Source organism: Streptomyces sp. A2-16, assembly GCF_018128905.1.
In the GTDB taxonomy this organism is placed as follows: Bacteria; Actinomycetota; Actinomycetes; order Streptomycetales; family Streptomycetaceae; genus Streptomyces.
This window is the reverse complement of record NZ_CP063808.1, coordinates 6205994-6321032: the sequence shown is the minus strand read 5'-3', so window position 1 is coordinate 6321032 and position 115039 is coordinate 6205994. Positions and strand designations below refer to the sequence as shown.

The 115039-nt window shown below is 71.8% G+C and carries 100 protein-coding genes and 2 pseudogenes (2 of these 102 cut by a window edge); 63 read left to right on the top strand and 39 right to left on the bottom strand.

Annotation, left to right across the window (positions count from 1 at the left end):
• Positions 1–2152: the 5' portion of a LamG-like jellyroll fold domain-containing protein gene (locus IOD14_RS28320; RefSeq protein WP_212673423.1), read on the bottom strand. It extends 1448 nt beyond the left edge of the window; only the first 2152 of its 3600 coding nucleotides appear in the window; it begins with the start codon at positions 2150–2152; its stop codon lies off the left edge, out of view.
• Between the two features lie 396 nt (positions 2153–2548).
• Between IOD14_RS28320 and IOD14_RS28315 the strand changes: the two genes are divergently transcribed.
• The 5 genes from IOD14_RS28315 to IOD14_RS28295 all read left to right on the top strand — a co-directional run bounded on the left by IOD14_RS28315 (position 2549) and on the right by IOD14_RS28295 (position 8505).
• Positions 2549–3559, top strand: coding sequence for a LacI family DNA-binding transcriptional regulator (locus tag IOD14_RS28315; RefSeq protein WP_212671898.1), 1011 nt, complete (start codon positions 2549–2551; stop codon positions 3557–3559).
• Positions 3560–3696: 137 nt separating this feature from the next.
• Entirely contained in the window at positions 3697–4944 is a 1248-nt protein-coding gene (locus tag IOD14_RS28310) for an extracellular solute-binding protein (protein ID WP_123987638.1), read from the top strand.
• A gap of 20 nt (positions 4945–4964) precedes the next feature.
• Positions 4965–5918, top strand: coding sequence for a sugar ABC transporter permease (locus IOD14_RS28305; protein ID WP_212671897.1), 954 nt, complete (start codon positions 4965–4967; stop codon positions 5916–5918).
• Complete coding sequence (locus IOD14_RS28300) at positions 5915–6724, top strand: carbohydrate ABC transporter permease (RefSeq protein WP_123987636.1); 810 nt, start codon at positions 5915–5917, stop codon at positions 6722–6724. The genes IOD14_RS28305 and IOD14_RS28300 overlap by 4 nt, the downstream gene beginning before the upstream one ends.
• A gap of 47 nt (positions 6725–6771) precedes the next feature.
• On the top strand, positions 6772–8505 hold the full coding sequence (locus IOD14_RS28295; protein WP_212671896.1) for a trehalase family glycosidase: 1734 nt from the start codon (positions 6772–6774) through the stop codon (positions 8503–8505).
• Between the two features lie 6 nt (positions 8506–8511).
• Here the strand turns inward: IOD14_RS28295 and IOD14_RS28290 are convergent, their stop codons facing one another.
• Both IOD14_RS28290 and IOD14_RS28285 read right to left on the bottom strand, forming a co-directional pair.
• Complete coding sequence (locus IOD14_RS28290; RefSeq protein WP_123992526.1) at positions 8512–9759, bottom strand: cytochrome P450; 1248 nt, start codon at positions 9757–9759, stop codon at positions 8512–8514.
• Between the two features lie 50 nt (positions 9760–9809).
• The gene (locus IOD14_RS28285; protein WP_212671895.1) at positions 9810–11165 is read right to left on the bottom strand and encodes a glutamine synthetase family protein; all 1356 of its coding nucleotides are present in this window, start codon (positions 11163–11165) and stop codon (positions 9810–9812) included.
• A 263-nt stretch (positions 11166–11428) separates the two neighbouring features.
• Between IOD14_RS28285 and IOD14_RS28280 the strand changes: the two genes are divergently transcribed.
• The 8 genes from IOD14_RS28280 to IOD14_RS28245 all read left to right on the top strand — a co-directional run bounded on the left by IOD14_RS28280 (position 11429) and on the right by IOD14_RS28245 (position 19559).
• Complete coding sequence (locus IOD14_RS28280; RefSeq protein WP_123987633.1) at positions 11429–11617, top strand: ferredoxin; 189 nt, start codon at positions 11429–11431, stop codon at positions 11615–11617.
• 1 nt (position 11618) lies between these two features.
• Positions 11619–12809, top strand: a complete 1191-nt coding sequence (locus IOD14_RS28275; RefSeq protein WP_123987632.1) for an FAD-dependent oxidoreductase — start codon at positions 11619–11621, stop codon at positions 12807–12809.
• An 11-nt stretch (positions 12810–12820) separates the two neighbouring features.
• Positions 12821–13627, top strand: coding sequence for an acetoacetate decarboxylase family protein (locus IOD14_RS28270; protein ID WP_212671894.1), 807 nt, complete (start codon positions 12821–12823; stop codon positions 13625–13627).
• Between the two features lie 35 nt (positions 13628–13662).
• A complete protein-coding gene (locus IOD14_RS28265; protein ID WP_212671893.1) occupies positions 13663–15126 on the top strand; it encodes an aldehyde dehydrogenase in 1464 nt (487 codons plus the stop codon).
• Entirely contained in the window at positions 15119–16048 is a 930-nt protein-coding gene (locus IOD14_RS28260; protein WP_123987629.1) for a 3,4-dihydroxyphenylacetate 2,3-dioxygenase, read from the top strand. The genes IOD14_RS28265 and IOD14_RS28260 overlap by 8 nt, the downstream gene beginning before the upstream one ends.
• Positions 16049–16059: 11 nt before the next feature.
• Positions 16060–16905, top strand: a complete 846-nt coding sequence (locus IOD14_RS28255; protein ID WP_123987628.1) for a fumarylacetoacetate hydrolase family protein — start codon at positions 16060–16062, stop codon at positions 16903–16905.
• A 330-nt stretch (positions 16906–17235) separates the two neighbouring features.
• Positions 17236–17892 (top strand): TetR/AcrR family transcriptional regulator, encoded by a 657-nt coding sequence (locus IOD14_RS28250; protein ID WP_212671892.1) that lies wholly within the window; start codon positions 17236–17238, stop codon positions 17890–17892.
• Between the two features lie 209 nt (positions 17893–18101).
• Positions 18102–19559, top strand: a complete 1458-nt coding sequence (locus tag IOD14_RS28245) for an APC family permease (RefSeq protein ID WP_212671891.1) — start codon at positions 18102–18104, stop codon at positions 19557–19559.
• A gap of 61 nt (positions 19560–19620) precedes the next feature.
• Here the strand turns inward: IOD14_RS28245 and IOD14_RS28240 are convergent, their stop codons facing one another.
• A complete protein-coding gene (locus IOD14_RS28240) occupies positions 19621–20331 on the bottom strand; it encodes a type 1 glutamine amidotransferase (RefSeq protein WP_249126093.1) in 711 nt (236 codons plus the stop codon).
• 90 nt (positions 20332–20421) lie between these two features.
• Between IOD14_RS28240 and IOD14_RS28235 the strand changes: the two genes are divergently transcribed.
• The 7 genes from IOD14_RS28235 to IOD14_RS28205 all read left to right on the top strand — a co-directional run bounded on the left by IOD14_RS28235 (position 20422) and on the right by IOD14_RS28205 (position 30348).
• Positions 20422–21912 (top strand): aldehyde dehydrogenase, encoded by a 1491-nt coding sequence (locus IOD14_RS28235; protein WP_123987624.1) that lies wholly within the window; start codon positions 20422–20424, stop codon positions 21910–21912.
• Complete coding sequence (locus IOD14_RS28230; protein ID WP_249126092.1) at positions 21909–22619, top strand: gamma-glutamyl-gamma-aminobutyrate hydrolase family protein; 711 nt, start codon at positions 21909–21911, stop codon at positions 22617–22619. Before IOD14_RS28235 ends, IOD14_RS28230 begins: the two co-directional genes overlap by 4 nt.
• A gap of 299 nt (positions 22620–22918) precedes the next feature.
• Positions 22919–23899 (top strand): hypothetical protein, encoded by a 981-nt coding sequence (locus IOD14_RS28225; protein ID WP_212671890.1) that lies wholly within the window; start codon positions 22919–22921, stop codon positions 23897–23899.
• Between the two features lie 79 nt (positions 23900–23978).
• On the top strand, positions 23979–25835 hold the full coding sequence (locus tag IOD14_RS28220) for an HSP90 family protein (RefSeq protein ID WP_212671889.1): 1857 nt from the start codon (positions 23979–23981) through the stop codon (positions 25833–25835).
• A gap of 2 nt (positions 25836–25837) precedes the next feature.
• The gene (locus IOD14_RS28215) at positions 25838–28777 is read left to right on the top strand and encodes a hypothetical protein (protein WP_212671888.1); all 2940 of its coding nucleotides are present in this window, start codon (positions 25838–25840) and stop codon (positions 28775–28777) included.
• A 99-nt stretch (positions 28778–28876) separates the two neighbouring features.
• A complete protein-coding gene (locus tag IOD14_RS28210) occupies positions 28877–29686 on the top strand; it encodes an endonuclease/exonuclease/phosphatase family protein (protein WP_212671887.1) in 810 nt (269 codons plus the stop codon).
• 92 nt (positions 29687–29778) lie between these two features.
• Positions 29779–30348, top strand: coding sequence for a bifunctional 4-hydroxy-2-oxoglutarate aldolase/2-dehydro-3-deoxy-phosphogluconate aldolase (locus IOD14_RS28205; RefSeq protein WP_249126091.1), 570 nt, complete (start codon positions 29779–29781; stop codon positions 30346–30348).
• Positions 30349–30459: 111 nt separating this feature from the next.
• Here the strand turns inward: IOD14_RS28205 and IOD14_RS28200 are convergent, their stop codons facing one another.
• Positions 30460–31680 (bottom strand): metallophosphoesterase, encoded by a 1221-nt coding sequence (locus tag IOD14_RS28200; RefSeq protein ID WP_212671886.1) that lies wholly within the window; start codon positions 31678–31680, stop codon positions 30460–30462.
• A gap of 235 nt (positions 31681–31915) precedes the next feature.
• On the opposite strand from IOD14_RS28200, the gene IOD14_RS28195 reads away from it, so the two are divergent.
• From IOD14_RS28195 to hypE, 16 genes are all read left to right on the top strand, one after another.
• Positions 31916–32230, top strand: a complete 315-nt coding sequence (locus IOD14_RS28195; protein ID WP_212671885.1) for a DUF6400 family protein — start codon at positions 31916–31918, stop codon at positions 32228–32230.
• Positions 32217–32474 carry a hypothetical protein gene (locus IOD14_RS28190; RefSeq protein ID WP_097260876.1) on the top strand — a complete coding sequence of 86 codons (258 nt, stop codon included), beginning with the start codon at positions 32217–32219 and terminating at the stop codon, positions 32472–32474. Before IOD14_RS28195 ends, IOD14_RS28190 begins: the two co-directional genes overlap by 14 nt.
• Before the next feature lie 162 nt (positions 32475–32636).
• The gene (locus IOD14_RS28185) at positions 32637–34418 is read left to right on the top strand and encodes an enoyl-CoA hydratase-related protein (RefSeq protein WP_212671884.1); all 1782 of its coding nucleotides are present in this window, start codon (positions 32637–32639) and stop codon (positions 34416–34418) included.
• A gap of 63 nt (positions 34419–34481) precedes the next feature.
• Entirely contained in the window at positions 34482–35570 is a 1089-nt protein-coding gene (locus IOD14_RS28180; RefSeq protein WP_123987615.1) for a hydrogenase expression protein HypE, read from the top strand.
• 86 nt (positions 35571–35656) lie between these two features.
• A complete protein-coding gene (locus IOD14_RS28175) occupies positions 35657–37441 on the top strand; it encodes a nickel-dependent hydrogenase large subunit (RefSeq protein WP_123987614.1) in 1785 nt (594 codons plus the stop codon).
• On the top strand, positions 37438–37956 hold the full coding sequence (locus IOD14_RS28170; RefSeq protein ID WP_123987613.1) for a hypothetical protein: 519 nt from the start codon (positions 37438–37440) through the stop codon (positions 37954–37956). The genes IOD14_RS28175 and IOD14_RS28170 overlap by 4 nt, the downstream gene beginning before the upstream one ends.
• Complete coding sequence (locus tag IOD14_RS28165; RefSeq protein WP_123987612.1) at positions 37953–38594, top strand: DUF5947 family protein; 642 nt, start codon at positions 37953–37955, stop codon at positions 38592–38594. The genes IOD14_RS28170 and IOD14_RS28165 overlap by 4 nt, the downstream gene beginning before the upstream one ends.
• Positions 38591–39277 carry a DUF6084 family protein gene (locus tag IOD14_RS28160; RefSeq protein ID WP_123987611.1) on the top strand — a complete coding sequence of 229 codons (687 nt, stop codon included), beginning with the start codon at positions 38591–38593 and terminating at the stop codon, positions 39275–39277. Before IOD14_RS28165 ends, IOD14_RS28160 begins: the two co-directional genes overlap by 4 nt.
• Positions 39274–40704 carry a hypothetical protein gene (locus IOD14_RS28155; protein WP_123987610.1) on the top strand — a complete coding sequence of 477 codons (1431 nt, stop codon included), beginning with the start codon at positions 39274–39276 and terminating at the stop codon, positions 40702–40704. The genes IOD14_RS28160 and IOD14_RS28155 overlap by 4 nt, the downstream gene beginning before the upstream one ends.
• A complete protein-coding gene (locus tag IOD14_RS28150; protein WP_123987609.1) occupies positions 40701–41246 on the top strand; it encodes a hydrogenase maturation protease in 546 nt (181 codons plus the stop codon). The genes IOD14_RS28155 and IOD14_RS28150 overlap by 4 nt, the downstream gene beginning before the upstream one ends.
• Positions 41247–41505: 259 nt before the next feature.
• Entirely contained in the window at positions 41506–41907 is a 402-nt protein-coding gene (locus IOD14_RS28145) for a hydrogenase maturation nickel metallochaperone HypA (protein WP_123987608.1), read from the top strand.
• Between the two features lie 3 nt (positions 41908–41910).
• Complete coding sequence (gene hypB / locus IOD14_RS28140; RefSeq protein WP_123987607.1) at positions 41911–42660, top strand: hydrogenase nickel incorporation protein HypB; 750 nt, start codon at positions 41911–41913, stop codon at positions 42658–42660.
• Positions 42657–45032: a carbamoyltransferase HypF gene (gene hypF / locus IOD14_RS28135; RefSeq protein WP_212671883.1), complete on the top strand. Its 2376-nt coding sequence runs from the start codon at positions 42657–42659 to the stop codon at positions 45030–45032. Before hypB ends, hypF begins: the two co-directional genes overlap by 4 nt.
• Positions 45033–45064: 32 nt before the next feature.
• On the top strand, positions 45065–45370 hold the full coding sequence (locus IOD14_RS28130) for a HypC/HybG/HupF family hydrogenase formation chaperone (protein ID WP_123987605.1): 306 nt from the start codon (positions 45065–45067) through the stop codon (positions 45368–45370).
• A complete protein-coding gene (gene hypD / locus IOD14_RS28125; RefSeq protein ID WP_212671882.1) occupies positions 45367–46494 on the top strand; it encodes a hydrogenase formation protein HypD in 1128 nt (375 codons plus the stop codon). Before IOD14_RS28130 ends, hypD begins: the two co-directional genes overlap by 4 nt.
• Entirely contained in the window at positions 46487–47566 is a 1080-nt protein-coding gene (gene hypE, locus IOD14_RS28120; RefSeq protein ID WP_282959527.1) for a hydrogenase expression/formation protein HypE, read from the top strand. Before hypD ends, hypE begins: the two co-directional genes overlap by 8 nt.
• Positions 47567–47653: 87 nt before the next feature.
• On the opposite strand, the gene IOD14_RS28115 is transcribed toward hypE, so the two are convergent.
• Positions 47654–48037, bottom strand: a complete 384-nt coding sequence (locus tag IOD14_RS28115) for a hypothetical protein (protein WP_212671881.1) — start codon at positions 48035–48037, stop codon at positions 47654–47656.
• A gap of 95 nt (positions 48038–48132) precedes the next feature.
• Here IOD14_RS28115 and IOD14_RS28110 point away from each other — a divergent pair, with 95 nt between their 5' ends.
• A complete protein-coding gene (locus IOD14_RS28110; RefSeq protein WP_212671880.1) occupies positions 48133–48447 on the top strand; it encodes a hypothetical protein in 315 nt (104 codons plus the stop codon).
• A gap of 73 nt (positions 48448–48520) precedes the next feature.
• On the opposite strand, the gene adh is transcribed toward IOD14_RS28110, so the two are convergent.
• From adh to xylB, 6 genes are all read right to left on the bottom strand, one after another.
• Entirely contained in the window at positions 48521–50044 is a 1524-nt protein-coding gene (gene adh / locus IOD14_RS28105) for an aldehyde dehydrogenase (protein WP_212671879.1), read from the bottom strand.
• Between the two features lie 56 nt (positions 50045–50100).
• Entirely contained in the window at positions 50101–51381 is a 1281-nt protein-coding gene (locus IOD14_RS28100; RefSeq protein WP_123987600.1) for a GAF domain-containing protein, read from the bottom strand.
• Between the two features lie 97 nt (positions 51382–51478).
• A complete protein-coding gene (locus IOD14_RS28095; RefSeq protein ID WP_123987599.1) occupies positions 51479–52078 on the bottom strand; it encodes a peptidoglycan recognition family protein in 600 nt (199 codons plus the stop codon).
• A 29-nt stretch (positions 52079–52107) separates the two neighbouring features.
• Complete coding sequence (locus tag IOD14_RS28090) at positions 52108–53148, bottom strand: acetamidase/formamidase family protein (RefSeq protein ID WP_123987598.1); 1041 nt, start codon at positions 53146–53148, stop codon at positions 52108–52110.
• Between the two features lie 156 nt (positions 53149–53304).
• Complete coding sequence (locus tag IOD14_RS28085) at positions 53305–54513, bottom strand: ROK family transcriptional regulator (protein WP_212671878.1); 1209 nt, start codon at positions 54511–54513, stop codon at positions 53305–53307.
• A 7-nt stretch (positions 54514–54520) separates the two neighbouring features.
• Entirely contained in the window at positions 54521–55966 is a 1446-nt protein-coding gene (xylB, locus tag IOD14_RS28080) for a xylulokinase (protein WP_123987596.1), read from the bottom strand.
• Between the two features lie 145 nt (positions 55967–56111).
• On the opposite strand from xylB, the gene xylA reads away from it, so the two are divergent.
• Positions 56112–57278, top strand: a complete 1167-nt coding sequence (gene xylA, locus IOD14_RS28075) for a xylose isomerase (RefSeq protein WP_212671877.1) — start codon at positions 56112–56114, stop codon at positions 57276–57278.
• Between the two features lie 180 nt (positions 57279–57458).
• Positions 57459–57914: a hypothetical protein gene (locus IOD14_RS28070; protein WP_249126090.1), complete on the top strand. Its 456-nt coding sequence runs from the start codon at positions 57459–57461 to the stop codon at positions 57912–57914.
• Between the two features lie 2 nt (positions 57915–57916).
• On the opposite strand, the gene IOD14_RS28065 is transcribed toward IOD14_RS28070, so the two are convergent.
• Entirely contained in the window at positions 57917–59257 is a 1341-nt protein-coding gene (locus tag IOD14_RS28065; protein WP_212671876.1) for an esterase-like activity of phytase family protein, read from the bottom strand.
• Between the two features lie 138 nt (positions 59258–59395).
• Positions 59396–60076: a TetR/AcrR family transcriptional regulator gene (locus tag IOD14_RS28060; protein WP_212671875.1), complete on the bottom strand. Its 681-nt coding sequence runs from the start codon at positions 60074–60076 to the stop codon at positions 59396–59398.
• A gap of 97 nt (positions 60077–60173) precedes the next feature.
• Here IOD14_RS28060 and IOD14_RS28055 point away from each other — a divergent pair.
• Positions 60174–61044: pseudogene (locus IOD14_RS28055) on the top strand (patatin-like phospholipase family protein).
• An 86-nt stretch (positions 61045–61130) separates the two neighbouring features.
• Positions 61131–62306 carry a cytochrome P450 gene (locus IOD14_RS28050; protein WP_212671873.1) on the top strand — a complete coding sequence of 392 codons (1176 nt, stop codon included), beginning with the start codon at positions 61131–61133 and terminating at the stop codon, positions 62304–62306.
• On the opposite strand, the gene IOD14_RS28045 is transcribed toward IOD14_RS28050, so the two are convergent.
• Positions 62286–63554: an SWF or SNF family helicase gene (locus IOD14_RS28045; protein WP_212671872.1), complete on the bottom strand. Its 1269-nt coding sequence runs from the start codon at positions 63552–63554 to the stop codon at positions 62286–62288. The genes IOD14_RS28050 and IOD14_RS28045 overlap by 21 nt on opposite strands.
• Positions 63551–66166, bottom strand: coding sequence for a DEAD/DEAH box helicase (locus IOD14_RS28040; RefSeq protein ID WP_249126305.1), 2616 nt, complete (start codon positions 66164–66166; stop codon positions 63551–63553). Before IOD14_RS28040 ends, IOD14_RS28045 begins: the two co-directional genes overlap by 4 nt.
• Before the next feature lie 451 nt (positions 66167–66617).
• Here IOD14_RS28040 and IOD14_RS28035 point away from each other — a divergent pair.
• A pseudogene (locus IOD14_RS28035) lies at positions 66618–67675 on the top strand (acyl-CoA desaturase).
• A 131-nt stretch (positions 67676–67806) separates the two neighbouring features.
• A complete protein-coding gene (locus IOD14_RS28030) occupies positions 67807–67989 on the top strand; it encodes a hypothetical protein (RefSeq protein ID WP_123987588.1) in 183 nt (60 codons plus the stop codon).
• Positions 67990–68044: 55 nt separating this feature from the next.
• Here IOD14_RS28030 and IOD14_RS28025 read toward each other — a convergent pair whose 3' ends face one another.
• Together IOD14_RS28025 and IOD14_RS28020 are read right to left on the bottom strand one after the other, a co-directional pair.
• Positions 68045–69067: a hypothetical protein gene (locus IOD14_RS28025; RefSeq protein ID WP_212671871.1), complete on the bottom strand. Its 1023-nt coding sequence runs from the start codon at positions 69065–69067 to the stop codon at positions 68045–68047.
• Between the two features lie 147 nt (positions 69068–69214).
• Complete coding sequence (locus IOD14_RS28020) at positions 69215–69511, bottom strand: hypothetical protein (RefSeq protein ID WP_212671870.1); 297 nt, start codon at positions 69509–69511, stop codon at positions 69215–69217.
• Positions 69512–69859: 348 nt separating this feature from the next.
• On the opposite strand from IOD14_RS28020, the gene IOD14_RS28015 reads away from it, so the two are divergent.
• Positions 69860–71221 carry an FAD-dependent monooxygenase gene (locus tag IOD14_RS28015; protein ID WP_212673416.1) on the top strand — a complete coding sequence of 454 codons (1362 nt, stop codon included), beginning with the start codon at positions 69860–69862 and terminating at the stop codon, positions 71219–71221.
• A 133-nt stretch (positions 71222–71354) separates the two neighbouring features.
• Here IOD14_RS28015 and IOD14_RS28010 read toward each other — a convergent pair whose 3' ends face one another.
• Positions 71355–71888 (bottom strand): PadR family transcriptional regulator, encoded by a 534-nt coding sequence (locus tag IOD14_RS28010; RefSeq protein WP_212671869.1) that lies wholly within the window; start codon positions 71886–71888, stop codon positions 71355–71357.
• A gap of 106 nt (positions 71889–71994) precedes the next feature.
• Between IOD14_RS28010 and IOD14_RS28005 the strand changes: the two genes are divergently transcribed.
• Complete coding sequence (locus IOD14_RS28005; RefSeq protein ID WP_212671868.1) at positions 71995–72750, top strand: alpha/beta hydrolase; 756 nt, start codon at positions 71995–71997, stop codon at positions 72748–72750.
• Between the two features lie 6 nt (positions 72751–72756).
• On the opposite strand, the gene IOD14_RS28000 is transcribed toward IOD14_RS28005, so the two are convergent.
• Positions 72757–73356, bottom strand: coding sequence for a class I SAM-dependent methyltransferase (locus IOD14_RS28000; protein ID WP_212671867.1), 600 nt, complete (start codon positions 73354–73356; stop codon positions 72757–72759).
• Between the two features lie 153 nt (positions 73357–73509).
• Between IOD14_RS28000 and IOD14_RS27995 the strand changes: the two genes are divergently transcribed.
• From IOD14_RS27995 to IOD14_RS27975, 5 genes are all read left to right on the top strand, one after another.
• The gene (locus IOD14_RS27995) at positions 73510–74283 is read left to right on the top strand and encodes an MHYT domain-containing protein (RefSeq protein ID WP_123987582.1); all 774 of its coding nucleotides are present in this window, start codon (positions 73510–73512) and stop codon (positions 74281–74283) included.
• 76 nt (positions 74284–74359) lie between these two features.
• Positions 74360–76885 carry a sensor histidine kinase gene (locus tag IOD14_RS27990; RefSeq protein WP_212671866.1) on the top strand — a complete coding sequence of 842 codons (2526 nt, stop codon included), beginning with the start codon at positions 74360–74362 and terminating at the stop codon, positions 76883–76885.
• Between the two features lie 26 nt (positions 76886–76911).
• Positions 76912–77355: a roadblock/LC7 domain-containing protein gene (locus IOD14_RS27985; RefSeq protein WP_123992521.1), complete on the top strand. Its 444-nt coding sequence runs from the start codon at positions 76912–76914 to the stop codon at positions 77353–77355.
• A 22-nt stretch (positions 77356–77377) separates the two neighbouring features.
• Positions 77378–77791 (top strand): DUF742 domain-containing protein, encoded by a 414-nt coding sequence (locus tag IOD14_RS27980; RefSeq protein WP_123987580.1) that lies wholly within the window; start codon positions 77378–77380, stop codon positions 77789–77791.
• 129 nt (positions 77792–77920) lie between these two features.
• Positions 77921–78526 carry an ATP/GTP-binding protein gene (locus IOD14_RS27975; RefSeq protein ID WP_123987579.1) on the top strand — a complete coding sequence of 202 codons (606 nt, stop codon included), beginning with the start codon at positions 77921–77923 and terminating at the stop codon, positions 78524–78526.
• Positions 78527–78551: 25 nt separating this feature from the next.
• Here IOD14_RS27975 and IOD14_RS27970 read toward each other — a convergent pair whose 3' ends face one another.
• Positions 78552–78980 carry a PPOX class F420-dependent oxidoreductase gene (locus tag IOD14_RS27970; RefSeq protein ID WP_123987578.1) on the bottom strand — a complete coding sequence of 143 codons (429 nt, stop codon included), beginning with the start codon at positions 78978–78980 and terminating at the stop codon, positions 78552–78554.
• 93 nt (positions 78981–79073) lie between these two features.
• On the opposite strand from IOD14_RS27970, the gene IOD14_RS27965 reads away from it, so the two are divergent.
• Positions 79074–79487: a roadblock/LC7 domain-containing protein gene (locus tag IOD14_RS27965; protein WP_123987577.1), complete on the top strand. Its 414-nt coding sequence runs from the start codon at positions 79074–79076 to the stop codon at positions 79485–79487.
• A 123-nt stretch (positions 79488–79610) separates the two neighbouring features.
• Complete coding sequence (locus tag IOD14_RS27960) at positions 79611–80492, top strand: DUF6397 family protein (RefSeq protein WP_123987576.1); 882 nt, start codon at positions 79611–79613, stop codon at positions 80490–80492.
• 1 nt (position 80493) lies between these two features.
• On the opposite strand, the gene IOD14_RS27955 is transcribed toward IOD14_RS27960, so the two are convergent.
• Positions 80494–81360, bottom strand: a complete 867-nt coding sequence (locus IOD14_RS27955; RefSeq protein WP_123987575.1) for an acyl-CoA thioesterase II — start codon at positions 81358–81360, stop codon at positions 80494–80496.
• Positions 81361–81433: 73 nt separating this feature from the next.
• Positions 81434–83947 carry a DEAD/DEAH box helicase gene (locus IOD14_RS27950; protein ID WP_212671865.1) on the bottom strand — a complete coding sequence of 838 codons (2514 nt, stop codon included), beginning with the start codon at positions 83945–83947 and terminating at the stop codon, positions 81434–81436.
• Between the two features lie 145 nt (positions 83948–84092).
• On the opposite strand from IOD14_RS27950, the gene IOD14_RS27945 reads away from it, so the two are divergent.
• The gene (locus IOD14_RS27945) at positions 84093–84887 is read left to right on the top strand and encodes a metal-dependent hydrolase (RefSeq protein WP_123987573.1); all 795 of its coding nucleotides are present in this window, start codon (positions 84093–84095) and stop codon (positions 84885–84887) included.
• Positions 84888–84910: 23 nt separating this feature from the next.
• Here IOD14_RS27945 and IOD14_RS27940 read toward each other — a convergent pair whose 3' ends face one another.
• The 4 genes from IOD14_RS27940 to IOD14_RS27925 all read right to left on the bottom strand — a co-directional run bounded on the left by IOD14_RS27940 (position 84911) and on the right by IOD14_RS27925 (position 89934).
• Positions 84911–85171 (bottom strand): type B 50S ribosomal protein L31, encoded by a 261-nt coding sequence (locus tag IOD14_RS27940; protein ID WP_123987572.1) that lies wholly within the window; start codon positions 85169–85171, stop codon positions 84911–84913.
• A gap of 102 nt (positions 85172–85273) precedes the next feature.
• Positions 85274–85744: a DUF5709 domain-containing protein gene (locus IOD14_RS27935; protein ID WP_123987571.1), complete on the bottom strand. Its 471-nt coding sequence runs from the start codon at positions 85742–85744 to the stop codon at positions 85274–85276.
• A gap of 483 nt (positions 85745–86227) precedes the next feature.
• Positions 86228–88009, bottom strand: coding sequence for an ABC transporter ATP-binding protein (locus IOD14_RS27930; protein ID WP_212671864.1), 1782 nt, complete (start codon positions 88007–88009; stop codon positions 86228–86230).
• Positions 88006–89934, bottom strand: a complete 1929-nt coding sequence (locus IOD14_RS27925; protein ID WP_212671863.1) for an ABC transporter ATP-binding protein — start codon at positions 89932–89934, stop codon at positions 88006–88008. Before IOD14_RS27925 ends, IOD14_RS27930 begins: the two co-directional genes overlap by 4 nt.
• A gap of 256 nt (positions 89935–90190) precedes the next feature.
• Between IOD14_RS27925 and IOD14_RS27920 the strand changes: the two genes are divergently transcribed.
• The 3 genes from IOD14_RS27920 to IOD14_RS27910 all read left to right on the top strand — a co-directional run bounded on the left by IOD14_RS27920 (position 90191) and on the right by IOD14_RS27910 (position 94224).
• Positions 90191–90901, top strand: a complete 711-nt coding sequence (locus IOD14_RS27920) for a hypothetical protein (protein WP_249126089.1) — start codon at positions 90191–90193, stop codon at positions 90899–90901.
• A gap of 56 nt (positions 90902–90957) precedes the next feature.
• Positions 90958–92592 (top strand): peptide-N4-asparagine amidase, encoded by a 1635-nt coding sequence (locus IOD14_RS27915; RefSeq protein WP_212671862.1) that lies wholly within the window; start codon positions 90958–90960, stop codon positions 92590–92592.
• A 168-nt stretch (positions 92593–92760) separates the two neighbouring features.
• Positions 92761–94224 carry a cation:dicarboxylase symporter family transporter gene (locus tag IOD14_RS27910; RefSeq protein ID WP_212671861.1) on the top strand — a complete coding sequence of 488 codons (1464 nt, stop codon included), beginning with the start codon at positions 92761–92763 and terminating at the stop codon, positions 94222–94224.
• 58 nt (positions 94225–94282) lie between these two features.
• On the opposite strand, the gene IOD14_RS27905 is transcribed toward IOD14_RS27910, so the two are convergent.
• A complete protein-coding gene (locus IOD14_RS27905; RefSeq protein WP_123987565.1) occupies positions 94283–94720 on the bottom strand; it encodes a MarR family transcriptional regulator in 438 nt (145 codons plus the stop codon).
• Between the two features lie 94 nt (positions 94721–94814).
• On the opposite strand from IOD14_RS27905, the gene IOD14_RS27900 reads away from it, so the two are divergent.
• Positions 94815–96644, top strand: a complete 1830-nt coding sequence (locus tag IOD14_RS27900; RefSeq protein WP_123987564.1) for an ABC transporter ATP-binding protein — start codon at positions 94815–94817, stop codon at positions 96642–96644.
• 80 nt (positions 96645–96724) lie between these two features.
• On the top strand, positions 96725–97573 hold the full coding sequence (gene mltG / locus IOD14_RS27895; protein WP_212671860.1) for an endolytic transglycosylase MltG: 849 nt from the start codon (positions 96725–96727) through the stop codon (positions 97571–97573).
• A 12-nt stretch (positions 97574–97585) separates the two neighbouring features.
• Here the strand turns inward: mltG and IOD14_RS27890 are convergent, their stop codons facing one another.
• The 4 genes from IOD14_RS27890 to IOD14_RS27875 are packed head-to-tail and all read right to left on the bottom strand — an operon-like array spanning position 97586 to position 101445.
• The gene (locus IOD14_RS27890; RefSeq protein WP_123987562.1) at positions 97586–98662 is read right to left on the bottom strand and encodes an NAD(P)-binding domain-containing protein; all 1077 of its coding nucleotides are present in this window, start codon (positions 98660–98662) and stop codon (positions 97586–97588) included.
• A 39-nt stretch (positions 98663–98701) separates the two neighbouring features.
• Positions 98702–99724 (bottom strand): ABC transporter substrate-binding protein, encoded by a 1023-nt coding sequence (locus IOD14_RS27885; RefSeq protein ID WP_212671859.1) that lies wholly within the window; start codon positions 99722–99724, stop codon positions 98702–98704.
• 42 nt (positions 99725–99766) lie between these two features.
• A complete protein-coding gene (locus IOD14_RS27880; RefSeq protein ID WP_212671858.1) occupies positions 99767–100561 on the bottom strand; it encodes an ABC transporter ATP-binding protein in 795 nt (264 codons plus the stop codon).
• Entirely contained in the window at positions 100534–101445 is a 912-nt protein-coding gene (locus IOD14_RS27875; RefSeq protein ID WP_123987559.1) for an ABC transporter permease, read from the bottom strand. Before IOD14_RS27875 ends, IOD14_RS27880 begins: the two co-directional genes overlap by 28 nt.
• 330 nt (positions 101446–101775) lie before the next feature.
• Between IOD14_RS27875 and IOD14_RS27870 the strand changes: the two genes are divergently transcribed.
• Positions 101776–102204, top strand: a complete 429-nt coding sequence (locus tag IOD14_RS27870; RefSeq protein WP_212671857.1) for a secondary thiamine-phosphate synthase enzyme YjbQ — start codon at positions 101776–101778, stop codon at positions 102202–102204.
• Positions 102205–102241: 37 nt separating this feature from the next.
• On the opposite strand, the gene IOD14_RS27865 is transcribed toward IOD14_RS27870, so the two are convergent.
• Entirely contained in the window at positions 102242–103726 is a 1485-nt protein-coding gene (locus IOD14_RS27865) for a PHB depolymerase family esterase (protein ID WP_212671856.1), read from the bottom strand.
• A 213-nt stretch (positions 103727–103939) separates the two neighbouring features.
• On the opposite strand from IOD14_RS27865, the gene IOD14_RS27860 reads away from it, so the two are divergent.
• A complete protein-coding gene (locus tag IOD14_RS27860; protein WP_212671855.1) occupies positions 103940–105379 on the top strand; it encodes a tannase/feruloyl esterase family alpha/beta hydrolase in 1440 nt (479 codons plus the stop codon).
• A gap of 43 nt (positions 105380–105422) precedes the next feature.
• Here the strand turns inward: IOD14_RS27860 and IOD14_RS27855 are convergent, their stop codons facing one another.
• The 3 genes from IOD14_RS27855 to IOD14_RS27845 form a co-directional block, all read right to left on the bottom strand.
• Positions 105423–106322 carry a S1 family peptidase gene (locus tag IOD14_RS27855; protein WP_123987555.1) on the bottom strand — a complete coding sequence of 300 codons (900 nt, stop codon included), beginning with the start codon at positions 106320–106322 and terminating at the stop codon, positions 105423–105425.
• A gap of 171 nt (positions 106323–106493) precedes the next feature.
• Positions 106494–109847, bottom strand: coding sequence for a S8 family peptidase (locus IOD14_RS27850; protein WP_212673415.1), 3354 nt, complete (start codon positions 109845–109847; stop codon positions 106494–106496).
• A gap of 64 nt (positions 109848–109911) precedes the next feature.
• On the bottom strand, positions 109912–110739 hold the full coding sequence (locus IOD14_RS27845; protein ID WP_212671854.1) for a DUF3152 domain-containing protein: 828 nt from the start codon (positions 110737–110739) through the stop codon (positions 109912–109914).
• Between the two features lie 98 nt (positions 110740–110837).
• Here IOD14_RS27845 and IOD14_RS27840 point away from each other — a divergent pair, with 98 nt between their 5' ends.
• The 3 genes from IOD14_RS27840 to IOD14_RS27830 are packed head-to-tail and all read left to right on the top strand — an operon-like array spanning position 110838 to position 113535.
• Complete coding sequence (locus IOD14_RS27840) at positions 110838–111533, top strand: response regulator transcription factor (RefSeq protein ID WP_123987554.1); 696 nt, start codon at positions 110838–110840, stop codon at positions 111531–111533.
• Positions 111530–112990, top strand: a complete 1461-nt coding sequence (locus IOD14_RS27835; protein WP_249126088.1) for a HAMP domain-containing sensor histidine kinase — start codon at positions 111530–111532, stop codon at positions 112988–112990. The genes IOD14_RS27840 and IOD14_RS27835 overlap by 4 nt, the downstream gene beginning before the upstream one ends.
• Positions 112987–113535, top strand: coding sequence for a GerMN domain-containing protein (locus IOD14_RS27830; protein WP_123987553.1), 549 nt, complete (start codon positions 112987–112989; stop codon positions 113533–113535). The genes IOD14_RS27835 and IOD14_RS27830 overlap by 4 nt, the downstream gene beginning before the upstream one ends.
• On the opposite strand, the gene IOD14_RS27825 is transcribed toward IOD14_RS27830, so the two are convergent.
• The 3 genes from IOD14_RS27825 to IOD14_RS27815 all read right to left on the bottom strand — a co-directional run.
• On the bottom strand, positions 113501–113899 hold the full coding sequence (locus tag IOD14_RS27825) for a metalloregulator ArsR/SmtB family transcription factor (RefSeq protein ID WP_123987552.1): 399 nt from the start codon (positions 113897–113899) through the stop codon (positions 113501–113503). The genes IOD14_RS27830 and IOD14_RS27825 overlap by 35 nt on opposite strands.
• A gap of 156 nt (positions 113900–114055) precedes the next feature.
• Complete coding sequence (locus IOD14_RS27820; protein WP_174269059.1) at positions 114056–114430, bottom strand: hypothetical protein; 375 nt, start codon at positions 114428–114430, stop codon at positions 114056–114058.
• Between the two features lie 241 nt (positions 114431–114671).
• Positions 114672–115039, bottom strand: partial view of a SpoIIE family protein phosphatase gene (locus IOD14_RS27815; protein ID WP_212671853.1) — the end only. The gene runs 1390 nt beyond the window's last position; only the last 368 of its 1758 coding nucleotides appear in the window; the start codon falls outside the window, past its right edge; the stop codon is at positions 114672–114674.

The window sequence follows — 115039 nt, the reverse complement described above, 5'->3', positions numbered from 1 at the left end:
CGACCTTCAGGTTCGTCTCGGTGAGCAGCTTGGGGCCGGAGTTGTCGCCGACCTGCCCGCTCCACTCGATCTCCCGCACCCAGGCGTGGACGTTCCTGCCGAAGAGCTTCTTCGGGACCCCGGCGAAGGTGATGTGCCCCTTGCCGGTGGAGCCGCCGAAGAGCAGCCGGGCCTGCTTCTTCTTCTCGTCGAGGGTGGCCACGCCCTGCATGGTGTAGTTCTGGCCGGGGAACGGCGGGGTCACCGACACCGTGTGCCCGGTCATCGAGGCGTACGAGTTCAGCAGCCACCACTGGCCGTTGCCCCGGTTGGACTGCACCGCGGAGTCGGAGAGGTTGCCGTCGATGTTCCAGTAGGCGATGTCGGCGTCCACCTTGGACTCCTCGATCGCGGAGACCCACTGGATCATCTGGCCGGGCACGGAGGTGTGGTAGTTGAAGGCGTACTCGTTGATGTTGACGGGCAGTTGGGTGCCCTCGCGGTCGGTGCCCCTGAACAGCTCCTTCTCCCACACCCGGTACTTGGCCACGCTCGCGCGCACCGCCTCCGGGTGGCTCAGCTCGTGCCAGGTGATGACGTCCGGGAGGGTATTGGCGGCCAGGGCGTGGGTGAGGAAGCCCTTCACCTGGTCGTACAGGACGCTGGTGTTGGGACCGGCGATACGGGCCTCGGGCATCCTGCCCTTGATGAGCCGGTAGGCGGAGTCCCAGGCGGCGAAGTAGTCCTTGGGGTCGCTGAGCCAGCTGACCTTGTCGTAACTCCACTGCCCGGTGCCGAACATGTTGCCCTCGGGCTCGTTGAACGGCACGAAGACGATGTTGTCCTGGTACTGCTTGGGCAGCTGCAGCACCTGGTCGACCTGCTTGGCGATCTTCTCCTCGTAGAGCCTCAGCTTCTCCGCGGGGGTGTCGCCGGGCCACTCGTACGGGAAGCCGCGGTGGATGTCGGTCATGTAGATGTACACGTCGCCGTCGGTGGAGTCGGCCAGCGGCCTCACCACGTCGAGGGCGTCGGCGCCGGGGTGCTGCGGGCCGTCCTGCGCCTTGGTCGAGACCGTGCGCAGGCCCATGCCCTCGATGAGGTTGTTGGTGGGGACGTCCGGGCCGTAGACGCCGTAGAGGGTGCCGGAGGCGCCGCCGTGGAAGGCGCCGGTGTCCGAGCCGAGGTCGACCGTGAGCGCGCCCTCGCGGACCACGGTGACGGTCGCCCGCACCGCGCGTCCGGAGGCGGTTCCCGCCACCGTGAAGGTTCCCGGCCGTGCGTACTTGTCGGCGGGTATCGCCTCCCAGACGACGGGGGTGTCACGGTCGTAGCCGTCGGAGAAGGTGGCCCGGACGGCGGCCGGGAGGGTGGGGGCGGTCCCGTCGGTCGTACGGACGTCGAAGGACGTCGTCGACAGTTCCTGGAGGGTGGGCACGGCCCCGACCAGCCCGGCCACCTGCTCGGCGCTGAGCGCCGAGTGCCACACGGCGAAGTCGTCGACGGCGCCCTTGAGCAGCGGGTCCGGGTAGAGGGACTTGCCGATGAAGCCGGCGGCGGTGGCCGAATCGCTCAGCAGGTCCTTGGCCTTGATGGCGGTCGCGGCGGAGGAGACCGCCACGCCGTCGAGGTAGGTGGTGAGCCGGCCGGTGGCGGTGTCGAGGGTGACGGTGACCGTCCGCCATCCGTCCGCGGGCAGTGCCGCGTAACCGCGGACCTGCGCCTCCGCACCGCCTCCGCCGGTGGTCACGGAGGTCTGGAACAGTCCGTTGCCGTTGTACGGGGTGCTGAAGAGGTACTTGCTGGTGTCCGTGCCCAGATCGAAGATCCGTTGCCAGGACGCCTGTTCGCCGCTCCACTTCACCCGGGCGGAGACCGTCAGATCGCTCGCGCCACCGAGCACCTCGCGGGGCAGACGGACGTAGGCGCCGTCGGAGGTGGGTGCCCCGCCCGGCAGGGCCAGCGCCCGGCCGCCGTCCGCGCCCGCCACGGACTGTGCCGTCGAGCCGTTGACCAGGCTCGCCGTCAGGCCGTTGCCGGAGCTGTCGGTGATCTTCCCGGAGTCGAGGTCGTCCTGGTCGAAGGTGTAGCGGGCGACGGGCCCGGGGGCCTCGGCCGCGTGCGCGGGGACGGCGGGCGCGGCCAGCAGTCCCGCGCCGAGGGCCAGCGCCATGGCGGCCGGTGCCCGGCGTCGCGTGGATCTGTCAGCGGATGACATGGATACGTCCTCAATCGTCGAGTAGCGGGTTCGGCCGACCCGCCCCGATCACCGTCGAACCGGTTCGACACAGGTGGGGCTGGGGGAGAGGCGCGTGTCAGAGGGACGGCTGGTGTGGCGGCTCTGTGACGGCGGGTGCGGGGGAGACGGCATGGGACAGCTGTGTCGAACCGGTTCGGCGAAGCTAGCACCGGGGGATTCGGCCAGCAATCCCTTCGACACGGAGTTCTCGCCGTCGTTCGTGTCCTGCCGGGGATTGTGGTGCGGGTATTGACAGGTGCCCGGGCAGTTCCTACGTTCACTTCCACGCGAACCGGTTCGACAGCCGGTCGCCCGTCCCAAGGAGTCGCCGTGAACATCGGTGAGATCGCCCGACGGGCCGGTGTCTCGCGCAGCACCGTGTCCTACGCACTGAGCGGCAAGCGCCCGGTGTCGGAGGACACGCGCCGGAAGATCCAGCGGGTCGTCGACGAACTGGGCTACCAGCCCAGCGCCAGCGCCCGCGCCCTGGCCAACGGCAGGACCAGCACCATCGGCCTGGTCTTCCCGCCGGCCGGGAACCACTACACCGGGATGCAGCTGGACTTCATCGGCAGCGTGGTGGAGGCCGCCGCCGCCCATGACTACGACGTGCTGCTGTCGCCGAGCGGCATGGACAGCGACCGTTCCTTCCAGAGGCTGCTGGGGGAGCGGCGGGTCGACGGCGCGATCCTGATGGAGATCCGCCTGCAGGACGACCGGGCCGATCACCTGGCCGCGCTCGGCTTTCCCTCCGTCGCGATCGGCCGTACCGCCCACGCGGAGGAGGGCTGGTACGTCGGCCTGGACCACACCGCGCTGGCGGCGGCCTGCGTCCATCACCTCGCGGACCTCGGCCACCGCCGGGTCGCCTTCGTCAACCGGCCCGAACAACTCCTCAGGACCGGGTACGAGTCCGCGCACCGCGGTCTGGACGGCTTCACCAAGGCCGCGGCCGAACGCGGACTGACCGTGCGGACCTACTGCTGCGGGGACGACGCCGCCTCCGGCCAGGCCTGCGTGGAACAGATCCTGCACGACGACCCGGCCACCACGGCCCTGGTCACCCTGAACGAGGCCGCGCTGGGCGGCCTGTACCGGGGGCTCGCGCACGCGGGCCGCCATGTGCCGCGCGACTTCTCCGTCACCGGGGTCGTCGCCAACCGCTGGGCGGAGACGGTCACCCCGCAGCTCACCGCCGCGGACGTCCCGGCCGAGGAGATGGGCCGGCTCGCCGTCGACCTGCTGGTGGAGCGACTGGGCCACACCGACGCCCCGCCCCGGCACCACCTCCTCATCCCGCCGATCTCGCTGCGGAGCAGCACCGGGCCCGCGGCGACCTGATTCACCCTCCCGAACCGCACGCGTCACCGTCACACCGCTCACGTCCGAACGCCGCCCGACGGCGCTGTTCGCCGTGCCCGCCTCTGCGCGCGACCCACTGCCGCGGCACCCGCATGTCACACACCGAAGGAACCGCCATGACCAGTTTCGCCAGACACCGCCGTCCCACCGCCGCGATCCTGATCTCCCTCGCCGTCGCCACCGGCGTCACCGCCTGCGGCTCCGGCTCGGGCAGCAGCGGCACCAAGGGTGCCGACAGCGGTACCTACACCGTGTGGGACCCGTACCCGCAGTTCGCCAAGGGCTCGGCCTGGACGACCCTGCTGGACAAGTGCGGCACCGAGGCGGGCGTCAAGGTCAAGCGGACCGGCTTCGACACGAGCGACCTCGCCAACAAGACCCTGCTCGCCGCCCAGCAGGGCAACTCCCCGGACATCCTCATCGTCGACAACCCGGTCGTCTCCACGCTGGCCGAGGCGGGCGTGCTCACCACGACCGACGACAACAAGCTGGACACCTCGAAGGTCGACCCCAACCTGCTCGCGGCCGGCCAGTCCGGCGGCAAGACCTACGGCACCCCGATCGGCGCCAACACCCTCGCGCTCTACTACAACGAGAAGGTCCTCAAGGAAGCCGGCGTGGACATCGCCTCGGTGAAGGACTGGGCCTCGCTGACGGCGGCCCTGGAGAAGGTGAAGAAGGCCGGGAAGAAGGGCATCACCTTCTCCGCGATCGGCACCGAGGAAGGCAGCTTCCAGTTCCTGCCCTGGTTCTGGGGCGCAGGCGCCAAGCTCACCGAACTCGACTCGGCGCAGGGCGAGTCGGCGCTCTCGCTGTGGAAGGACTGGCTGAAGAGCGGCTACGCCCCCAACTCGGTCCTCAACAACACCCAGACCACCAGCTGGCAGGAGTTCGCCACCGGCGAGTACGCCTTCGCGGAGAACGGCACCTGGCAGCTCGCCAACGCCGAGAAGGCCGGATTCCCGTACGGCGTCCTGCCGATCCCCGGCGCCGACGGAGGCTCCGCCCCCGCCCCCACCGGCGGCGAGTTCGTCACCCTCCCCGTCCAGGACGACACCGGCCGCTACGCCACCTCCCAGAAGCTGGCTGCCTGTCTGACCAGCGCGGCGGGCCTCCTCGAGACCGACAACACGCTGTCCTACGTGGCCCCCACCAGCGAGGTCCAGGACAAGCAGGTCGCCGCGAACGCCGCGCTGAAGCCGTGGGTGGAGGCGGTCAAGTCCGCCAAGGGCCGCACCAGCGACGACCTCGGCACCAAGTACCCCAAGATCTCCGAGCAGATGTGGAAGGCCGTCCAGTCCGCGCTCAGCGGCTCGAAGTCCCCGAAGGACGCGCTGACCGACGCCCAGTCCGCCGTCAAGTGAGCGCACCCCGGGGCCAGTTGATGAGCCAGACGAAACAAGTGCCGCGCCCTCGGACCGACTCCGAGGGCGCGAGGCCCGAGGCGCGGCGCCGGCCCGCCTCCCCGCACTGGGCCGCCTGGGCGTTCCTGGCCCCGGTGACCCTCTACCTCGCCCTCTTCTACGCCTATCCGCTCTACCGCAACCTCGACCTGAGCCTGCGCAACTACACCGTGCGCTCCTTCGTCCAGGGCGACGCACCGTTCACGGGGCTGGCCAACTACCGGAAGATCTTCGACGACCCGACCTTCGCCCCGGCCCTGCTGCACACCGTCGTCTTCACCGCCGTGTGCCTGCTCTTCCAGTACGCCATCGGCCTGGCCCTGGCGGTCTTCTTCCACCAGAACTTCCGGCTCTCCGCCACCCTGCGCGCCCTGTTCCTCGTACCGTGGCTGCTGCCGCTGATCGTGTCGGCCTCCACCTGGTCGTGGATGCTCAACAGCGACTCCGGCATCGTCAACGCCCTGCTGCACGCCTTCGGCCTCGACCCGGTCAACTGGCTGACCTCGCCGTCCTGGTCGCTGGCCTCGGTGATCATCGCGAACATCTGGATCGGCGTCCCCTTCAACCTGGTCGTCCTCCACAGCGGCCTGCAGTCGATCCCGTCGAGCCTGTACGAGGCGGCCGCCCTGGACGGAGCGAACGCCTGGCAGCGGTTCTGGCGCATCACCTTCCCGCTGCTGCGCCCGGTCTCCGCGATCACCCTGCTGCTCGGGCTCGTCTACACGCTCAAGGTCTTCGACATCATCTGGATCATGACCAAAGGCGGTCCGGCCGACTCCTCCACCACCTTCGCCACCTGGTCCTACCAGCTCGGCTTCGGCAACCTCCTGCCAGCCTTCGGCCCCGGCGCGGCCGTCGGCAACCTGCTCGTGGTCGCCGCCCTGGTCTTCGGCCTGATCTACGTGCGGGCCCAGCGAAAGCAGGCACTGTCATGAGACCGATGTGGAAGACCGGTGCGGGCCTGCTGCTGACCGGGATCATGCTCTTCCCGGTCTACTGGATGGTCAACGTGTCCTTCACCCGCGACCAGGACATGCGCAAGAGCCCACCGGACCTGTTCCCCCTCCACGGCACCCTGGCCGGCTACCGCACGGTCCTGAACGAGCAACTGCCCTATCTGGGTACCAGCCTGGTCGTCGCCCTGGGCACCGTCGTGCTGACCGTGGCGCTGGCCGCCCCGGCCGGCTACGCGCTGGCCAAGCTCCGTCCGCGCGGCGGCGGCATCCTCAGCTTCGCCCTGCTCGCCGCCCAGATGATCCCGGGCATCATCATGGCGATGGGCTTCTACGCCATCTACCTCCAGCTCGGTCTGCTCCAGTCCGTCCCCGGCCTGATCGTCGCCGACTCGACCCTGGCCGTCCCCTTCGCGGTGCTCATCTTCACCGCGTTCATGTCCGGCATCCCCGGCGAACTCCTCCAGGCCGCCCAGGTGGACGGGGCGCGCGCCCTGCGCACCTTCTGGTCGGTGGTCCTGCCGATGAGCCGCAACGCCGTCGTCACGGTGTCCCTGTTCGCGTTCCTGTGGTCCTGGTCGGACTTCGTCTTCGCCAGCACCCTGGTCAACGGTGGCGCCCACGAGCCGATCACCCTCGGCATCTACCACTACATCGGCAACAACAACCAGGAGTGGAACGCCATCATGGCCACCGCCGTCGTCGCCTCGCTGCCCGCCGCGGTCATCCTCGTCCTCGCCCAGCGCTACGTCGCCGCCGGTGTGACCGCCGGTGCCGTGAAGGACTGAGACCCCCACCCGTCGGCCCCACCGCTCGAGAAACGAGAAACCCCTTCATGACCGTCGCCCGTTCCGGCCCGGCCTTCTCCGTCCACGACATCCCGTTCAGCACCTACGGATCCTGGTTCGGCATCTCCCCGGTGGTGGCGGAGAAGACGTACGCCGAGGACCTCCACCTCGTCTCGCACCAGAACGGCATGCACGCCGTCCTGAGCCTCGTGCCGCTCGACCCCGCGACCGGCGAGCGGGCCGAGACCCGCGTCGAGGCGGCCCCGGGCCTGCTGACCTGGACCGGCGCGGCCGGGCGCGTGGATCTCACCTACGAGTCGCCGGACACCGTACGACTGCGCGGTGCGGGTCTGCCGCTGCGGATCTCGGCGGCGGCCCGGACGCTCACCCCGTTCAGCGGCACGTACTTCTACCGCGAACCGGCCGTCGACGCGTACGTGTTCACCTCGTACGAGACCGGACGCCGCTACCGGGTCACGCTGCTCGCCGGCACGGTGGCCGGGGTGTTCGGCAGCCAGGCCCTGGGCAGCGCCGACCGCGGTGTCACCGTCGCCGACGCGGACGGCGGCTGGGAGATCGCCGTCGAGGAACTCGACACCGCCCGCCCTCCTCACGTGCCGACGGCGGCCTTCGCCAAGGTCGTCGAGGCCGCCCGGAACTCCTTCGCGGACTTCGTCGACACCGTGGCCCCCTGGCGCTCGTCCGCCACCCCGGCCGCCGAACTCGCCGCCTACGTCCTGTGGTCGGCGACCGTACGCCCGGCCGGCCTGGTCACCCGGCCCGGCGTCCTGATGTCCAAGCACTGGATGGACAAGGTCTGGAGCTGGGACCACTGCTTCAACGCCCTCGCCCTCGCGCCCGGTTGCCCCGAACTGGCCCGGGACCAGTTCCAGCTGCCCTTCGACCACCAGGACGAGACCGGGGCACTGCCCGACTCGGTCACCCACTCCGAGGTGCTCCACAACTTCGTCAAACCGCCCATCCACGGCTGGGCCTTCGGTCACCTCCGCCGCAGGCTCCCGACCCCGCCCGACCGGGCCGAGCTGACCGGGACGTACGACAGGCTGCAGCGCTGGACGGAGTTCTGGCTCACCGCCCGGCGCGCGCCCGGCGCCGCCCTGCCGCACTACCAGCACGGCAATGACAGCGGCTGGGACAACGCCACCACCTTCGACCCCGAACGCATGGTCGTCACCGCGGACCTGGCCGCCTTCCTGACTCTCCAGCTGCGTGAACTCGCCGATCTGGCAGAGCTGTTGGACAGACCCGAGGAAGCCGGCCGGTGGACGCGGGCCGCCGAGGAGACCCAGCGGGCGATGCTCGACCAGCTCTGGAGGGGCGACCGGTTCGTCGCCCAGGGCGTCGACAGCGGCGACACCTGGGGCACCTCCAGCCTGCTCGACCTGATGCCCGTCGTGCTGGGCGAGCATCTGCCGCAGGAGATCGGCGAGGTGCTGGCCGCCCGGATCGAGGCCCATCTGACCCCGTACGGCCTGGCCACCGAACTGCCGTCCTCGCCGCACTACGCGGCCGACGGCTACTGGCGCGGCCCGATCTGGGCTCCTGCCACGGTCCTCGTCGAGGACGGTCTGCGCCGCGGCGGCCACCACCGGCTGGCCGACGAGATCAGCGCCCGCTTCCGGGCCCTGTGCGAGCACCACGGCTTCGCGGAGAACTTCGACGCCCTGACCGGAACGGGTCTGCGCGACCGCGCCTACACATGGACGGCCGCCGCCTACCTTCTGCTCGCCGAGGCACACGCGCAGCGGGACGGCGGATGAGCCCGGTCAGGCCAGGGTGACCTCCACCGGCAGCTTCTTGATGCCGTTGACGAAGTTCGAGCGCACCCGGGGGACGTCACCCACCAGCCGGATGTCGGCGAGGCGCGGGATCAGCTCCTCGAACATGATCCGGATCTCGGTGCGGGCGAGGAGGTTGCCCAGGCACAGGTGCGGGCTGCCCTTGCCGAAGGTGACATGGTCGTTGTGCTCCCGGGCCACGTCGAAGTCGTACGGGTTGCCGAAGACCTCCTCGTCGCGGTTGCCGGAGGCGTACCACATGACGACCTTGTCGCCCTCCCGGACCTGCTTGCCGCCGAGTTCGACGTCCCGGGTCGCGGTGCGCCGGAAGTGGTAGACGGGCGAGGCCCAGCGCAGGAACTCCTCGACCGCCGTGGGGATCAGCGACGGGTCGTCCCGCAAGCGGGCCAACTGCTCGGGGTGCTGGAGGAGGGCCAGCATGGAGTGGGTGATGGTGTGCCGGGTGGTCTCGTTGCCGGCCACCACCAGCAGCAGGAAGTAGTTGTCGAAGTCCTGCGCCGAGAGCGGGACGCCGTCGCGCGGGGTGGTGTTGACCAGCTTGGACACCAGGTCGGTGCCGTCCCCGCCGCGCCGCTGGCGCGCCAGCTCCCGCCCGTACGCGAAGACTTCGAGCGAGGCGGGGGAGCGGAACGGCAGATCGCGGTACTTCTCGCTCTCCGCGCTGTGCAGCAGGACGTCCGCGTAGTCGGGGTCGGTGTTGCCGATGATGCGGTTGCCCCAGTCGATCAGCTGCTGGTTGTCCTCCGGCGGGACGTCGAGGAGGCGGGCCAGGACGTTGATGGGGAAGTCCGCCGAGACCTCCTTGACGAAGTCGAAGGTCCCCTTGGCCAGGGCCGCGTCCAGGGTCTTCGCGGTCAGACCGCGCAGGAAGTCGGTGTAGCTGTTGATGACCCCCGCGCCGAACTGGCGCTGGATCACGCTGCGCAGGGCCCGGTGGCGGACGCCGTCCAGCTCCAGGATGGAGGCGCGCTTTGCGATCTGGTCCTCGTCGACCTCCTCCAGGTTGACGAACCTCGTGGAGGTGAAGGTCTCGGCGTCCCGGTCGACGCGTGCGATGTCCGCGTGCCGGGTGACCGCCCAGAAGCCGGAGTTGGGCGCCTCCTCGGGCTGCCAGTGCACCGGGTCCTCGTGGCGCAGGGTGTGGAACATCCGCCAGGGGGTGACCCCGTCGGTGAAGTGGTCGAGGTTGGCGAGGTCGACGTCGGCGAGCGCCATCGGCTCGGCGGCGGCCGGAACAACAGTGGTCACGTGGGTGCTCCCAGTCGTCACAGGTGGTAGGCGTACTCGGTGAACTCCCAGTCGGTGACATGCCGTTGGAAGCGTTCGACCTCGTTGCGCTTGTAGGAGAGGTAGGAGGTGGTGAAGTCCTTGCCGAGCAGCTCGGACAGATCGGTGTCGGCCTCCAGCGCGTCCAGCGCGGCGGACAGGTCCATGGGCAGGACGGCCGAGCGGGCGGTGTCGTAGCCGTAGCCCTCCAGCGGCGCCGGCGGCTCCTCACCGGCGTGGACGCCCAGCAGGGCGGCGGCGAGAGTACCGGCGACGAGCAGGTACGGGTTGGCGCTCGCGTCCCCGAGCCGCAGCTCCAGACGGGCCCCGGAACCCCGCTCGGGCGGCACCCGGACCATGGCACTGCGGTTGTCCAGCCCCCAGTCGATCAGCCAGGGCGCGAGGGTGTCGGGGCCGAAGCGCTTGTAGGAGTTCACCGTCGGGTTGGCGAGGGCGGCGAGCGCGGGGGCGTGGGCCAGGATGCCGGCGAGGGCGTGCCGGGCGGTCGCGGACAGGCCGTAGGAGCCCGTCGGATCACCGAATGCGTTGTCCCCCTGCTCGTCCTGGCAGGAGAGGTGCAGGTGGAAGCCGGAGCCGCCCGCGTCTTTGAAGGGCTTGGCCATGAAGGTGGCCAAGTTGCCTTCCTTGCGGGCCAGTTCCTTGACGGCGGCCTTGAAGCGGAAGGCGCGGTCGGCGGCGTCCAGGGCCTCGGAGTGGGTCAGGTTGATCTCGTACTGGCCGCCGTCGAACTCGTGGTTGCCGGTGACGACACCGAGGCCCAGGTCGCGCAGCGCGCGCAGGGTGCGCAGCAGGTGGTTGCCGGGGTCGGCGCGCAGGCCCGCGGTGTAGACGGCGCCGGTGGTCTCCGGGGAGCGGCGCCAGCCGGTGGGGGACTGCGGGGCGGGCTCCAGCAGGAAGTACTCCAGCTCGGGGCCGACGACGGGCCGCAGGCCCTGTGCCGCGCACCGGGCCAGCACACCGCGCAGCAGGTCACGCGGGGACTCGGCGGCCGGAGCCGAGGTCGCCGGGTCGGTGACCTCGCCCAGACAGGTGGCCACGCCGGGTTCCCAGGGCAGGACGGACAGGGTCGACAGGTCGGGCCGTACGCACACGTCCGGCAGCCCGGCGTCCAGACCGCCCGCGACCGGGACCACGTCCCCCTGCGGGGAGGTGTGGTAGACCGCCCGGCAGAAGGCCAGACCGTGCTCGCAGGCCGAGGGCAGATGGTCCACCAGGACGTCCCGCGCGCGGTCCGTGCCGATGAGGTCGGGGTAGATCACCCGCACGACGTCGATGCCGTCGGCCGTGAGCCGCTCGACGTGACGGCGGATGTCCGGATTGGCGTGAGAGCTCACCGATGCCTCCTTGGGCGGCTGGGGCAGCCTCGGGCTTTCGTTTGAACCCGAACGTTATGGAGGAGGGCGCCCTCCCGCAAGAGGTGGGCGCAATTAATTTATCCACCTGGATAGGTATTGACCAGGGGGTGGCCGCTGCCTACCTTGTTTGAAGCCAAACGAGTTGGGGAGGCGTTTCCGCGCATCCCTTTGGCCGGGGCCCGGCCGTTCACGGCCGGGCCCCACTTCGCCCCTTCGCTCCCGCTCCCTCAGGAGGACCGGCCATGAAGGTCGTCGTCGACATGAACAAGTGCCAGGACCACGGCCAGTGCGTCTTCGCCGCCCCCGACGTCTTCTCGATGGACGACGACGGACATCTGCTGTACGTCCCCGACCCGGACGAGGCGCTGCGTGACGAGGTCGAGGAAGCCGCGGACGTGTGCCCGCTCCAGGCGATCCGGATCGAGGGCTGACATGGGCGCCGGCATCGTCGTCGCGGGCGCCTCCATGGGCGGTCTGCGCGCGGCCGAGCAGTTGCGGGCCGCCGGCTGGAGCGGCCGGATCACGGTGATCGGCGACGAGCCGCACATGCCGTACAACCGGCCCCCGCTGTCCAAGGAGGTCCTCGCGGGCAGGGCGCCCTTCGCCTCCCTCGCCTTCACCCCCAAGGCGGCCGCGGCCGACGTGCGGTGGCGGCTCGGCGTCAGGGCCGTCGCGGCCCGCCTCGACGAACGAACGGTCTCGCTCGACGACGGCTCGACCCTCCCGTACGACGCTCTCGTGGTCGCCACCGGCATGCGCCCCCGCCGCCTGCGCTGCCCGGGCCCGCTCGCCGGCCGGCACACGGTCCGCACCATCGACGACGCCCAGGGGCTGCGGGACGAACTGACCCGGCCCGGTGTGCGCGTGGTCGTGGTCGGCGCCGGGTTCATCGGCTGCGAGGTGGCCGCCACCGCCGTGGCCCTCGGCGTCACCGAGGTCACCGTCGTCGACCCGCTGCCCCTGCCCATGGTCGGCCCGCTCGGCGAACTGCTCGGGCGCGCGCTGCTCAAGAGGCACGAGGAGCGCGGGGTGCGGTTCGCGCTCGGCACCGGTGTCGCCGGGTTCGAGGGCGAGGACCGCGTCACCGGGGTCGTCCTGTCCGACGGGACGGTTCTGGAGGCGGACGTCGTCGTCGAGTCCGTCGGGTCGGTCGCCAACACCGAATGGCTGGACGGCAACGGCCTCGACCTCTCCGACGGCGTGCTCACCGACGCGCATCTGCGGGCCGGGGGACGGCGGGACGTGGTCGCGGTCGGTGACGTGGCCCGCTTCCCCAACGCCCGCTACGACGGGGTGGCCCGCCGTGTCGAGCACTGGTCCATCCCCACCGACACCGCCAAACACGCCGCGAAGACCCTCGTCGGCGCCGAGACCGCGCCCTTCGCCCCGCTGCCCACGTTCTGGAGCGACCAGCACGAGTTCCGCCTCCAGTCCTTCGGCGCCCCGGTGCTCGGCAAGGACGACGTACGGATTCTGGACGGCGACCCGGAGGGCGACGTCCTGGTCGGCTACCACACCGGCGGCCGGCTCGTCGGTGTCGTCGCGCTCGGCGGTCAGGCCGCCGCCATGGGTGCCGCCCGCTACCGCGCCCAGCTGCTGAAGCAGCCCGCCCTCACCGCGTAAGGAACCCCCTCATGTCTGCTGTCCGTGGCTACTTCCACCCCAAGACGGCGAGCGGTGCCTCGTCGCTGATCCCCGCACCCCCGTGGCGCTACTCCGGCGACCTGCTCACGGTCGAGTACCGCACGGATCCCGCCAGGGTGCGCGAACTGCTGCCCGAGCCGCTGGACCTGGCCGACGAGGACCCCGGTGCCGTGGCCCTGATCTGGGCCGACTGGCAGTCCTGCTCGGCCTCGGGCCGGGAACTGCTCGACCCCGTCCTCTCCCAGTACAAGGAGGCCTTCGCGGTCGTCCGCTGCAAGTACCGCGGGGAGACCTACTCGCGGTGCGTGTACATCTGGGTCGACAAGGACTTCGCGATCGCGCGCGGACTGCACCAGGGGTATCCGAAGAAGCTCGGCTCCATCCACCAGACCCGTCCGCATCCGTACGGGCCCGCTCCGCGTATCGAGGCGGGCGCCCGCTTCGGGGCGACCCTCGCCGCCGCGGACCGACGGCTCGCCCAGGCCGTGGTGACACTGCGGGAGCCCTCGCCGACGAACGGCTTCGTGAACGCCCACCCCATGGCCCATCACCGGTGGCTGCCGTCCGTCGAGAAGGGGAAGGGGCTCGCGCTGGACGAACTGATCGAGACGGGCGCGGCCTCCTTCGAGGGCGGGCAACCGTGGGTGGGAGACGCCGAGTTGTCCCTGTTCGAGGCGCCGACGGAGGAGTTGGCGCGCCTGGAGATCCGGGAGCCGATCGCCGCGTACTACCGGCAGGTCGGGGTCGTGTGGGACGGCGGCCGGCTGCTGGAGTCCGGAACCTCCGGAGCCGAATGAACCCCCGTACACCACGCCGTACTTGGAGACCGGACATGACCGAACACACCCTCACGGTGGCCGGAGTCGCCGTCGACACCCGGCACTGGATCGGCGGCGAGCGCGTCGCCTCGGCCGACACCTTCACCGACGTCTCACCCATCGACGGCGCCGTGCTCGGGGAGATCGCCCGCGGCGGCCCTGCCGAGGCGCGGGCCGCCGTCGCTGCCGCCACGGCCGCCTTCCCGGCCTGGGCCCGCACGCCCCGCGCCGAGCGCGCCCGCATCCTGCACGCGATCGCCGACGGTGTCGAGAAGCGGATCGAGGAACTCGCCCTCGTGGAAACCACGGACAACGGGGCCTTGTTGCGTTCGCACCGGCGAGGCGTGATGCCCAGGGTCGCGCACAACTTCCGGTTCTTCGCGGACTGGTTGCTGAAGCTGGACCACGAGGACTTCGAGACCCGGGGGCACACCAACCACGTCAGCTGGGACCCGGCCGGGCCGTCCGTGCTGATCACCCCTTGGAACGCGCCGCTGATGCTGTCCACCTGGAAGGTCGCCCCCGCGCTCGCCGCGGGCAACACCGTCGTCCTCAAGCCCGCCGAGTGGACCCCCCTGACCGCCTCCCTGCTCGCCGACATCGCCGCCGAGGCCGGGCTGCCCGCCGGCGTGCTGAACATCGTCCAGGGCTACGGCTCCGAGATCGGAGACGCCCTGACCTCGGACCCGGACGTACGCCGGATCAGCTTCACGGGCTCGGTGCCGACGGCCCGTCGCATCGCGGCCTCGGCCGCCGGGAACCTCACCCCCCTGAGTCTCGAACTCGGCGGCAAATCACCCCTGCTGGTGTTCGCCGACGCCGACCTGGACCTCGCGGTCGACCTCGCGGTGGAGCAGTACGACAACGCCGGGCAGGTGTGTCTGGCCGCGACCCGCATCCTCGTCGAGGAGCCGGTCGCCGAGGAGTTCACTCGACGATTTGTCGACAAGGCGACCAGGCTTCGGCAAGGCGACCCTCGCGACGAGGCCACCGACATCGGCCCCAACATCCACCCGAACCAGCTGGAGAAGATCGACGGCTTCGTACGGCGGGCCCTGGCCGCCGGGGCACGAGCCGTCATCGGCGGACACCGCACGGACGGCCAGTACTACGCGCCGACCCTGCTCACCGATGTCGCCCAGGACTCGGAGATCGTGCAGGAGGAGGTCTTCGGGCCGGTCCTCACCCTCCAGACCTTCCGCACCGAGGAGGAGGCCGTACGGCTCGCCAACGACACCCGCTTCGGACTCGCCGCCACCCTCGCCACCGGCGACCCCGAGCGCGCCGAGCGCGTCACCGCGCAGCTGGTCGCGGGCACCGTGTGGGTCAACTGCTTCTTCGTCCGCGACCTCCAGGCCCCCTTCGGCGGCTCCCGCCAGTCCGGGGTCGGCCGCGAGGGCGGCACCTGGAGCTTCGACTTCTACTGCGACCTGAAGAACACCGTCACCGCGCCGAAGGGATGGCACCACCATGGGTGAGATCGTCGGGGCGGGACTGCTCGCCCATGTGCCCACCATCGTGCTCCCCGAGGACGAGCGGCTGGAGCTGAACGAGGGCAAGGAGATCACCCTCGTCACCGGCCTGCGGCAACTGCGCGAGGAGGTGTTCGAGCGCGACGACTACGACACCGTCGTCGTCCTCGACTCCCACTGGGCCACCACCGTCGAGTTCGTCGTCACCGCGCAGCAGCGCCGGGCCGGCCTGTTCACCTCGGAGGAGCTCCCGCGCGGCATGTGCCGGATGCCGTACGACTTCCCGGGCGACCCCGAACTCGCCTTCAACATCGAGAAGTTCGCGGACAAGCACGGTACCTGGATCACCGCGATCGAGGACGAGTACCTGCCGATCTACTACGCCACCGTCAACCTCTGGAAGTTCCTGGGGGAGGGGCTGCCCGACAAGCGGTGGGTGACCATCGGCGTCTGCCAGACCGGGGACATGGAGGACCATCTGCGGCTCGGGCGGGCACTCGCCGACGGTATCGCCGCCACACCCGGCCGCCGCGTCCTGCTCATCGCCTCGGGTGCCCTCTCGCACACCTTCTGGCCGCTGCGCGAACTGCGCGACCACGAGGCCAGCGACCCCGTGCACATCCGCACCCCCGAGGCCCGCGAGGCGGACCTCGAGCGCATCGCCTGGTTCAAGGAGGGCCGTCACGACAAGGTCCTCGACACGATGGACGAGTTCTGGAAGCACAAGCCGGAGGCGAAGTTCTTCCACCACCTGATGATGGCCGGCGCCCTGGGCGAGCGCGCCTGCGTCGCCAGGGCCCGTCAGTACGGCGCGTACGAGAACTCGATCGGCACCGGCCAGGTCCACCTCTGGTTCGACCGCCCGTCCGACGGCTGGACCGGCACCGGCCTGCCGAACACCCCCCGCACCCCGCACAGCCGCAGCTAGGAGACCGGAACATGCCCGAGTACCGCCGCATCCTCCTGGACGGTGCCGCCGTCCACGTCACCGTCGACGGCGACGAGCTGGTCGCCGGGGACGGTCGCCGCGTCAAGACCGAGGACGCCCAGCACCTGCCGCCGGTCGAGCCGTCGAAGGTGATCGCCGTCCATCTCAACCACCGCAGCCGCGTGGACGAGTTCGGGATCGAACTGCCCGACACCCCGACGTACTTCCACAAGCCGACCTCCGCCCTGAACTCCCACAAGGGCGCGATCGTCCGCCCCGAGGGCTGCAAGTGGCTCAACTACGAGGGCGAGGTGGCCATCGTCATCGGCAGGACGGCACGGAACATCTCCCCCGCGCAGGCGGGGGAGTTCATCGCCGGGTACACGATCGCCAACGACTACGGGCTGCACGACTTCCGTGACACGGACGCCGGTTCCATGCTCCGGGTCAAGGGCTCCGACACCCTGTGCCCGCTGGGCCCGGGACTCGTCACCGACTGGGACTTCCGCGGCAAGAGCCTGCGCACCTACGTCAACGGCGAGGTCGTGCAGGACGGTTCGACCGACGAGATGCAGTGGGACATGCACTACCTCGTCGCCGACATCGCCCGCACCATCACCCTGTACCCCGGCGACGTGCTGCTGTCCGGCACCCCCGCCAACTCCCGGCCCGTGCGGCCCGGTGACGTCGTCGAGGTCGAGGTCGAGGGGCTCGGCCGTCTCACCAACCACGTCGTCACCGGCCCCACCGCCATCCGCACCGACGTCGGCGCCCAGCCCACCGAGTCCGAGGAGGTCCTGTCCACCGCGCTCGGCGGCGACTGGGAGTTCCGCGGGATCCGCCCGCCCCGGCGCTGACGCGGGCCAGGGGGGAAGCGGGGCCGCGCCGGGGGCCCGGACCGGCTCAAGGGCTTCGCAGGGGACTCCGGCGAGGGCCGGTGGACCACGGGACTCCGGCGAGGGCCGGTGGGCCACGGGGCTCCGGTGAGGGCCGGTGGGCCACGGGGCTCCGGTGAGGGCCGGTGGACCGTGGAGGCTGCCGTCGACCACGCCTCCGTGCCCCGGTGTCCCACAGGTCGCCCCCACCGCCCCCGGTGCTCGAACTCGGTCTCCGGTGCCGGTCCGTTCGCCCGTCGTGACGCCGGGCGGACGGTCCCCCCATGGCCCTGGTCACGTAAGGTCGCCGTCATGACCGATTCCCCGGACGCCGCCAAGAGCCGACGGTCGCGCAAGCGAGTGCACTACGGGGAGGGGCGTGAAGCTCTGCTGAACGCCGCGGTGCGCGTGGTGGCCCGGGGCGGGCTGCGCAGGCTCACCTACCGTGCGGTCGCCGAGGAGGCGGGGGTCACCCACGGGCTGGTGGTCCACCACTTCGGTTCGCGCGACAGCCTGATCGAGGAGACGCTCGCCCACACCATCCGGACCTCGCTGAACACCAGCGCGCTCGAACCCGGCACGGGCAGGGTCGACGACTTCTCCTCGGGCGTGTCCGAGATGGTCACCGCCGATCCCGACACCCAGGCGTTCCAGTACGAGCTGCTGCTGGAATCGCGCCGCAGGCCGGAACTGCTGCCGCAGATCCGCGCCCTGTACGACGAGTACTTCGACGCCACCCGGCGCGAGCTGAACCGCATGCTGCCCGCGGGCGCCGACCGGGCACTGGCCCGGCTGGTCTTCGCCGCCCTGGACGGCCTCGTCCTGCACCAGCTCGTCCTGGGCGAGCCCGATGTCACCGACGCGGCCATCGAGGAACTGCGTGCCCTGCTGAGACTGCTGGACGCCAACGGCGACACCGTCGGCACCCCTGACACCGACCGGAACGCCCGCCGCGACTCCGACGCATGACCCGCTGACCGGCGCGGACATCCAGCGCGAGAGAGAGGCCCCGGACCACGAGTCGGGGGCCTCCGCGCGTTCGGCACCCAGGTAAACGTCCACCTGGTGGGAAACCCGGGCGCACCCCTTGCCAAACGGATAGTTCCGACCCACCATGGGGCAACTCGTTTGGCTCGAAACAATTTCCCGCCCCTCCCCGCTCCCGGCAGGTGATTCGAGTGGACAGTCAGACAGCGGTCAGCACAGGGACCGCTTCCGAACCATCCACGGCAGGCAGGCTCAAGCCCAACTCGCTCGGCGTCCTGGGCATCCTGTTCTTCGTCCTTTCCGCCCAGGCCCCGCTGACCGGCATCGCCGGCGCCGTCCCCATCGCCGTCGCCATCGGCAACGGCGCGGGCACCCCCGCCGCGTACCTCGCGGCCGGTGCCGTCGTCCTGCTGTTCTCCGTCGGCTTCGTCGCCATGGGCCGCCATGTCGTGGACGCGGGCGCCTTCTACACGTACATCGGCAAAGGGCTCGGCCGTCCGGCGGGCTCAGGCAGCGCGGGCGTGGCCCTCTTCGCCTACTGCGCGATCCAGGCCGCCATGTACGGGCTGTACGGCGCCACGGTGAGCGGCCTGGTCGAGCACTACACCGGCACCCATGTCGCCTGGTGGGTCTGGACGCTGGTCACGATGGTGATCGTCCAGGTACTCGGCGCCTCGGGCATCGAGATGGGTGCCAGGATTCTCGCCGTGTTCGTGCTGGCGGAGTTCAGCATCCTGATCGTCTTCGCCCTCGTCACCTTCTTCAGCGGCGGCGGGCCCGAGGGGCTCGGCTTCACCGACAGCTTCTCCCCGTCGGCCGCGCTCCAGGGCGCCCCGGGCGTGGCGCTGATGTTCGCGGTCGCCTCGATGTTCGGCTTCGAGGCCACCGCCATCTACGGCGAGGAGGCCCGCGAGCCGCGCAAGACCGTCCCCCGGGCCACCTATGTGTCCGTCGCGGTGATCACCGGCTTCTTCGCCTTCGCCTCGTGGATGCTGGTCTCCGCGCACGGCGCCTCCCGCGCCACGGCCGAGGCGGGCAAGGCGCTGGAGAGTGGCGACGCCACCGCCTTCGTCTTCGCGCCGATCGCCGCGCAGTTCGGCGGCTGGGTCGACGACGTCCTGCCGATCCTGCTGGCCACCAGCCTCTTCGCCGGGATCCTGGCCTTCCACAACTCGGCCAACCGCTACCTGTTCTCCCTCGGTCGCGAACGACTGCTCCCGCACGCGCTGACCCGCCTGAACAGCAAGCACTCGCCCCGGACCGCCGGTGTCGTGCAGAGCGTGATCTCGGTGCTTCTCGTGATGCCCTTCGCGCTCCTGGGCAAGGACCCCGTGCTCACCCTGTTCTCCTGGTTCAGCGGTGTCGCCGTACTCGCGATCATGCTGCTGTACTTCCTGACCTCGGTCTCCGTGGTCGTCTTCTTCCGCCGCTCCCGAGCCGACACCCGCCCCTGGAACACGGTGATCGCACCCGTCCTGGGCGCGCTCGGCATCGCCGGTGCCATCTGGCTCATCGTCGAGAACTTCACCACGCTGATCGGCGGCGACCGCACCACCGCGATCTGGCTGCAGCTCACCGTCCCCGTGGTCCTGGTGCTCGGTCTCCTGGTCGCGCGGGTGACGAGAGGCGGGGCCGCCACCGACGGCTGACCCCCCGGCGCGGTGCGGCCCGGACCTCCCCGCCGGGCCGCGCCGCGCCTTCCGTGCGGTGTCACACCGCGACGGTCGCCAGCCGGTCGAGGAAGGCATCGGTCAGCACCCGGGCGTTGTCCCGTGCCACCGGCTCCAGGGCGCGGCTCCGCGCGAGGAGCTCCCGCGGGTCCACGCCGTGCCGCTCGCACTGCTCCCTGCCGCCGAGGTCCAGGTACCGGCGCACGACGGTCGTGGTGATCTCCGGATGGAACTGCACGCCGAGACTCCGACCGACCGCGAAGGCCTGGGCGCACACCTCGTTGCGGGCCACCTCGACGGCTCCCGGCGGCAGCGTGCAGCGGTCGTGGTGCCACTGGAACCACGGACCCTCCGGTATCAGCGAGCGGTCGTCGCTCTCGATCCGGGTCCAGCCGATCTCGGGGCGCGGCGCCGGTCCGACCGAGCCGCCGAGCGCGGTGGTCAGGGCCTGGGCGCCGAAGCAGATGCCCAGCACCGGGACGCCGAGACGGTGGGCCTCGCGCAGCAGGGCGAGTTCGCCGCCGATCCAGCTGCCGACCGCCGTCTCGTCGTACACCGACCAGGGGGCGCCGAGCGACACGACCAGGTCCCAGTCGCCGGGGGCGGGGAAGGTGAAGGAGACGTCCGGTGCGTGATGACGCTCCGCGGGCACGACGGTCACGGTCGTGAGGTCGTACCCGCGCTCCTCGAGCCGTGCCCCGATCGGTCCGGGCTCGGTCACGTGGTCGTGCATGAGGACGAGTGCGCGCACGGCGGGCGCTCCTTTCCGGGGCCGAGCCCTTGTGGCCGGGCCGGGTCGATCATATCGTTTGAATCCAAATAGTATCCCTGGAGGTCTCCCATGCCGGATGTCACCCACGAGGAGTGGCTGCGCCGCGCCAAGTCCCTGGACCTGTCCGGCGCCCATCACATCGACGGGACCGACGACCCCGGCGGAGGAGCGACCTTCACCCTCGTCTCGCCCCGCGACGGCCAGGCACTGGCCGAGGTCGCCGACGGCGGCGCGGCGGAGGTGGACGCGGCGGTCGGCGCCGCCCGACGGGCCTTCGACGCGGGCCCCTGGCCGCGTCTGGCCCCCGCCGAGCGCGGCCGCGTGCTGCTGCGCATCGCCGACCTGCTCGAAGAGCGGCGCGAGGACCTCGCGTTGACGGTCACCCTGGAGATGGGCAAGCCCATCACGGACGCGTACGGCATCGAACTGCGCGCCCTCGTCAACACATTCCGCTTCTACGGCCAGCTCGCCGACAAGCTCACCGACGAGTCCCCGCACACCGCACCCGACGCCCTCGCCCTGGTCACCCGGGAGCCGGTCGGTGTCGTCGGCGCCGTGGTGCCCTGGAACTTCCCGCTCACGCTCGCCGGCTGGAAGGTGGCCCCGGCGCTGGCGGCCGGCTGCACGGTCGTCCTGAAGCCGTCCGAGAACTCACCCCTGTCCGCCCTGCTGCTGGGCCGCGTCGCCACCGAGGCGGGACTGCCGCCGGGCGTACTGAACGTGGTGAGCGGCGACGGACCGGTGGCCGGACGGGCGTTGGGACTGCACCCCGACGTCGACGTCCTCGCCTTCACCGGCTCCACCGCGGTGGGCCGGCACTTCCTGCGCTACTCCGCCGACTCCAACCTCAAGCGGGTCTGGCTGGAGCTGGGCGGCAAGTCGCCGAACATCGTCCTTCCCGACGCCCCCGACCTGGAGCGGGCGGCGGCCACCGCCGCCTGGGGCATCTTCTTCAACCAGGGCGAGATGTGCACCGCCCCCTCCCGGCTCCTGGTGCACTCCTCGATCGCCGAGCAGGTCACCGAGGCCGTCGTCGCGCGGGCCCGGGAGCTGCGCGTCGGCGACCCCCTCGACCCGGCCACCGAGATGGGCGCCCTGGTCGGTGAGGCCCACCTGGCCCGCGTCGAGGACCACATCGCCACCGGTGTCCACGAAGGGGCCCGGCTGCGCGTCGGCGGCGGCCGCACCCAGGCCGAAACCGGCGGCAGCTTCCTGCGGCCCACCGTCTTCGACCGGGTCGACCCCGGTATGCGGCTGGCCCGTGAGGAGATCTTCGGCCCTGTCCTGTCCGTGCTCACCTTCGACGACCTCGACGAGGCGGTACGGCTCGCCAACGCCACCGAGTACGGCCTCGCCGCCGGCCTGTGGACCTCCGACCTGTCCACCGCCCACAAGGTCTCCCGCGCCCTGAAGGCCGGCACCGTCTGGGTCAACTGCTACGAGGAGGGCGACCTGACCGTCCCCTTCGGCGGCATGAAGCAGTCCGGCAACGGCCGCGACAAGTCCGCGCACGCCCTGGAGAAGTACACCGAGCTCAAGACCACCTGGATCCAGCTGTGAACCGTACGAGCAGGGCCACGCGGCCCCTGATCGCGATCCCCGCCCGCTTCTCCGCCACCACGTCCGCCCTCCGCTACGCCGCCGAGGTCAACGCGCGCGCCCTCGTCGAGGCCGTCTACCGGGCGGGCGGCGAACCGGCGAGCATGCACCCCGCCGAGGACGGCACCGAGGAACGCCTCGCCCGCTTCGACGGTGTCCTGCTCCCCGGCGGCGGCGACCTCGCCCCGCACCGCTACGGCGCACCCGACGTCCATGCCGACGTGTACGACGTCGACGACCTCCAGGACACCTTCGACCTCGACGTCGCCCGTGCCGCCCTGCGTCTGGGCCTGCCCCTGCTCGCGATCTGCCGCGGCCTCCAGGTCGTCAACGTCGCCCTCGGGGGCACCCTGGAACAGCACATGGACACCGACCACCGCCATCTCGTGCACCCGGTGACGATCTGCCGAGGCAGCCTGCTGGAGCGGGCCGCCGGCGCGGAGAAGGCCGACGCCTCCTGCTACCACCACCAGCGGGTGGACCGGCCGGGCGAGGGCCTCACGGTCACCGCCCGGGCCGCCGACGGCACACCGGAAGGCCTCGAACTCCCCGCCGCCCGCGGCTGGTTCACCGCCGTCCAGTGGCATCCCGAGGACACCGCGCACGAAGACCCCGCCCAGCAGGGCCTGTTCGACGCCCTGGTCCGCGCCGCCCGAGACGGACGCTGACCCCGCCCACCGCGCGGCGGGGCCCCCAAGGCGCCGGACCGCCTCGACGTTCCGGCTGACCTGGGGAAGACCGTCTGCGCGCCGCCGGCACGACCCGTCCTCCACCGGACCGCGTCCGGCGATCCCCGGCCCACCGAACGGGGCGTTGGGGAACCGCGCCGACTGCTCGCGACCCGCCGGGCGCACGGGCGAGGAGGTGCCGGACCGGTGGAGTGGCGGTGAAAACCCGGTGGAAGCGCTGTCAGTGGATCCCCTTATGCTGCACCGGACGATCACGCGGGACCAGGGGAGGACGCGGCATGTTCGGCAAGCTGTTCGGCAGGGATGCGGAGAGACCGGCGGATCCGTACGCCCTGCCCGTCCCGCGCAGGCAGAAGAACGGGACGTACCCGCTGCGTGCCCTCGGGGACACCCGGGTGCTCGCGCTGGTGGAGGCGGCCGACGCCGGTGACTGGGAGGCCGTCAAGGCGGCCCTGCCACCCTTCGACCTCGGCCGAGACCACGAGGTCCTCGGCCAACTCGCCGAGCTGGACGGCCTGCAGGACTGGATCGGCCGGGCCGTCGAGGAGGACAAGGAGCACCGGGCGACCGCCCTGCTGATATCCGGGACCCGTCACATCAGCTGGGGCTGGGAGGCGCGCACCTCCGCACGAGCCGCGAACGTCACGCAGGAGCAGTGGCGGACCTTCCACGACCGACTCCAGATCGCCGAGGAACAGCTCCTGGAGGCCGCCGAGCTGCGACCGGAGTGGATCACCCCGTGGCGGCGGCTGCTCACCTCCGGGCGCGGCATGTCGCTGGGCGCCGCCGTCAACGAGATCCGGCGCGACGCGGCCCTGCGGCGCGACCCCCTGGACCTGGAGACCCACATCGAGTGGGTGTCCCAGCTGCAGCCCCGCTGGGGCGGCGAACCGGGCCAGGCCCTGGAGTTCGCCCGCAAGGCCTTCGCCGCCGCGCCCGACGGGCACCGCCTCGGATGCGTGATCGCCATGGCCCACATCGAGGAGTGGGTGGAGTCCGACGACCGTGACTGCCTGCAGGACCCGCGGACCCGGACCGAGCTGAGGGAGGCCGCGGAGCGCAGCATCCTGCACCACTCGTACGAACGCCGTCTGGGCTGGCAGGGCGACTACAACATCTTCGCCATGGCCCTTTCACTGGCGGGCAGCAGCACGGCCTCCAACGTCTTCCGCGAACTGGAGGGTGTCTTCACCGAGTGGCCGTGGACCTTCATGGCGGACCCCCAGAAAGCCTACGCACGCTTCCGCAAGGCCTTCTGAGCCGAAGGCCGCACGGTCCGCGCCCGTCCCGGCCGGACCATCGCCCACGCCCGCCGTTCCCTTCTCTCCGGACTGCCCGATGACTCTGCCCCACACCCCTTCGAGCCCGGCCGCCGCCGACCGCACCTTCCAGGTGGACCTGCGCGGCCTGGTCGATCTCCTCTCCCACCACCTCTACTCCAGCCCCCGCGTCTACCTGCGCGAGCTCCTGCAGAACGCGGTGGACGCGCTGACCGCCCGGCACGGCCTCGAACAGGGCGCCCCCGCCGACGCGTTCGGCATCCGCCTGTACGCCGACGGCTCCGTGGTGCGCGTCGAGGACGACGGCGTCGGTCTCACCGAGGCCGACGTGCACACCTTCCTCGCCACGATCGGCCGCAGCAGCAAGCGTGCGGAGCAGATCGCCGACCAACGCGCCGACTTCATCGGCCAGTTCGGCATCGGCCTGCTCTCCTGCTTCCTGGTCGCGGACGAGATCCACGTCCTGAGCCGCTCCGCCCGCGTTCCCGACGCCCCCGCGGTGGAGTGGCGCGGCCGCGGCGACGGCAGCTACACCGTGCGCACCCTGCCCGCCTCCGCCCGCTCCCGGCCCGGTACCACCGTCACCCTCACGCCCCGCGCCGACGCGGGCGAGTGGACCCGTCCCGCACAGGTGCACGCGCTGGCCCGGCACTTCGGCTCCCTGCTGCGTCACCCGGTGACCTTCGACGACGGCACCGGAGGCAAGGGCGCCACCGGCGGGCCCGTGAACCCCGAGCCGGCACCCTGGGCCCGCACGTACCCCACCCCCGGAGCCCGCTCCCGCGCCCTGGCCGCGTACGGCGAGGAGGTCTTCGGGTTCACTCCGCTGGACACCATCGAGCTGGACCTGCCGGCCGTGGGCCTGAAGGGCATCGCGTGCGTGCTGCCGGAGGCGGTGCCCGCCGGGCGCCGTCACGGCCACCGGGTGCACGTCAAGGGCATGCTGCTGTCCGAGCAGGCCGAGGAGATCCTGCCCGACTGGGCGTTCTTCGTCCGCTGCGTCGTCGACGCCGAGAGCCTGCGCCCGACGGCGTCCCGCGAGTCCCTGTACGAGGACGACACCCTCGCCGCCGTGCGCGACGCCCTCGCCGAGCACCTGCGCGCGTGGATCGCCAAGGCCGCCGCGAGCGACCCCGAGCTGCTCGGGCGCTTCCTCCAGGCGCACCACCTGGCCGTGAAGTCCCTCGCGGTGCACGACGACGAGATCATGCGGATGCTGCTGCCCTGGCTGCCGTTCGAGACCACCGACGGACACGCCACCCTCGACGAGTTCGCGCGCACGCACCGCACGGTGCTCGTCACGTCGAGCGTGGAGGAGTTCCGCCAGGTGGCGGCGATCGCCTCGGCCGCCGGCCTCGGCGTCGTCAACGGCGGCTACACCTACGACCGCGCACTGGTCCACCGGCTGCCCGAGGTCAGGCCCGAGGTGAGCGTCGCCGACCTCGACCCGGCCACCCTCACCGCCCACCTCGACCCCGTCGACCGGGAGACCGAGCTGGCCGCCGCGGCCTATCTCGCCCAGGCCCGCGACGCGCTCGCCGTCTTCGACTGCGATGTCGCGCTGCGCACCTTCCAGCCCGCCTCGGCCCCGGCCCTCCTCCTCGACAGCCGCGAGGCCCGGCACGAACGCACCCGCTCCCAGCTCGCCCGCGAGCAGCAGGGCGGCGTGTGGGGCGACATCCTCGGCGCCCTGCGCCAGGAGGCGCCACGGGCCCAGCTGATCCTCAACCAGCTCAACCCGCTGGTGCGCACCGCCGTCACCATCGACGAACCCGAGCTGGCCCGCACCAGCGCCGAAGCCCTCTACGGGCAGGCCGCGATGTTGTCCCGGCGCCCGCTCAGGCCCGCCGAGTCGAGCCTCATCAACCGCTCCTTCCTCGACCTCCTCGCCCACGCCCTCCGCAAGGACAGCTGACGATGCCCACCGCCATCCAGACCACCGACGAGTTGTACCAGGCGCTCCAGGACAACGACGAGCGTCCCTACGGCCGTACCCGCACGGTCACCGCCGAGGAACTCGTCGACGCCGCCGAGCAGTTCGAGGAGCCCGTCCCGCTCGTCCACGCCCTCCTCGAACTCCAGGAGGCGTACACCTACGGCTCCGAGCCCCGGAAGTCGCCCGTCGTCTTCGCCCGGCTGCTGACCCTCTTCGACGAGCAGCCCGACGTCTTCGACGAGCGCCTGCGCCACATGCTGTTCTGGCGGTTCAAGTGGGTGGGCCACGCCCTGCGCCAGCTCCCCGAGATACCGCTGGCCAGTCTGCGCCAGTGGCTGACGGAGATGCGCGACCGTTACGAGAAGGCCGGCCTCGGCCTCCAGCCCTACTACGGACAGGCGTACCAGCTCGCCGCCCACGTCGGCGAGGACACCGCCCTCGCCTACGAGCTGTGGGCGGGCCGCACCCGCACCCGGCTCAGCGACTGCGAGGCCTGCGAGATCTGCGAGCGCGCCCTGTTCCACCTCGCGGCGGGTGACGACGAGCGGGCCCTGCGCACCTGGGAGCCCGTCCTGAACGGCAAGGAGTCCTGCCAGGAGGAGCCGGCCCGCTCCCTGTCGTACGCGCTGCTGCCCCTGCTGCGCACCCAGCACGCCGACCGGGCGCGCGAACTGCACCTCGCCGGCTACCGCGCCTGCCGCCGCAACCCCTCGATGTCCGGGGAGGTCGGCCGGCACCTGGAGTTCTGCGCGCTCACCGGCAACGAGGCCCGCGGCCTGGAACTGCTCGCCGAGAACCGGAACCTTTTCGAGGAGGTCGACTCGCCGCTGGACCAGCTCGACTTCCTCACCGGTGTCGAGGTCCTCCTCCAGCGCGTCGAGCACCTCGGCCACGGAGAGCTGCCCACCGCCGGATACGCCGGACGCACCTGGACGGTGGCCGCGCTGCGCGCCGAGGTGCGGGGCCGCGCGGACGACCTGGCCGCCCGCTTCGACGCCCGCAACGGAACCTCGACCCACATCGACCGCCGCAGGACCCGCCTCGACCGCGCACCCCTCCTCGACGCGCTGGAACTGACCCTGCGCACCCGCAGCCTCGACGACGTGGCCCCGGCCGCCCCGGTCGCCGCGCCCGCCTCCCGCACGACTACCGCTGTTCCCGACACCCTGCCTGAACTCATCCTTCGGGCAAGGGAGTTGGACGAGCAGGGGCACCCGGAGTCCCAGACCTGCTTCGCCCGGCTGCGCACGCTCGTCGCCGCCCGCGACTATGCCCACCCCGACGACCCCGCCGTGGGACCGCTGGTCCGGCTGCGCGCGGACCTGCTGGCCGACGAGGCGAACCGGGCGGGCAACAAGGACGACTTCGCCGAGGCCACCGCGCTCCACGAGGAGGCCGCGGCCCTGTACGAGGACGCCGCGGAGCCCGGCCACGCGGCGTTCGCCCGCGCCTGCGCCCTGCTCGCCGGCGCCCAGATCCCCGGCGAGGAAGAGGAAGCGGACGCGGCCGAGGCGAAGGCCGCCGCGCTGACCGCCGTCCACGCGTCCGTGGTCCGGCTGCACGAGGAGACGACCGGCCTCGCCCCCTACCAGGAGGCCCGCCTGCTGCGGCTGCGGGCGACCGCGCTCGCCCTGCGCCTGCAGACGACGCCGAGCGAGGAGCACGTGGCACCGGTGTTCGCCGAGGCGGACCTGCTGCAGACGTTCGCCACCCGGCACGACCTGCCGGGACAGATCTCCGGCGCCCTGATGCTGCGGGCCAGCACGCACGCCATCTCCGGGGACCTGGCCGCCGCGGTCACCGAGATCGACGCCCTGCTCGACCGGCTGAAGGCGCACGGCCCGGCCTGGCACCTGCCCCGCACCCTCGGGCTGCGCGGCCGTCTCCAGCTGGCCCTCCGGGAACCGCAGGCCGCGCACGCGGACCTCACCGAAGCCCTGCGCCTGGCCGCCGACTGGCCGGCCGACACCATGGACACCACCCGCCTGCACGGCGATCTCGCCGAGGCATGCATGCACCTGGGCCGGCCCGAGGAGGCACTGCGTCACCTGACACGCTCGGCGGAGACCGACCTTCGCCGCGGCAACCGGATCGACGCGTTCTGCACCTACAGCAACGCCGCCCAGCTCAGCCTCGACCTGGACCGCGTCGAGGACTGCATCGCCCTGCTCGACTCCCTGCTGGCCGAGCCGGACGTCACCTCCGGCGAGCTGGACGACCGGCTCGCCGCCCAACTGCGCCTGACCCGGGCCCGCGCACTGCGCGCGGGGGAGGACCTCAAGGCCGCCACGGCGGAGTTCGCCGCCCTCGCGGCCGAGTCGGCCGGCTGGGACGACGACCCGGGCAGCCACGCCATGATCGCCGCGGAGACGGCCGTACTCCTCGGTGAATCCGGCGAGTTCGGCCGGGCCCGGGACGCCGCGGACCAGGCGATCGCCGCCCATGCCCGGGACCCGCGCTACGAACTGCTCAGCAACTGCCTGCGCGAACTCGGCCGTCTCCAGGCCCAGCAGCAGGGCGCCGAAGGTCTGGCCGACGCCCGCGCCTTCCTCGCCGACGCCGGCCGTGTCGCCGACGAGGCCCGGGCCGCCGGGTACGAGGCCCGCGGCCGCTCCCTGGACAGCGCCCTGGCCTACGAACACGGGCGGGTCAGCGCCTACGCCGGCGCGTACGAGGACGCCCTGGCCGCCCTGGAGAAGGCCCTCGCCCTGCTCGGCGAGCCCGGGCCGGAGGACGACCGGGCCGGAGAGTGGGCCGAGTGCGTCCGCCTCGCGGGTGCCGTGGAGGGCCTCTACCTGAAGCGCACCGCCCCCGCCCTGACCCGCCTCGACGCGGCGGTCGCCCACCTGACCGCCACGGGCCACACCGAGGAGACCGAGACCCTGACCTCCCTGGCGGCAAGGTTGCGCGACGAGGAGTGAGCCGGGTCCCATAACATCGTTCACAGAGGTGTCGCCCTGCGGATCCACGTCGAGGAGGCAAGGGTGCTCGGAAAGGGCACATGGTTGCTCGTGGGTGCCATGGTCTTGGCCTGGATGGTGCTCTCCGGTCCCAGTGCACCGAGCGGTGCCCTCGATGCCGGGTCCGCGCCCGTCAAGCCCGTCAGGGACGTCGTGCCGAACCGGGTCATGACGTGGAACCTCTGCAACCCCTGCGAGACGGGCAACGACGACCGGGCGGCGGCGATCGCCGAGTTCGCGCCCCAGGTCGTCGGTGTGCAGGAAGCGTGCGTGGGTGACGTCGAGAAGATCCGGGACTATCTGGAGAACCTGCACGGGCTCGTCTACCACGTCGAGTACGGGCCGGTTCTGCAGAGCTGGGGCCGTTGCGGGGGAGCACCGTGGAACCCGGGCGGCTACGGCGAGGCGATCCTCTCGGCGGCCCCGATGGCCGACGTCGTCACCGAGGAGTATCCCGACGGCGGTTCCGAGGACCGCGGGTACATGGCGGTCACCACCACGGTGGACGGCCGCCGGGTACGGGTCTTCAACACCCACCTCGCCGAACGACGTCAGGAGGCGGTCCGGGCCGAGCAGGTCGGCGTCCTCGCCGCGGAGGTCGCCCGGCACGACCGCGCGATCGTCATCGGCGACTTCAACGCGGTGCCCTACGCCTCCGAACTCACCCCGATGTGGAAACTGGCCGCGGACGCGGACCCCGGATGCCGTCCCTCGGGGGCCGGAACCTGCGCGCCGACCACCGACTGGCAGAGCAAGTTCGACTACGTCTTCCTGCGCGACGTGACCGCCCGCAGCCACCGCGTGCACCCGACCCCGGTCTCGGACCACGACCAGCTGTACGCCGACGTGGACCTGACGGACCGCCCTTAGTAGGGGAGTCGACCCGTCGCATCCATGCCTGGTCGGTGTGCCGCGAGACGGGCCACCGTCAGATCCGAGGAGACCTCGCTCCCACGAACCTGGTGGAATCCCTGCGAGCCCACCGCCTGTTGGCGCTCGTCCGCGGCAAGGACCCCGCCGCGGCCCTGCGCACCGTGACCACCCTCGCCGAGGAGGGCATCGCCGCCGTGGAGGTCTCGCTGACCACCACCGACGCCCTGACGGTGATCGAGCGGGCCCGCGCCGAAATGGGCCCCGACGCACTGATCGGCGCCGGAACCGTGCGCACCCCGGCGGACGCCGCCCGCGCCGTGGACGCCGGAGCCTCCTGCCTCGTCACTCCGGCCGTTGTCGACGGACTCGCGGGCATCGGCGTCCCCGTGCTGATGGGAGTCCTCACGCCGACCGAGATCGAACGCGCCCTCGCCCTCGGCGGCGCCGCGATCAAGATCTTCCCCGCCTCCCTCGGCGGCCCCGACTACCTGAGCGCACTGCGCAGCCCGTTCCCCGACGGTCGCTTCGTCCACGTCGACATCGCCCCGGCACCTGGATCGCCGCCGCGGGCACCGGGATCGCCCTGCTCACCCCGGACGGCGGGGCCGAGTGGCTCGACCGCCGCGAGGACCGCACGAGCGTGCCGGGGGATGACCTGAACCTCCCTGGCCGGCGGTCCGGCTGCGACCGCACGAGCGTGGGCTGCCGGTAGGGCACGAGCCAGGTGCCGCCGACCTGCGCAGGGCATGGCCGCGTCGGCCCGTCCGGCGCTAAGGCGAGGTGGGCGCGTGCGGGGAGCGGAGTACGAGCAGGGTGATCTCGCTGGGGGCGAAGACGCGGAACGGCGGGCCCCAGAAGCCGGTGCCGCGGCTGGTGTAGAGGAGGGTGCGGGCCCCGTGGCGGCTGAGGCCGGCGAGGGCGGGCTGGTCGAGGCGGACCAGGTGGTGGAAGGGCCAGATCTGGCCGCCGTGGGTGTGGCCGGACAACTGGAGATCGATGCCGGCGGCCGCCGCCCGGTCGATGAACTTGGGCTGGTGGGCCAGGAGCAGGACGGGCAGGTCGGGCTCGGCGCCGTTCAGGGCCCCGTCGAGGTGGGCGCGGTGGCCTGCCAGGCCGGAGGACTCGGCGGTGACGTCGTCCACGCCGGCGACCACGAGGGTGTCACCGCCGCGTTCGAGCAGCAGATGGCGGTTGCGCAGCGGCTCCCAGCCCAGCTCGTCCATCAGGTCGACCCAGCCCTGCGCCTCGCTGTAGTACTCGTGGTTGCCGGTGACGTAGACCCGGGCGTAGGTGGCCCGCACGGTCGCGAGGGGGGCGGCCTGTGCGCGGCGGCGTTCGGCTGTGCCGTCGGCGATGTCGCCGGTGTGGCAGACCAGGTCTGCCTCCAGCGTGTTCACCGTCTCGCACACCCGCGCCGACCAGCGGGCCCGGTCGAGCGGGCCGTAGTGGGTGTCGGTGATGAGGGCGACGCGGATGCCGTCCAACCCGGCGCCCAGCCGGGGGAGTTGCACGTCGAGTCGGCGCACGCGTGGCACGCGACGGGCTTCGGCGTACCCCCAGACGAGGAGGAGAGCGGTCACCCCGAGCACGGCCCACGTGACGATCCGGGCCCGGTCCTGACTCCCGCCGACACCGGCCACGGTCAGGGCGAGCCGCAGGAGGACACCGAGCAGAACGGACCAGGTGAACAGCACCCAGCTGCCGCCCAGCAGGGTGTCACCGAGGATCGCCGCCCGGTCCTGCTGCCGCCTGCCGTGGCCGCGCATCATCGCGAGCGGCATGCACACGAGACCGGCGGCGAACAGGGCGGTGCCGATGAGCGTGACGGGCAACGTCCAGTGCTGGCCGGCGTACAGGAGCACCCAGCAGGGCACGGCCCACAGCAGAACGGGCGCGATCAGGGGGAGGTACCGCATCAGGCGGAGCAGGTGGCTCCGCCGCGGAGCCGTGGCTTCACTGTCGGCGGGACGGGTGTCGCTGGTCTCGGTCACACTCCACCTCTCGGACCGGTCTGCCGTCCCACGCAGCGTATCCGGTCCCCCTTGCGGCCCACCTGGACCGGAGGCTTTCACGGGCCTCCGGTCGTCGGCGGGGCGACCGGTCCGTGCGGGCTCAGCAAAGCGCTGACGTGTTCCGGTGGGATGGTGCCGACCTCCGCAGTGGTCCGCTGTGACTTCTCCCACCTGCTCTTGCCCGGGCGAGAAGCGCTTGCCTACGTTCGGTCCCGTGTCCCCCGACAACCGCGCCCTTCCAGGCGAACCGGACGAGACCGCCGCGGAAAGCACGCCCGCGACGGACCGACCCGACCCGCTCCCGACGGTCGACCTGGTCGTCGACCTGAGCTCGCATGAACTCCTCCGGCGCGCTCATGTCCTGGACGCTCTCGGACCCGACTGGGACCCCGTCGCCGCGCTGCGCGGCGAGGAAGCGGCGTACCAGCTGCTGTATTCCGGCCTCAGCCCGGAGCAGCAGCGCGTGTACGACGAGCTGGTCTCGGCCGGCGTGCTGCCTCGGAGAGGGGGCGGCGATGCTGCCGCTTGACCCGCAGGCCGACATCGGGCGGCGCGCCTGGGTGGCCTGCCCGAACTGCGACGACCGTCGCGGGTGCGCCACCTGCGAGCAGGGGCGCACCTGTTCCGAGCACTGGCGCTACCTGCTGTCCCACGTCGGCAGCCTGCTTCACCTGCAGTGCCGGTCCTGCACCCACATCTGGGCACACGAGACGCACTTCGGTGCCACCCGCTCCCGGTGGGAGCGCATGACCAGCGGCCTGCGACGCATGTGATCATCCGTGGCGCCGTCGGTCGTGGCCGGTGAGCCGGACGGAGGATCGGCGCCCGCTTTCGGATGATCCCACCGCCTGTCGTCGGGAACGGCAGGCCGCCCTGCCCGAGGATCGCGTCCGGCGGGCATCCCTGCCTGCCGTTCGTCCGTCTCGGAGGCAGCGGTGCACATCCTGCTCCTGGCCAGTGCGTTCAACAGCCTCACCCAGCGTGTCTTCGCCGAACTGCGCGACCGTGGCCACATCGTGGCGGTGGAACTCGCCCTGCCCGGCAGCCCGTTGCCCGACATCGTGCGGCGGCATGCACCGCAGCTCGTCGTGGCGCCGATGCTGAAGACGGCGATTCCCGAGGAGGTGTGGGCAGCGCACACCTGCCTCATCGTCCATCCGGGGCCCGTGGGCGACCGTGGTCCCTCCTCCCTGGACTGGGCGATTCACGAGGGCGTCGACCAGTGGGGCGTCACCGTCCTGCAGGCCGACCGGGAGATGGACGCCGGTGACGTGTGGGCCTGTGTCCCGTGCCGGGTCCCTCCGGTTCCCAAGAGCGAGCTGTACCGGGGCGAGATCGCCGACGCCGCGCTCGAGGCCGTCCTGCTCGCGGTGGAGCGCTTCGCCGAGGGAACCCACGTACCACGCAAGCAGGACGTGGCACGCACGGCCGACGCCCGGCTGCGCCCCCGCCCCTACCTCGACCAGAGCGTCCGGCGCATCGACTGGGCCGAGGACTCCACGCAGGACGTCCTGCGCAAGCTGAGGGCGGCTGACTCGCAGCCCGGTGTGCTGGACGTCCTGCTCGGTCGTGAGTGGTACCTGCACGGCGGTCATCACGAGAGCGCGCTGCGCGGCCGCCCGGGCGAGCTGCTGGCCACCCGGGCCGGGGCGGTGTGCCGGGCCACCAAGGACGGCGCCGTGTGGATCCCCGAGCTGCGGCCCCGGCGCGCGCCCGGGCAGCCGCCCACGTACAAACTGCCTGCCGTGCGGGCGCTGGGCGACCTGCTGCCGCCCCTGCCCGAGCACGCCCTGCCCCTGCTGCCCGAGGTGCGGCACCGTACCTGGACGGACATCCGCTACCGGGAGGACGGGGACGTCGGGTTCCTCTCGTTCTCCTTCCCGGGCGGCGCCATGAGCACGGAGCAGTGCCGACGTCTGCTGGACGCCTACCGGGAGGCGTGCGAGCGGCCCACGTCCGTACTGGTGCTGGGCGGCGAACGGGACTTCTTCTCCAACGGGATCCACCTGGGCGTCATCGAGGCCGCGGACGACCCCGCCGCCGAGTCCTGGGCGAACATCAACGCCATCGACGATCTCGTCGAGGCGGTCCTGACGACGACCGACCGACTGGTGGTCACGGCGGTCGCGGGCAACGCGGCGGCGGGCGGCGTGATGCTCGCCCTGGCGGCCGACGAGGTGTGGTGCCGCGCGGGCACCGTGCTGAACCCTCACTACCGCCTGATGGGCCTGTACGGCTCGGAGTACTGGACGCACACCCTGCCGCGCAGGGTGGGTCCGGCGACGGCGGAACGGCTCATGCGTGAGGCTCTCCCGGTGAGCTCGGCGGCCGCTCTGCGCCTCGGCCTCGTCGACCGGGTGGTCGACTGCGGTCCGGACGCGTTCGCGGGGGAGGTCGACGGCCTGGCGGCCCGGCTGGCGTCACTGCCGGCGACGGCGGCAAGGATCACCGCGAAGAAGACGGAGCTGGACCGGCTGGAGAGCGTGACCCCACTGGCCGGCTTCCGTGAGCAGGAGCTGGCCCGTATGCGCCGGACCTTCGACGACCCGGATGCCCCGTACCACGCGCTGCGTCGTTCCTTCGTCCACAAGGAGCGGCCGACGTGCACCCCGCCGCACCTCGGTCCCGCCCCGGTTGCGCAAACCGGTCCGATCCCCTCCGCCGCGGATGTCACCGGAATGGCCCTGCACGGCGTCTCGTCACGGCCGAACGGCTGATACGAAGAGAAGCGATGGTCGAAATCTGGGCCTTCATCCCTTACCTCCCCAGGAGGCGGTCCCATGACTGAGGCGACGCCGGACACGGTCAGTGCTGCGGACGCGAGCGGCGCGCCCGCCGACGAGACACCCACGATCCACATTCTCTGGATCAACGCGGGCCTGAGCTGCGACGGTGACTCGGTCGCGTTGACGGCGGCCATGCAGCCCAGCATCGAGGAGATCGTGCTCGGTGTTCTGCCGGGCCTTCCGAAGATCGCCGTCCACTGGCCGCTCATCGACTTCGAGTGCGGTCCGGTCGGCGGCTCGGACACGTTCATCGAGTGGTTCTTCAAGGGAGAGCGGGGCGAGATCGACCCGTTCGTCCTGGTCGTCGAGGGCTCCATCCCCAACGAGGCGATCAAGCCCGAGGGCTACTGGTGCGGCTTCGGCGACAACCCGGAGACCGGCCAGCCGATCACCACCAGCGAGTGGATCGACCGGCTCGCCCCGAAGGCACTGGCGGTCGTCGCCATCGGCACCTGCGCCACCTACGGCGGCATCCACGCCATGGCGGGCAACCCGACCGGCGCGATGGGCGTGCCCGACTACCTCGGCTGGGACTGGAAGTCCCACGCGGGCATCCCCATCGTGTGCGTCCCCGGCTGTCCGATCCAGCCCGACAACTTCTCCGAGACGCTCACCTACCTGCTCTACCAGGCGACCGGCGCCGCCCCGATGATCCCCCTGGACGACAAGCTGCGCCCGACCTGGCTGTTCGGGGCCACCGTGCACGAGGGCTGCGACCGCGCGGGCTACTACGAGCAGGGCCAGTTCGCCCTGTCGTACGACTCGCCGACGTGCCTGGTCAAGCTCGGCTGCTGGGGCCCGGTCGTCAAGTGCAACGTGCCCAAGCGCGGCTGGATGAACGGGATCGGCGGCTGCCCCAACGTCGGTGGCATCTGCATCGCCTGCACCATGCCCGGCTTCCCCGACAAGTTCATGCCGTTCATGGACGAACCCCCCGGCGCCAAGGTGTCCAGCAACGCCAGCGGAGCGTACGGCGCCGTGGTCCGCAAGCTGCGGTCGATCACGGCCAGGACGGTGGACAAGGAGCCCAAGTGGCGCCGTACCGGAGACGAGATCACCACCGGATACCGACCCCCGTGGTGAGCGTCCGCCGCAGCTGATCCGCTCCCCGTTCTCGTGCATGCACCCCCCACCTGAACCTCCCGCGCAACGAAGGGCACGGCACACAGATGGCACCGACGACGAAGGCGGCCGGCGACGGCAGCGGCCTGGTGGAGATGGCCTGGGACCCGATCACCCGGATCGTGGGCAGTCTCGGCATCCACACGAAGATCGACTTCAAGCAGAAGCGAGTCGCCGAGTGCTACAGCACCTCGTCGGTCTTCCGCGGCTACAGCGTCTTCATGCGCGGCAAGGACCCGCGCGACGCCCACTTCATCACCAGCCGCATCTGCGGCATCTGCGGTGACAACCACGCCACCTGCTCGGTGTACGCGCAGAACATGGCGTACGGCGTGAAGCCCCCGCACCTCGGTGAGTGGATCATCAACCTCGGCGAGTCCGCGGAGTACATGTTCGACCACAACATCTTCCAGGAGAACCTGGTCGGGGTCGACTACTGCGAGAAGATGGTCAAGGAGACCAACCCGGGCGTCCTCGAACTCGCCGAGCGCACCGAGGCCCCGCACGCCGCCGAGCACGGCTACCGCACGATCGCCGACATCATGCGCTCGCTCAACCCCCTGGAGGGCGAGTTCTACCGCGAGGCCCTCCAGGTCAGCCGCTACACGCGCGAGATGTTCTGCCTGATGGAGGGCCGCCATGTGCACCCCTCCACGCTCTACCCGGGCGGCGTCGGCACCATCGCCTCGGTGCAGCTGTTCACGGACTACCTCAGCCGGCTGATGCGCTACGTGGAGTTCATGAAGCGCGTCGTGCCCCTCCACGACGACCTGTTCGACTTCTTCTACGAGGCGCTGCCCGGGTACGAGGAAGTGGGCCGCCGACGAGTCCTGCTCGGCTGCTGGGGCGCGCTCAACGACCCCGAGTACTGCGACTTCACCTACGCCAACATGACCGACTGGGGCCGGCGCATGTTCGTCACCCCCGGTGTCATCGTCGACGGCAAGCTCGTCACCAACGACCTCACCGAGATCAACCTCGGCATCCGCATCCTGCTGGGCAGCTCCTACTACGAGGACTGGCAGGGCCAGGAACAGTTCGTCACCCACGACCCGCTCGGCAACCCGGTCGACCCGCGCCACCCGTGGAACCAGCACACCATCCCCACCCCGCAGAAGCGGAACTTCGACGACAAGTACAGCTGGGTCATGTCCCCGCGCTGGTTCGACGGCAAGGACCACCTCGCCCTGGACACCGGCGGCGGCCCCATCGCCCGCCTGTGGTCGACCGCCCTGTCCGGCCTCGTCGACATCGGGTACGTCAAGGCCACCGGCCAGAGCGTGGTCATCAACCTGCCCCGCACCATGACCAAGCCGGAGACCACCTTCGAGTGGAAGATCCCGAAGTGGTCCAACGCGCTGGAGCGCAACCGCGCCCGCACGTACTTCCAGGCGTACGCCGCCGCCGTCGCCCTGCACTTCGCGGAGAAGGGACTGGCGGAGGTCCGCGCCGGACGCACCCAGACCTGGGAGAAGTTCGAGGTTCCGGAGGAGAGCATCGGCGTCGGCTTCACCGAGGCGGTCCGCGGTGTCCTCTCCCACCACATGGTGATCCGGGACGGCAAGATCGCCAACTACCACCCGTACCCGCCGACCCCCTGGAACGCCAGCGTCCGGGACACCTACGGCACGCCGGGGCCGTACGAGGACGCCGTGCAGAACACGCCCATCTTCGAGGAGAACACCCCGGAGAACTTCAAGGGCATCGACATCATGCGCGCCGTCCGCAGCTTCGACCCCTGTCTGCCCTGTGGCGTCCACATGTACGTCGGGGGCGGCAAGACGGTGAAGTCGATGCACGTGCCCACCGGCCTGAGCGGACTGGGCGGATGAGCGCGGTCAGCTCCACGGAGCAGACGGGGCGCCGTGTCGAGGAGATCCTCGACAGGCTGGCCGAGAGCGGCGACCCGGCCGCCGCCGCGGCGGCGGAGGAGCTCGTCCGGTCCCTCATGGACTTCTACGGTGCAGGACTCGCCCGCATCCTCCAGTTGCTGTCCGGCGCTCCCGGCGAAGCGGCGGCACGCCTCCTGGGCGACGACCTGGTCGCGAGCCTCCTCGTCCTGCACGACCTGCACCCCGAGGACCGTGACACCCGCATCGCCCGCGCCCTCGACGGGGTCCGGGACCACACCCTGGAGGTGGTGGGCTTCGACGAGGAGAGCGGCACCCTGACCGTGCGGGCCCGGGAGGCCGGCGGCTGCGGTTGCGGCTCCGGCACGGGTGCCCGGGAGGCCGCGGAGGCAGCGCTCGCCTGCTTCGCACCGGAGGTCAGAGCGGTCGACGTACAGACCGCTGCCGCGGGGCCGACGCTCCTCCAGATCGGCACGGCACCGACGGGGGCCCGATGACGGCGTCCCCGGCGACGCGCACGCCCGGCCTGCGGAGGTTCCTCACCCAGAGGCCGCCGCAGCCCGAACGGTGTGAGCTGTGCGCCGTGGCGGTGGAGGCGGGTCACCGTCATCTCGTCGACACCGAGAAACGCGCCCTCGTCTGTGCCTGCGCCCCGTGCGCGCTGCTGATGGAGCAGCCGGGCGCCGCCGCGGGCCGCTTCCGCACGGTCCCGGCCCGCTACCTCACCGACCCCGGACACCGCCTCGACGAGAGCGCGTGGGAGGCCCTGCAGATCCCGGTCGGCGTCGCTTTCCTCTTCCGCAACGCGGCGCTCGACCGGCTGGTCGCCCTCTACCCGAGCCCGGCCGGAGCCACCGAGAGCGAACTCGAACCGGCCACGTGGACGGACGTCCTCGGTGGCAGCCGCCTCGCCGAACTGCTCGAACCCGACGTGGAGGCACTGCTGCTGCGCCGCACCGACGGCCGCTTCGAGTGTCACCTCGTACCGATCGACATCTGCTACGAACTCGTCGGCCGTATGCGCCTGTTGTGGCAGGGCTTCGACGGTGGGGCCGAGGCCCGCGCCGCGCTGGACGCGTTCTTCGCGGACGTCGCGCGACGCGTCCGGCCCCTGGGCGAGGTGGGTCACCCGTGACCGATTTCTCCTTCGCCTGCACCGGCGTCCGCGCCGACCGGTACGCCGCCGGACCGACCCTCGTCTTCCGGCTGCGCGTCACCGCCGCCGACAACGCGCGCGTGCACGCCCTCGCACTGCGCTGCCAGATCCGCATCGAACCCGCCCGCCGCGGCTACGCGCCTGCCGAGGCGGACGGTCTCGCGGACCTCTTCGGCGAGCGCTCACGCTGGGGCAGCACGCTCCAACCGGTGCAGTTCGCCCAGGTCTCGGTCATGGTCCCGAGCTTCACCGGGGAGATCGAGACCGACCTCGTCGTGCCCTGCACCTACGACTTGGAGATCGCCGCGACCCGCTACCTCACCGCCCTCACCGACGGCGAGGTCCCCCTGCTGATGCTCTTCTCCGGTACGGCGTTCACCGGAACCGGCGGCTTCCAGGTGGAGCCCGTCCCGTGGGACCGCGAGGCGGCCTTCCGGATGCCCGTCACCGCCTGGCGGGAGATGGTCGAGCAGCACTTCCCCGGCTGCGGCTGGATCCGGCTGCCCCGCGACACCATGGACGCCCTCCTCGCCTACCGCTCCCGGCACGCCCTGCCCTCCTGGGAGGCGACCGTCGCGGCGCTGCTGGAGGAGGCGGCCGAGCCGCCCGCGCACGACCCGCTGCGCGCCCTCACCGCCACCACCGGAAGGACCGATCCGTGACCGTGACCGCGTTCGCCCCCGAGACCGAGGAGCGCTTCGCCCTCGCCCGGCAGGTGGCCGACGCCGTCCTCTTCGAGGGCTATGTGCTCTACCCGTATCGCGCCTCGGCCGCCAAGAACCGGCTGCGCTGGCAGTTCGGTGTGCTCGTGCCGCCCGGCTGGGGCACCGAGTGCGAGGAGCACGACTTCCAGCACACCGAATGCCTGATGGAACCGAAGGCGGGGGCGACCCTCTCGGTCGAGGTGCGCTTCCTGCACGCCCGACGGCGCACGGTGGAGCGGGCCCGTCCGGACGGCGGCTTCGACACGGTGCCCGAACTCCGCCTCGACGACCGGGTGCTGGTGCCCTGGGACGAGGGAAGCGAGGAGCGCGTCGCGGTGGTCGCGCCGGTGGAGGAGCTCCTCGGCGACGGCGTCACCCATCCCTTCCGGCTCCCCGCCCGCGAGGACACCGAGCCGGTCCTGGACGAGGGCGGCCGAACCGTCGGCCGACTGGTCCGGCGCAGCGAGGAGATCAGCGGGACGCTACGGCTCTCCGCCCGCGAACTCGACGGCCCCTACCGGGTGTTGCGGCTGACCGCCGTCGTCGAGAACACCAGCGACTGGACACCGCCCGAGGGCCGCGGCGCGGACCGGGAGGCCGCGCTTCCGCACTCCCTGGTGGCCAGCCACCTCCTCATGGCCCTCAGCGCCGGATCGTTCCTGTCGATGACCGATCCCCCCGAGTGGGCGAAGGGCGCGGTCGCCGCCTGCCGCAACCTGCACACCTGGCCCGTGCTCGCCGGCGAACCCGGACGCGCCGACCTCGTGCTGTCCTCGCCGATCATCCTGGAGGACCATCCGGCCATCGCGCCGGAGAGCCCCGGCGCGCTCTACGACGCCCTCGAGATCGACGAGATCCTCGCGCTGCGCACCGCGGCCCTCACCGAGGAGGAGAAACGCGAGGCCCGGGGCACCGACGAGCGGGCGGCCGCCGTGATCGAACTGGCGGACTCGATGCCGGCCGAGGTTCTGGAGCGGCTGCACGGGGCGGTGCGGAGCCTGCGCGAGGTGACCGGTCCCGGCCCCGCCGCCCCGGACGCCGGCTTCCCCGACGAATACGGGGTGATGCGGCCGGACACCCCCTGGTGGGACCCCGCGAGCGACGCGGGCTTCGACCCGGCGCAGGACCGGGTGGTCGTGGACGGCCGGTCGGTGGGCCAGGGCAGCCGCGTCGAGTTGCGTCCGGGGGCGCGGCGCACCGACGCGCAGGACATCTTCCTGCGAGGCCGCACCGCGAGGGTCGAAGCCGTGCTGCACGACGTGGACGGCGGGGTGCACCTGGCCGTCACCGTCGAGGGCGACCCGGGCGCCGACGTCCGCCGCGAGCAGGGACGGTTCCTGTACTTCCAGCCCGACGAGGTCGCACCGCTGGAGGACGACGCGTGAACCTTCCCCCACCGCCAGGTCCCAGGACCCTCGTGGCGGGCATCGGCAATGTCTTCCTCGGAGACGACGGCTTCGGCGTGGAGACCGCCCGCCGGCTCGCCGAGCACGACCTGCCCGGACACATCGAGGTCGTGGACATCGGGGTGCGCGGGGTGCACCTCGCCTATCAGCTGCTGGACGGCTACGACACCCTCGTCCTCGTGGACGCCACGGCACGCGGCGAGGCCCCCGGCACGCTGTACGTGATCGAGCACGACGTCGGCGGAGGGAGCCCTTCACCCGCCGCCCCCGCGCTGGACGGCCACCGGATGAGCCCCGACACCGTCCTGGCACTGCTGGGCACCCTGTGCGCCGGTACCGGCGGCGAGCCACCACGCCGCGTCCTGGTCGTGGGATGCGAGCCGGCCTCGGTGGACGAGGGCATCGGGCTCAGCCCGCCGGTGTCCGACGCCGTACCGGAGGCCGTCCGGCTGATCGAAAAGCTGCTGCGGGACGGCGAGCCGTCCGTGGCGCAGGCCTCAACCGCTGGGGCTCCGACATGAGGAGAGACGGGATGAAGAAGTTCGTCATCGGCGGAGCGGCCCTCGCCGCCCTGGTCGCTGTCGTCGCCGAGGTGCTTCCTGACGTCCGGCGCTACCTGCGGATCCGACGGATGTGAACGGTGGGAGCCACCGGTGTGCCGTGCGGTTGCGTCGAACGGTGTATCTGTCGGCCGGTGACGGCGTGCCGGGCCGTACGACCAGGAGGCGCCCGCCTCTAATGAGGCCCGGCGGGAGTCGGGCTGCGGAAGGACTCGGACCCATGCACGAGATGTCCATCGCGCTGGCCGTCGTCGACCAGGTGGAAGAGGCCGCCGCACGGGCCAAGGACGTCACGGCGGTGCGATCGGTACGGCTCCAGGTGGGCGAACTCGCCGGCGTCGTACCCGACGCGCTCGCCTTCTCCTTCGAACTGGCCTGCGCCGGAACCCTGCTGGAAGGCGCCGAGCTGATCACCGAAGCGGTGCCCGGGCGGGCCCGCTGCACCCCCTGCGCCCACGAATGGGCCGTCGGCATGCCGCCCCGGCTGACCTGCCCCGCGTGCGGCGGTACGCGGACCGACCTGCTCACGGGCCGGGAACTGCAGATCGTCGACGTGCACTGGGAGGACGGCCTCGGCCCCGCGCACACGCCCACCCGCGAACCGATCTCCGAGGAGCGCTGAACCATGTGTCGTGTCGTCGACCTGCGGCAGGCCGTACTCGCGAAGAACGACGCGAGTGCCCACGAACTGCGCGCGCACCTCGCGGCTCGGGGCATCGCGGTCGTCAATCTGCTGTCCAGTCCGGGCAGCGGCAAGACCGCGCTGCTGGAACGCGAACTGCTGCGGGCACGGGAGCGCGCCGTTCCCGTCGCGGCGCTGAGCGCCGATCTGGCCACCGAGAACGACGCGGCCCGGCTGGCGCGTTCGGGGGTCCCCGTCAAGCAGGTGCTCACCGACGGACTGTGCCATCTGGAGGCGGGGATGCTCGCCGGGCACCTGGACGGGTGGCTGCCCGACGACACCCGGCTGCTGTTCGTGGAGAACGTCGGCAACCTGGTCTGCCCGGCCTCCTACGACCTGGGGGAGACCCTGAGGGTCACCCTCGCCTCCGTGACGGAGGGCGAGGACAAGCCGCTCAAGTACCCCACCGCCTTCGGCCTCGCCCACCTCGTGGTGGTCACCAAGACCGACATCGCGGAGGCCGTCGAGTTCGACGAGGCGGCGTTCCGCGCGAATGTGCAGCAGGTCAACCCCGGGGTCGAGGTGCTCATGACGTCGGCACGCCGGGGGCAGGGAGTCGGCGGGCTGCTCGACCGGGCGCTGGCCGCCCTGGACGGCACACCCGTCCACTCACCGGTCATGACCCGACAGCCCCCTCACCACACTCACCCGCACCCGGAGGCCACCGGCACCATGGCCCACACCCACTCGTGAGAGGTCCGCAGGCTCCGGCCGCCGTCGCCGAGAACACCCCGCGACGCCGCCGGGTCACCGTCCGGGGAGTGGTGCAGGGCGTGGGCTTCAGGCCCTACCTCTACGGCCTTGCCACCGAACTCGCCCTGGCCGGACACGTGACCAACACCCCGGAGGGCGTCGTCGCGGAGGTCGAGGGCAACGCCTCGGCCGTGGCCCGGTTCTGCGACCTGATCGCCGCCCAGGCACCGCCGCTGGCCCGCGTGGAGTCCGTCCACCACCGGGAGATGCCTCCCGTCGGCGGCACCGCGTTCACCATCCTCACCTCGCGCACCGGCGGACCGGCCCGCACCCTGGTCTCCCCCGACTCCGCCACCTGTGCCGACTGCCTCGCCGAGCTGGCCGCCCCGGCGGACCGGCGCCACCGGCACCCGTTCGTCAACTGCACCCACTGCGGCCCGCGCTTCACGATCGTCACCGGCGTGCCGTACGACCGGGCGAACACCACCATGGCCGGGTTCGCGATGTGCGCCGACTGCGCCCGGGAGTACGAGGATCCGGCCGACCGCCGGTTCCACGCGCAGCCGGTCGCCTGCCCGGCCTGCGGGCCCCGGCTGCGGCTGGTCCTCGCCCAGGAGGCGCGGATCGGGCGTGTCGAGAGGGCTGACCCGGTCACCGAGGCCCGCGCGCTGCTGACGCGGGGCGCGATCCTCGCCGTGAAAGGCCTGGGCGGCTACCACCTGGCCTGCGATGCCACGAACCAGGAGGCGGTCGCCCTCCTGCGGCGGCGGAAGGCGCGCGGGGACAAGCCGTTCGCCGTCATGACCAGGACCGCGGACGACGTCCGTCACCTCGTCCGGCTGAGCCCGGCGGAACGGAGCCTGCTCGAAGGCCGTGAAAGGCCGGTCGTCCTGCTGAGGCGGCGTCCGCACGCCGGCGGGGAACCGCGGCCCGCCGAGGCCGTGGCACCCGGCAGCCCCGACCTCGGCGTGATGCTGCCCTACACGCCCGTGCACCATCTGCTGCTCGGCCTGCCCGGCGACCCGGACGGCCCCCGGCTGCTCGTCATGACCAGCGGCAACCTGTCCGGCGAGCCCATCGTCACCGACGACAACGAGGCGCTGGAGCGACTCGCGCACCTGGCCGACGCCTGGCTCACCCACGACCGGCCGATCCACGTCCCGTGCGACGACTCCGTGGTCCGCGTCTGCGACGGGGAGCCACTGGTGATCCGCCGCTCGCGCGGGTACACCCCGCTGCCGGTCTCCCTCCCGCTGCCCGTGCGGCCCGCCCTCGCCGTCGGCGGAGACCTGAAGAACGCCTTCTGTCTCGGGGCGGGCCGGCAGGCATGGCTGTCGGCGCACATCGGCGACATGGACGACGTCGGCACACAGCAGGTCTTCGAGCGCGCGGTGGCACAGTTGGAGTCCATCACGGGAGTGCGGCCCGAGGCCCTGGTCTCCGACCGGCATCCCGGCTACCGCTCCGCCGGATGGGCGGCCCGGAACGCGGCGCACCGGCCCGTCGTACGCGTCCAGCACCATCACGCGCACATCGCCGCCGCCATGGCCGAGCACGGACTGGACGGCACCCGGCCGGTGATCGGCGTCGCCTTCGACGGCACCGGCCACGGCGACGACGGTGCCGTGTGGGGCGGGGAGTTCCTGCTCGCGGACTACGACCGCTTCACCCGGTTCGGACATCTCGCGTATGTTCCACTGCCCGGTGGTGACGCCGCGGTGCGTCGGCCGTACCGCATGGCGCTGGCCCATCTGAGGGCGGCCGGGATCGACTGGTCCGACGACCTCGCCTGTACGACCGCTTGCCCGCCCGACGAACTCCACGTCCTGGAAAGGCAGTTGGAGCGTGGCCTGAACTGTGTCCCCACGTCCAGCATGGGCCGGCTCTTCGACGCGGTGTCCTCTCTCGCCGGGGTGTGCCACCTGGCCGGGTACGAGGCACAGGCCGCCGTCGAACTGGAGGGGGCGGCTCTGCACGCACCCGCCGACGACACCACGGCGTACGCCTTCGCGCTGCACGCGTCGGAGAAGAACCGGGACGGCGCCATACGGGCCGATCCGGCACCCGTGCTCGCGACGATCGTCGGCGACCTGCGCGTGGGTGTCGAGCCAGCCCTGGTCGCCGCGCGCTTCCACCGGGGCGTGACCGGCCTGGTGCACCGGATGTGCGCGCGGGCGCGAGAGCGACACGGGCTGGACACGGTCGCCCTGACGGGAGGCGTGTTCGCCAACACGCTGCTCTCCTCGGCCTGTGCCGCAACCCTGCGCGAGGACGGCTTCACGGTCCTGCGGCACCACCTGGTGCCGCCCAACGACGGTGGTCTGGCGCTGGGCCAACTGATGGTGGCCGCCCGCACCACTCCCACCGACTGAGCAGACGCGCGACCCACAGCGAGGAGAGGCTCATGTGCCTGGCGGTACCCGGCAGAGTGCTGGACATCGAGGAACGGGACGGTACCCGGATGGCCACCGTCGACTTCGGCGGCGTGGTCAAGGAGGTGTGCCTGGAGTATCTGCCCGATCTCCAGGTCGGCGAGTACGCCATCGTCCACGTCGGGTTCGCCCTGCAGCGGCTGGACGAGGAGTCGGCGCGGCAGACGCTCGAACTCTTCGCCGAACTCGGCTTGTTGCAGGAGGAGTTCGGCGACGCCTGGGAGACGGCGGCGACGGAGGCGGGCGTCGCCCCGGTGGAAGAGGTGCGCAACCAGTGAAGTACATCGACGAGTTCCAGAACCCGGAGCTGGCACGCCGGCTCCTCGACGACATTCACGCCACGGTGACCAGGCCGTGGGCCCTGATGGAGGTGTGCGGAGGGCAGACGCACAGCATCATCCGCCACGGCATCGACCAACTCCTGCCGGACAAGGTCGAGTTGATCCACGGACCCGGCTGTCCGGTGTGTGTGACTCCGCTGGAGGTCATCGACAAGGCTCTGGAGATCGCCTCCCGACCGGAGGTGATCTTCTGCTCCTTCGGTGACATGCTCCGCGTGCCGGGCACCGGACGGGACCTGTTCCAGGTCCGCTCGGAGGGCGGTGACGTGCGCGTCGTCTACTCACCGCTCGACGCGCTGCGGATCGCCCAGCAGAACCCCGACCGCGAGGTGGTGTTCTTCGGCATCGGCTTCGAGACGACCGCACCCCCCAACGCCATGACGGTCCATCAGGCCCGGAAGCTGGGCATCCCGAACTTCAGCATGCTGGTGTCCCATGTCCGCGTCCCGCCCGCCATCGAGGCCATCATGTCCTCGCCGAGCTGCCGGGTGCAGGGTTTCCTCGCGGCCGGCCATGTCTGCAGCGTGATGGGCATGGGGGAGTACCCGGAACTGGCGGAGCGCTTCCGGGTGCCGATCGTCGTGACGGGCTTCGAACCACTGGACATCCTCGAAGGCGTGCGCCGTACCGTCCAGCAGCTGGAACGCGGTGAGCACACCGTCGACAACGCCTACGCCCGTGCCGTTCGCGCGGAGGGCAACCCGGCCGCCCGGGCCATGCTGGAGGACGTCTTCGAGGTCACCGACCGCGCCTGGCGCGGCATCGGGGTGATCCCGCAGAGCGGCTGGCGGCTGGCGCCGAAGTACCGCGACTACGACGCCGAGCACCGCTTCTCCGTCGAGGGCATCCGTACGCAGGAGCCGGCCGAGTGTCGCAGCGGAGAGGTCCTGCAGGGACTGCTCAAGCCGCACGAGTGCGAGGCCTTCGGCACTCTGTGCACGCCTCGTACACCGCTGGGGGCCACCATGGTCTCCAGCGAGGGAGCCTGCGCCGCGTACTACCTCTACCGACGGCTGGACATGCCCGCCACCAAGGCCCAGGAGGCGACCCCCGTTGTCTGACACCACCGATCTCCCCGTCCCCGCCCTGGACGTCGAGGCGTGGACCTGTCCGGCGCCGCTGCGGGACCGGCCGCGTGTCGTCATGGGCCACGGCGGCGGCGGAGTGCTCTCCGCCGAACTGGTCCAGCAGATCTTCGCGCCCGCCTTCGGGGGCGAGGTGCTCGCCCAGATGGGTGACGCCGCCATCCTCCCCCTGGGCGGCGCCCGGCTGGCGTTCTCCACCGACTCCTACGTGGTGCGGCCCCTGTTCTTCCCCGGCGGCAGCATCGGCGACCTGGCGGTCAACGGCACCGTCAACGACCTCGCCATGAGCGGCGCCCGCGCCGCCTACCTCTCCTGCGGATTCATCCTGGAGGAGGGCGTCGAGCTGGACGTGGTCACGCGCGTGTCCGAGGCGCTGGGCGCGGCCGCGCGCACCGCCGGTGTGGAGGTGGCCACCGGCGACACCAAGGTGGTGGAGGCCGGGCACGGCGACGGGATCTACATCAACACCGCGGGCATCGGCCTCGTCCCGGCGGGCGTCGACCTGCGCCCTCAGCGGGTCGTCCCCGGTGACGTCGTGATCGTCAGCGGCGCCATCGGCGTCCACGGGGTGGCGGTCATGAGCGTGCGCGAGGGGCTGGAATTCGGAGTGGAGATCAAGAGCGACTGCGCGGCGCTCGGCGGTCTGGTCGACGCCATGCTCGCCGTCACCTCCGATCTGCACGTCCTGCGCGATCCGACCCGGGGCGGCCTGGCGGCCTCGCTCAACGAGATCGCGCAGGCCTCCGGGACCGGGGTGGTCATCCAGGAACGCGATGTCCCGGTCCCGCCGGCCGTGGCCAACGCCTGCGCCATTCTCGGACTGGACCCCATGTACATCGCCAACGAGGGCAAGCTGGTGGCCTTCGTCCCGCGCGAGCACGCCGACGCCGTCCTCGGGGCGATGCGCGCCCATCCTCTGGGCGCGGACTCCGTGATCATCGGAGAGACCGTGGAGGAGCATCCCGGCATGGTCGTGGCACGGACCGGCCTGGGCGGGACGCGGGTGGTCGATCTGCCGATCGGGGAGCAACTTCCGCGGATCTGCTGACGGGGGCGTCGCTCGTACGTCGCCCGTACGTCGCCCGTACGTCGCTCGCCCAGGAGCATGCCAGGCCGTCCAGGCGCGATCGGACCGTCAACCCCGTCGGCGCCCGGACGGCGGGTCCTGTGGATCCACGCCGGTCGTCGCGGAAGCGTCCTTGGTACCGCTGGGGCGCTGGGAGCGGCCCTTGGGTCCGGTGTCGCGTCTGCCCTTCTCGTCCGCGTCGCCGTACTTCTCGCCGCTCGCACGACTGCTCTTGGCCATGTCGCCCGGGACGGGCTTCGTCTCCTCCGGGGACTTCGACCGGCCTCGACCACTTTCACCGGCCCGCTCAGCCTGGAAGGACCGGCGGGCGCTCGGGTTGTCCTGCTGGTGCGTCTCGTCCACGTCGGGCGACCAGCCGTGCTGTCCGGTGCCCTGGTGACGGCTGGGACCCTTGCCGTGCGGTGGCTCGGACGAACGTGGTTTCTTCGACATGGCCGGATCCGCCTTTTCACGGTCGGTAGGGGACACCGGTGGGGGCGTTCCCGAGTTAAGTCGATTATCCCACTTTGTAATATTCTGGGCATTTCATGGCCGATTCCGGCGCTGCCGCGGAAGTCGGGCTGCCGAACCGCGGCAGACGCCCTCAACGGGACGTAGTCCGGTTCGGCGTCGCGCAGGGCACGCAGCGGGCCGCGCGCGAGGCCGGCCGGCAGGTCGAGGACGGCTGCCAGGTTGGCGTGCTCGGCGCCGACGGAGATGCCGAACCCGGCAGCGAGCTGGGCGAGAGTGCCGAGTCGACGCAGGCGCATCAGGCCGACCAGGGCAAGCTGGTGCGGCAGGAGTTTGCAGCGGGGCTCACGGCAGAATGCGGAACCAACGCGGCCCCCGTGCACATGGGTTGAGGCTTCGAGCACCTCCCCCAACGGCACGGGAGCCTCGTGCGTCGCGCACACCACCGGTGTCACACTTCAGGCTTTAGAAGAACCCAAGTTTCTTCGGGCTGTAAGAAACAAGAAGGTTCTTCGTCTGCTGGTAGTGCTCCAGCATCATCTTGTGGTTCTCGCGCCCGATCCCCGACTGCTTGTACCCGCCGAACGCGGCATGCGCCGGGTACGCGTGGTAGCAGTTCGTCCAGACTCGGCCCGCCTGGATCGCGCGGCCCGCCCGGTACGCCGTGTTCATGTCGCGGGTCCACACGCCCGCCCCGAGGCCGTACAGCGTGTCGTTGGCGATCTTCAGGGCGTCGTCGAAGTCGTCGAAGGGCGTCACCGAGACGACGGGGCCGAAGATCTCCTCCTGGAAGATCCGCATACGGTTGTCGCCCTCGAAGATCGTCGGCTGGACGTAGTAGCCGCCCTTCAACTCGCCGTCGTGCTCGATGCGTTCGCCACCGGTGAGGACCTTCGCCCCCTCCTGTCGGCCGACGTCCAGGTAGGAGAGGATCTTCTCCAGTTGGTCGTTGGAGGCCTGGGCCCCGATCATCGTGTCGGTGTCGAGGGGGTGGCCCGTCCTGATGAGTTCGGTGCGGGCGACGGCCGCCTCCATGAACTCGGCGTAGTTGCCGCGCTGGATCAGCGCACGGGAGGGACAGGTGCAGACCTCGCCCTGGTTGAGGGCGAACATCGTGAACCCTTCGAGGGCCTTGTCACGGAAGTCGTCGTCCCGCGCCCAGACGTCGTCGAAGAAGATGTTCGGCGACTTGCCGCCGAGTTCGAGGGTGACCGGCTTGATGTTCTCCGAGGCGTACTGCATGATCAGCCGCCCCGTGGTGGTCTCGCCGGTGAACGCCACCTTCGCCACCCGCGGACTCGACGCGAGCGGCTTGCCCGCCTCCACCCCGAAACCGTTGACGATGTTCACCACGCCCGGCGGCAGCAGGTCCGCGATCAGGCTCATCCAGTAGTGGATGGAGGCCGGGGTCTGCTCGGCGGGCTTGATGACGACCGCGTTGCCCGCCGCGAGCGCCGGGGCCAGCTTCCACACCGCCATCAGGATCGGGAAGTTCCACGGGATGATCTGCGCGACGACCCCGAGCGGCTCGTGGAAGTGGTACGCCACCGTGTCGTCGTCGATCTCGCCGAGCGAACCCTCCTGCGCGCGAACCGCCCCCGCGAAGTACCGGAAGTGGTCGATGGCGAGCGGGATGTCGGCCGCCAGCGTCTCGCGCACCGGCTTGCCGTTCTCCCAGCTCTCCGCGACCGCGAGCTGCTCCAGGTTCGCCTCCATGCGATCGGCGATCTTGAGGAGGATGTCGGAGCGTTCGGTCACCGAGGTCCGGCCCCAGCCGGGCGCGGCGGCGTGCGCGGCGTCCAGCGCCCGCTCCACGTCCTCCGCGGTGCCCCGCGCGACCTCGGTGAACGGCTGCCCGTTCACCGGCGACGGGTTCTCGAAGTACTGCCCGCGGGCCGGCGGCACGTACTCGCCACCGATGAAGTGGTCGTAGCGCGCCTGGTAGGAGACGATCGCGCCCTCGGTGCCGGGTGCCGCGTAACGGGTCATGCTGGCCAGCCTCCTTCAGCAGCGCCGCCCGCCGTTGGGCGGCTCTGCGCGTGAGGCTAGGAGCGCGGACGTTGCAACCACGTTGCCGTCGGCGCGGCCAGTTCCGACTCCAGCGCGGCGAGCCGGGCCCTGACACTCGCCGTCGGCCGCACGGCCGCGAGCGCCCGCCACACCTCCACGTCGTCCTCGCCCCACGGCGCGTGCGCCCAGTGCGCCAGCAGATCGGGATCCCGGCGGGCGACCAACGCCGACCGCAGCCCGTCCGCGATCCGGTGTCTGAGCCGGGCCACCGCCGGAGCCTGCGAGGCCGGCAGCAACGGCCCGGCGTACCCCGTCGCCGCCGCCGCGACCGCCCCGCTCTCCAGCCGCCGCTCGACGATCGCCACGTCCGACTCGACCGGCACGGTCAGCCGGTACGGCCGTGACGCCAGCAGCCCCGGCCAAAGAACCCTGCGCAGCCGCGCCAGTTCGGCCCGCAGCGTCACCGGCGTCACCGACTCGTCCTCGTACAGCGCGCACGACAGCTCGTCCCCGGTCAGACCCTCCGGGTGCCGGGACAGCAGCACCAGGATCTCGCTGTGCCTGCGGCTGAGCCTGACCCTGCGGCCGCCGCCGACCAGCAGTGCCTCGTCCCGGCCCAGTGCGCTCAGCTCGGGCCGGTCGGTGGCCTGCTGCTGCGGCAGGAGCAGCGCCAGCTGTGACTCGGCGGCCCGCGCGACAGCCTGGACGAATCCCAGGCTGTGCGGATGCGCGAGCCCGTCCCCACCGGTGATGTCCACGGCCCCCAGCACCCGCCCGGTCCGCGGATCGTGCACCGGCGCCGCCGCGCAGGTCCACGGCTGCACCCGGCGGATGAAGTGCTCCGCCGCGAACACCTGCACCGGCCGGTCCACCGCGACCGCGGTGCCCGGCGCGTTCGTCCCGACGGCGGTCTCAGCCCACCGCGCACCCGGCACGAAGTTCATCCACTCCGCCTGCCGCCGGGTGCTCGCGTGCCCCTCGACCCACAGCAGCCTGCCGTGCTCGTCGCACACCGCGAGCAGATGCTCCCCGTCCGAGGCGAAGGTCCCCATCAGCTCACGGAACAACGGCATGACCCGCGCCAACGGGTGCTCGGCCCGGTACGAACCGAGGTCCCCGTCGCTGAGTTCGACGTCCGCCGTCCCGTCGGGCCCGACTCCGGCCCGCGCGGAACGCCGCCACGAGTCGGCCACCACGGGCCGGACCGGCCGCTGCACCGTGCCCGCCTCGGTGAACGTCGCGTGCGCGCGCCGCAGCAGCCGGACACGCTCGGCAGGGTCGGCCCCCGGCTCCAGGGCCACCCATGGATCGGTCAACTCGGCCTCCCGGAGCACGATGCGACTGGGGACATCGTCACTCCCGGTACGCGCGCAAACAACCTCTTCGACCGGCCTCACCCGAACGGTGCACGGCTCACACGGCCGCGACCATGCTCACGTAGCGGTCCCAGTCCCAGTACGGACCCGGGTCGGTGTGGTCCGTGCCCGGCACCTCGTAGTGCCCGATGATGTGCGCGCGGTCCCTCGGGATGCCGTATCTCTCGCAGATGCCCGCGGTGAGCTTCGCGGACTCCTGGTACAGGGCCTCGGTGAACCAGACAGGCTTGTCCACCCACCCCTCGTGCTCGATGCCGACGCTTCGGGTGTTGTAGTCCCAGTTCCCGGCATGCCAGGCGACGTCCGCCTCCCGCACGCACTGCGCGATGTGACCGTCGGCCGAGCGGACGACGTAGTGGGCGGACACCTGCTTCGCCGGGTTGCGGAAGATGTCCAGGGCGTCGGTGTAGGAGGTCTGCGTGACGTGGATGACCACCCGGTCGATGCGGTAGGACGCGGGGCGGTTCGAGTCGGTGTAGTTGTCGGTGGTCGCCGGCTGCCACTCGGCGAACGGGTGGTCCACGGGCTGGGGAGCCGCCCCGGCCCGCACCTCGGGAAGCAGCGCGTACGGGACGGCGGCCAGGACGGCCCCCTTCAGCAGTAGCCGCCTGCCGAGCAGAGGTCTCGCGCGTTCCATGGAGCAAGTGCCTTTCGTCTGGGCGGGGTTCAGCCGCGAAGGACCACCGCCGTCTCACGGAGCCGCTCGTGCACTCCGCGGTGAGTCTCGCGCGCCGGCAGCCATTCCTTGCGGATCTTCGCCACGCAGGTGTAGTTGGTGTCGCACACGTTGGCCAACGGCGACTCGACGGCCTGGGTCGCGAACTGGTACGCGTCCAGCTCGCTGAAGCCGTAGTCGCGCACCAGCCACTGCACGAGGTCGAGCTGGGATATCCGGAAGGCGTCCTCCAGCGGGCGCGCCGAACCGGTCGAGATGATGTGGGTGTCCGACTCGATGCGCGGCCAGGGCGTGGCGAGCCCTTTGAGCAGTTCGACGATCACGACGGTGTTCATCGCGCACTCGACGGCCACCCCGCAGGTCTCTCCCTCGCCCTGGCGGGCGTGTCCGTCGCCGAGGCTGAGGAGGGCGCCCTCGACGTTGACCCCGAGGTAGCAGGTGACACCCGCCCGCATCTCCGGGGTGTCCATGTTCCCGCCGTGGGCGTCCGGCACCAGCGCCGAGCGCACCTCCAGGTTGGCGGGGGCCACTCCGACGGTGCCGTGCATGGGGTCCATGGGCAGCTCGATCTCGATGTCGCTGTCGCGCGCCCGGAACAGCGCCGTGCGCCGGGCGCGGTCCAGCTGCCAGATCCACACGGTCTCCGGCAGCGGGGGCTGGAGCGTGGCGGTGGTGTGTGTGGAGGTGAGCGCGCCGAACAGGGGGACGGTGGTGGAGGCGGCCCAGTCCCGGGCCGGTTCGATGGACACGAAGTGCACGGCGACGGTGTCGCCCGGCTCCGCGCCCTCGATGTGGAAGGGGCCGGTCTGCGGGTTGAGGAAGGGAAACTCGCAGACCTCGGACACGAGGTCCTTCTCGGACCGCACCCGTCCCGCGAAGCAGTCCTCCGTGTACAGGTCGAGGACCGTGCCGGGCGCGATCCGTGCCACGGGCGGCGCACCACCGAACGTCCAGGCGTACTCGCCGGGTTCGGGCCGTACGGTCAGGATCCGGGGGTCGCTCGTCGCCGACCCCTCGTACGACACCGACATGCCATCCTCCGATCACCGTCGTCCGAGGCCGCTGCGGGCCTCGCGTGAATCAAGGTACGACGGCTGCCGGGAGGGCAGAAGAGCGCTTGGTGTTTCGGTGGACAAGCTTGGGACTGTGGATAACTCGACCACTCGACGGGGTGAGTTGACGGAACCTCAGGCCCGCTCGCCCACCATCACGGGGTCGTCCAGCACGGCCCGCACCACCGAGTGGGCGGCCCCCAGCAGCGGCCCCTCCGAACCCAGCCGCGACACGGACACCGGGCAGGCCGGGCCGGCCGTGCGCCGGGCCAGCTCGTCCCGCAGCGACGGCAGCAGCCAGGGCGCGAGTCCGGCCAGCGCGCCGCCGAGCACCACGGCCTCGGGGTCCAGCAGATTGACCGCGCCGGTCAGCGCGATGCCGAGCGCCTCCCCGGCTTCGCGCAGGGCGCCTCGTACGGCCTCGTCGCCGTCCGCCGCGTGCTGCGCGAGCAGCCCGACCCGGTCCTCGCCCGGCTCCAGACCTGCAGCTCGCAGCACCGCCTCCTCGCCGGCGTACTGCTCCAGACAGCCGCGTCCGCCGCAGGCACACCGGGGGCCGTCGGGGCGGACCGGCACATGGCCGAGTTCGCCGGCGAAACCGCGGGTGCCGCGCAGGAGCCGGCCGTCCACGACGAGTGCGGCGCCGATGCCGATCTCCGCGGAGACGTGCAGGAAGTCATGGGGGGTGTCGTCACCGAGCCAGAGTTCGGCCAGGGCGCCGAAGTTGGCCTCGTTGCCGACGGTCAGCGGGTAGTCCTCGGGCAGCAGGGCGCCCAGATCCGTGTCGTGCCAGTCGAGGTTCGGGGCGCGGACGACGGTCCGTGCGTCCCGTGCGACCAGCCCGGGCACCGCCACCGCCAGCCCCGCGGGCCACAGGCCCTCGTCCTCCGCCTCCCCCGCCACCCGGTGTACCAGGGAGGTGAGTTCCGCGATCACCGGCTCGGGGGAGCGGCCCCTGTTCGCGCTGTACCGCACCGCCCGTGCGCGCACCTGTCCGCGCAGGTCGACCGCGCAGACCGCGAGGTGGTCCACGCCTACCTCGGCGCCTATCCCGGCGGGCCCCCGCCCGCTGACGGCGAGGGCGGAGCCCGGTCTGCCGACCCGGCCGGGGCGCTCGGGGCCCAGCTCCTCCAGGAGCCCCGAGCGTATGAGTTCGTCGACGAGGGTCGACACCGCGGCCCGGGTCAGGCCGATGCGCGAGGCGACCGCGGCGCGCGAGAGCGGTCCCTCGGCGCTCACGGTGTGCATCACGCGGGCGAGGTTGCGGCGGCGCATGCCCTGCTGGGTGTCCGGGAGGCGGCGTCCGGGTCCCGCCGGGTGGGCGTCGTGCAGCGGTGCGGTCATGCCTCCCTCACTTCTCAGAGGTCCCCCGCTCCAGCAGCGGCGCCGCGTCGGAGAGTACCCCGGCGATCCTGGCCAGCGTCTCGTCGTCCCGCTCCACGGCCTCCAGCACGGGGCCCGCGGCGGTATTCCAGCGCCGGGCGACCGCGCCCGGGTCCTCCCCGGTCAGCAGGCCGGCGGCCTGCGCGGCGGCGCCGAGGGCGACCAGTTCCTTGGCCTCGGGCACCTGCACCGGACGTCCCGAGAGCCGTCGTACGGTCTGCTGCCAGGCGGTGCCCTGGGCGCCGCCGCCGATCAGCAGCAGCGGCGTCGAGCGGTCCGCGTCCTCGTCGAGCACCAGGTCCAGTGCCCCCAGCAGCGCCTGCACGGCACCGTCGTAGGCGGCCTGGAGGAGCTGGCCGCCGGTGGTGTCGTGACGCAGGCCGTGCAGCAGCCCGGAGGCGTTCGGCAGGTTCGGGGTGCGCTCGCCGTCCAGGTAGGGCAGCAGGGTGACCCCCGAGACCGGCTCCACGGCCTCGCGGTCCAGGTTCAGCAGGGCGGCGACGCGGTCCACGGCGAGCGTGCAGTTCAGGGTGCAGGCCAGCGGCAGCCAGTCGCCGTGGGCGTCGGCGAAACCCGCCACGGTGCCGGTCGGGTCGGCGGGCCGCCGCTTGGACACCGCGTAGACCGTGCCCGAGGTGCCCAGGCTCATCACCGGAGTCCCGGGGCGCAGCCCGAGACCCAGCGCGGCGGCCGCGTTGTCACCGGTGCCGGGGGCCACCAGGGTGCCCTTGGAGAACGGCAGGTCATGGCCGTCGCGGACGGTGCCGGCGACCTCGCCGGGCCGGACCACGCGGGGGAGCAGGGCCGGGTCGAGGCCCACGTGCGCGAGGATCTCGCTGTCGTACGACTCCGTCGCGGACGCCCACCAGCCGGTGCCGGAGGCGTCGCCGCGGTCGGTGGTGCCCTCACCGGTGAGGCGCTCCGTGAGGTAGTCGTGGGGCAGTCGCACGGCCTTGGTGGCGCGCAGCGCCTCCGGCTCGTGCTCGGCGAGCCAGGCCCACTTCGTCACGGTGAAGGAGGCGCCCGGCACGCTTCCGGTGCGCTCGGCCCAGGCCTTCGGGCCGCCCAGCTCCTCGATCAGACGCAGGGCCTGCGGCGCCGAGCGGACGTCGTTCCAGAGCATGGCCGGGCGTACCGGCTCGCCCTGCGCGTCCAGGGTGACCAGGCCGTGCTGCTGGCCGCCGATCGACACCGCGGCGGCCTCGCGCGCGGCGTCCCCGCACTGGCGCAGGGCCTCGGACAGCGCGTCCCACCACTGTCGCGGGTCGCTCTCGCGGCCGGCCCCGGAGGACACGGTGTGCGGTGCCTGGCCGCGCGCGACGACCTGACCGGTGGCCGCGTCGACCACCAGTGCCTTGGTGGACTGGGTGGACGTGTCCACGCCGACGACGAGCGGACCCTCGGCTGCTGACATCGGGCTCTCCCTTTTTGCGCGGCTCATGATCTTGATGCGGCTGATGTCTTCCCTGAAGACACCTTGTCTCTTCCCGGAGACATGTGTGCATACTAATTTGTAAAGCGCCATGACGAAATAGTCCGGAGCAGCAAGGAGCCGCGTCATGAACTACCAGCCCACCCCCGAGGACAGGTTCACGTTCGGCCTGTGGACCGTCGGCTGGCAGGGAAGGGACCCGTTCGGCGACGCCACCCGCCGGGCCCTCGACCCGGTCGAGACGGTGCGGCGCCTGGCCGAGCTCGGCGCCCACGGCGTGACCTTCCACGACGACGATCTGATCCCCTTCGGGTCCTCGGACAGCGAGCGCGAGGGTCACATCAAGCGTTTCCGTGAGGCGCTGGACGCGACCGGCATGAAGGTGCCGATGGCGACCACCAACCTCTTCACGCACCCCGTCTTCAAGGACGGCGCGTTCACCGCCAACGACCGCGACGTGCGTCGTTACGCGCTGCGCAAGACCATTCGCAACATCGACCTGGCGGTCGAGCTCGGCGCCGAGACCTACGTCGCCTGGGGCGGCCGCGAGGGCGCCGAGTCCGGCGGTGCCAAGGACGTGCGCAACGCCCTGGACCGCATGAAGGAGGCCTTCGACCTCCTCGGCGAGTACGTCACCGAGCAGGGCTACGACCTGAAGTTCGCCATCGAGCCCAAGCCGAACGAGCCGCGCGGCGACATTCTGCTGCCCACCGTCGGCCACGCGCTCGCGTTCATCGAGCGTCTGGAGCGCCCCGAGCTGTACGGCGTGAACCCCGAGGTCGGCCACGAGCAGATGGCGGGGCTGAACTTCCCGCACGGCATCGCGCAGGCCCTGTGGGCGGGCAAGCTCTTCCACATCGACCTCAACGGCCAGTCCGGCATCAAGTACGACCAGGACCTCCGCTTCGGCGCCGGTGACCTGCGCGCCGCCTTCTGGCTCGTCGACCTCCTGGAGAGCGCCGGTTACGCCGGTCCGAAGCACTTCGACTTCAAGCCGCCCCGGACCGAGGACCTCGACGGCGTGTGGGCGTCTGCCGCGGGCTGCATGCGCAACTACCTCATCCTCAAGGAGCGTGCGGCCGCGTTCCGCGCCGACCCCGAGGTCCAGGAGGCGCTCCGTGCCTCGCGTCTGGACGAGCTGGCGCAGCAGACGGCTGCGGACGGCCTGAAGTCGCTGCTCGCGGACCGCGGCGCCTTCGAGGACTTCGACGTGGAGGCGGCCGCCGCACGCGGCATGGCCTTCGAGCAGCTCGACCAGCTCGCCATGGACCACCTTCTGGGTGCGCGCGGCTGAGTGAGACCCACGCGCGCGTGCCGCCGGTCGTGAGTGGCCTCCGCCGACGGCACGCGCGCATGCGCATCGATCGCGACGCCTGTGCGGAATGTTCCGGAATCGTGCGATCCACGGCATGAGGTCGTATCAACTGCCGCGCGGGGGTCGCCCGATGACCGGTTCGAGGCGACTCTGGACGGTATGGCCATGCCGCCGGTACCGCCCAAGCCGCCCGGACCGCCGGGTGACACCCCGCCTCCGGGCGGTGGTTTCGGACCGCCTCCCGACGATTTCGGGCGCAACGGCCCGAACCCTTACGGCGGTCTGCCGTCGACCCAGCCGATGGGCCCGGTCGGGAACCCCGGCCCGGGCAGTCCGAGAAGGCGCCGGAGCCCCCTGTTCGCCCTGCTCGCCGTGATCGCGGCCGCCGTCGCCGTCGCCCTCGTCGTGGTCTTCATGGCGTCGGGGAGCGACGACTCGCCGGACAAGAACCCGGCGCCCGCGACCAGCACGAGCGGTTCTCCGAAACCCTCGTTCAGCCTGCCCACACAACTGCCCAGTGAGCTGCCCAGCGAGCTCCCGTCGCAGTTCCCGAGCGATCTCCCCAGCGAGTTCCCGAGCGACCTGGAATCGCTGCTGCCGTCCCTGATCGGGTGAGTTCAGAGGCGGTGCGGCAGCCGGACGTACGTCACCGTCGTCTCCACCCCGCTGTCGACCAGCCGGCCGTCGGCGTCGAACGCCCCGGTGCCGTCCGTCATCCCGAAGTCGTTGTCGTTGATCAGGGCGAGCGTGTCGTGGTCCACGCGCGCGACACCCTCGATCTTCCCGGGCACCCCGGCGACCCTTCCCAGGTCGACGACCGGCTTCTTGGTGAGCACGGGCACTCCTGAGGCCGCCGGATCGTCGAGCTGCTCCAGTGACGGGGACGTGGTGTCGTCGTCCCAGGAGCTCCCGAGGATGTTCGAGGACCGGTCCAGTCGCACGAGCTGAAGCCGTGCCGCCTTGTCGGTGCGCTCCTCGACCAGCAGCCTGTCACCGCCGACGGCGACCACCGAGGAGATCTTCAGCTCGGAGGTGTCGTCCTCGCTCGGGTCCACCACGTCCACCGGGTCGAAGCGGTACGCGTACTCGGCGGTGACCGCCTTCCTCTTCGGCGAGAAACGCAGCAGCCGGGTGGTCCGGGAAGCCTCTCCGGCGTCGGTGTCCGGCAGGGACAGCGGGCTCTGCACGGCCAGTACCAGGTCACCGCCGGGCAGTTGGGCGAGCCCTTCGAACCCGCGGTTGATCTTCCGGTGCAGGAGGACGGACGGCAGCGCCTCGACCACGGGGTAGCCGGCGCCGGTCAGGTTCAGCCCCTTGGGCACATAGCGCGTGAGGATCTTCCCGCGCGCGGAGACGTGGACCAGGCTCGGCCCGTACTCGTCGACGAGCCAGAAGCTTCCGTCCGCCGCCCGCACGATGCCCTCGGTGTCCAGGCCGTTCGGGTCGTACGGCAGAGCCGTGAGCGCGTTGTAGTCGTACGGTGCCTCGTCGCGCCCCCGCTGGTTCGGCAACCCCGTGACGGGCCTTCCTCGCGAGGTGGTGATCGGGATCGCGTCCAGCACCTTCACGGTGTCGCCGACGACCCGGATCCGCACGATCGCCGGGTCGAAGCCCGGGACCGGGAAGGTGCGGCGCTTGGTGCCGGCCACCTTGATCTGGCCGTTGGGCCCACGGTCGGTGACGGTCCAGAACTCACCCTTGCGTCCCGCCGGGTAGATGTCGCTGCCGATGCCTCCGAGGTCCACCCCGCGGTCGTCGTCCACCGTGCCCGGCAGCAGTCCGTTGCTGAACACGCCGAGCGGGATGTCGCCGAGCGTGGCTGTACGGACCACATGAGCCTCGCCGGACGGGGCACCCATGGCCGGGCCTGCCGCGATCAGGGCGGCGACCAGGGCGAGGTGGACGCCCGCCGCGACTGTGCGTCCGGCGGGGCGTCGGCCTTCGGCGTGCGGTGACATGGGGCCTCCTGGGGACCGGGTGCGGTGACAGCGGCCAGATTCGGGCGCCGACCCGAACGCCTTACGGCCGGACGGTGAACGAGTGGCGTCGGCCGTGCGTCGGCCCGAGGTCGCGGCACACGCGTGTGTGCCGGGTGCTCACCCGGGGGAGCTGCGGGGCGCCCGATGCGGCCCCAAGCCCTGGAGCACATCGCCGAGTTCGTCCGCGGTGAGCGCGGGGGACGGCAGAGGCGCCACGGCGGGCGAGGCGCGCAGACCGTCGAGGAGCAGGGCGAGGGGGCGGCGCCAGGCCTCGGGGCCCACGGCGGTGGTGAGGGAGGGAACGGCCCGGCCGAGCGCGGCCAGCGCGAAGAGCACGTCCTCCGTGGTGACCTCCGCGCGGATGCCTCCCTCGTCGCGGCCGCGGCGCAGGAGCACCTCCAGGGTCGCCCGGTTGTGGGCGTGCACGGCCTGCAGCGACTCGACACCCTCGAGGTGGGTGGTCATCAGGTCGTTCGTTCCGCGATCGGTGGCCAGGACGGCGAACACTGCCTCCAGGTAGCCGACGAGTCCCTCCCAGGGGTCCGCGGCGGCCCGCGCCCGGTCACCGGCGGCCATGGTGCCCGCCAGCGGGTCGCGGAAGACCGCGTCGACCAGTGCGGCGCGGCTCGGGAAATGCCGGTAGAGCGTGGCGTTTCCCACTCCCGCCCGCCGTGCGATCACGTCCAGGGGTGCCTCCAACCCCTGCTCCGTGAACACCTCGTGAGCGGCCTCGACCAGCAACTCCCGGTTGCGTCGCGCATCGCGCCGCCGTACCGGCGCCGTCACGTCATCCGTCATGTCGCCCTCTCCCACTACCGGGGAGTGCTCCCCGGTAGTGATGCTATCGTCGGTGCATAGATGGGGAGTGGTCCCCGTTTTGTGGGAGGGGTGGGGCATGGGCAGTACGGCGCTCGTCCTCGGCGGGGGGCGGTCCCGTCGGCGCAGCCTGGATGACCGGAGTTCTCGCCGGCTTGTGCGACGCCGGTGTCGACCCGACCCGCGCGGACGTCGTCATCGGGACATCGGCCGGCGCGATCCTCGGTTCGCGGCTCCTCGCCGGTGAGTCGGCGCGCGAGCTCCACGAACGCCAACTGGCCGGCGGCGACCGGGTGGACCTTCACGTCAGCCTCGGACAGACCCTCCGCTTCCTGTGGGCCGCCTTGGGCTCCCGCGATCCGCAGCGCTCCGTGCAGCGCCTCGGCCGAGCGGCGCTGAAGGCCCGTACCGGGCCCGAGTCCACCGTGTTCGACGCTCTGCGCCCCTTGCTGCACAGCGTGGGCGACTGGCCCGCCCAGGCCCTGCGGATCACGGCCGTCGACGCCCTCTCCGGGCAACTGACGGCCTTCGACGCCGACTCGGACGTGACGCTCCTCGAAGCGGTCGCCGCGAGCTGCGCGGTTCCCGTGCTCTGGCCTCCCGTCACGGTGGCAGGGCGCCGCTGGATGGACGGAGGCAGCCGTTCCACGGCCAACATCCACCTGGCGCGCGGCCATCACCGCGTCCTGGCCATCGCGCCGGTCCCCGCGGCCGTGGGGCCCCACCCAGGCGCCGAGCAGCAGGCGGCTGCCCTCGCCGCCGACGGCGCCCACGTCACCCTCGTGACCCCGGACCGCACCACGCGCCGGGCCATGGGCCGCGACCTGACCTCCAACGCGCGTCGCCCGGCGGCCGCCCGGGCCGGCCACGCCCAGGCGACGGCACTCGCGGCATCGATGCACGCGGTCCGGCGCGGACCGGACGACGACGGCCGGACCTTGACGCCGTGAGCCCGACGGCCGCGGCCGCCACCACAACCCGAAGGCCGCGGCTGCCACCACAACCGCGACCGCGACCGCGACCGAAAGGATGCATCGTGCAGGCACCCACTCTGGAAGAACTGGTCCCGGACGGCCATGACCTGGCCTCGAACCCCTATCCCGTATATGCCGCGCTGCGGGCCAATGGGCCCGTGCATCGCGTCCTGGTTCCCGGAAGCGGTGAGAGCTGGCTCGTCGTCTCCCATGACGCGGCGCGAGCCGCGCTGACCGACCCGCGCCTGCGCAACGACATCCGCCATTCCTCGTCCTGGAGCGGCGACGGCGGACACGCCGTCGGCCGCAACATGCTCCAGGCCGACCCTCCGCAGCACACCCGGCTGCGCCGTCTGGTGGCTGCCCACTTCACGACCGGGAGCGTCACCGCGCTCCGCCCGGCCATCGAAGCCATCGCGCTCGAACTCCTGGACGCGCTGCCGCAACGGGGCACGGCCGACCTGGTCGCCCGGTACGCGCTGCCGCTTCCCGTCGCGGTGATCTGCGGTCTTCTGGGAGTGCCCGCGGCCGATCGCGGGGTGTTCCACGCCTGGTCCGACGAACTGGTCATGCCCACCTCTCCCGAGACGGCGGCCGCCGCCGGAGCCGCACTGACCGGGTACCTCGCCGATCTGATCGCCCGAGGACGCGAAGAACGGGGGTCAGGGCTTCTCGACGATCTCGTGGCAGCTGCGGACCTCACCCGCGAAGAACTTCTCGGCATGGTGTTCCTGATCCTCGTCGCGGGCCACGAGACGACCGTCGCCCTGATCTCCGGGACCGTCCACGCGCTGCTGGCCCACCCGGACCAACTCGCCCTGCTCCGCGCCGAACCCGACCTGACCGCTCCGGCCGTCGAGGAGTCCCTGCGCTACAACTCACCCGTCCACGCCACGGCTTTCCGCTTCGCGGCCGAGCCGCTCGACATCGGCGGCACCCGGATAGAGGCAGGGGATTCCGTGCAGGTCTCACTCGCCGCGGCCTCCCGTGATCCGCTGCGCTTTCCCGACCCCGACCGCTTCGACATTCAGCGCCCCACGCGCGCGCACCTCGGATTCGGTCATGGCCCGCACCACTGCCTGGGCGCCCCGCTGGCCCGCGTGGAGGCGGCCGTCGCCCTGCGCCTGCTGCTGCGCCACCGGTCGGCCATCGGCTTCGCGAGCGATCCGGCGGAGCTGACCTGGCGCAGCGGGACCCTCCTGCGGGGCCTGGCCGAACTACCGCTGCGGTTCGGCTGAGACGAACTCGATCGAGGCCAGAGCCGTCGCCGGATCGAGGGCCGCCGGGCCCGCGGGTATCCAGCGTTCCGCCTCCCTCCGGTACGGCCACCACCGCCCGTCCCGGCCCAGGCGTAGCTGGGTCGGCGCATCGACGACCGTCCACCGGTTGCCGTCCGCCGTGAACGACGGCCGTTCGTCCTCGTCCCAGGCCGCCTCCAGAGCCGCACGCGCGCGTGCGAGTGTGCCGCCCGAGGGCACCCATTCCTCCTCCAGCACCAACAGGGCGTCCGCACCACCGAGTTCCCAGGCACGCGTGGCGTCCGCCAGCGACTTCGGATCGCGGCCCGATCCTTCGGCAAGCCGTTGCGCCGACGGCCCGTCGGGTGCAGCGACGGCAAGGCGTACCGCGTCCTGAGCCACCGTCGGTTCGAGGACCGCAGCAGGCTGTTCGGCCGGCGGCCGGAGAGCCTCCGCGAGCAGCCGGTGGGCCTCCACGGCGGTCCTGGCGGCCAGATGGCGTACGGCGACCGGATCGACCCCCGGACCCGGCGGGGCCTCGGTGTCCAGCGTGGGCGGCAGGCCGGGCTCCTCGGGCAGCTCCGGGGGTGCGGGAAGGGGCGGCAGGATGTCGCCGGCCGCGTAGGCCTCGGCGGCATCCACTCCCTCCGGTTCCGGAGCCGCCTCCGCGGGCGCGGCGCTGCGGGCCTGGAGGTCCGCCAGAAGGGCGTGTTCGCCGCGCCCGCGCATCAGCAGCAGCACGAAGGGGTCCTGGTCCAGCAGCCGCGCCATCTGATAGCACAGGGCCGCCGTGTGCCCGCAGTGGTCCCAGGCGTCGCAGTCGCACTGCGGTTCCAGATCGCCCAGCCCCGGCAGGAGTTCGATGCCCGCCGACGCGGAGTCCTCCACCAGATGCGGCGGCATGTCGCGGTCCAGCAGCGCCGCCAGGTGACCGGCCCGTTCGACGGCGAGGTCGAGGAAGCGGTCCCACTGCTCGTCGGACAGCTCGGCCAGCAGGACATCGGCGCGGTGCGCGGTGCGGTCACGGTCCTGCACGACGGCCGTGATGCGCCCGGGACGTACCGACACCGCGCCCACCGCGCCCGCGCGGGCCAGCCTGCGGCCCGTCTTCACCTGGCCCGAGTCCAGCGCGGCGTCCTCCAGAGCCCGCAGCCAGGCCCGGCCCCACCACGACTGCGCGAACCCCCGCCCGTGCGCGGGCGGCAGTGCCGCGAACGTGCGCTCGGTGTCCGCCTCGTGTCCGGTCATCGCGTGCCCCCTCGCAGTTCCACCAGATCGGCCAGCTCGGCGTCCGTCAGCTCGGTCAGTGCCGCCTCGCCGGAGCCGAGCACCGCGTCGGCCAGCTCCCGCTTGCGGCGCAGCATGTCGGCGATGCGATCCTCGACGGTCCCCTCGGCGATCAGCCGGTGCACCTGCACAGGGCGCGTCTGGCCGATGCGGTACGCGCGGTCGGTGGCCTGCGCCTCCACGGCCGGGTTCCACCAGCGGTCGTAGTGCACGACGTGTTCGGCCCTGGTGAGGTTCAGACCGGTGCCCGCGGCCTTCAACGACAGCAGGAACACCGGCACTTCACCATCCTGGAACCGTTGCACCATGGCCTCGCGCGCTGCCACCGGGGTCCCGCCGTGGAGGAACTGCGACGGCAGGCCGCGCGCCGCGAGATGCCGCTCGATCAGCCGGGCCATGCGCACGTACTGGGTGAACACCAGGACGCTCGCCCCTTCGGCGACGATCGTGTCGAGGAGCTCGTCCAGCAGTTCCAGCTTGCCGGAGCGGCCGGCGATCGTCGGCCGGTCCTCCTTGAGGTACTGCGCCGGGTGGTTGCAGATCTGCTTGAGCCCGGTCAGCAGTTTCACGATCAGTCCGCGCCGGGCCATGCTGTCCGCTCCGGAGATCTCCGCCAGGGTCTCGCGCACCACGGCCTCGTACAGACCGGTCTGTTCCGGGGTGAGCGACACGGCACGGTCGGTCTCGGTCTTCGGCGGCAGCTCCGGGGCGATGCCAGGATCGGACTTGCGGCGCCGCAGCAGGAAGGGACGCACCAGGCGGGCGAGGCGCTCCGCGGCGGCCGGGTCCTGACCGCTCTCGACGGCCCGCGCGTACCGGGCGCGGAAGGTGCCGAGCCGGCCCAGCAGACCCGGAGTCGTCCAGTCGAGGATCGCCCACAGCTCGGACAGGTTGTTCTCCACCGGGGTTCCGGTGAGCGCCACGCGTGCGCGTGCCCCGATCGAGCGCAACTCCCGGGCCGTCGCCGAGTACGGGTTCTTCACGTGCTGCGCCTCGTCCGCCACGACCATCCCCCACGCGGTTTCGGCGAGGCGGGGCGCGTCCAGGCGCATCGTGCCGTACGTGGTGAGCACGAACTCCCCGTCGGCCAAACCGTCGAGTTCGCGCCGCGGACCGTGGAAGCGACGCACGCGCGTGCCCGGCGCGAACTTCTCGATCTCGCGCTGCCAGTTGCCCATCAGGGACGTCGGACACACCACGAGGGTGGGACCGGCGGTCGCCGCGTCGGTCTGCCGGTGCAGATGCAGCGCGATCAGGGTGATCGTCTTGCCGAGCCCCATGTCGTCGGCAAGACAGCAGCCGAGGCCCGAGGAGGTCATGCGCGCCAGCCAGTTCAGCCCCCGGCGCTGATAGTCCCTCAGCGTCGCGGTGAGCGCGGCGGGCTGCGGCACGGGCTCCTGGGCCTCCGGGTTCGCCAGCCGGTCCCGCAGGGCCGCCAGCCACCCGGTGGGCTGGACGTCGACCCAGCGGCCGTCGACCTCGGTCGAGCCCGTCAGAGCGGCGCTGAGCGCGTCGACGGGTGTCACCTTGCGGTCCGGCCGGGCCCGCGCCCGGCGCACTTCCCCCGGGTCGACCAGCACCCACTGGTTGCGCAGCCGCACCACCGGCCGGCCGGCCTCGGCGAGCCGGTCCAGCTCCTCGCGCGTCAGCTGCTGGTCGCCCAGCGCGAACCACCAGTCGAACGCGAGCAGGGCGTCGGCGGACAGGAACGACGCAGTGTCCGACGCGGCCCGGTCGTGGCCGTCCGGCGGACCGACCGTCGCGCGCGTGGTGAGCTTTCGGGCCAGTTCCTTCGGCCAGTGCACCTCGACACCCAGGTCGGACAGGCCTCGCGTGCCCGCTCCGAGCAGGTCGGTGACCTCCTCGTCGGCGAGTTCGACCGCGTCCGGGACGGCCGCCGAGAGCAGCGGGGTGAGCGGGGGCCACGCGCGTGCCGCCCTGCGCAGTGCGAGCAGGCAGTCCAGCCGTGCGTCGGGGCCGAAGGACGTGGTACCGCCCCACACGTCGGCGGCGTCCGCCACGATCGTCGGATCGTTCACGCTGTGCACCTGCAGAACGGCCCGGAAGGCGGGCACCTCGCCGTCGGCCAGGCCGCGCACCTCGATCCGCAGCGAGACGCGTACGCCCGCGTCGTGGCCCGCGGCGACGTCGGCCGCCCAGGCACGCTGTTCGGGCACGTGCTGCGGTTCCCGGGCCGCGTAGGCCGGTCCGCCCGTCACGAGGGGTGCCGCGGGGGAGCGGGGCAGGGTGTCGGCGACCGCGTCCAGGAAGGCGCGCAGCAAGAGTTCGGGGTCGGGCAGCCGGAGCGGCTCGGCGGTGCTCAGCGGTACGGCGTGCGCCTCGGGCGGCATCGCCGCGGCGAGCCGGCGGATCCGATCGACGTCCGCGGCGCCCAGGGGACCCACGCGCCAGGCGTCGTGGTCGGTGGGGGACAGACCGGGCAGCAGCAGCCCACGGGCCACGTACTGCAGGGCCAGCACCGACGCGGCACCCCAGAAGGCGGCCGCCCTGTGCCCCTGCGCACGGGCACGCGCACGCGTGAGGACCGGCAGGGCGGCACGGAGGGGGAGCATCACCGCCGGCAGGACCACCGGCTCCACCCCGTCGTCGCCGGGCCTCACGAGCGTCAGGTCCTGGACCGTCCCTGCCGCGACAGCGGGGGGAGCGGCGCCGTCGGGTCGCCAGAACGCCACACCGCCCGTTCGGGCCGGGTCGCCGGGCACGAACACGGCGCAGCACGAGGCCAGTTCGGAGATCTCGGACGGTGTTGCCGCGGGAAGCCTCTGGACAGAGATCGCGTGGCTCCTCAAATTTGACTACGACGGGGGTGGTTGAGGGTACATCACCCCTCGGACGTGCGGAGGGTGTCCTGGGTCACACGCGCGCGGGGGTGTCGTCAACCCCCCGGTGCGCACGGTGCTGACCCCCGTACGTACACGGGGGGTTGCCGCATGGTCGCGACAGGTCACCGGTTCGTACGTTTCCTCAGGTCAGCACGTTTCCTGAGAGAGCCGGAGTCCGGACATGCCCCAGAGCACCGCAACCGTCGCACCCCGCCCACGCGGTACGTCCGGCTCCCCACCCGGCGGAAGCGAGTTCGCCCCCTCCTGCGCGCGGCGAAGGGCCAGGGCCTCCTGGACCGCCGGCACGACTGGTACGGCCGGGCCATCGCCGTCAACGCGCTCGCCCTCGCAGGCCTCGTCACGGCCGTCATCCTGTCCGGCGACTCCTGGCGGACCCTGCTGCTGGCCCCGCTCCTCGCCGTGTTCTCCGCCCGCACCGCCTTCATCGGCCACGACGCGGGCCACGCACAGATCACCGGCGACAAGACGACCGGCCGCGTCATCGGCCTCGTCCACGGCAACCTGCTGCTCGGGATGAGCTACTCCTGGTGGAACCACAAACACAACCGGCATCACGCCAACCCCAACCACATCGACAAGGACCCCGACGTCGCCGCCGACGTCCTCGTCTTCACCGGCGAACAGGCGAAGGGACGTACCGGCTTCAGGCGTTGGCTCACCCGCCACCAGGCCTGGCTGTTCTTCCCGCTCACCCTCCTCGAAGGCGTCGCCCTGAAGGTCTCGGGCTTCCGGGACCTGCGCCGGCAGACGCCTGGAGAGCGAGCGGTCGAGGGCGCTCTCCTGGTGGGCCATGTCGCCGCCTACGCCACGCTGCTGCTGACCGTCATGTCTCCCGGGAAGGCGCTGGCCTTCGCGGCGATCCACCAGGCGCTGTTCGGCCTGCACCTCGGGTTGGCCTTCGCCCCCAACCACAAGGGCATGGAGATGCCGGACCCGGACGGCGAGTCCTGGGGCCACCTGCGCCGACAGGTGCTCACCTCGCGCAACATCCGCGGCGGCACCGTCACAGACTGGTTCCTCGGCGGTCTCAACTACCAGGTTGAGCACCATCTCTTCCCCAGCATGCCCCGGCCCCATCTGCGCCTCGCGCAGCCGCTGGTGCGCGCCCACTGCCGGGATCTGGGTATCCCCTACACGGAGACCGGACTCGTCGACTCCTACCGACAGGCCCTGAGTCACATGCACGAGGTGGGCGAGCCGCTGCGGGCGGACCGCTAGGAAGGCGCGGGTCCGGGGCGCCTCAGGGTGAGGTCTCAGGGATGTCTCAGGGTCCCGATACGGAACTGCAGGAGGCGCAGACCCGTTTCTTCGGACAGAGAGCGGCAACCGCCGCAAAGGAGGCGACGCACATGTCGAAGAACACGAAGATCGCCGCAGGGGGTGTGGCGGTCGGGCTGCTCCTGCTGTTCTGGCTGCCCTGGTGGGCCGCATTCCTGATCATCGTCGGAGTCCCGGCCGCCGCGTACCTCACGCTCGACCCCTCGCAGCGGCGCCGGCTGCGCCGCGTCACCCGCAAGGAACTCGGCCGCTGACGCACCCGCACCGGCCGGGGAGCCCCACAGGACCCGGGCGGTGCGGCGCGGCAGCTCAGCTGGGACGCACGGCCATCTTGTCGAGCGCTTCCAGCAGCCCCGGCAGCTCCGGGCCCCGGCCCACCGGCAGGACCTCCCCGGGCTCGTCGTCCAGCAGCACGAACGCGATGTCGTCGGTCCTGGCCACCAGCGACCAGCCGGGACCGTCGGCACGCAGCGTCCGCGCGTCGCCCGACGCGAAGGACGACCGGACCCGCCCGAGGGGCGGTGGCGAATCCACGTAGGCGCGGGCCTCCGCCAGGACGCGCCGGACGCCGCTGTGGCCCTTGCGCGTCTCCGTCTCGGCGTCTCCGGAGGCCGAGTGACCCGCGGCGCTGTCCGCTGTCGCTCCGTCCTCTCCAGCGCTGCCTTGCGTGCTCCGGCCTTCCGGGGCCGTGCCGCCCGTGGCCTTGTCCTCGGAGTCGGCACGAGCCGAGGCGTCGGCGTCCTGGGTCACGGCGGCCTCGGGCACGCCGTCCCCGGTCCTGCCTTCCGTGGCCGCGCCGTCCCCCGCGGACCCGCCGTTCGGGCTCGGGAAGTCCGCGTCGTCGATCTGGTCCCGCCACGTGGCCCACTGGAGCGCGATCTCGTCGGCTCCCAGACGCCGCTGGGCGGAACCCCACGTGGACGTGTCCGGCGGCGCCAACGCGGGGCCGTCGGCGGCCTCGGGATCGGGGTCGTGCGGGGCCGGCACCCCGGGTGCGGCGACCGCGACCGCGAGCGGCCAGCCGGGCAGGGCGGCCACGACCGTGCGCTCGTCGGGCGACAGGTCGTACTCCATCCCGCAGTCCCAGGACGCGATGGCGACAGCGACCAGCGAGACGTCGTCGATGACGACGGTCCACCGGGCACCGCCGCCGTCCTGGCCGATCACCAGGCCGTACCCGTCGGCCAGCGGCGCCAGACCGAGCGCCGCGCAGGCCTCCGGATAGTCGTCGCCCAGCACGCTCGGGAACTTCGCCGGCGTCAAAAGCACCGCCGTCAGCACATAGAGCGCGTCGTCCGCGGCGGCGACGGCGTCCTCGTCCGTCCCGGCCATCCCAGCCTCCCCATCGGTTCGTCCAACGGCGCGCACCCTAGTGTGCGGGGAAGGCGCTTGTCACGACTCCCAAGTACACCCGGAGCTGCAGTTTTCCGGCTGGACGGGGGCGAATCGACCTTCCGCGCCGGCCTTCCCGCCGACCGGTCAGACCGCCGGCAGCCCCAGGAGCGCCCGTGCCACCGTACGCGGAGACTCGTCGCGCTCCCGCGCGAGGGCGATGACGGCCCGGCACGCGAGCTCGTTGACCCCGAACGACAACGCCTCCGGCGAGACCCAGGCCGAAGCCTCGTCGATCCGGTCCTGGTCGTCCTCCGCACAGGCCGAGACATATGCGGCGGCGGCCTCGAACAGATTGTGCGGACGGGCCTCCCGGCCGGCCGGCACCTCGATGCGCAGCGCATTGACGAATCTGGTGCTGGACTTGCGGATCCTGGCCCACATACCGATCACCTTCCCCCTGCGTGACGCGGTCCAGTCGAACGTTCACCTTCTGCTACTCACCGTAGAGTTGGAGCCCTGGCCGCAGAAGGGGGCCGGGGTGTCGCGCGCGGTCGCCACCGCCGTGCGGCTTCAGCCCACCCGTCAGCCACCCGGTGCACTCGCAACCCGCCCGGAGCCGCCGTACGCGGGTCGCTCGGAAGGGCCGGAAAACGGTCAAACCGCTGTGCGCGACGGGATACTTGTGTCTTCTCGCGACATGGCGATCAGGGGAGTGGATCGGTGAATTCTGCCGGAGAGACGGGCCGTCGGGGCGAAGACGGCGGCCGGGGCGGGCTGCATGCCGTCGTCGTGGGCGGGAGCCTCGCGGGGCTTCTCGCGGCACATGTCCTGGCCGGACACGCCGACCGGGTGACCGTCGTCGAGCGCGACCGGTTCCAGGAGGGCGCCGAGCCCCGGTCCGGCGTTCCGCAGGGCCGGCACCCGCACGTTCTGCTCCAGGGCGGACAGGTTGCCATGGAGTCGCTGCTGCCGGGGTTCCTGGCAGAGCTGAGCGAGGCGGGGGCGCCCCGGGTGGGCATGCCGGCGGACATGGTGCTGTGGCAGAGCGGCCGATGGTTCCGCCGGCTGCCCGCGACGACGCACATCTACACCGGCTCCCGCGCGCAGCTCGAGCACCTGGTGCGGCGGCGCGTCCTCGCCGACCCGGCGATCGGCGTCCAGGAGGGGACCGACGTCGTGGGCCTGGTCGGCGACGCCACACGCGTGCGTGGCGTGCTGATGCGGGACCGCTCCGGCGACAACCGCGCGGAGCCGCGCCTGCTGGAGGCCGATCTCGTCGTCGACGCCTCCGGCAGCGGCACGAAGGCCCCGCGGTGGCTCGAGGCCATCGGCGCCCGGGTACCGGACGAGGAGACCATCGACACCGGACTCGCCTACGCCTCCCGCGTCTACCGCGGCACGAACGGCGCTCTTGAGGGCGAGACCCGCGGCTACTACGCCTACCCCGACCCGGAGCAGGTGCACGCCGGCGGCGCACTGCCCCTGGAGGACGGCACTCATCTGGTGATCGTCTCGGGGCTGCGCGGCGACGAACCTCCCACAGAGGACGCCGAGTTCGTGACGTACACCAAGAGGTTGCCGCATCCGCCCCTGCACCGGTGGCTGGACCAGGCCGAACCGCTCTCCCCGGCGTTCGGCTACCGGCGGACCGCGAACACCCGCCGCCGGTACGACCTCCCCGGCCATCCGGCGGGGTTCCTCGCCACCGGTGACGCCCTGTGCACCTTCAACCCGATCTACGGGCAGGGCATGGCCGTCGCCGCGATGAGCGCGGTCGCCCTGCGGGACGCGCTGGCCGACCGGCGCCGCACGCCCACCACGCGGCGCGTGCAGCAGGCGCTCCTCGCGGCGTCCCGGCAGGCCTGGGACATCTCCGCCGGGGCGGACCGCAAGATGCCGGGCGCGGTGGGCACCGCGATCGACGGCGGGCCCGCGGACCGGCTCGCCGGCTGGTACCTGAGCCGGGTGCAGCAGAGGGCGCCCGGCGACCCGGTCGTGGGGCAGGCCTTCCGTGCCGTGCTGACCCTCGCCGCGCCCGTCACCGCCCTGTTCGCGCCATCCGTGGCCCGGGCTGTCCTGTTCGGCCCGCCCGCGCCGACTCCCACCGAGCCGCCCGCCGCACCGGAGGAGCCCGAAGCGCACGGGCGGTGAGGCATCGGAGGAGCCCGGGTCGCGCGGGCGGTGACGCATCGGAGGAGCCCGGGTCGCGCGCGGTGACCACTTCGGTCGGGCCGCGGGCCGCGGGACGCATGTCTCGCCGGTGACCTCGGCGCCGGGTCGACGCCTACGAAGAGGCCGCGTCGAGTGACTCGATCGTCTCCCGCAGCCAGCTGAGCTCGGCCCGGGACGTGGCGCGTGCGATGGTCAGCACACCGCGCCGGAAAGGATCGTCCAGCTCCTCGGCGCTCAGCGGCCGGTCGCCCTCGTAGAAGAAGCTCGCGGGCTCCTCCAGGAAGGCGAGCCGGCGCCGGAGCACGGCCGCCTGTGCGGCGGCGTCGTCCAGGTGGCGGAGGAAGGCGAGAACCGTGAACCAGCGGTTCTCGTCGGTGATGTCGCGCGCGGCCGGCTCGGCCAGCCGTCGGCGCAACTCCTGGCGTCCGGCGTCGGTGAGCGTCAGCACATGGCGTGGCGCGGCCACGGCACCGGGCTCCGTCGCGCGCGCCAGCAACTCCGCCTTCTCCAGCCGCTTGATCGCCGGATACAGCGTGCTCTCGGCCACGGGCCGCACATGACCTGCCAGCGCGGTGAGGCGCTTGCGCAGCTCATAGCCGTGCAGCGGGGCGTCGTACAGGAATCCGAGGATGGCGAGCTCCAGCATGCACGCATTGTGCCGCATCAGCGCTGTACATCTCTGCTGTGTTACATCGTCTTCGCAATACATCGGTGGCGATGTATTGTTCTGAGGACTCACCGAGGGAGGGCACATGAGGCAGGCCGAGTTCGACGGCAAGGGAAGCTGCATCCGCTGGACCGAGACGCCCGGCGTGGAGCCGGCACGCGTGTACGTGCACGGTTTGGGATCGATCTCGGCCGTCTATCACGCGCACATCGCGGCCCGGCCCGAACTCGCGGGTCGGCGCAGCCTGTTCGTCGATCTGCCCGGGCACGGCGTCAGCGACCGCCCCGAGCACTTCGGATACACACTGGAGGACCACGCGGACGCCCTGGCCGTGGCCCTGGACGCCGCGCAGCTGACCGGCGTCGAGCTGATCGCGCACAGCATGGGCGGATCGGTCGCGCTCGTGCTCGCTCACCGCAGGCCCGAACTCGTCTCCCGGCTCGTCCTGACGGAGGCCAACCTCGACGCCTCGCCCCCGGCCACGGCGGGCAGCAGCCGGATCGACGCGTACGAGGAGGACGACTTCGTCGCAGGTGCCCACGCGCGCGTGCTGGAGAAGGTCGGCCCGCTGTGGGCGGCGACCATGCGGCTGGCCGACCCGCGTGCCCTGCACCGCAGCGCGGCCGGGCTCAGGCGGGGATCGGTGCCCATGATGCGCGAGATCCTCGAAGGTCTGCCGATCGACCGTGTCTATCTCCAGGGCGAGCTCAGCGGTGAACTGGAGGGGCGCAGCACGCTGGAGGCGACAGGTGTGCGCGTGGTGACCGTCCCCGGCGCAGGCCACAACGTCATGCTCGACAACCCCGATGCCTTCGTCGCCGTGGTCGCCGGGAGCAGGTGAGCGCGGTCAGCCCTCGCGGACGGCCAGGGCCAGGAAGCGGGCCTCCTCGTCGGCGTACGACGTCATGCGCCAGCCCGAACCGGCCAGCAGCGGGCGGAGGTTGGGCTCGGCGCGCAGGTCCTCCTCGCTGATCCGCCGGCCCTGGCGTGCGGCGAGCGCGGCCCTGCCGATCGGATGGAACAGGGCGAGGATGCCGCCGGGCCGTACCACTCGGGCCAACTCGCGCAGATTCTCCGCCGGGTCGGGCAGATGGGAGATCAGGCCCGCTCCGAAGACGGCGTCGAGCGAACGGGAGCGGAGCGGCAGCGCGGTCACGTCGGCGAGCAGCAGCCGCCCGTCCCGGTCCCGTCCGGCCTGTACGGCGGCCGCCAGCATGGCCGGGGTCAGATCGGCCCCCACGACCACCCCGGAAGGCCCCACGGCCGCCCTCAGGGGCGGCAGGGCCCGTCCCGTGCCGCAGCCCGCGTCGAGCACCCGGTCGCCCTCGCGCAGGCCCAGCTCGGCGACCGCGGCGGCGTAGGCCGGACCGTCGTCCGGGAACCGGCTGTCCCAGTCGGCGGCACGGGCCGAGAAGAACTCCTGGACGTGTGTGCGGTCGTCGCTCATGTCTCGCATGATCCCTCACCGACACGGATGAGGGCCCGTGTGCACACGTTCGAGCGTGACGCGATCGTTCCGACGCATCTCTGGGTCATATTGCAACACCTTTCGAAATGCGCCCTCTTTGTGCGCCCCTGCCCCGACTAGCGTCCCTTGGCCATGGGACACCTGGACCACGCAGCCCTGGGCTGGCTGACGCCCACACTGTCGTACGTCATGGCCTGCATCGGCGCCGCGCTCGGCCTGCGCTGCACCGTCCGCGCGCTCGGAGCCACCGGGCGTTCGCGCCGCAACTGGCTCTTCACCGCGGCCTCGGCCATCGGGACCGGCATCTGGACCATGCACTTCGTGGCCATGCTCGGCTTCAGCGTCAGCGGGACCGACATCCGCTACGACGTACCCCTGACCATCGCGAGCCTCCTGGTCGCGATGGTCGTCGTCTCCGCCGGCGTCTTCGCGGTCGGCTACGGCCGTGACCGGGTCCGTGCGCTCTTCCTGGGCGGTCTCACCACCGGCCTGGGCGTGGCGAGCATGCACTACCTCGGCATGGCCGCCGTACGGCTGCACGGCGGCGTCCACTACGATCCCGTCCTCGTCGGACTCTCCGTCCTCATCGCCGTGGTCGCGGCGACGGCGGCCCTGTGGGCGGCGCTCAACATCAAGTCGCCGGTCGCCGTCACCATCGCCTCCCTGATCATGGGCGCCGCGGTCAGCAGCATGCACTACACCGGGATGTTCGCGGTGAGCGTGCGGGTCTCGCCCTCCGGTGACGTCCTGCCCGGGGCCACGGCGATGCAGTTCATCTTCCCGCTCGCCGTAGGACTCGGCTCCTACCTCTTCCTGACCTCCGCCTTCGTCGCGCTGTCGCCCACGACAGGCGAGCGCGAGGCATCCGCCTCCGCCCAGCGCGCGGTCGAGAGCGTCACCTCCTGAGCGTCACCTCCGAGCGGCTGATCCGGGCCAGGACGCCCGACGACACGCCCCCGAACCACTCCCGAGCGAGGAGGCCATGCGTACACCGCGTAGGACCCCCACAGCCGGCGCCGAGACGCCGGACCAGACACCCGCGCGCGGGCGTCGCGCGCATGCCGGACCACCGGCCGACGAAAGCCCGGACGACTCCGCGGGCGCCCCTTCCGAGGACATACCCGCGCGCGCGGGACACTGGCGGATACGCCCCCGCACCGTCCGCGCCAAGATCGTCTGTCTGCTCATGGTGCCCGTCGTCTCACTCCTCGCGCTGTGGGCGTACGCCACCGTCAGCACCGCCCAGGACGTCTCCCGGCTGCGCCAGTTGCAGCGCGTGGACGACGCCGTGCGCTCCCCGGTCGCCGACGCGGTGACCGCGCTCCAGGCCGAGCGCGCCGTCGCGGTCCGCTACGCGACGGACCCGTCCGCCGCGCAGAGCGACGATCTCCGCAAACTCGCCGCGCGCACCGACCGGGCCGTGGCACGACTGCGGCTCGGCGACGACAACACCGTCGCCGACGGCGAGGAGCTGCCCGCCGGTGTCGCCGAGCGACTCGAGGCCTTCGTGACCGGCGCCGAGCGACTGCGCTCCCTGCGCGCCGCCGTGCTGGACCGCAGCGCCGGATGGGACGAGACGTACGGCCGCTACACGAGGACCATCGCCGGCGCCTTCGCGGTGGGCGGTGCCCTCACCGGCATCCAGGACGCCGAACTCGGCTCCGACGCACGCGTGCTGCTCGAGTTCTCCCGCGCGGGCGAGTCGCTGGCCCAGGAGGATGCCGTACTGTCCAGCGGCCGCCTGGCGGGCGTCCTGGCCGGAGAGCGGCTGCGGCTGTTCACCGGCGCCGTCGACACCCGCCGGGCCCTCACCGAGGGGGCCGTGGCCGACCTGCGGGGCTCCGACCGCGCCGCCTGGCAGAAGGTCGCCGGCAGCGGCGCCTACGCCACGGTGACCGCCGCCGAGGACCGAACGCTCGCCGCCGCCCCCGGTGCCCGCGCCGTCGAGTCGACGCCGGAGGCGACCTGGCGGGCGGCCCACGCGCGCGTGCAGGCGGGCATGCGGACCGTCGAACAGGCGGCGGGGAGCGGAGTCGCGCACCGTGCCGACCCGTTCACCCGGGGCCTGCTCACCCCGGCCGGTGCCGCGGTGCTGCTCGGCCTGATCGCCGTCGCCGCCTCGCTCGTCATTTCCGTGCGCATCGGACGCGGCCTCGTCGTCGAACTCGTGGATCTGCGCAACAGCGCTCTCGAGATCGCCCGCCGCAAACTTCCCGACGCGATGGGGCGGCTGCGTGCCGGAGACGAGATCGACATCCGGTCCGAGGCTCCGCCTGGACCGCCCGCGGAGGACGAGGCAGGACAGGTCGCCGAAGCCCTGGCCACCGTGCACCGCGCCGCGCTGCGGGCCGCCGTGGAGCGCGCCGAACTCGCCAGCGGCATCTCCGGGGTCTTCGTCAACCTCGCCCGCCGCAGCCAGGTCCTCGTCCACCGTCAGCTGAGCCTGCTGGACAGCATGGAGCGCCGCTCCGACGACCCGAACGAACTGAGCGACCTCTTCCGGCTCGACCACCTCACCACCCGAATGCGCCGCCACGCGGAGAGCCTGATCATCCTCTCCGGAGCGGCCCCCGGGCGCGCCTGGCGCATGCCGGTGTCGCTGACCAACGTGGTCCGCGCGGCCGTCTCCGAAGTCGAGGACTACGCGCGCGTGGAGGTACGTCAACTGCCCGACGCGTCCGTCGTCGGCGCGGCGGTCGCCGACCTCACCCACCTGCTCGCCGAGATCATCGAGAACGCCGCCCAGTTCTCACCGCCTCACACGCGCGTGCGTGTCACCGGCGAGCCCGTCGGCAACGGCTACGCCGTCGAGGTCGAGGACCGCGGCCTGGGCATGGGCAAGGAGACCCTCGCGGAGGCCAACCGCCGCATCGAACAGTCCGAGACGCTCGACCTGTTCGACAGCGACCGGCTCGGCCTGTTCGTGGTCAGCAGGCTCGCCGCCCGGCACGGCATCAAGGTGCACTTGCGCACTTCGCCCTACGGCGGCACCACCGCCGTCGTCCTGCTGCCCACGGCCCTGCTGCACATCAAGGCGGCGGAACGTTCCCCCGCCAGGGCCGCGGACCGGGAACGGCTCACGGAGCGCGAGTACGCGCGCGTGCCCGCCGCCGAACGGGACCAGGAGTCCGTCTCCGCCCCGGCCGAGCGGCCCGCCCTGGTGGCTCCCCTGGCTGCCGCGGCAGACGGGGGAACGACCGACACACCGCGCTCCGGAGTCACCGCCTTGCGTCTGCACCGGCCGCCCGACGAACCAGAGGAGGCCGACGACCTGCCCCGCCGCGTGCGGCAGGCGAGCCTCGCCCCTCAACTGCGCGAGCAGCGCTCCGAGGAACCGGCCCCGGCAGCCGCCCGCCGGGACGACGACGGCCGCACCCCCGAGCTCGTACGGGACCGTATGGCCGCGTACCGGGACGGTTGGGCGCGCGGCGGCGGCAGGCAGCCCGGGCGCGGTGCCACCCCGGACACCCCAGTGGGCAGAGACAGCAGCAAAGGAGACCGAGGATGATCCAGGACCCGAGCATGAGGGCCGACATGGGTGTACCCCCGCTCGATCGAAACCGGGAATGGGGCAGGTCCGGCGAACTCGACTGGCTGCTCGACGACCTGGTGCTGCGCGTGAGCGAGGTGCGCCATGCCGTGGTGCTCTCCAACGACGGCCTCGCCGTGGGCTCCTCCTCGGACCTGCGCCGTGAGGACGCGGAGCATCTCGCGGCGGTCGCCTCCGGTTTCCACAGTCTGGCCAAGGGGGCGGGCCGCCACTTCGGCGCCGGTGGAGTGCGCCAGACGATGGTCGAGATGGACGACGGCTTCCTGTTCGTGGCCGCCGCGGGAGACGGCTCCTGCCTCGCCGTCCTCACCGCCGTGACCGCGGACATAGGCCTGGTCGCCTACGAAATGGCCCGGCTGGTCAAGAGGGTCGGCGAGCACCTGTACACGCCCCCGCGCGTGGGTGCCCGGCCGCCCGCCGCCGGATGAGAGGGAAGGGCGGTCGGCTCGGATGACCGAGGACATGGCGGGCGTCCCGTACGAACAGGGCAGTCAGTGGTACGACGGCGAGGCAGGACCCCTGGTCCGTCCCTACGCGATGACGGGCGGACGCACCAAACCCGGCCCCACCGGGGTGCGCTTCGATCTGATCGCCCTCGTCACCCTCAACACGGGGGCGCCTGGAGCCGGCGACGACACGGCACTCGGACCCGAACACCGGGCCCTGATCGACCTGTGCCGCACGGAGACGCAGTCGGTGGCGGAACTGTCCGCGGGCGCCGACCTGCCCGTGGGCGTGGTCAGGGTGCTCCTGGGGGACCTCCTGGAACTCGGCTGTGTCACCGTCAGCCGCCCGGTACCGCCCGCGCAGCTGCCTGACGAACGGATTCTGCGCGAGGTGATCGAAGGGCTTCGGGCGCTGTAGATGAACGTTCAGAACCGGGAAATAAGCGGTCCAATCCCTCGAAGGGGAGTCCCAGTTGCCATGATGCTGCCTTCGCGACCCCGTACCGACGTCGCCGCCCGTTGCCGACCCTCCCGAGAGAAGTGAGCGATGGTCTCCGAGAACTCCGACGCCCAGGGCGGCGAGCAGACCGCCCTCGCGCTGAAGATACTGGTCGCCGGCGGGTTCGGCGTGGGCAAGACCACCCTGGTGGGCGCGGTCAGCGAGATCAGGCCCTTGCGCACGGAGGAACTGCTGAGCGAAGCAGGTCAGTTGGTGGACGACACCGACGGTGTGGACCAGAAGGTCACCACCACGGTCGCCATGGACTTCGGGCGCATCACCATCCGCTCCGGCCTGTCCCTGTATCTCTTCGGCACCCCCGGCCAGGACCGATTCTGGTTCCTGTGGGACGAACTGTCGCAAGGGGCCCTGGGCGCCGTCGTCCTCGCGGACACGCGGCGCCTGGAGGACTGCTTCCCGGCCGTGGACTACTTCGAGCACCGGCACATCCCGTTCGTGGTGGCCGTCAACTGCTTCGCCGGTGCCCGGACATACGGCGCCCACGACGTCTCGCGCGCCCTCGACCTCGACCAGGGCACCCCCGTCGTGCTGTGCGACGCACGGGACCGCGCCTCGGGCAAGGAGGTCCTGATCCGGCTCGTCGAGTACGCCGGACGGATGCACACCGCCCGGCTGCTCGACTCGGTGGGCTGATCCCGGGCGGAGACCGACCGGCACGTCAATCCGCGACGGACTTCTCCGCCAGCACCTTGTCGATCTGCACGCGGACGAGGAGTTCCCCCGGCACGCCGTTGCGGGAGGCGAACTCCTCGGCCCGCTCCTCGCCCATGTACCGCGCCCCTATCCGCCCGGCCCAGTGCCGGACCTCGTCGAGATCCTCCGAGATCCGGGCCCGGCCCCGCAGCACCACGTAGTCGAAGGGCGGCCGGTCGTCGTCCACGCACAGGGCGACCCGCCCGTCCCGTGCCAGGTTGCGCCCCTTCACGGTCGCCTTCCCGGTGTTGAACACCAGGTCGTCACCGTCCAGTACGAACCAGACCGGCGCCACATGTGGACTCCCGTCGGCCCGGACGGTCGACAACTTGCCGGTGCGGGTGCCGTGCGAGACGAACTCCCGCCATTCCTCATCGGTCATCTTCTGTGCCATGTCCCCATTCTCCTTGCCCCGTTGTCGGTCCTGGGGAAGGCTTGACGTGGATCCTCCGGGCAGGGGGAGACGTCACACGGGGAGACGGGACACATGCCGGAGAAGCAGGGGCTGGGCTGGCTGCTGGACGACCTGACCGAGCGCGTCGACCATGTGCGGCACGCGCTGGTGCTGTCCAACGACGGTCTGGTGACGGGCGCCAGCACCGGACTGCGCCGGGAGGACGCGGAACATCTCGCGGCCGTCTCGTCCGGACTGCACAGCCTTGCCAAGGGCTCGGGACGCCACTTCGGCGCGGGCGGAGTACGGCAGACGATGATCGAGTTCGACGACGCGGTGCTGTTCGTCACCGCCGCGGGCACTGGCAGCTGTCTGTGCGTCCTCAGCGGTTCCGACGCCGACATCGGCCAGATCGCCTACGAGATGACGCTGCTCGTCAACCGGGTCGGCGAGCACCTCGACGTGGACGCCCGCAGGCCCGAGCGAAGCCCGGCATCAGACCTCTGACCTGGGATTTCTTCGCCCCGTAGCGAGTTATCCACAGGCCTGCCACACCTCTCGCCCCACCGGCTACGGTTTCTGTCACAGCGAGCGCACACAGCGTGAGCGACGACTCCACGGGGGAGCGACATGTCGAGCAGCACGATCACCCAACTCCGGCACCAGCCCTGCACGCCCAGCCGCGCCGCACGGGAACTGGGCCTCAAGCGAAGCGAGTTCGACCTCGCCGTCCACCTCGGTCGGATTCGCACGGTGCCGGACGAAGGAGGAGGGGGCCGGCACGTCCCGCGTTCCGAGCTCGACCGGCTGCGGGCCACGGCCGGCTTCCCTGACGCACTGCGTCAACGCCTGCGGCTCGTCGGGACCACCGAGGGCGCGGAGGTCATGGAGATCCCCGTCGGCAGGTTCACCCGCCTGGCGCGCCTCGGCCTGTTCTCGCCCGTGCGCTTCTACCTCAACCGGTACCGGGCCGTCGTGTGGCTGTATCTGGCCGACGAACTCGAGGAGTTCACGACCGTTGAGGAGAACACCCCGCTGCTGACCGCACGGCGCATGCCCGAGGGGCTGCGCGACCTGCTGGACGAGGGCGTGGACCTGCGGGCCCGCAACTGGCGCGGACGCCACCGCGGATTCCTCCTGCGTCTCGCCGAGGACCCCTGGGAGAGCGCCGGAGCCCTCGCCGCCTTCCTCGACCCCGTCCGGATCGCGGAGCTCGTTCCCGACCCCTACGAGCGGTCCCACCTGAGCCGCTTCCGGCCAGGACCGCCCGGGCACGGGGCGCAGGGCTCGCCCGCCGCACTCCTCGTCGAGAAGATCATGACGGCGGACGACCCGGCCGAGATCGACTGGCTGGGGACCGAACTGACCCGCGCCCTGGAGGACGCCCGACACTTCCGGCCCGCACCCCGCCCGTCGGCCAGGCCGGCACCGCCCGCCCTGCCGCAGAACGAGCCGGCACCTCCGGAGCCGTCCCGCGGGCTGTTGGGCCGGCTGTGGCGCAGAAGCGGCTGAGCTACAGCGGCCGGAACAGCCCCTCCTGGACGACGGACACCAGCAGGCGCCCCTCCCGGTCGTAGATCCGGCCCCGGGCCAGACCGCGTCCGCCCGTCGCGATCGGCGACTCCTGGTCGTACAGGAACCACTCGTCCGTGCGGAACGGCCGGTGGAACCACATGGCGTGATCCAGCGAGGCGATGTCGAAGCTCCGCGGGCCCCACAGCGGCTGGACCGGGAGGCGGACGGCGTCCAGGAGGGTCATGTCGCTCGCGTAGGTCAGCGCGCAGGTGTGGACGACCGGGTCGTCCCCGAGCGGCCCGACCGCGCGCATCCACACCGCGCTGCGCGGCTCGGCGTCCTTGACCTCCTCGGCGGTCCAGCGCAACCGGTCCACATAGCGGATGTCGAAGGGCTGGCGGCGCGCCATCCGCTCCAACTGCTCGGGCAGTTCGCCCAGATGCTCCCGGATCTCGTCGCCGACCCTCGGCAGGGACTCCGGGTCCGGGACCTTGCGGGCGGGAGGCAGCTGGTGCTCGAAAGGACCTTCCTCAGGCTTGTGAAAGGAGGCGGTGAGATTGAAGATCGTGCGGCCCTGCTGCACGGCGGTGACCCGGCGCGTGGTGAACGACCGCCCGTCGCGCACCCGCTCGACCTGGTACACGATGGGTACCCCGGGCCGGCCCGGACGAAGGAAGTACGCGTGCAGCGAGTGCACCGGACGCTCGCCGTCCGTGGTGCGGGCGGCGGCGACCAGCGCCTGGCCCGCCACCTGGCCGCCGAAGACCCGCTGGAGGGACTCGTGCGGGCTTCGGCCACGGAAGATGTTGACCTCGATCTGCTCCAGGTCGAGCAGGTCGACGAGCCTCTCGGCCGGGTTCGTCATGGGTGGGATTCTCCTTGGCTCACAACTGGCCTGTGGCTCGCGTCTTGTCTGTGGCTCACAAGCGGCCCACGGCTCACAGCTGTCCGACATCGGTGACCCGGACGACCGCGCGGCCCTCCGCGTCGGAGGCGGTGAGGTCGATCTCCGCGCTGATGCCCCAGTCATGGTCGCCGTTCGGGTCGGCGAAAGTCTGCCGGACGCGCCACAGCCGGTTCTGCGGCTCCTCCTCGATCCGCAGCAGCTTGGGGCCACGGGCGTCGGGGCCGGTGCCGAGGTCGTCGTACTCGTCCCAGTACTTGTCCATCGCCTCGCCCCACGCGTCCGCGTCCCAGCCGGCCTCGCCGTCCATCTCGCCGAGCTCCTCGACCTGGTCCAGCGCGGCGAGTTCGACACGGCGGAACAGGGCGTTGCGGACCAGGACCCGGAAGGCGCGCGCGTTGGTGGTGACGGGCTTGACCTCGTCGGCCCTCTCCTGGGCCTCCTCGGCGGTCATCTCCTCCGGGTTGGCGAGCTGCTCCCACTCGTCCAGGAGGCTGGAGTCGACCTGGCGGACCGTCTCGCCGAGCCACTCGATCAGGTCCTGCAGATCCTCGGACTTGAGGTCGTCCGGGATGTTGTGGTCGAGCGTCTTGTAGGCGCTCGCGAGGTAGCGCAGGACGATGCCCTCGGTGCGGGCGAGGTCGTAGAAGGAGACCAACTCCGTGAAGGTGAGGGCCCGTTCGTACATGTCGCGGATGACGGACTTCGGGGAGAGCGGATGGTCGCCGACCCAGGGGTGGCTCTTGCGGTAGGTGTCGTAGGCGTGGAAGAGCAGCTCCTCCAGCGGCTTCGGGTACGAGATGTCCTGGAGGCGCTCCATGCGCTCCTCGTACTCGACGCCGTCCGCCTTCATCGCGGCCACGGCCTCGCCCTTCGCCTTGTTCAGCTGGGCCACGAGGATCTGCCGTGGGTCGTCCAGAGTGGACTCCACGACGGACACCATGTCCAGGGCGTAGGACGGCGATTCGGGGTCCAGCAGCTCGAACGCGGCGAGCGCGAACGTGGACAGCGGCTGGTTCAGCGCGAAGTCCTGCTGGAGGTCCACGGTGAGGCGGACGATCCGGCCCGTGGCGTCGGGCTCGTCGAGCCTCTCGACGATGCCGCCGTCCAGCAGCGAGCGGTAGATGGCGATCGCCCGCCGAATGTGCCGCACCTGCTGCTTGCGCGGCTCGTGGTTGTCCTCCAGGAGGTGCCGCATCGCCTCGAAGGCGTTGCCGGGACGCGCGATCACCGACAGCAGCATCGTGTGGGTCACCCGGAAGCGGGAGGTCAGCGGCTCCGGTTCGGAGGCGATCAGCTTCTCGAAGGTGTTCTCCGTCCAGCCGACGAAGCCCTCGGGCGCCTTCTTGCGGACGACCTTGCGGCGCTTCTTCGGATCGTCACCCGCCTTCGCGAGCGCCTTCTCGTTCTCGATCACGTGCTCCGGGGCCTGTGCGACGACGAAGCCCGCCGTGTCGAAGCCGGCCCGGCCGGCCCGCCCGGCGATCTGGTGGAACTCACGGGCCCGCAGGGTGCGCACCCGGTTGCCGTCGTACTTGGTGAGCGCAGTGAACAGCACCGTGCGGATGGGCACGTTGACGCCGACACCGAGCGTGTCCGTGCCGCAGATGACCTTCAGCAGACCGGCCTGGGCGAGCTTCTCCACCAGCCGCCGGTACTTGGGCAGCATGCCGGCGTGATGGACCCCGATGCCGTGCCGCACGTAACGGGAGAGGTTGCGGCCGAACTTGGTGGTGAAGCGGAAGTTGCCGATCAGGTCGGCGATCTGGTCCTTCTCCTCACGCGAGCACATGTTGATGCTCATCAGCGCCTGCGCCCGCTCCACGGCCTGCGCCTGCGTGAAGTGCACGATGTAGACGGGCGCCTGCCTGGTCTCCAGGAGCTCCGTCAGGGTCTCGGTGAGCGGGGTGAGCTTGTACTCGTAGGAGAGCGGGACCGGACGAGTCGCCGAGCGGACCACCGACGTCGGCCGGCCGGTGCGCCGGGTCAGGTCCTTCTCGAACATCGACACATCGCCGAGCGTGGCCGACATCAGCACGAACTGCGCCTGGGGCAGCTCCAGGATCGGGATCTGCCAGGCCCAGCCCCGGTCCGCCTCGGCGTAGAAGTGGAACTCGTCCATGACGACCTGGCCGACGTCCGCGTTCTTGCCGTCCCGCAGCGCGATCGAGGCCAGCACCTCGGCGGTGCAGCAGATGACCGGGGCGTCGGCGTTGACGGAGGCGTCGCCGGTCAGCATGCCGACGTTCTCCGTGCCGAACATCTTGCACAGCTCAAAGAACTTCTCCGACACGAGCGCCTTGATGGGCGCGGTGTAGAAGGTGACCTCGTCACGGGCGAGGGCCGCGAAGTGCGCACCCGCCGCGATCATGCTCTTGCCGGAGCCGGTGGGCGTCGACACGATCACGTTCGCGCCGGAGACCACCTCGATCAGCGCCTCCTCCTGATGGGGGTAGAGCGTCAGACCCCGCTCCTCGGCCCACGACTCGAAGGCTTCGTAGAGGGCGTCGGGGTCGGCGGTCGGCGGCAGCTGATCGATGAGGGTCACCCACCCATCTTGCCTGTCCGGACGCCCGATGGGGGAATCGGATGCGAGGCCGATGATCACGACCAGTACGCTGTGTCGCCGACGGAGCGTCAGCGCAGCCGGTCAACTGGACAGTGGCACACGAGGAATGGGGCGGGCAACGCCGATGATGGGACCAGCACACTCACTGTCGGGCGCCGCGGCCTGGCTCGGCGTAGGTGCGGCCGCCGCCGCCACGGGGCACACCATGCCGTGGCCCGTGCTCCTGGCCGGGGCCCTGATCTGCGCCGGAGCTGCTCTGGCTCCCGACCTCGACCACAAGGCGGCCACGATCTCGCGGGCCTTCGGACCGGTCTCACGGGCCCTGTGCGAGATCGTCGACAAGCTTTCCTACGCCGTCTACAAGGCCACCAAGAAGCAGGGCGACCCGCGGCGCTCCGGCGGGCACCGCACGCTCACCCACACCTGGCTGTGGGCGGTGCTGATCGGTGCGGGCTGCTCGGTGGCGGCGATCACCGGCGGCCGCTGGGCGGTGCTGGCGATCCTGTTCGTGCACATGGTGCTGGCCATCGAGGGCCTGCTGTGGCGGGCGACCCGGGGCTCCAGCGCCGACGTCCTGGTCTGGCTGCTGGCCGCGACCAGCGCGTGGATCATCGCGGGTGTTCTGGACAAGCCGGGCAACGGCTCGGACTGGCTGTTCACGCAGCCCGGCCAGGAGTACCTGTGGCTGGGGCTGCCGGTCGTGCTGGGCGCGCTCGTGCACGACATCGGGGACGCGCTGACGGTCTCCGGCTGCCCGATCCTGTGGCCGATCCCGGTGGGGCGCAAGCGCTGGTACCCGATCGGTCCGCCGAAGGTCATGCGGTTCCGTGCGGGCAGCTGGGTCGAGTTGAAGGTGCTGATGCCGGCGTTCATGCTCCTCGGAGGAGTGGGCTGCGCGGCGGCGCTCAACTTCATCTGAGGCCCGGGCGCCGCTCTCCCTGCTCAGCCGCCCTGGCCGGTCCCGCTCCCGTACCGCCGCTCGAAGGCGGCCACGCGTCCCTCGGAGTCCACCGTCCGCGCCTTGCCGGTGTAGAAGGGGTGGCTCTCGGAGGAGATCTCCACGTCCACCACCGGGTAGATCTCGCCGTCGTCCCACTCGATGGTCTGGTCGCTGGTGGCGGTGGACCGGGTCAGGAAGGCGTAGCCGGCGGAGCGGTCGCGGAAGACGACCTCGTGGTAGTCGGGGTGCTTGTCCTGCTGCATGGCTGCTCCTTCGGCGACGCTGGGCGGGTGCGGGGTACGGAGTGCGCGGTGGGGACAGCGCGGGGCGGCGGGCCGCGTGAACCGATCGGCCGGCCGCGACGGTCAGCCGGACAGGGACTCCTCGTCGACGATGTGCATCGCGGCCTCCTCCGCGGACGCCGCGGCACCGTCGATGCCGACGTCCGTGGCGATCAGCGCGCTCTCCTCGTCCTCGTGGGCCCCCTCGTCGGGAGCCACGAGCCGGCCGGAACGCGTCGCGCCGACCTCGTTGTCGAGGAGCTCGCCGTCGGTGCCGTCGACATCGCCGATGCCGTCGCCGTCGGAGGGCTCCAGGTCGGGCACCTCCTCGGCGAGCCGTTCGTCCAGCGTCTCGCCCCGCCGGCGCTCGGCGGCCGTCACCCCGTTGTGCTCGACCGCCCACGATCTCTCCGGCGGGGACCAGCCCCGGTCGAGAGGATCGCCGACTCCGTCGTCCTCCAGGGTGTCCTCAGCGTCGAGCAGGCCCGCGTCGTCCTGGATCTCGGATCCGTCGGGCTGGTAGACGTCGTCTCCCCATCCGTCGGAGCTGTCCACGGGTACCTCCAGGTGAGGGGGACGGACCCGGTACTCCCGCGGCCCGGGACGGACCACGGATCGCCGGGGCACCTGCCGCGCCCGCCACCGAACCGTGCCGACCGCGGGCGCTCCCTGAGCCGGTGCTGCTGCCAGCCTCGCACCCCCTTTCGGGACTGCGCAACGGCACGTGGTCGCTGCGCGGGCTGGAGCGGGGGGAGAGGGCTGGAGGTGAGGGCCGGGGAGGGCCTGGGAGGGCTGTCCCGGTATGTGCTCCCAGCCGCCAGCCGCCAGCCGCCAGCCGCCAGCCGCCAGCCGCCAGCCGCCAGCCGCCAGCCGCCAGCCGCCAGCCGCCAGCCGCCAGCCGCCAGCCGCCAGCTCCCGCCGTCAGCCGTCAGCTCCCGCCGTCAGCCGTCAGCCCCCGCCGCCAGCCCCCGCTGCCCGCCGTCAGCCGTCAGCCGTCAGCCGTCAGCCGTCGGTCCGGCCCCGCCCCCCGGCACCCCCTCACCCGTGCCAAGACCTCCACAGCGCCGCATACGCCCCGTCCGCCGTGACGAGATCGTCATGGCTGCCCAGTTCGCTGATGCGGCCGTTCTCGACGACGGCGATGACGTCCGCGTCGTGGGCGGTGTGCAGGCGGTGGGCGATGGCGACCACCGTGCGGCCGTCGAGGACGCGGGCCAGGGAGCGTTCGAGGTGACGGGCGGCCCGTGGGTCGAGCAGCGACGTCGCCTCGTCCAGGACCAGCGTGTGAGGGTCGGCCAGCACCAGTCGGGCCAGTGCGACCTGCTGGGCCTGGGCCGGGGTGACGGTCAGCCCGCCCGAGCCGACCTCGGTGTCGAGGCCGTCGTCCAGCGCCCGTGCCCAGCCGTCCGCGTCGACCGCGCCGAGGGCCGCCCAGAGCTCGGCGTCCGTGGCGTCCGTGCGAGCGAGCAGGAGGTTGTCGCGCAGGGAGCCCACGAAGACGTGGTGCTCCTGGTTGACGAGGGCCACATGCTCACGGACCCGTTCGGCGGACATCCGGGACAGTTCGGCGCCGCCGAGGGTGATCCGGCCGTCCCGGGGCGCGTAGATGCCGGCCAGCAGCCTGCCCAGGGTGGACTTGCCGGCGCCCGAGGGGCCGACCAGTGCCAGCCTGGTGCCGGGTGCGACCTCGAGGGACACCTTGCGCAGCACGTCCACACCCTCCAGGTAGCCGAAGTGCACCCGGTCCGCGTGGACGTCCCGCCCCTCGGGAGCGAGGCCCGCGTCCGCGCCGGCCGGCTCGATGTCGCGGACCCCGACCAGCCGGGCCAGCGACACCTGGGCCACCTGGAGCTCGTCGTACCAGCGCAGGATCAGCCCGACCGGGTCGACCAGCATCTGCGCGATCAGCGCGCCCGTCGTCAGCTGGCCGACGCCGATCCATCCCTGGAGGACGAACACCCCGCCGACCATCAGCACCGACGAAAGGATCATGACGTGGCTGACGTTGATGCACGGGAAGAGCACCGACCGCAGCCACAGGGTGTAGCGCTCCCAGGCGGTCCACTCCTTGATCCGGCGCTCCGACAGCTCGATGCGGCGGGCGCTCAGACGGTGCGCCTCGACCGTGCGCCCGGCGTCCACGGTCTCGGCGAGCGCGGCGGCCACGGCCGCGTATCCGGCGGCCTCCGAGCGATAGGCCGAGGGCGCCCGCTTGAAGTACCAGCGGCAGCCGATCACCAGGAGGGGGAGCGCGAGCAGCACGGCGGCGGCCAGCGGCGGTGCGGTGATCACGAGTCCGCCGAGGAGCAGGGCCGCCCACACCACGCCGATCGCCAGCTGTGGCACGGCCTCGCGCATCGCGTTGCCGAGCCGGTCGATGTCCGTGGTGATCCTGGACAGCAGGTCACCGGTCCCGGCCCGCTCCAGGACGCCCGGCGGCAGGCCGACCGACCGCACGAGGAAGTCCTCGCGCAGATCGGCCAGCATGCGTTCACCGAGCATCGAGCCGCGCAGCCGCACCTGCCGTACGAACACGGCCTGGACGATCAGCGCGATCACGAACAGCGCGGCCGTCAGCTCCAGATGGAGTTCTCGAGCCCCGTCCGAGACCCGCTCCACGAGGTCGCCGAGGAGCCAGGGCCCGACCATGGAGGCCACGACCGAGACGGTGTTCACGCCGACGAGGACCGCGAAGGCACGGCGGTGCCGTTGGAACAGTTCGGCCACGTAGGCGCGTACGGTCGCGGTGGCTCCGACGGGCAGGGTGTTCGCCGTCGTCAGTGCCGCCGGGTCGTAGGCCGGTGGCGCCACGCCGATCATGCCGTCTCCTCGATCTCTTCCAGTTCGTGCAGGACATCCTGTGCGTGCAGTGCGTCGTGTGTGTGCAGTGCGTCGCGTTGGTTCCGTACGTCGTGCTCGTTCCGTACGTCGTGCTCGTTCGGTCGGTCGTCGAGGGCGGCCTCTTCGTCCGTCTCGCGGGTGACGACCGCCCGGTACCGCGGTTCCTTGCGCACCAGTTCGCGGTGCACGCCGACCGCCCTGACCTCGCCCTCGTGCACGAGCACCACGCGGTCGGCGTGGTCGAGCAGCAGCGGCGAGGAGGTGAACACCACGGTCGTGCGCCCGGCCCGCAGGTCCCGCAACGCCTCCGCGATCCGTGCCTCGGTGTGCGAGTCGACGGCGGAGGTCGGCTCGTCCAGGACGAGCACCTGCGGGTCGGTGTACAGGGACCGGGCCAGGGCGAGCCGCTGGCGCTGGCCGCCGGACAGGGACCGCCCGCGCTCGGTGATGCGCGCGTCCATCGGGTCCTCGGCGCCCAGGGACCCCTGGACCAGGGCGGCTAGGACATCCGCGCACTGCGCGGCCGTGAGCGCCTCCTCGGCCCCGACGTCACCCGAGGCGGGCACGTCGAGCAGGTCGCGCAGGGTCCCGGAGAGCAGCACCGGGTCCTTGTCCTGGACGAGGACGGCCGTGCGCGCCGAGTCGAGCGGCAGCTCGTCCAGCGGCACCCCGTCCAGCAGCACCGACGTGCCGGTCTCGGAGGGGTGCCCGCCGAGGCGCTCGGCCAGCAGCCCCGCCGCGTCCGGGTCGCCGCACACCACGGCGGTCAGACGGCCGGAGGGAGCGAGCAGACCGGTGGCGGGGTCGTACAGATCCCCGTTCGGCAGACCCTCCCCGCCACTGCCCCGCGAACCGCCCCCGTCCTGCGAACCCTCCGAGCCCTCGCCCCGGACCCCCTCCGCGGACGTGGCGCGTTCCAGTGACAGCACCCGGGCGGCCCGCGTGGCCGAGGGGCGGGAGAAGGAGTACGCCATGGCGATCTCCTCGAAGTGCCGCAGCGGATAGGTGAGGATCATGACCGAGCTGTAGACGGCGACCAGTTCGCCGATCTCGACGCGGCCCTGCTCGGCCAGGTGGACGCCGTACCAGACGATGGCGATCAGCAGCAGCCCTGGCAGCAGTACCTGGATCGCGGCGATCAGGGACCACATCCGGGCGCTGCGCACGGCCGCGTGGCGCACCTCTTGGGACGCCCTGCGGTAGCGGTCGAGGAAGAGCTCCTCGCCGCCGATGCCGCGCAGCACCCGCAGACCGGCGACGGTGTCGGAGGCCAGCTCGGTGGCGCGGCCGGCCTTCTCGCGCTGGAAGTCGGCGCGCCTGGTCGCGCGCGGCAGCAGCGGCAGCGCCGCGAGGGCCACGACCGGCAGGCCCACGGCGACCACCGCGCCCAACGAGGGCTGGTAGACGACCAGTCCGGCACAGACGACCACGATGGTGACGGCCGCCGCGGTGAACCGCGACCAGGCCTCCACGAACCAGCCGATCTTCTCGACGTCACCCGTGGAGACGGCCACGACCTCGCCGGCCGCGACCCGCCGGGTCAGCGCCGAGCCCAGGTTCGCGGCCTTGTGTGCCAGCAGCTGCTGGACGCGCGCGGCGGCCGTGATCCAGTTGGTGACGGCGGTGCGGTGCAGGAAGGTGTCGCCGAGCGCGCTGCCGAAGCAGCACAGCGCCAGCAGGCCGCCCGCGAGGGCGAGTCGGCGGCCGGAGTGGTCGACGACCGCCTGGACGGCCACGCCGACGCACAGGGGCAGCGCGGAGATGGACAGGAAGTGCAGCAGTCCCCAGGCCAGTGACTTGAGCTGTCCGCCCAGCTGGTTCCTGAAGAGCCACCACAGGAACCGGGGGCCCGAGCGGGCGTCCGGCACTCCCGGGTCGGGATACGGAAGGTCTTGGATCTGCATGACGGGTGACGTCCCAGTGGCTCGTGTCAGGGGGGTGGGAGGGAGCCGCGCACGGCGGCTGCAAACCGTGAAAGGTTCGCGGCAGAGCGTGGTCGCAGGCAACAGGTTTTCCGCCGCGCCGCACAGTTCCGGCTGCGCCCGCCGAACCGGCGGCCCCGCAGTTCCGGCTGCGCCCGCCGAACCGGCGGCCCCCGGATCCTGGTGCGACCATGGAGCGATGCGATGCGATGCGATGCGAGGCGCGGGCGCACGGCGGATGACAGTGACGGCGACGGTCCTGGGAGCACTGCTGATCCCCCTGGCAGGCTGTGGCGGCGGCCCGGGCCCGGACTCGGCGCACACGCGCGACACCCGCACCGGGTCCGCCGACAGACCCGCGGCCCGGCCGACCGGCGTTCCCGACGTCGGCGACCGTCTCCAGCGCCGCATCCCCGCCGACTCCCGGCAGGTCCTCGCGGTCTACGGCGAGGGCAGGGACTCCGCGGAGGCCGTCGCCGTGCTCTACGTGAAACGCGGTTCCGGTTGGGACCGTGTCCGCGGCTGGCCCGCGCACAACGGTAAGAAGGGCTGGACCACCGACCACCACGAGGGCGACAAGCGCAGCCCCGTCGGCGTGTTCACCCTCAGCGACGCGGGCGGCGCGCTCCCGGACCCCGGAGCCGCGCTGCCGTACACCCGGTCCGCCGCCATCGCGGCCCCGCGCTGGTGGCCCAGGTCCCACTGGCACGACTTCGACTACGTCATCGCCATCGACTACAACCGTGTCGAGGGCACTCCGCCGAACAACCAGGCCCGGCCCGAGGGTTACTCCAAAGGTGGCGGGATCTGGCTGCACTTGGACCACGGCGGCGGTACGTCGGCCTGTGTGAGCGTGTCCAGGTCGGCGATGCGGTATCTGCTGCGCACGCTCGATCCGGCCCTGCGTCCGGTGGTGGTGATGGGGGACCGGGCAGAGCTGAGCGCCTGAGTCCGCCGCGGGAGGCGTCATTGCGCGGGATGCCCGACTCGCCGTAGAACACGGCCATGAAGAGACGGATCGTCATGTCCATGCTCGCGGGAGCGACCCTCCTGGCGAGCACGCTGCTCGGCGCGACACCCGCCCGGCCCGCAGTCGCTCCACCCCCGGACGCCCCATCCACCCGGGCCCGACTCGCCGACCCCCCGGCCGAGTTCGGCACCGACTGGCACGACCCCGTCACCGCGGCCCCGCCCGTGACCAAACCTCAGGGCAGGTCCTGCCAGGTCACCCTCGCGGAAGCGCGGTTCCGCGACTTCACGCCGTACACCGGCACCTACAGCCCGCCCGAGGGCTGCGGCGACCGTTGGAGCAAGGTCGTGCTGCGCATGGACGGCAAGGTCAAGGGGCGGCAGTTCGACCGGCTCGGGTATCTGCACGTCGGCGGGGTCGAGATCTTCCGTACGTCCACTCCGCAGCCCTCGCCCGACGGCATCGAGTGGTCCGTCGAGAAGGACGTCACGCGCTACAGCGACACCTTCCGTGCCCGCCACGACGTCGAGATGCTCATCGGGAACGTCGTCGACGACACGTACACCGGGATCATCGACGTGAAGGTCACGCTCACCTTCCACCAAGGGCGCCCGGCCTCGGCGCCGGATCGGGTGCTGACGCTCGACGAGGACACCCTCACCACCCCGCGCAACAGCGAGCGGATCGTGGCCGAGGTGTACGCCACCGGCTCGGGCGGCGGCTGCGAGGAGTACTGGTATCTGGCGGTGCCGTCGAACGCGCCGTACTCCTGCCGCGCCGACGGCGGCCCCTATCGGGAGGTGCAGATCAGGGTGGACGGCCGACTCGCCGGCATCGCGGCCCCGTTCCCGACCGTGTGGACCGGTGGCTGGTCCAATCCCTTCCTCTGGTACGTCGTCCCGGGCCCCCGTGCCTTCGACGTCAAGCCGATCGAATACGACCTGACCCCCTTCGCCGGGATCCTCAACGACGGGCGTCCGCACCGCGTGGAGGTCGCAGTCGTCGGCGTCCCCGAAGGGCAGTCGGGCTGGAGCACCCCCGTGAACGTCCTCGTGTGGCAGGACGCCGAGCGCGCGCACGTCACCGGGAAGCTCCTCTCGAGCGCCGGCGGCGACCTCGCCAACAGCTCGACGTACACGCCCGGTTCGGAGCATCGCGTGAACACCGAGGGTGCCCACCGGCTCACCGTGGCCGGATACGTAGACACCTCGCACGGCCGTGTCACGACCACCGTCCGCCGCTCGCTCGTGAACACCTCCACCCACCGCTGGGCCGACGGCGAGAACCCCGACGCGCTCACGGCGACCTGGACGGACGACGAGTCGGTGACCGTCGACGGCCGCGGCCCGGCTCGGACCACCCGCACCCACCGGACGTACACGATGGACGGCACGACGACCGTCGGGGCGGGGGACCGGCTGCGCACCGCGCTGACCCTCGGTGACCGCGCCGAGGTCACGCAGGCCCGGGCGGGCCACCGTACGGCGTGGTACCGGCTCGACGACACCTACGCGGGCGACGCCACGTACACGATCAACGTCCCGCGCGACCAGCGGCACGCGGTCGGCACGACGAGCGAGCGCTACCGGATCCGCGGTTCGGGCGGCTGCTACGACCGCACCCTCACCACCGTGCAGGGGGTGCTGACCGAAGAACGCAGAGGCTGCTGAGGCGAGTTGTGTGCGGTGAGTCACAGGCAGCGTGATTTACACGGCCGAAACGCGACGGTTGCGCGCGTGATCAAAGGCCCCTCCAGAGTGATCGCCACGGAAGCCGCTTTCCGTATCGCAGAAGTATTCCCCGGGCTTCTGCGTGTCCCCGTCCCTCAAGGAGTGCCCGTGCCGCCGTCCGTCCCGTCCCTGCCGCGACGCGTCGCACGCATACTGCGTACCTCTCTCTTCGCCCAGGTCGCCGTGGCGCTGGTCCTCGGCATCCTCGTCGGGAAGCTGTGGCCCGGCTTCGCCTCGGACCTCCAGCCGCTCGGCGACGGCTTCACCCGGCTCATCAAGACGATCATCTCGCCGCTCGTGTTCTGCGTGGTCGTCGTCGGCATCGCCAAGGCCGGTGACCTCAAGGCGTTCGGCCGGATCGGTCTCAAGGCGCTGATCTGGTTCGAGGTGGCGAGCACGCTCGCGCTGATCATCGGCCTGCTCGCCGCCAACGTCGTCCAGCCGGGCTCGGGGATGCACGTCGACCCGGCCACGCTCAACAGTGCCGCCGTCGATGCCAAGACGGGCGGCGGGCACCTGCCCTCGACGACCGAGTTCATCGTCAACGCGCTGCCCACCAGTTTCATCGGCGCCTTCGCCGAGAACTCCCTGCTCCAGGTGCTCATCCTGGCCTGTCTGGTGGGTGCCGCGCTGCTGCACCTCGGCCACACCAAGGTCCCGCAGGTGCTGCCCGCCATCGAGCAGGCCCAGGAGATCATCTTCGCGATCGTCGGCTTCGTGATGCGACTCGCGCCGATCGCGGTCTTCGGTGCGATGGCCGTCCTGATCGGTCAGTACGGCCTCGGTGTCATCGAGACCTACGCCAAGCTGATCGTCCTGTGCTACGCGGCTGCCGCGCTGTTCATCGTGCTGCTTGCCGTCGCGCTCAAGGCGCTCACCGGGCTCAGCCTCTGGAAGTTCCTGCGCTACATCCGCGAGGAGATGCTCCTCGCGCTCGGCACCGCGTCCACCGAGTCCGTCATGCCGCGCGTGATGCAGAAGCTGCGCAAGGCCGGTGCCCGCGACGACGCGGTCGGCCTGGTGCTGCCGACCGGCTACTCCTTCAACCTCGACGGTGCCTCGCTCTACCTCTCCATCGGCACGCTGTTCATCGCCCAGGCGGTGGGCGTCGACCTGAGCCTCGGCCAGCAGATCACCGTGGTCCTGGTGCTCATGCTGACCAGCAAGGGCATGGCGGGCATCCCCGGCTCGGCCTTCCTCGCCCTGTCCGCCACGGCGTCCTCGCTGGGCGCCATCCCCGCCGGCGCCGTCGCCCTGCTCCTCGGCGTGGACCGCATCATGGACTCGATGCGTGTCGTGACGAACCTGCTCGGCAACTGTGTCGCCGTCTTCGCGGTCTCCCGCTGGGAGGGGGCGCTGGACCTCGACCGGGCGAAGAGGGTCCTGGGCGGCGAGACCGCGCCCGCCGAGACCGAGACCGAGGCCGTGTCCGTAGAGACCGAGACCGGGACCGTGTCCCCAGAGACCGAGACCGGGACTGCGCCCGCCGAGACCGAGACCGTGCCCGCCGAGGAGGACGAACCCGCACCGGCGGCGAAGTCCTCCAAGGAGCCGGTGTCCGAGGTCGGCTGACGCCGGTCCCCGAACGGGGTGTGGCCACCACTTCGACGAAGTGGTGGCCACACCCCGTTCAGCACGGTCCGTCCGCCAAGGTGTCCAGCAGCAGGCCGAGCACCTCACGCTGTTCGCCCGACAGGGGGGCGAGGATCTCCTCCGCGGCGGCCCTGCGCACGTCCCGCAGTTCCTGGAGCGTCTTCACGCCGTCCTCGGTGAGCTCGATGCGGATCACCCGCCGGTTGGCGGGATCGGGCACACGCCGGACCTTGCCGCCGGCCTCCAGGCCGTCGACCAGGCTCGTCACCGCGCGCGGCACCACCTCGAGACGCTCCGCGAGATCGGCCATCCGAGGCGGCGCCTCCCAGTGCGCGAGGGTGCGCAGCAGCCGGGACTGGGCGGGGGTCACGCCGAGACCGCGCTCGTGCAACTGGCGCTTCTGGATGCGGTGCACCCGGCGCGTGAGCCTGAGCAGCTGCTCGGCGAGCAGGCTGTCCGAATCGGGCGTGGTCATGCGGGAACAATATCAGGATGCAGTTCATTGTGAGCATAGGTAACAATGAGCTAGGCTCCGCTGATCCTCATCACCTCACCTTCCGTAGGAGACCATGCCCCGCGATCACATCGAATGGACCCCCGCCCCCGGCACCTCGACCGACCAACCCCGTCAGGTGCGCCGCATCCTCCGGCTCTTCAAGCCCTACCGCGCCAGGCTCGCCGTCGTCGGCCTGCTGGTCGGCGCCTCCTCCCTCGTCACCGTCGCCACCCCGTTCCTGCTGAAGGAAACGCTGGACGTGGCCATCCCCGAGGGCCGCACCGGACTGCTCAGCCTGCTCGCGCTGGGCATGATCCTCAGCGCCGTCCTCACCGGAATCTTCGGCGTCCTGCAGACCCTGATCTCCACCACGGTCGGCCAGCGCGTCATGCACGACCTGCGCACCGCGGTCTACGGCCGCCTCCAGCGCATGTCGCTCGCCTTCTTCACCCGCACCCGCACCGGCGAGGTGCAGTCCCGCATCGCCAACGACATCGGCGGCATGCAGGCCACCGTCACCTCGACGGCCACCTCCCTGGTCTCCAACCTGACGAGCGTCATCGCCACGATCGTCGCGATGATCGCCCTCGACTGGCGCCTGACCGTCGTCTCGCTGCTGCTGCTCCCGGTGTTCGTGTGGATCAGCCGCCGGGTCGGCAACGAACGCAAGAAGATCACCACCCAGCGCCAGAAGCAGATGGCCGCGATGGCCGCGACCGTCACCGAGTCGCTCTCCGTCAGCGGCATCCTGCTCGGCCGCACCATGGGCCGCTCCGACTCGCTGACCAGGTCCTTCGCCGACGAGTCCGAGAGCCTGGTCGACCTCGAAGTGCGCTCCAACATGGCCGGCCGCTGGCGCATGGCCGTCATCGGGATCGTCATGTCCGCGATGCCGGCCTTCATCTACTGGACCGCGGGCATCGCCCTGCAGACCGGCGGTCCGGACATCTCGATCGGCACCATCGTCGCCTTCGTCTCGCTCCAGCAGGGCCTGTTCCGCCCGGCCGTGAGCCTGCTGTCGACCGGCGTCCAGATCCAGACCTCCCTCGCGCTCTTCCAGCGCATCTTCGAGTACCTCGACCTGCCCATCGACATCACCGAGCGCGAGAACCCGGTCCATCTCGACCGCGTCAAGGGCGAGGTCCGGCTCGAGGACGTCGAGTTCCGGTACGACGGCAAGGGCGGCCCCATCCTCGACGGCATCGACATCGACGTCCCCGCGGGCAGCAGTCTCGCGGTCGTCGGCCCGACCGGTGCCGGCAAGTCCACGCTCGGCTACCTGGTCCCGCGGCTCTACGACGTGACCGGCGGCCGTGTCACCCTCGACGGGGTCGACGTCCGCGACCTCGACTTCGACACCCTCGCGCGTGCCATCGGGGTCGTCTCGCAGGAGACGTACCTCTTCCACGCCTCGGTCGCCGACAACCTGCGCTTCGCGAAGCCGGACGCGACCGACGAGGAGCTCGAGCAGGCGGCGCGGGCGGCGCAGATCCACGACCACATCGCCTCGCTGCCGGACGGGTACGACACGGTCGTGGGCGAGCGCGGCCACCGGTTCTCCGGCGGTGAGAAGCAGCGGCTGGCCATCGCGCGGACCATTTTGCGAGACCCGCCCGTCCTCATCCTGGACGAGGCGACCAGCGCGCTGGACACCCGCACCGAACACGCCGTGCAGGAGGCCATCGACGCGCTCTCGGCCAACCGCACCACGCTCACCATCGCGCACCGCCTGTCCACCGTCCGCGGCGCCGACCAGATCGTGGTCCTGGACTCCGGGCATGTGGTCGAGCGGGGTACGCACGAGGAACTGCTGCGGCAGGAGGGGCGGTACGCGGAGCTCGTCCGCCGGGACGCCCGACTGGACCTCACGCACGGGGACGCACAGCTGGAACCGACCAGCTGACCGAAACCGACCAGCTGAACCGAAACCGACAAGCCGATGATATGCCCGGATTGTGACGATATGCGGGTTACCGTGCCCGCATGCACATGAACACTCCGCCACGGAGCACGATTCGACTGACGCGCCGGGGCCGACTCGTCCTCATCGCGACCGGGGCCGTCGTGGCCGGCACCGCCGTGGCGGTGCCGCTGCTGAGTCTGGACAGCGAGGGCGAGAAGAAGCCCACCACCCTGGTGATCCCGGAGGGCTGGCGGGCCGGGCAGATCTACGACGCCGTCGACAAGGCCCTCGCCCAGCCGCCCGGCACGGCCAAGAAGGCCCTGGCCAAGGCGAACCTCAAACTGCCCGGCGACGCGGAGGGCAACCCGGAGGGCTATCTCTTCCCGGCGACCTATCCACTGGAGCGGGACGGCAAGAAGACGACGCCCGAGGCGCTGCTCTCGTTCATGGTCGACACCGCGAACAAGAAGTTCAACGGCGCCCCCATCGCGGCGGGCGCCCAGCGCAACGCGATGAACGTCTACCAGGCCGTCACCATCGCGAGCATCATCCAGGCCGAGGCGGCGACCAAGGCGGACATGGGCAAGGTGGCCCGGGTCATCTTCAACCGCCTGGAGCGCGGGATGCCCTTGCAGATGGACTCCACCATCAACTACGCGCTGAACCGCTCCACCCTGCGGACGACCAGCGCCGACCTGCGCATCGACAGCCCCTACAACTCGTACCAGCGCATGGGGCTGCCGCCGACCCCGATCGACAACCCGGGCGAGGACGCGATGCACGCGGCGATCAGCCCGCCCCCGGGGGACTGGCTGTACTTCGTGACGGTCAAGCCGGGGGACACCCGCTTCACCAACAGCTTCGACGAACACCGCCGCAACGTGGCCGAGTTCAACAAGAACCAGGGCAACCCGGCCACCACGGGTTGAGAGGCCGCGGCTTCAGGCGGCGACGGGTTCCGCCGCCAGCAGCCGCCTGATGTCCCGTACGGCCGCACGGCCCGCCCGGTTGGCGCCGATGGTGCTCGCCGACGGGCCGTAGCCGACGAGATGGATCCGCGGGTCCACGACCGCTCGCGTGCCCTCCACCCGGATCCCGCCACCCGGCTCGCGCAGCTTCAGCGGGGCCAGATGGTCGATGGCGGCCCGGAACCCGGTCGCCCACAGAATCACGTCGGCGTCGACGTGGCGCCCGTCGTCCCACTCCACGCCCTCGGGCGTGATCCGGTCGAACATGGGCCGACGGTCCAGGACGCCGTCCGCGATCGCCTGCCGGACCGCGTCGTTGAGCGGCAGCCCGGTCACCGACACCACGCTCTTCGGCGGCAGCCCCTGACGCACCCGCTCCTCGACGAGTGCCACGGCCTCCCGGCCGACGTCCTCGGTGAAGGGGCCCTCGCGGAACACCGGTTCGCGCCTGGTCACCCAGGTCGTGGCGGCCGCGTGAGGGGCGAGTTCCATGAGGTGCTGGGTGCCGGACGCGCCCCCGCCCACGACGACGACCCGCAGCCCGGCGAAGGCTTCGGGTCCCGGGTACTGCGCGGTGTGCAACTGCCTTCCCCTGAAGGTCTCCTGGCCGGGGTAGCGCGGCCAGAACGGTCGGTCCCAGGTACCGGTCGCGTTGATCAGCGCCCGCGCCGACCAGATGCCGTCCGAGGTCTCGACGAGCAGCCGGCCGCCTTCGCCCTCGCGCACCGCACGGACGTCGACGGGCCGCCGTACCCGAAGGTCGAAGGTCCTTTCGTACGCCGTGAAGTACTCGGCGATCACCTGCGACGACGGCCGGTCCGGATCGGCGTCCGTCAGCTCCATCCCCGGCAGCGCGTGCATGCCGTGGACCTTGCCGTACGTCAGCGACGGCCACCGGAACTGCCAGGCGCCGCCGGGGGCGGGGGAGTGGTCCAGCACCACGAAGTCGCGCTCCGGCTCGAAACCGGTGCGCCGCAGGTGATAGGCGCTGGACAGACCCGCCTGACCGGCGCCTATGACGACTGTCTCGACCTCGCGCGTGTTGTTCACCTTTCTACCAACCGTGGCGAGGCCGTGGATCTTCCCGTGTCAGCCCTCGGAGGGACGGGCCGCGGACGTCGACGCGGGCAGATCGCCGTTGAACCGCGTGTCCACGAACTTCCCGAAGTCCACCTTCCCCGGGATCAGCTTCAGCGAGGTGAACGTGTCGGCGATCTCCTGCTCCGAGGCGATGAGCGGCTGGTCCACGGCGACCGCGACCCGGGTGGTGTACGTCCGCTTCACCGCCGCCAGCGCCACGTCCTCGGGCAGCCCCGTCTCCTTCGCCCAGACCTTCGCCCACTGCGGCTCGTGGGAGTAGACCCACTTGTAGGCGCGCCGCAGCCGCTCCAGGTAGTCGCGGATCGCGGCGACCTTCTCCTTGTCCTTCAGCGCGCCCGGTGCGGCCACCTGGAAGGTCAGACCGTTGGTGATCCCGTCCCCGGTCGTCAGCACGCGGCCCTGCTCGGCCTTGAGGATCTGCGAGGTGTACGGGTCCCACACGGCCCACGCGTCGACCTTGCCGGAGGTGAACGCGGCCAGCGCGTCGGCCGGCTGGAGGTACTTGACCTTCACGTCGTCGAGGCCGAGCCCGGCCTCCCGGAGGGAGGCGACCAGCTGGTAGTGGGCGGAGGAACCCTGCGCCACCGCGATGGACGCGCCCTTGAGCTGTGCGGGACCGGTCAGCTTCGAGCCGTTCGGTACGAGGATGGCGTCGCCCTTGGACGTACCGTGCCAGGCGGCCACCACCGTGATCTTCGAGTCGGCGCCGGCCGCGAACACCGGCGGGGTGTTGCCGACACCGCCGATGTCGACGGCCTTGGCGTTGACGGCCTCCAGAAGGGGCGGCCCGGAGGTGAAGGTCGACCACTTGATCTTGTAGTCGAGGTTGTCGAGTTCCCCGGCGGCGCGCAGGATCGCCTCCGAACCCCCCTTCTGGTCACCGACGTCGAGCGTGAGCGAGCCCTTTCCATCGGTGTCGCCACCCGTCCCGGCGGACGCGTTCCCACCGCAGGCGGTGAGCAGGAGGGCGAGGGGCAGGAGCAGTGCGGCGGGGGCGAAGCGGCGTCGCATGGGGGATCCGTTCTGTGGAACCTGGCTGGGGGCGGGGGGAGTTCAGGCGGCTTCGGCGGCGGTGTCGACACCGAGGCGTTCGAGGAGCTGTCCGCGGATCTCCGCGAACCGGGGATCGGTGATGTCGCGCGGCCGGGCGAGATCGATCTCCTGCTCGTGCGCGATGACGCCCTCGTCCATCACGAGGACCCGGTCGGCGAGCAGCACGGCCTCCTCGACGTCGTGCGTCACCAGCAGCACCGCGCAGCCGCGGCGCTGCCACAACTCGCCCACCAGACGCTGGGCCTTGATCCGGGTGAGCGCGTCGAGGGCGCCGAACGGCTCGTCCAGCAGCAGAAGATCGGGCTCGCGGACCAACGCCCGTGCCAGAGAGGCGCGTTGGGCCTCACCACCGGAGAGGGTCTTGGGCCAGGCATCGCTGCGGTGGCTCAGCCCGACCTCCTCCAGAGCCTCGTCGGCGACGGCACGCGCGGGTTTGCCGGGCAGGCCGAGCAGGACGTTGCGCCACACCTTCTTCCACGGCATCAGCCGGGGTGCCTGGAAGGCGACCGCCTTGCGGCGCGGGACGAGGACGGTGCCCTCGATGTCCCGGTCGAGTCCGGCGAGGATGCGCAGCAGGGTGGACTTGCCGCAGCCGCTGCGGCCCAGCAGGGCCACGAACTCGCCGGGCCTGATGTCGAGTCGGAGGTCGTCGATGACGGCACGGCCGTCGAAGGAGCGGGTCAGACCCTGGACGCGCACGGCCCGCGCGGGGACGGGTGCGCCGGCCTCGGACGCGTCGAGCGCGGATGCCCGGGTCACCTGGTGGGTCACCGGCCGGTGAACGTCGGTCGCCATTGCAGCAGCAGCCTTTCGAGGGAGCGGACGATGAAGTCGGCCAGCAGGCCGAGGAAGGCGTACACGATCAGGCAGACCACGATGACGTCGGTGCGCAGGAAGTCCCGCGCCTGCACCATCAGGAAGCCGATGCCGGAGTCCGCGTTGACCTGCTCGGCGAAGACGAGCGCGAGCCAGGCGATGCCGAGGGAGTAGCGCAGCCCGGTCATGGCGCCGGGCAGCGCGCCCGGCAGGACGACATGGCGTACGAGCCCCCACCGCGAGAGACCGAGGGACTCCCCGGCCTCGATCAGCTGCGCGTCCACGCCGCGGATGCCCGCGTAGATGTTGAGGTAGAGCGGAAAGGTCACGCCGAGCGTGATGATGGCGAGCTTCGGGGCCTCGCCGATGCCGAACCAGATGATGAACAGCGGGATCAGGCCCACGAACGGCACGGTCCGCAGCATCTGCACCGGTGCGTCCACGAGGTCCTCGCCGATCCGGAACAGGCCCGAGACGAGGGCGAGTGCGGTGCCGATGAGAATGCCGAGGAGCAGTCCGCCGGCGACCCGCTGGAGCGAGGTCGTCATCGCCGAGGTGAGCGAACCGTCGGCGATCAGATCACCCGCGACCTGGGCGATACGGCCGGGGGAGGCGAGGACGTCGGCGGTCAGCACGCCTGTGCCGCTGAGGAGTTGCCACAGCAGCAGCAACAGGACCGGGCCGGTGGTGCGGCGCAGCCAACGGGGGATGCGGGTGCGGCGGGAGGAGGCGGGGACGATGGGTTCGAGGTCGAGGTCGTCGACGAGGGCCGGGCCGGGGGCGGTGGGTTCGGCGGCATCCTGGCGGGGCGTATCCGAAATATCGGGTTCAGGAGGGCCGGGCCGGGCATGGCTGATGCTCATGATGCTCCACGGAGGGGGAGAGCGACCGGTGAGGGGCACGCCTCGACGCCGCCGCACGGGACGGCACGGACCGGCGTGCGTGCCGGTCAACGAGCGAGGGTGGGGAAGGAGGGGGAAAGAGGCGTCAGCAGCCGCGGCGACACGCGGCGGAGGCCACCCGCAGCAGGTCGATGTGACCGCGCGTGGTGAGCAGGGCTGAACGCAACATGCCGCAGAAGCTAGCCAGTCGGCGTGACCACGGTCAATGGTGTCTCGCGGACTGGACCCGCCGTATCGCAGGATGAGCCCTGGGTGACGAGTGAATCCGGCAGGAGGGGTGAGGATGGGGGCATGTCAGACGCCTTCACCACCCGAGTCCTGAACGTCTCCTCCGGTTCGGCCGAGCGGATCGTCGACCTCACCGTCGACTGCGAGGCCTTCTTGGGGGAGGCCGCCGCGGGCCGCGACGGCCTCCTCAACATCTTCGTTCCGCATGCGACAGCCGGTGTCGCGATCATCGAGACGGGTGCCGGCAGTGACGACGACCTCCTGGCCGCCCTGCACACCCTCCTCCCCGCCGACGACCGCTGGCAGCACCGCCACGGCAGCCCCGGCCACGGCCGCGACCACGTCCTCCCCGCGATCGTGCCTCCGCACGCCACGCTGCCGGTGATCAACGGGCGCCTGGAGCTGGGGACTTGGCAGTCGGTGTGCCTGGTGGACACCAACAAGGACAACCCGCGGCGAAAGGTCCGCCTCACCTTCCTCGCCGGTTCCTGAGGCCCGGTTCGGTCGCCCCGGGGCGAGGAGTCAGGGATCAGGCCGGGCAGCCGGAGTCCGCGACGACATAGTGGCCGGGCGCGGTCTGTTCGAGGGTGTGCACGGTGTAGGTGTTCCACAGGCCCATGGGTTCCTCGGAGCCGTTGGCGAAGGTGTGGCCGCCGCTCTGGTGGGCGCGTCCGGCGAGCGTGTGGTCGTAGTTGCTCGCGGTGTGGCAGGTGGGCGTGAACCCGGTGGTGGTCGCGGTCACCGGCGAGGAGACCGGGCCCGTTGCCCCCGCCGTGTCGACGGCCGCGACCGTGTAGCGGTACGCCGTCCCGGCGGCCAGACCGGTGTCGGTGTAGGCCGTCGACGCGGTGGTGCCCACCGTCGTGCCGTCCCGGCGGACGGTGTACGAGGCCGCGGCCGGCACCGCGTTCCAGCTCAGGGCCGCCGTGGTCCCGGTCGTCCCGGTGACGGTGAGTCCCGTGGGCGCGGGCAGGCCGGTGCCCGTCCCGCCACCGTCGAGGCCCCAGAAGCGGGCGGTGCGGTAGCTGGAGCAGATCGTGTCGAGGTAGTACGTGCCGGTCGTGCCGCACTGCTCGGCGCCGCTGCCCGGGTCGACGGCGAGGCCGTGCGCCATGCCGGAGACGGAGTAGACCTCGACCGCGGGCCGGCCCACGGCGTCGTCGTAGACCGTCAGCGTGGTGCCCCCGCTCAGGCTCTCCGTGCGCGAGGGGGTCTGGCCGATGCCCCACACGTCGGTCCACTGGTCGCGGAGCTCGGTGGCGTTGGCGGGCCGGACCGTGGTGTCGGCGGTGCCCTGCCAGATCGCGACGCGCGGCCAGGAGCCGGTGCCGGCGGGCGCGGCCGAGCGCACCAGGTCGCCCCACTGGTCGGGAGTCCTGTCCGGTGGGCTGTACATGCAGGTGTACGCGGCGGCCACGGTGTCCGCGCAGAACGCGGGCAGCCCGGAGTCGATGGCCCCGCCCGCGAAGACGTCCGGGTACGCGGCCAGCAGGTTGGCGGTCATGCCGCCGCCGGCGGACAGGCCGGTGATGTAGACCCGGCGGGCGTCGCTGCCGTACAGCGAGACGGCCTTGTCGACCATCTGCCTGATCGACAGCGCCTCGCCGCGGCCGCGCGAACTGTCGCCGGGCTCGAACCAGTTGAAGCACGAGTTGGCGTTGTTGGCGCTGCTCGTCTGGGGAAGGACCAGTGCGAAGCCGTAGCGGTCGGCGAACTTCGGCCAGCCCGAGTGGGCGTAGTAGTCGCTCGCGCTCTGTGTGCAGCCGTGCAGGGCGACCACGAGCGGGGCCCCGGACGGCAGGGAGTCCGGCGCGTAGGCGTACATGGAGAGGTTTCCGGGATTGGTGCCGAAGCCGGAGATCTGGGTCAGGCCCGCGGCGGACGCCGGCGGGCCCGCGGCGACGAGACCGCCGCTGAGGGCCAGCGCCGCGGCGGCTGCGGTGGCCCAGCGGCGGATGCCCCGGATGAGGCGGTGACCTTTCGGGGAGCTGAGCGGAGGGTGCGACTGTCCCATGACGACTGCCTCCTGATGCCCGGGTGGGGCCCATCGACGGGAGGGGCCCGGTGACTGGTGGGGCGTGCATCATCGAGGCGCATCCGCTGCCCCGGGCATGGGCTGAACAGCCAGGACCGGGGGAAGCGCTGTGTGACGGAAGCCCATAGTCGGAGGCAGACGAGGCGCCCTAGTGTCCCGCGCATCCTTGTACGCGTCCCCGGAGGCACACTGATGCGTCTCTCCTTCGGCTCTCCCTCCCGCTCCCGGCAGCACCGCGCTCCCACCGTCCTCGCCGTGGCCGCCGCTCTCGCGCTCGTTCCGCTGCCCGCCACCGCCGTGGCGGAGCGTCCCGGCGGTCACTGCGCGCACCGGGCGCAGCTGCGCGTACCGGGCGCCGAGCACCAACTGGTGGCGTGCCTGGCCGATCTGACCACGGCGGGCACGGTCGGTTCGGGACACACCGACCCGGCCGACTGGGCCGGACTGACCTCGAAGAACCTGTCCGTCCCCGGTGAAGTCCCCGGCATCCAGATCGACGGCTACTTCCCCGACACCTCCACCACCAACACCAACCACGGCTGGGGACACGACTCCCAGTTCGTCGTCCGCCTGCCCGACCGGTGGAACGGCGGCCTGGTCGTCGCCGGAACCCCGGGCAACCGGGAGCAGTACGCCAACGACCGGGCCATCGCCGACTCGGTGCTCTCCCGCGGCTATGCGTACGCCGCCACCGACAAGGGCAACACCGGCCTCGCCTTCCACCGGGACGGCAGGGCACCGGGTGACGCCATCGCGGAGTGGAACGCCCGGCTCACCCAGCTCACCCGAGCCGCCCGGGCCACCGTCGCCCGGCGCTACCACCGTCCCCCGGCGCGAACGGTGGTGACCGGCATGTCCAACGGCGGGTACCTGGTGCGCTGGCAACTGGAGAACCATCCCGAGCTCTACGACGGGGGAGTCGACTGGGAGGGCACCCTGTGGCGCTCCGACGGACCCACGCTGCTGGACTTCCTGCCCGAGGCGCTGCGCCACTACCCCGTGTACGCGGCCGGGGGCGACGGCTCCCGGGAGGCGCAAGAGGCCCTGCACGCCGCGGGCTTCCCGGCCGGCTCCGAGTTCCTGTGGCCGTATCACCACCAGGTCTACTGGGACCTGACCCAACGCATCTACCGTGAGGAACTCGACCCCGGTTTCGACGGGGCGACGGAGGCAGGGACGCCGTACTGCACGACGGGCAGCCCCGCCTGTGACGCCGACTACGACTACCCGGCGCGCCCCGACGAGGTCCGGCGGGCCGTGGCGAGGATCTCCCTGACCGGACGGATCGGCAAACCGCTGATCACCCTGCACGGCACCCTGGACGTCCTGCTGCCGATCAGCCAGGACTCCGACGTCTACGCCCGCATGGTGCGCGACGCCGGACGGGGCGGGCTGCACCGCTACTACCGCGTCGAGGGCGGTACCCACACCGACGCCCTCGTCGACCTGTTCCCGGACCGGCTGCGCCCCCTCGCGCCCTGCTACCGCACGGCGTTCAGGGCCCTGGAACGCTGGCTCGGCACCGGCTCACGGCCGCCCGCCTCCGGAACCGTGGGCCGGCCCGCCGGGGCGGACGCCGCGAGGACGGCCGACGACTGCTCGCTGGACGGCCTCGGCAGCCCCGGCCGGTGAGGCAGGGCCGGGCGGCCCCGGCGCGAGCAGTTCCGTCGAACCGTCAGTAGACGGACAGCCCGTAGGCGTTGAGGGCTTCCTGGATCGGCTGGTAGTAGGTGGTCCCACCGGTGGTGCAGTTCCCGGAGCCGCCGGAGAGGATGCCGATGACCTTGTCGCCCGCGTAGAGCGGCCCGCCGCTGTCGCCGGGCTCGGCGCAGATGTTGGTCCGGATCAGTCCGCTGACCACTTCTCCGCTCCCGTAGTTGACGGTCGCGTTGAGCCCGGTGACCACCCCGCAGCGCACGCCCGTGGTCGATCCCCGACGGCAGACGCTCTGGCCGACCTGGGCCGTCGCGGTCCCGGTGACATCGACGGTCCCGATGGTGCCCGGGTGCGGGACGGCCGTGTTGGAGTAGCGGACGACACCGAAGTCGTCGCCGGGGAAGCTCGTGCCGACGGTGGGACCGATCGCCGTGGTCATGGCGGAGCTCGTGTACCAGGTGGACGCGCCGTCGGTGCAATGGCCGGCCGTCACGAAGTAGTAGGTGGAGCCGCTCTGCACGTTGACCCCCGCCGAGCAGCGCCACCCGGCCGTGTGGATGCCGTCACCGCCCGAAAGGAGGGTGCGCAGCCGGCCGCCCAGCCGTTCGACGGTCGCCGCACCCGCCCAACGCCCGGTGGCCCGCCGGATCCTGGCCAGATCGCCGTCCGTGACCGTGGCGTCGGCGAGCACCCGCAGCCTTCCGGTGCGCTCGTCGACGGCCCAGCTCGTCCCGGCGATGTCCAGGGACTCGACGGCCGAGGCCGTGTCGGCCACCGACGCGGCGGACGGTGCGACGGCCGCCGCGGGTGCCGTCGGCGCCGCACCGGCGTCGGACACCGCGAGGGCGGTCATCACGAGCAGGCTCACCAACGGGGCGATCAACCGCGGTCGTCCGATGCCGATACGGCGAGCTCTCATCACTGAAGCCTCCCGAGGGACGGTGGACGCGACCACGGCGGTGCCCGACGCCCCAGTGTCCCCGGCCGTGCCCGGCGGGGGTAGTCCGCCTTGCGCCGTGTGATGGGCGGTACGCACCTGTGCCCGGGACGGCGGCGAAGCCGGCCCGGGCACAGGTGCGTACAGAGGGGTTCACGGGGTGGTCAGATAGGCCCTGTCGATCGTCTGGGTCAGGGTGTTGCCCGCCCGGTCGGTCAGCTGCGCGCGCAGCGAGACCGAGCCCGCCGTCGCCGGGTGCCGCAGCGACAGGTGCGTGCCGCCGACGGACTTGGCGGGCTGCCAGGTGGCGCCGTCGTCGTACGACACCTGGAAGGCGAGCTTCGCCGGACGCTGTCCGGCCGCCGCGCCCTCGACGGTGAAGGGCACGTCGAAACGCCTGCCCGCCTTCGCCGTGCTCGCCAGGGTCAGGTCCGGGCCGAAGCGGACCGTCGACAGCGGCACTGCGGCGAACTCGCCCTCCGGGGTCCTCGCCGAGCGGAAGGTCCACTCCGCCCGGACCCGGGTGCTGACCGGGTACACGGCCGGGTCACGGGAGCTGTCCACGGTCAGCCTGTACGCGGTGTCCGCGGCCGGCAGTGTGTACTCCGTGGGTTCGACGGTCGGCGGGATGCCGTAGTCGTCGGCGATCTCCTTGCCGTCGGCCTCCAGCTTCGTCGTCACCGTCGTCGCGTCGCTGAGACCCCAGTGCCCGGAGCCGTCACCGAACAGCGGCAGGAAGGCCCTGAGGGTGTTCCCGTCGCGGCCGACACCGGGGTAGCCCCTGCCGGGTCCGAGGTCGTCGGGGCCGTTCAGGACCGGTCCGAAGACGCCCACGCCGAACCGCTCCCGGTAGGTGCGGCCGGCCTTCCAGGTCCTCGGCATGCGCATCAGGAAGCCCTCGAAGGCCGCCTCCTGGCCCTCACCCCAGCGTCGCCAGGTGCGCACCGACCACTTCACGCCGTTGTCGAGGATGTACTCGGTGCTCCGGTAGGGCAGTTGACCGCGCATGTCGGTGTAGCCGGTGACCAGCCGGCCGTCGGGCAGGTGCGCGGTCACCTCGGACTGGACGCGCCGGCCCTCGACCGCCGAGCCGACCTCGAGGTCCACCTCGGCGAGCTGCTTGCGCCGGACGTTCGCGGTGAAGCCGTCCAGACTGCCCTCCTGGTACCAGCCCAGGTGGTAGTTGACCGGCCTGCCCTCCTTGTCCTTGGTGGTCCAGCCGCCGGAGTACAGGGAGTTGAGCCCCGCCACGGGCTCGTCCGGGCCCAGTCGCCCGAAGCGCGAGCCCTCGAAGGTGGGCAGCAGGAACTGCAGGGACGCGTCGCTCAGACCCTCGCCGCGCCCGTAGCCGATGGCGACCGCGGCGTCGTTGTTCACGGCCGTCGGGTCGGGCACCGTGATGTCGACGGGCTTGGCCTGCCGGGCGTCCACGGTGACGATTGTGTCCTTGTCCAGCCGCAGCTTGGGCCGGATCAGCACGGCGTGCCCGGAAGCGGCCAACGACGGGTGGATCACCCCGGTCAGCAGGTAGTCGGCCTTGGGCAGCCGAACGGTCAGCTCACCGTCCTGCTCGTCGGCGTAGTCCGCAAAGAAGGAGCCGGTCAGGCCCGCGACCGAGGTCACGGCGTCGCCGGTCCTCGCGCCGTGCTCGTCGATGTGCCGCAGCGTCAGGTCGTACGACTCCACCTCGCGGACCGCACCGACGGCGGACCGCACCCGCACCGTGCCGTCGGCCGACGTGGCCGTCACCGAGCCGCCGAAGCTGCCGTCCACGGTTCCGGCCCGGGTGTCCGCCGTGACCTCGGCGTGCGCCTGGCCGCCCGCCGGCACGGTGATCCGCTTCGGGGAGACGGTGAACATGCCCTCGGCGGCGGGCTTTCCGCCCACTCCCCAGGCGTCCACGGACAGGTCGAGGGTGACCGGCCCGGTACCGAGGTTGCGGTAGGTGAGCTGCTTGGTCTGCGTCCGGTCGTCGTCGTGCGGCCACTGCTGGACGCCGAAGTCGACCGGCCCCTGCTCGGTGACCACGCTCTGGTCCAGCGCCCGGACCAGGTCAGTGCGTCCGGTGCCCTGCTGGTAGGAGCTGTACGCGCCCGGCTGCGCCGAGCCGGTCAGTACCGCCTTGATGCGCTCGCCGCTCCAGTCGGGGTGCTGCTGGGCGAGGATCGCCGCGGCGCCCGCGACATGCGGGGTGGCCATCGAGGTGCCCTCGATGGTGAGGTACCCGGGGATGTCGGAGGGGTACCACTGCGACAGGACGCTGTCCGCGGCGGACGCGGCCGTGATGGCCACGCCCGGTGCGGTCAGGTCGGGCTTGACCCCGCCGTCGCCGACGCGCGGACCGCGGCTGGAGAAGTCGGCGAGCACGTCGGACTTGTCGACCGCGCCGACGGTGAGCGCGGACGCGGCGCTGCCGGGGGAGCCGACGGTCCCTTCGCCCGGGCCGTCGTTGCCGGCCGCGATGACGAAGAGCGTCCCGGACTGGGCGGAGAGCCGGTTGACGGCCTCCTCCATCGGGTCCACGTCGGGGAAGTCGGGGCCGCCGAGGCTGAGGTTGACGACGTCCGCGCCCTGCGCGACCGCCCACTCCATGCCGGCGATGATTCCGGAGTCGGTGCCGCCGCCCTGGTCGTCGAGGACCTTGGCGTTGAGGAGTTCGGCGCCCGGTGCGACGCCCTTGAACCGCCCGCCGGACCTCGCTCCGCTGCCCGCGACGGTGGACGCCACATGGGTGCCGTGGCCGAACCTGTCGGTGGTGGTGCCGGTGCCGCTGAAGTCCTGCTCGGCGACCACCTTGGCCGCCAGGTCGGGGTGACCGGTGTCGATTCCGGTGTCCAGGACGGCGACCTTGGTGCCGGTGCCGTCGAAGCCCGCGGCCCAGGCGGTCGGTGCGCCGATCTGCGGAACGCTCCTGTCGAGGGAGGCCCGGCGCTTCCCGTCGAGCCACAGCTTCTCCACGCCGGCCGCGGTGGTGAACTGGGCCGTACCCGCTGCGGACTTGTGGGTCACGGCCTTCCAGAACCCGGCGCCGCGCTTCTTCGCCGAGCGCATCGCCCTGCCGTTGACGACGGGCAGCGCGCGGCCCATCCGCGCCCCGGCCTCGGTGAACGGGCTCGTCGAGGGGGCCTTCCTGCCGCGGAACGTGACGATCAGCGGGAGCTCGGAGCGGCCCGCGTCGTCGTAGCCGTCCTTCACCAGCTGGGTGACGTCGAACAGCCGCGGGTCCAGCTTGCCCTGGGCGAGCAGCAGTTCGGCGTCACCGGGGACGACCCGGGTGTGCCCGGCGACTACCCGGATCGAGAACGGCATGCCCGTACGGCCCTGCGCCCGCTCCACCGCCGAGACCTGGCCACCGGCGTCCATCAGGACCCGGTCGCCGGTGACCAGCGTGACCGTCCTGACCGCGGAGGCCGTACGAGCGCTCTTGGCGGAGACCTTGTCGACGGCTCCCGCGCCGGCCGGAAGGCCGGCGAGGACCAGCGTCACGGAAGCCACTCCCGCGGCCATGGCCGCATGTCTGCGGCGCACGTGTAACTCCATCTGAACTCCTGGCATTTGGGGGATCAAGACATCACGGGACGGAGGGGCCCGTGAGGGGACGGCCGTCGCTGTCGTACGGCCAGACATTGGGGACGCAGCCGAGCAGGCCCTTGATCTGCTGCATCATCGCGGGGGCCGGCCGCCCCTTGCCGGGGCAGGTGACATGGCCGTGGCCGAGGAAGTGGCCCACCTCGTGGTTGATGATCAGCGAGCGGTACCCGACGACGTCCTCGCGGTAGAACTCGGTCGCCAGCACCCAGCGTCTGAGGTTGACCATCACCTTGCGGTTCACACTGCAGTTGACCTTGCCGCCGGTGTTGAGACCGCCCTCCGCGCAGATGCTGTCGACCGTCGCCGGGGTGGCGAGGCGGACCACGAAGTCGGTCGGGCCACTGGAGACCCGCTGGAACGCCGAGCGGCCGTCGGCCGTCCAGCCGCGCGGGTCCGCCAGGGTCCGTTCCACCTGCGCGGCGACGTCCGCCGGGGAGATCGTGATGCCGTTCTCCACCTCGACCCGGTAGCGCAGCGGCGTGCCCTTGCCGACCCGTCCGCTCCCGCCGGGAGCGGTGACGAAGGTGCCCGGACCGCTCTGCGGGAGGGGGGTCGTGGAGGGGCTGGGCGGCGCACTGGACTCCTCCGGTTCCGGTGCAGCGGTGGTTCTTTGCGGCTCCGGGGTCTCAACAGGCCGAGGAGCGGCGGACGTTCGTCCCGCGTCGGACGGCAGCCACGCCACCACCGCGCCGCCCACGGCCGCGAGGGCCGCCAACGCGGCCAGGCCGCCGGTCAGTTGGCTCTTCACGCCCCGCTCGGCATGCTTGCGGCGGCGACGGCCGGCTGGGTTCGGTTTGTGCGCTGTCACGGTCGTTCACGATGTGATCGCCATGTGATCGGAGCTGGCCCGGAAGATAACGAACCGATAACCCTCCGAGGGGTCATGGTCCTGTGGATACTGTGCGCATGTCACGTGTACTGCTGATCGAGGACGACCCCGCCGTGCGGGAGGGCGTCGCCCTGGCCCTGCGCCGACAGAGCCATGACGTCGCCGCCACCGCGACCGGCGAGGAGGGGATGGACCTGCTGCGGTCCTTCCGGCCGGACATCGTCGTCCTCGATCTGATGCTGCCCGGCATGACCGGCCTGGAGGTGTGCCGGGCGATCCGGGCGGTCGACCAGACCCTGCCGATCATCATCGCCACGGCCCGGGGGGACGAAGTGGACATCGTTGTCGGCCTGGAGACCGGCGCCGACGACTACGTCGTCAAACCCGTGCTGGCCCGGGTGCTCGACGCGCGCATACGCGCCGTCCTGCGCCGGGCGGCCGGGGCCGCGCCCGGCGCCGAGGGCCTGCCGAAGATCGACACCTACGGCGACCTGGCGGTCGACCGGGCCGGCCTGACCGTCGCCCTCGACGGCGAGCCGATCGCCCTCGCCCCCTCCGAGCTGCGGCTCCTGCTCACCCTCTCCGGCTCCCCGGGCCAGGTGTTCAGCCGTCAGCAACTCCTGGAAGCGGTCTGGGAGCACGACTACCACGGCGACGCCCGCCTGGTGGACGCCTGCGTCAAACGACTGCGCACCAAGATGGCGGAGCCGCCCCGCGCACCCCGCTACATCCACACCGTGCGCGGTTTCGGCTACCGCTTCACCGCGCCGTGAGGAAGCGCCGGCTGCGGGGCCTGCGCGCCCGCCTGGTGGTGGCCTTCGGACTCGTCGCCGCCGTCGCGGCCATCACGACCGGTGCCCTGACCTTCCGGGAGGCGCGCACCGGGGTGCTCCAGCAGAGTCAGGACGCCACCATCAGACAACTGCGGGCCCAGCTCAACCAGCACGCCGCCGAACTCGCCCTGCCCCCCGACGAGTCGGCGCTGCGGAAGTTCGCGCAGGACACCGCGGCCACCGAGTCGCAGGGCAGCTGGCGGGTGCAGGTGACCTACGGCCAGCTCAGCGGCTCCTCCGCCCCGGGCGACCCCTTCACCGAGGTGACGCCCGCCCTGCGGGAGGCCGTCGGATCCAGTCGGGCCACCGTCTTCCAGCGGGTGCGCGGCGACGGGCGCACCTCTCTCGTCGTCGGCATGTCCGTTCTCTTCGGCGGCCGCGGCACCACGCCCACGGCCACCGGGGTCCGGGTGTTCCTCGTCGTTCCGCAGACCACGGAACAGGCCTACGTCGACGCCCTGGTCACCGCCGTCGAACGGGCCATGGTGGCCGCCCTCGCGCTCGCCGTCGTGCTCGCGCTCCTCGCCGCCCGTGGGGTGCTGGTGCCGGTGCGCAAGCTGCGGCTCGCCACCCGCCGTATCGCCGAGGGGCGCCTGGACACCCGGCTCGCGGTCAACGGCTCGGACGAACTCGCGGACCTGTCGCACACGTTCAACGAGACGGCCGCCGCACTGGAGACGTCGGTCGCGGAGCTCAGAGAGATGGAGTCCCGGGCCCGTCGGTTCGCCGCCGACGTCTCGCACGAACTGCGCACCCCGCTCGCCGCCATGTCCGCGGTCACCGACGTCCTCGACGAGGACGCCGCCCGGCTGGACCCGGACACGGCCACCGCGGTCCGGCTCATCAGCGAGGAGACCCTCAAACTCGCCCGGCTCGTCGACGACCTGATGGAGATATCCCGCTTCGACGCGGGAGCCGCGGTGCTGCACCTGGACGAGATCGACCTCGCCGAGTCGATCCGGCGCACCCTCGCCTCCCGCGGCTGGACGGACACGGTGACGACCGACCTGCCGCCACCGCACGCGGTCCGCGGACGTGTCGACCCGCGCCGCCTCGACGTGGTCGTCGCCAACCTGGTCGGCAACGCGCTCAAGCACGGCACCCCGCCGGTGCGGGTGCGCCTGAGCGCCGCCGACGCGGTGGCCGTCATCGAGGTGCGGGACAGCGGCCCCGGCATCCCGCACGACGTCCTGCCCCATGTCTTCGAGCGGTTCTACAAGTCGGACACCGCCCGGATCCGCTCGGAGGGCAGCGGCCTGGGCCTCGCCATCACCGCCGAGAACGTCCGTATCCACGGCGGCGGCGTCCGCGCGGCCAACCATCCGGAGGGCGGCGCCGTCTTCACCGTGGAACTCCCGCTGCGGCGGGACGAGTCGCCCGAGGGGAACCCGTCATGAAGGCCACGCGCAGCGTCCCGCTGCTGGCGCTCCTCGCGCTCACCTCCTGCGGCATCCCCGCGACCGGGGTGGTGCAGGCGGGCGGCCCCGCGAGCGGGACCCTCCCGCAGACGCCGGTCTACTTCGTCGACGGCGGCGCACTCGTCACGGTGCCGCGCATCACCGAGCAGCCCGGCGACCCCGCGGCGGCACTGCGGCTGCTGATGGCCGGCCCGCTGGCCGGGGAGGGGCGCACGGGCCGCCTCTCCACCGAGGTGCCGGGCATGCCGACCGCCGCGGCGCTGCCGTCGGACAGCGGCACCCCCGACGTGCCCGGGAGCCCCTCGTCCGGCGCCCCGGCGGTGACGGTCAGGGGGGACGCGATGACGATCCGACTGCCCGAGGGCATGGACGCGTTGAGCGACATCGGGGCACGCCAGATGGTGTGCACGGCCGCCGCCGCGTACCGCCTCACCCGCCCCTCCGCGGACCCGGTCACCGCGGAGGTGACCGGCGGTGGCGGATGGCGCGTCAGGGGGTCGGACGAGGCCTGCCCCGATCCGTGAGGAGGCTTCCCGCCGCGGGGACCTCGGTCTGGACGGTCTCGGCCTGCTGAAGCTGGCTCAGGAGCTGGTTCTGGCCCGCCAGGAGCTCCGTGAGGATGCGGCGGGCGGCGCGCAGCAGTTCGGCGACGTCACCGCCGGCGAGGGCGTAACTCACCGTCGAGCCCTCGCGGATGGACACGACGATGCCGGAGCGCCGCAGGACGGCCAGCTGCTGGGACAGGTTGGAGGGCTCGATGTCGATGTCGGCGAGCAGGTCGCGGACCGGCACGGGCCCGTGCTGGAGCAGCTCCAGGACGCGGATGCGCACTGGGTGGCCGAGCATGCGGAAGAAGTCCGCCTTGGCCTGGTAGAGGGGGACGTGCATGGCCGCTCGCTCGCTCCCTGCCGGACGGTACGGGGTGGTGGGTGTCGATCCTTCTGGTCGGGGACGCCGGGCGGCCACTGATTGGACTCATGTGGATGTGGCGACTTGAAGAAGTCTTCACATCGTGGGCGCACGGCGTCCCCGTCCGGGAGCGGCTCAGACCTCCAACTGCTCTTCCACGCGCTTGAGTTGGTGCCGGGCCATCGCGAGGTTCGAACGGGCCTTGTCGAGGACGAGGTAGAGGAACAATCCGTTGCCGTTGCGCCCGGTGACCAGGCGGATGAGGTGGTACTGGTGCTCGAGCGTGATCAGGATGTCCTCGATGTTGCTCTTGAGCCCCAGCTGTTCCATGGTGCGGACCTTGGCGCGGATGACGTCGGTGTTCCCGGCCGCCGCGACCGTCGTGTCCAGGTCCTTGCCGCCGCCCAGGGTGCCCAGCGCCATTCCGCTGGTGTAGTCGACCACCGCGGCCGCCATCGCCCCTTCCGTGCCGGCCATCATCTCCTTCAGTGACACTTCCACACTCGCCACGATGCCTCCCTCTGTGCCTGTGGTCGCGGCGGGCCCGTGACCGGGTCCGACCGCCGGATGTCGGGACCGTATGCGGGTGGCGGTGGCAGGGCGCGGGGTCTTCGGGACTGCCCCGCGTTGACTGATCGCCATACCGAAGAGACCGTCCGAGGGGCCACAACTGCCCTTCGGGGGACGGAAGATGACACCGCAACCGGACGTCTGCGCTCCGGCCGGGAAGGTCACTGCGCTGCGCGTCGCGCTACAGGGTGCGGGCCGCCAGGAGGGTCACGTCGTCCTCCGAGTTCCCCGGAGCCAGCCGGTCGAGGACCGTCGTGAGGACGTCCGGGAGGGCGTGCCGGGCCGCGACCGGTGTGGCGGTCAGGGCGGCGAGGCCGGTGTCGATGTCCTGGCCGCGGCGCTCCACGAGCCCGTCGGTGTAGGCGAGCAGCAGGCTGCCCGACGGGAGCGGGCAGTGCCGGGCCGCGTATCCGCCGGAGCCCGTGCCCAGGGGAGGGCCGACGGGGAGGTCCGCGAGCTCGGCGTCGCTGTCCGGCCTCACCAGCAGCGGTGGGACATGGCCGGCGGTGGCGAGGACGGCGCGTTCGGCGGCGGGGTCCAGGAGTGCCA

Excerpts from the sequence above, each read along its gene's own strand:
- IOD14_RS28310 (WP_123987638.1), top strand. The coding sequence starts at position 3,697 with ATGACCAGTTTCGCCAGACACCGCCGTCCCACCGCCGCGATCCTGATC.
- IOD14_RS28305 (WP_212671897.1), top strand. The coding sequence starts at position 4,965 with ATGAGCCAGACGAAACAAGTGCCGCGCCCTCGGACCGACTCCGAGGGC.
- IOD14_RS28300 (WP_123987636.1), top strand. The coding sequence starts at position 5,915 with ATGAGACCGATGTGGAAGACCGGTGCGGGCCTGCTGCTGACCGGGATC.
- IOD14_RS28295 (WP_212671896.1), top strand. The coding sequence starts at position 6,772 with ATGACCGTCGCCCGTTCCGGCCCGGCCTTCTCCGTCCACGACATCCCG.
- IOD14_RS28290 (WP_123992526.1), bottom strand. The coding sequence starts at position 9,759 with ATGGCGCTCGCCGACGTCGACCTCGCCAACCTCGACCACTTCACCGAC.
- IOD14_RS28280 (WP_123987633.1), top strand. The coding sequence starts at position 11,429 with ATGAAGGTCGTCGTCGACATGAACAAGTGCCAGGACCACGGCCAGTGC.
- IOD14_RS28275 (WP_123987632.1), top strand. The coding sequence starts at position 11,619 with ATGGGCGCCGGCATCGTCGTCGCGGGCGCCTCCATGGGCGGTCTGCGC.
- IOD14_RS28270 (WP_212671894.1), top strand. The coding sequence starts at position 12,821 with ATGTCTGCTGTCCGTGGCTACTTCCACCCCAAGACGGCGAGCGGTGCC.
- IOD14_RS28265 (WP_212671893.1), top strand. The coding sequence starts at position 13,663 with ATGACCGAACACACCCTCACGGTGGCCGGAGTCGCCGTCGACACCCGG.
- IOD14_RS28260 (WP_123987629.1), top strand. The coding sequence starts at position 15,119 with ATGGGTGAGATCGTCGGGGCGGGACTGCTCGCCCATGTGCCCACCATC.
- IOD14_RS28255 (WP_123987628.1), top strand. The coding sequence starts at position 16,060 with ATGCCCGAGTACCGCCGCATCCTCCTGGACGGTGCCGCCGTCCACGTC.
- IOD14_RS28250 (WP_212671892.1), top strand. The coding sequence starts at position 17,236 with ATGACCGATTCCCCGGACGCCGCCAAGAGCCGACGGTCGCGCAAGCGA.
- IOD14_RS28235 (WP_123987624.1), top strand. The coding sequence starts at position 20,422 with ATGCCGGATGTCACCCACGAGGAGTGGCTGCGCCGCGCCAAGTCCCTG.
- IOD14_RS28225 (WP_212671890.1), top strand. The coding sequence starts at position 22,919 with ATGTTCGGCAAGCTGTTCGGCAGGGATGCGGAGAGACCGGCGGATCCG.
- IOD14_RS28220 (WP_212671889.1), top strand. The coding sequence starts at position 23,979 with ATGACTCTGCCCCACACCCCTTCGAGCCCGGCCGCCGCCGACCGCACC.
- IOD14_RS28215 (WP_212671888.1), top strand. The coding sequence starts at position 25,838 with ATGCCCACCGCCATCCAGACCACCGACGAGTTGTACCAGGCGCTCCAG.
- IOD14_RS28210 (WP_212671887.1), top strand. The coding sequence starts at position 28,877 with ATGGTCTTGGCCTGGATGGTGCTCTCCGGTCCCAGTGCACCGAGCGGT.
- IOD14_RS28190 (WP_097260876.1), top strand. The coding sequence starts at position 32,217 with ATGCTGCCGCTTGACCCGCAGGCCGACATCGGGCGGCGCGCCTGGGTG.
- IOD14_RS28180 (WP_123987615.1), top strand. The coding sequence starts at position 34,482 with ATGACTGAGGCGACGCCGGACACGGTCAGTGCTGCGGACGCGAGCGGC.
- IOD14_RS28175 (WP_123987614.1), top strand. The coding sequence starts at position 35,657 with ATGGCACCGACGACGAAGGCGGCCGGCGACGGCAGCGGCCTGGTGGAG.
- IOD14_RS28170 (WP_123987613.1), top strand. The coding sequence starts at position 37,438 with ATGAGCGCGGTCAGCTCCACGGAGCAGACGGGGCGCCGTGTCGAGGAG.
- IOD14_RS28165 (WP_123987612.1), top strand. The coding sequence starts at position 37,953 with ATGACGGCGTCCCCGGCGACGCGCACGCCCGGCCTGCGGAGGTTCCTC.
- IOD14_RS28145 (WP_123987608.1), top strand. The coding sequence starts at position 41,506 with ATGCACGAGATGTCCATCGCGCTGGCCGTCGTCGACCAGGTGGAAGAG.
- hypB (WP_123987607.1), top strand. The coding sequence starts at position 41,911 with ATGTGTCGTGTCGTCGACCTGCGGCAGGCCGTACTCGCGAAGAACGAC.
- IOD14_RS28130 (WP_123987605.1), top strand. The coding sequence starts at position 45,065 with ATGTGCCTGGCGGTACCCGGCAGAGTGCTGGACATCGAGGAACGGGAC.
- IOD14_RS28115 (WP_212671881.1), bottom strand. The coding sequence starts at position 48,037 with ATGTCGAAGAAACCACGTTCGTCCGAGCCACCGCACGGCAAGGGTCCC.
- IOD14_RS28110 (WP_212671880.1), top strand. The coding sequence starts at position 48,133 with ATGGCCGATTCCGGCGCTGCCGCGGAAGTCGGGCTGCCGAACCGCGGC.
- adh (WP_212671879.1), bottom strand. The coding sequence starts at position 50,044 with ATGACCCGTTACGCGGCACCCGGCACCGAGGGCGCGATCGTCTCCTAC.
- IOD14_RS28095 (WP_123987599.1), bottom strand. The coding sequence starts at position 52,078 with ATGGAACGCGCGAGACCTCTGCTCGGCAGGCGGCTACTGCTGAAGGGG.
- IOD14_RS28090 (WP_123987598.1), bottom strand. The coding sequence starts at position 53,148 with ATGTCGGTGTCGTACGAGGGGTCGGCGACGAGCGACCCCCGGATCCTG.
- IOD14_RS28085 (WP_212671878.1), bottom strand. The coding sequence starts at position 54,513 with ATGACCGCACCGCTGCACGACGCCCACCCGGCGGGACCCGGACGCCGC.
- xylB (WP_123987596.1), bottom strand. The coding sequence starts at position 55,966 with ATGTCAGCAGCCGAGGGTCCGCTCGTCGTCGGCGTGGACACGTCCACC.
- xylA (WP_212671877.1), top strand. The coding sequence starts at position 56,112 with ATGAACTACCAGCCCACCCCCGAGGACAGGTTCACGTTCGGCCTGTGG.
- IOD14_RS28070 (WP_249126090.1), top strand. The coding sequence starts at position 57,459 with ATGGCCATGCCGCCGGTACCGCCCAAGCCGCCCGGACCGCCGGGTGAC.
- IOD14_RS28065 (WP_212671876.1), bottom strand. The coding sequence starts at position 59,257 with ATGTCACCGCACGCCGAAGGCCGACGCCCCGCCGGACGCACAGTCGCG.
- IOD14_RS28060 (WP_212671875.1), bottom strand. The coding sequence starts at position 60,076 with ATGACGGATGACGTGACGGCGCCGGTACGGCGGCGCGATGCGCGACGC.
- IOD14_RS28045 (WP_212671872.1), bottom strand. The coding sequence starts at position 63,554 with ATGACCGGACACGAGGCGGACACCGAGCGCACGTTCGCGGCACTGCCG.
- IOD14_RS28040 (WP_249126305.1), bottom strand. The coding sequence starts at position 66,166 with ATGCTCCCCCTCCGTGCCGCCCTGCCGGTCCTCACGCGTGCGCGTGCC.
- IOD14_RS28030 (WP_123987588.1), top strand. The coding sequence starts at position 67,807 with ATGTCGAAGAACACGAAGATCGCCGCAGGGGGTGTGGCGGTCGGGCTG.
- IOD14_RS28025 (WP_212671871.1), bottom strand. The coding sequence starts at position 69,067 with ATGGCCGGGACGGACGAGGACGCCGTCGCCGCCGCGGACGACGCGCTC.
- IOD14_RS28020 (WP_212671870.1), bottom strand. The coding sequence starts at position 69,511 with ATGTGGGCCAGGATCCGCAAGTCCAGCACCAGATTCGTCAATGCGCTG.
- IOD14_RS28010 (WP_212671869.1), bottom strand. The coding sequence starts at position 71,888 with ATGCTGGAGCTCGCCATCCTCGGATTCCTGTACGACGCCCCGCTGCAC.
- IOD14_RS28005 (WP_212671868.1), top strand. The coding sequence starts at position 71,995 with ATGAGGCAGGCCGAGTTCGACGGCAAGGGAAGCTGCATCCGCTGGACC.
- IOD14_RS28000 (WP_212671867.1), bottom strand. The coding sequence starts at position 73,356 with ATGAGCGACGACCGCACACACGTCCAGGAGTTCTTCTCGGCCCGTGCC.
- IOD14_RS27995 (WP_123987582.1), top strand. The coding sequence starts at position 73,510 with ATGGGACACCTGGACCACGCAGCCCTGGGCTGGCTGACGCCCACACTG.
- IOD14_RS27990 (WP_212671866.1), top strand. The coding sequence starts at position 74,360 with ATGCGTACACCGCGTAGGACCCCCACAGCCGGCGCCGAGACGCCGGAC.
- IOD14_RS27985 (WP_123992521.1), top strand. The coding sequence starts at position 76,912 with ATGGGTGTACCCCCGCTCGATCGAAACCGGGAATGGGGCAGGTCCGGC.
- IOD14_RS27980 (WP_123987580.1), top strand. The coding sequence starts at position 77,378 with ATGACCGAGGACATGGCGGGCGTCCCGTACGAACAGGGCAGTCAGTGG.
- IOD14_RS27975 (WP_123987579.1), top strand. The coding sequence starts at position 77,921 with ATGGTCTCCGAGAACTCCGACGCCCAGGGCGGCGAGCAGACCGCCCTC.
- IOD14_RS27970 (WP_123987578.1), bottom strand. The coding sequence starts at position 78,980 with ATGGCACAGAAGATGACCGATGAGGAATGGCGGGAGTTCGTCTCGCAC.
- IOD14_RS27965 (WP_123987577.1), top strand. The coding sequence starts at position 79,074 with ATGCCGGAGAAGCAGGGGCTGGGCTGGCTGCTGGACGACCTGACCGAG.
- IOD14_RS27960 (WP_123987576.1), top strand. The coding sequence starts at position 79,611 with ATGTCGAGCAGCACGATCACCCAACTCCGGCACCAGCCCTGCACGCCC.
- IOD14_RS27955 (WP_123987575.1), bottom strand. The coding sequence starts at position 81,360 with ATGACGAACCCGGCCGAGAGGCTCGTCGACCTGCTCGACCTGGAGCAG.
- IOD14_RS27945 (WP_123987573.1), top strand. The coding sequence starts at position 84,093 with ATGATGGGACCAGCACACTCACTGTCGGGCGCCGCGGCCTGGCTCGGC.
- IOD14_RS27940 (WP_123987572.1), bottom strand. The coding sequence starts at position 85,171 with ATGCAGCAGGACAAGCACCCCGACTACCACGAGGTCGTCTTCCGCGAC.
- IOD14_RS27930 (WP_212671864.1), bottom strand. The coding sequence starts at position 88,009 with ATGATCGGCGTGGCGCCACCGGCCTACGACCCGGCGGCACTGACGACG.
- IOD14_RS27925 (WP_212671863.1), bottom strand. The coding sequence starts at position 89,934 with ATGCAGATCCAAGACCTTCCGTATCCCGACCCGGGAGTGCCGGACGCC.
- IOD14_RS27920 (WP_249126089.1), top strand. The coding sequence starts at position 90,191 with ATGACAGTGACGGCGACGGTCCTGGGAGCACTGCTGATCCCCCTGGCA.
- IOD14_RS27915 (WP_212671862.1), top strand. The coding sequence starts at position 90,958 with ATGAAGAGACGGATCGTCATGTCCATGCTCGCGGGAGCGACCCTCCTG.
- IOD14_RS27905 (WP_123987565.1), bottom strand. The coding sequence starts at position 94,720 with ATGACCACGCCCGATTCGGACAGCCTGCTCGCCGAGCAGCTGCTCAGG.
- IOD14_RS27900 (WP_123987564.1), top strand. The coding sequence starts at position 94,815 with ATGCCCCGCGATCACATCGAATGGACCCCCGCCCCCGGCACCTCGACC.
- mltG (WP_212671860.1), top strand. The coding sequence starts at position 96,725 with ATGCACATGAACACTCCGCCACGGAGCACGATTCGACTGACGCGCCGG.
- IOD14_RS27885 (WP_212671859.1), bottom strand. The coding sequence starts at position 99,724 with ATGCGACGCCGCTTCGCCCCCGCCGCACTGCTCCTGCCCCTCGCCCTC.
- IOD14_RS27880 (WP_212671858.1), bottom strand. The coding sequence starts at position 100,561 with ATGGCGACCGACGTTCACCGGCCGGTGACCCACCAGGTGACCCGGGCA.
- IOD14_RS27875 (WP_123987559.1), bottom strand. The coding sequence starts at position 101,445 with ATGAGCATCAGCCATGCCCGGCCCGGCCCTCCTGAACCCGATATTTCG.
- IOD14_RS27870 (WP_212671857.1), top strand. The coding sequence starts at position 101,776 with ATGTCAGACGCCTTCACCACCCGAGTCCTGAACGTCTCCTCCGGTTCG.
- IOD14_RS27865 (WP_212671856.1), bottom strand. The coding sequence starts at position 103,726 with ATGGGACAGTCGCACCCTCCGCTCAGCTCCCCGAAAGGTCACCGCCTC.
- IOD14_RS27860 (WP_212671855.1), top strand. The coding sequence starts at position 103,940 with ATGCGTCTCTCCTTCGGCTCTCCCTCCCGCTCCCGGCAGCACCGCGCT.
- IOD14_RS27855 (WP_123987555.1), bottom strand. The coding sequence starts at position 106,322 with ATGAGAGCTCGCCGTATCGGCATCGGACGACCGCGGTTGATCGCCCCG.
- IOD14_RS27850 (WP_212673415.1), bottom strand. The coding sequence starts at position 109,847 with ATGGCCGCGGGAGTGGCTTCCGTGACGCTGGTCCTCGCCGGCCTTCCG.
- IOD14_RS27840 (WP_123987554.1), top strand. The coding sequence starts at position 110,838 with ATGTCACGTGTACTGCTGATCGAGGACGACCCCGCCGTGCGGGAGGGC.
- IOD14_RS27830 (WP_123987553.1), top strand. The coding sequence starts at position 112,987 with ATGAAGGCCACGCGCAGCGTCCCGCTGCTGGCGCTCCTCGCGCTCACC.
- IOD14_RS27825 (WP_123987552.1), bottom strand. The coding sequence starts at position 113,899 with ATGCACGTCCCCCTCTACCAGGCCAAGGCGGACTTCTTCCGCATGCTC.